Here is a 99765-nt window from a genome sequence, read left to right on the forward strand (position 1 = left end):
AAAAGAACTGGAATGACTGGAGAAGTCATGCAGGTTAAATGCAGAATACTAGATGGAAGAGACAAGGGAAGGATACTCACAAGAAACGTCATGGGAGCAATACGGGAAGGCGACATTTTGATGTTACTGGATACAATAAGGGAAGCAAAGGAAATCCGTACCCCATAATTAAAAGGTGTTTAATATGAGAACATGTTCATTCTGTAAAGAAGAGATTGAAGAAGGCACAGGAAAGATGTACGTCAAAAAGGATGGTACAGTATATTTCTTCTGCAGCAGCAAATGTGAGAAAAATCAAATTGGACTTGGAAGAGTTCCAAGAAAAGTTAAGTGGGTTAAAAAATGAAACAGAGAAGTTTTGTAATGCTGAAACCTGACGCAGTCAAAAGAAGGCTTGCTGGAGAGGTTCTTACAAGGTTTGAAAAACGCGGCCTCAAGATCATTGCAACCAAAATGATGATCATAGACAGCGACCTTGCAAAAAAGCATTATGGTGAACACTCTGAAAAACCATTCTTCAAAGACCTGGTTGATTATATAATATCAGGACCAGTTCTTGCAACTGTAATTGAAGGAGAGGAATGCATAAGTCTAATCCGAAAGATGGTTGGTGCTACAAACCCACAGGAAGCTGACCTGGGAACAATCAGAGGCGATTACGCTATTGATACAGGAAGAAATATTATCCATGCATCAGATTCACCTGCTTCAGCAGCAAGAGAAATATCACTATTTTTCGAAGACTCTGAAATCTGTGAGTACACCCTGCCTGATGAAGAACTAATATACGAAGAACCATAATATCAAGAGCCTTAATTTTTTTTAAGCTCTTAATTTCATTTGGAGGTTAAAATTGAAGATTCGATCACCCATAGTGTCTGTTTTGGGTCATGTTGACCATGGAAAAACCACCCTTCTTGATTATATAAGGGGCGGCGCAATGGCCCAAAATGAAGCAGGAGGAATAACCCAACACATAGGTGGAACAGAGATCCCTATGGAAGTAATTGAAACCATATGTGGAGATCTCCTGAAAAAACTGGACATCCGTGAAACAATGCCCGGATTATTTTTCATAGACACTCCAGGACACGAAGCTTTCACAACCCTCCGTAAAAGAGGTGGTGCACTTGCAGATCTTGCAATACTCATAGTTGATATCAAAGAGGGATTCAAACCTCAAACCTATGAGGCACTAAATATACTCAAGACATTTAAAACCCCCTTTGTTGTTGCAGCCACCAAGATCGATAAGATTTATGGATGGGAAACACATGAAGGATTATCATTCATTCAAACCTACAAAAAACAGGCCAACAATGTTCAAGAAAAGCTTGACAATGGTATCTATGAACTTGTAGGGATACTTCATGATGAGGGATTTGAATCTGAGAGGTTTGACAGGGTTGAAAACTTTGCAAAACAAATATGCATTATCCCAATTAGTGCAAAAACTGGTGAAGGAATATCTGAACTTCTAACCATGCTAATGGGTCTTGCTCAACAGTATTTAAAGGAACAGCTTCAACTAGAACCTGATGCACCTGCAAAGGGAACGATACTTGAAGTAAAAGAAGAGAAAGGATTGGGTGTAACTGTTGATGCAGTTATATACGATGGTATACTAAGGAAAAATGATACCATAGTTTTAACAAGCCGAGATAATGTCATTACAACAAAAATAAGATCATTATTAAAACCAAGACCACTTGAAGAAATGAGAGATTCTAAAAAACGTTTCTTGAAGGTTGACGAAGTTGTTGCCGCAGCAGGCATAAAGATCGTTGCCCCAAAAATAGAAAACGTTATTTCAGGATCCCCCCTCAGGGTTACAAGGGGAGACTTCGAAGGGGTCAAAGAAGAAATAATGAACGAAATAGAAAGTATTAAAATAGACACCGATGAAATGGGTGTTATAGTAAAGGCTGATACACTAGGATCGCTTGAAGCACTAGTAAGTATGTTAAAGGCGATGGACGTGCCAATAAGAGCTGCTGATATAGGAGATGTTTCACGAAGAGATGTAGTGGATGCATCAATTGTAAAAAATGCCAATCCTGAGTATGGTGTTATAATAGCATTCAACATTAAAATTCTTCCATCTGCATCTGAGGAAATAAAAACCACAGGTGTTAAATTATTCTCAGCAGACGTAATATACCAACTCACAGAAGATTATGCTGAATGGACCGCTGCAGCCGAAGAAAGAAAGAAAAAAGAGTGGATAGACGCAATCATACGTCCTGCAAAGATAAGAATTATTCCAAAACTCGTGTTCAGATTCAGTAAACCCGCTATCGCAGGTATTGAAGTTCTTGGAGGTACAGTGAAAAAGGATTATATCCTGATTAGAGACACTGGTGAGAGAGTTGGAAAGGTTGAAAGTATGCAGGATAAGGGTGACAATAAACCATCAACATCCAAGGGACAGCAAGTTGCAATGGCAATCAAAGATGCTGTTTATGGAAAGAATTTTGAAGAAGGCGATGTTTTATACGTGGATATACCCGAAAGTCACTACAAAATCCTTGAAACTGAACTCAAATCAAAACTTTCAGAAGATGAACTTCAAATACTAGAAGAACTAGTAAAAATAAAAAGGAAAGAAGACAATCTTTGGGGATTGAGGGTAGAATATTAATTCCATAATTGAATTACGAATAAATTTAGATATAATTTAATTGATTCTTTTGAATCAAACCATGATCATTGAATTACACAATGGAAAACGATAAATAATATAGATTATATAGAACCAGAATAAGATGGAGGAGATATATTGGCATTTAAATTAGTTATTTCAGAAGGCGAAAAAAGCCACCAAGTCGAAGTAGAATCTGCAGAGTCAAAAAAACTCATTGGATTAATAATCGGTGAGGAATTCGATGCTTCTCTTGTTGGTTTAGCTGGATACAAGCTCAAAATTACCGGTGGAAGCGATAAAAACGGTTTTCCAATGAAAAAAGATGTAGATGGACAGAGGAGAATAAAGAGTCTTCTGGCCGGCGGTATCGGTTTTAATCCAAAAAGAGATGGACAGAGAAGAAGAAAAACTGTTCGTGGAAACACTGTATCCAACGACATAGTGCAGATCAACACTATTGTTACCCAGAAGGGTGAGAAGGATATAAGTGCAATTTTAGAAAGTGAGGAGTAAAGTTTACGGGTGTAATATCGTGAAAGTACAGTCTGAAATAAACATAGGGCTAGTGGGACATGTTGACCACGGCAAAACAACTCTGACAAAAGCCCTATCCGGCATATGGACAGACACTCACAGTGAAGAGACAAAAAGGGGTATTTCAATTAGGTTAGGTTATGCTGATATAACCTTCCGTAGATGCACCAATTGTCCTGCTCCGCAATGCTTCACAACTGCACTTGTATGCAGTCACTGTGGAGAAGAGACCAGTATCCTTAGAAAGGTATCATTTGTTGATTCACCTGGACACGAAACACTGATGGCAACAATGCTTTCAGGTGCGGCCATAATGGATGGTGCTGTTCTTGTGATAGCTGCCAATGAACCATGTCCACAACCACAAACCAAAGAACATTTAATGGCACTGGATGTAATTGGTGTCAAAGATGTTATAGTGGTACAAAATAAGATAGACATTGTTTCAAAGGAAAGGGCAATAGAAAGCTACAATGAGATCAAAGAATTTGTTAAGGGAACATGCGCAGATGAAGCACCAATAATACCTGTTTCAGCACAGCAAGGTGCAAACATTGATATTCTAATAGAAGTTATCCAGGAGACTATAAGAACACCAAGGAGATCGCTCAGGAAATCACCAAGGATGTTTGTTGCAAGGTCCTTCGACATAAACAAACCAGGATCCAGTCCTGATAATATCCAAGGTGGAGTAATAGGTGGCACTCTTGTCCAGGGAAAACTCAAAGTAGGGGATGAACTGGAAATAAAACCCGGAATACAAATAAAAAACAAGGGTAAACTGGAATGGATGAGTTTACACTCTGAAATTACAGGCCTTGTAGCAGCAGGAGAGTCTGTTGATGAAATTGGTCCTGGAGGATTAATTGGTGTTGGTACAAAACTTGACCCTGCATTAACCAAAGCAGATTCATTATCAGGATCTGTTGCTGGAAAACCAGGAACATTACCACCAATCATGCACAGCTTCACAATGAAAACTCAACTCCTTGACAGGGTTGTTGGTACCAAGGAAGAACGTAAAGTTGATCCAATTAAATCATCTGAACTCCTCATGATAAACATAGGCACTTCAACATCTGTTGGTGTGGTAACCAGCGCAAGGAAAAATGAAGTTGAAGTCAATCTCAAACTACCAGTTTGTGCCGAGGAAGGGCAAAGAGTTGCACTCAGCAGACGTGTAGGAGCAAGGTGGAGGTTAATTGGATATGGTATCATCAAATAATTGTGAGGCAGTCATAGACGCAAATTTTTTATGATGGCAGCTCAATTTCACGTAGAGATTGTTGGTGAACTTGAGCATATCCTACCTTCATGCAAATTCCTTGTCCCATCAGCTATTTTAAGAGAACTTGGACGCATAAAAAATAGATCTAAGGGCAAAAATCGTGTTGCAGCATCTATAGCCCTTAAAATTGCAACTTCTTCACCATTTGAAGTTATGGAAATGCAAATAATGGATGGAGAAAGTGTTGATGATGCACTTCTAAGGTTATCAGAAAAATCACGGATATTATGTACAAATGACCGTGAATTAAAAAGAAAAGCCCGTGAAATGAACATAAATATTATTTACCTGCGTCAAAGGAAATATTTAGATGTTGATGGGCATTTAAACCTTTGAATATTAATAAAGTATGTTAATATAATTAGAAATATTATAATTATTATATAATTCAATTAGAAATTTATTCAACCTTTAGGTTGCAGGAGGAATATCTATATGAATCTCTGGAAAGACATACCAACAGGGCCATCGGCTCCAGAAGTGATTTACGCTGTTGTGGAAATTCCAAAAGGATCAAGAAACAAATATGAATATGATAAGGATATGGAAGCATTTGCACTTGACAGGGTTCTGTACTCACCATTCCACTATCCTGCAGAGTATGGTATAATACCAAAAACACTCTGGGACGATGGAGATCCAATGGATGTACTTGTAATAATGGACGAGGCAACATTCCCAGGATGCGTCATAGAAACCCGACCCATAGGAGTCATGAGGATGATAGACGGTGGAGATAGCGATGATAAAATACTTGGGGTTCCAGTGAATGATCCAAGATTTACAGATATCAAAGATATCAGCAATTTACCTAAACAATTCTTAGACGAAATTGAACACTTCTTCACAGACTACAAAAAACTCGAAGGTAAAAAAACCAAGGTTTTAGGCTGGGAAAATGCAGAAAAGGCATTTGAAGCCATTAAACATTCTCAGGAATTGTATAATGAAATGTAGAACAACTGAAATGTGTACCCAATAAAGTTCATACACAATGAAGTTCATAATAAATATTTATATTAAAAATAAACATTTGCTTAAATTTTATTAAAGCAAGTAGAGGGATTTGATTGTATTTAGTATCCAAAATAGAAGACACTGTGAGAATTCCACCAAACAAGTTTAGTGATCCTTTAGAAGATGTAGCAGTAGAAATTTTGAATGAAAGCTACGTTGGAAAAATCGATAAAAAACTTGGATTGATGGTAACAGTAAAAGAAATAGAAGAAATAGGCACTGGAAAGGTAATAATGGGCGACGGCGCAGCATATCATGACGTCTTGTTTACAGCCCTTTTCTTCAAGCCAGAACTACACGAGATAGTGGAAGGAGAAGTCATAGAAATAACCGAATTCGGAGCATTTATCCGTATAGGACCTATGGACGGACTTGTACACGTATCCCAAGTTACAGATGACTATATAAACTACGATGGAAAGAGGGGAGCATTGATAGGCAAAGAATCTAAAAAAAGCCTTGAAGAGGGTAACAAGGTCCGTGCAAGAATTGTTGCACTAAGCTTAAAAGGAAAATCCTCCAAGGAAACTAAGATAGGCCTTACAATGAGACAACCCGGCCTTGGAAGATTCGAATGGATCGATGAGGAAAAAAATAAAAAGAAACCTACAAAAAAACCTACAAAGGGGAAAAAATAGATGGTTCTAAAAGCATGCACAAGGTGCCACAGACTTATGGAAGAGGATAGATGTGCAATATGTAACATAGCCTCTTCACGGAACTGGAGCGGCTTTTTAATAGTTGTTGATCCTGATAAATCAGATATTGCTAAGGAACTCAACATAAACCTTCCTGGAGAATATGCCCTGAGGGTAAGATAGTGTTAGTACTAAAAAAAGAGATGAGATCAGAGTTTAAAAAACCTATAGGTACTCTATATCCATCAATATCACATGCAAAGGGTTCATTACTCTCAAAAGGAGATAAAAGCCTGGTAATATCCATAGGTGATGTAACAACACGAAAAATGCTTGATGAAGGTATAATACCCGATATAGGCATTGTGGATAATATGATAGAAAGAGAACCTTCTGATCATGAGATATGTTACGATAATGTTACATTAAAAACAAAAAACCCGTCTGGTACCATAACTGATCAACTATGGAAAACAATTAAGGAAGGTTTTAGCCTAGTTGAAAAGGCTGGATACAACGTACTCATAGTTGTTGAAGGAGAGGAAGATCTCTCTGCAATTCCATGTATTGTTATGGCCCCATCTGGCTCATTAATATTTTATGGCCAGCCAGGAGAAGGCGTTGTACTTTGTGAAGTTGATAAAATGAAAGAAAAGGCAGAAGACCTTATCAAAAAGCTAGAGGAGGCATAAATATGGAAATCAATGTAAATGAAAAAATAGAAAATCCACTTTTAAACAGAACTGAAATACACTTTGACTGCACATATCAAGGAGAAGCAACCCCAAAGGTCTTGGATGTAAAAAATAGATTAGTTGCAACTTTAAATGTTGATAAAAATCTTCTGGTGATCCACAACCTTAAACCATCCTATGGTGAAGGTAAAGCAAATGGATATGCAAAACTCTACGATTCAGAAGAAAACCTAAATAAAATCGAAATGGATCATGTAGTGATAAAAAACAAAGAAGCAGCTAAAGAAGAAAAAGAAGAAGCTGAATAAGGAGGAGTTACAATGAAAAAATTCGAACTCTACGAAATTAAAGATAACAAAATTATAAGAAAAAATCCAGAATGTGTTAGATGTTCACATGGAGTATTCATGGCAGACCATGGTGACCGTTTTGCATGTGGAAAATGCGGTTACACACAGTTCAAGGGTAAAGAATCTAAGAAATAATCCAATTTATTTTAGGAAAAATATTAAAAATAGGTGATTTTTTTTTGAATCTGAGATCTGGAAGGCTTAAAGGTAAGATGACTGCAGATGCATCATCATTCACATCCTCCATCGAATTTGATAGGAGGATCTTTAATGCCGATATAAAGTGCAATATTGCTCATACAACTATGCTCAAAGAGCAAAGAATAATAGAAGCTGCAGATGCTGATAAGATTATAAAAACCCTTAATGAACTTGAATCTGAGGGAATAGGTGTTTTAAAATTGGATCTTTCAGTTGAAGATATACATATGGCACTTGAAATATATGTTACAGAAAGGATTGGTGAAGTTGCAGGTTTCATGCACACAGGTAAATCAAGAAACGACCAAGTAGCAACAGATCTCAGACTTATTTTAAAGGAAGAAATAGAAGAAATAGAAGAAGATATCCTCAATTTTATAGAGAATATCATTGAAATGGCTTCCCAACATACTGAAACAATTATGGTGGGTTATACCCATCTTCAACATGCTCAACCAACCACATTTGCACATCATTTATTAGCCTATGCAAATGAGATAAGGCGTGACTTTGAAAGGATTGCTGACGCAAAAAAACGTGTGGATATGTGTCCACTTGGTGCTGCAGCCATGACAGGAACAGGTTTTCCCATAGATCGTGATAGAACAGCCCAACTTTTGGGTTTCAGCAGGGTTATGGAAAATTCCATGGATGCTGTTAGTTCAAGGGATTTTATGGCTGAAACAGTTTTTGCTCTCGCAATGCTCTCTTCTAACCTCAGTAAAATAAGTGAAGAAATGATTATTTGGAGTACATATGAATTCCGTTTAATTGAGATATCAGATAAATACTCTTCAACATCGTCAATAATGCCTCAAAAAAAGAATCCAGATGTTGCTGAAATATCACGTTCAAAAACAGCTGTGTTATATGGGGAACTTATGACCATATTATCTATACTCAAGGCATTGCCTCACAGCTACAACAGAGACCTTCAGGAAGTTACTCCTCATCTATGGAATGCTATTGATACAGCCCATTCAATGTTGAATATCATGAACGATATGTTATCCTCAGTAAGTTTTAATGCTGAAAGAGGAATTGAACTTGCAATGGCTAACTTCTCAACTGCAACAGAATTAGCAGATCTTATGGTTCGTGAAAATAACCTTCCATTTAGAATTGCCCATCAAATTGTAGGAAGAACAGTTAACGAAGCAATTAGTAATGGAATTCGTCCAGAAGATATTGATTCAAAATTTTTAGATAAAATTGCTATGGATATAAATGGAACTCCACTTAATATAAGTGAAGAACTGGTCGAAAATGCCTTAAATCCCTATGAAATCATTAAAGCTAGGGATGTCAAAGGAGGTCCCTCTCCAAAGGCAGTTACTGAATCAATTTTAAGTCTAAAAGAATTTGTTAAATCTTCCCGTAGATAATTAATGTATAAATTTTTTTTTAAACCTTCAAATATTTTTTTTAGTTTAATTCAAGTAGTTATTTTTATAGAATAATGATTTAAATAGCAAACATTATTTTTATACTTTATGCATAATCTCTTTTATGACATTACTATTTCCAAATCAAATGCTAAAATACTGTTATTTGCTGTTTTTCATTAAAATTATATAGTTGCGGGTACATAATATAGAGTATGAAATCAAACACTAGACGCGAAATAATGGGCATAATTGCAATAATAGTGGGTATAGTATTTATCGTTGTACCGGTAGTTCTACCTTGGCTACTTGGAATTTTGCTCGTTATATATGGAATACTGGAATTGATAAACAGAGGAATGGATTAATTCAAGAATTGAGTTATAAAGTCTTTATTATCAAATCCAATGCTTGACCTGGCTCTAAAACGCCAGCCCTAGTTTCCCTAAGAATCCTCTGAATGGAAAATCTACGCATGTGTGGATGTTTTTTATGAACCTCATTTATGAGAGGACATCCATATCCACCCCTGCTTTTTATATTGAAGTATGCTGACAAGGATTTTGTTTCACCCTTTGTCGCTGAAAGCATGGCAGGTAAGTTGATCCTCCATAAACTATCTATAGAAACTATGGATTGGGATCCTGTTGCAAGGAAATCACCAAATATGAGGAAGGGAATTTCTATTTTTTTTGAGTGTTCTAATAATGCAGTTTCTATTATTTTTGAACATCTTCCACAAGGATGTAACTTACCTTTTAGTGCTTGATCCACAACAGATTCCATGTTAACATCAATATATTCATGTGGAACATTAAGGCTATTGCAAAGACTCTCTACATTATTTCTAAAATAGGAGGGGAGTATAATATTTCCAGGATTGACAGTAACAGCCAATGGATTAAATCCCATTAATTTGGCAATTATAAGTGAAAAACTACTATCAACACCACCTGAAAGAGCTACTACAGCTTTATGTTTTTCATTGACAGGTATGTTATTTGCTTCTTCTGATTTAAAATTGGATAATTCCATACCGAATTCTTTTAAAAAATCAAAACTATCTAAGTTGTTCATTCTAAGCATGAGCATATCTTGCAGATTTTTCAGTGGTTGATTAGTTTGATTATCAATGGAGGTTACTATTTTCTCCAATTTTTTCATTGCCAGTTCCATTCTATAAACCCTTATAATCATGTCAGAATATGCATCGACATGAATATTGTTCACACCAAGCTCTTCTCTAAGTTTTCCAACAACCCATCCGCCCTTTCCTATTATACTAGACTTTTCTGGTCTGTCAGGTGCTGTTATAATTAGATTTCTTGATATATCATCATAGGTTATTTTTTCAATGAAAAATCCAAGATTTTCAGTGAAGTCAATGTCAGATAATTCAAATGATCCACTTGCAATCAATGGCTTTAAAACACTGCTCAGTGTTTCTACCATATATTCAACTTCTAGTTTCATAATATTCTCCTAAAAAATGAAAGGATATGTTTTTCCAAAGTTAATACTGAAAGTTTTGATTTTATGTTCATTTATCTAGTATAGCGACCCATTAAAGAGCCTTCATCTATTATATGGTTTTTCATTGTTTTTAATAGATCTTGCTTTGTGATCTTTGCGGGAAGTTCGATTTCAGTATCTAGTGCATAAACTGTAAAGTAGTATCTGTGGGTTCCATCAGGAGGACACGGACCTCTGTAACCTACAGTTCCAAAATCGTTAAGCCCCTGTTTTGCACCATTTTCGAGTTCTTCACGTTCCATTACCCATTCAGAAAGTCCAGTTGTGTCAGAGGGTATATTAAATATCACCCAATGTGTCCATGTACCTGATGGTGCATCTGGATCCTCACAGATAATTGCATATTTCACTGTTCCAGAAACACTATCCCACTCTAAAGAAGGTGAAACATTCACACCATTACATGCATATCTGTCGGGTATAGGTTCTCCATTTTTAAATATTTCACTGGTTATTTGGATAGTCATGTATTTACACTCCAAAATATTTGTTTAAATTATTTTATAAATGAGTTTTCGTAAGATTGTTAAATACAACTAAAACCCATTAAAATCCATTTTAAATTTATTTCTCATGTTTATTTATTTTTTTTTATATATCTAAAGTTATGTTTTTTGTTGTACTTTACATAATAATCCATAATTTTTATTCCATCAATGGTTTGGATTATCAATGATCTTATCATCACCTGAAGCAAAGTTTTAATTATGTGATGCATGATCAAAAACTCATTGGTGACATATAAGTTATAACAGTTTTTGATGAAGACAGAATAGCTATATGGGTTATCATTAAACATATAAACAACAAATTTAAATACTATGGAGTCTCAATAATTGAATGAGGTGGTATAAATGACTGAATTACCAGTTGCTCCAGTAGGAAGAATCATAAAAAATGCTGGTGCCCAGAGAATAAGCGACGATGCAAGAGACGAGTTAGCCAAAGTGCTTGAAGAAGCAGGTGAAAAAATAGCTGTAGAAGCTGTTAAACTTGCAAAACACGCAGGAAGGAAAACAGTTAAAGCATCAGACATAGAATTAGCTGTTAAAGCAGCTTAATTCTTTTCTTTTTTTTTATTTTGTAATTTTTTTCTAATTCTTTATTTGATTAAATTTTGAATTGGGTTAAATTAAATTTGACCAATTAAAAAGTACAAAAATTTTATACTAGAAGCACCCCATAACATTAATAATCTTATTAAATCATAGAAAACTCATTTTTTTGGTGATTAACTTGACAAGAATATCCATACTAGACCATGATAGATGCCAGCCCAAAAAATGCAACTATGTTTGCATTGAATACTGTCCTGGCGTTAGAATGGAAGAAGACACCATCACAATTGATTCAAAAACTAAAAAACCAATATTATCCGAAGAACTCTGTTCTGGATGTGGTATATGCACCAACAGATGCCCTTTCAATGCAGTGAGTATTATAAATCTTCCAGAAGCACTTGACGACCCAATACACAGATATGGTCAGAATTTATTCGAACTTTTTGGATTACCTAACATAAAGGAAGGATCTGTTGTTGGAATACTTGGACCAAATGGTATAGGGAAGTCAACTATCATTAGAATACTTTCAGGAGAATTAAAACCCAATCTGGGGAATTACGATGAAGATGTAGCCTGGGAAGATATTATTAATTATTTTAAGGGTTCTCAACTCCAGTCTTATTTCACTAAACTTTCAAAAGGAGATTTGAAAGTTGTTCATAAACCACAGATGGTTGATCTCCTTCCAAAATTTGTTAAAGGAAATGTTCAAAAACTAATGGAAGGTGTAGATGAAAGAGGTGCAATGGAGGAAGTAATTGATTTACTTGAACTTGGAAGTATTTTAAAAAGAGATGTTTCTAAGTTGAGTGGAGGAGAACTCCAAAGAGTTGCAATTGCTGCAGCTGCCCTCAGAGAAGCTGATTTTTATTACTTTGATGAACCTACATCATGGCTTGACGTTAGACAGCGTTTAAATGCTGTTAAGGTAGTTCGAAATCTTGCAGAATCAGGTAAATCTGTTATGGTTATTGAACATGATCTTGCTACTTTAGATGCAATATCTGATTATGTCCATATCTTATATGGTCAGCCTGGAGCTTATGGTGTGGTATCGCATATGAGAGGAGTTCGTGTGGGTATCAATACTTATATTAATGGTTTTCTTAGGGAAGAAAATGTTAGATTCCGTAAACAGCCAATTATTTTTGATGTGAAACCACCGGCATTGGAAATTGAAGCAGAAGTTCTTGCAGATTACTCATCAATTAAAAAATCTTACGATGGATTTTCATTAGATGTAGATGAAGGTGAAGTACAGCATGATGAAATTATCACTGCCTTTGGACCCAATGGTATTGGTAAAACAACCTATGCAAAAATGCTTGCAGGAGTTACAAAACCCAATGAGGGAAAGATCAATAAAAAAGTAACAATAGCCTACAAACCCCAGTACCTTGTATCAGATTTTGATGGAACTGTACAGGAACTTCTAATAACCACTGCTCCAACCTATGGAACAAATATGTTCAAAACAGAAATATTAAAACCATTTTCATTAGAGGCATTAATGGATAAGGAAGTAAACGAGTTGAGTGGAGGAGAACTTCAAAGGCTTTCTGTAGCTGTAACGCTATCAAGGGAATCTGAAATATATCTTTTTGACGAACCAACTGCGTTTCTAGATGTTGAGCAGAGATTAAAAGCGGCAAAAGCCATTAAAAGAGTTGTTGAAAGCCGTAATGCAGCTGCAATTATAATAGACCATGATATAGTATTCATAGATTATATTTCTGATCGTGCCATGGTTTTTGATGGTGAACCTGGTGTTAAAGGCCATGCTTCGAGCCCGATGAATCTCAGATCTGCAATGAACACTTTCTTGTCTTCTGTAGGAATCACGTTTAGAAGAGACAAAGAAACTAAAAGACCACGTGTAAATAAATTTGGAAGCTATCTGGACAGGGAACAAAAAGAAAAAGGAGAATATTACTATTTGGATAGTTAAACATTCTTCTACTTTTAAATAATATCTTATAAAACATCTTAAACATTCATAAATTTTTTTTATATAAAAATAAACTTTTTTTTGATATGCAAACAAATAAAACTAAATAATATCCCATTTATAGTCTTTTTTATCCTAATGTTGGAGAAGACCCCACCCGTGAGGGTGGGGATGAATCCAATCACAATATATTAATAATAATTTGATAATAAATAATATTATGTTGAGGGCATATAGATATCGAATGTATCCGACTAAAAATCAAGAAGAAATGGTTAACAAACATTTTGGAGCATGTAGATACGTGTATAATTGGGGATTAGAATATAAAATTCGAACATATAAGGAAACTGGTAAATCAATATCTCATTTCGCTCTTAACAAAGAAATAACATTACTCAAACAAAATGAAGTATGGCTCAAAGAAATTAACAATCAATCATTACAAGGAACTACACTCAACCTTAATAATGCATTCACAAAGTTTTATAGAGAGAAAAAAGGATTCCCACATTTTAAATCAAAGAAAAATAGGGTACAATCATTCAATGTACCACAGAATTATAAAGTTGATTTCAATAACAATAAAATATACCTTCCTAAAATAGGATGGGTAAAAACAAAATTACATAGACAATTCAAAGGTAAAAAGCAAACAGCAACAATCTCATTGACAAATACTGGTAAATATTATATCAGTATTCTAATTGATGATAAAAAATCATTCCTGAGAAAGTAAAATTCAATCAGAAAACCACCATAGGATTGGATATGGGATTAACACACTTCTTAATCACTAGTAACGGTGATAAGGTTAATAATCCACGACCACTTAAACAACAGTTGAAACGACTTAAACGTGAACAAGGAAAGTTATCACATAAACAGAAAGGTTCAAAGAATCGTAATAAACAACGAATCAAAATATCAAAGATTCATGAACGAATACAAAACATACGTGAGGATTTCCAGCATAAACTTAGTAAATCTATTATATGTGAGAACCAAGCAATAACAAAGGAGAACTTGAATATTAAAGGCATGCTACGAAACCATAACCTCGCACAAAGTATAAGTGATGTTGGCGGGGCAGGGTTCATAGATAAATTAAAATATAAAAGTGAATGGTATGGTAAAACATTAATCCAAATAGGACAATTTGAACCATCAAGCAAAATATGCAACCATTGCGGATACCATAACTGTAATTTAAAATTACATCATCGTGAATGGATTTGTCCAAAGTGTGAAAAGAGACATGATCGCGATGTCAATGCAGCAGTTAATATACGTGATTTTGCACTAGATAAGCAAAATTTAATCAGTACCGTAGGAACTACGGAAATTAAAGCTTCTCTGAGAAAACCACAAAAGTGGATTCAATGAAGGAAGAAACCCCTTCCAAAAGGAAGGGATAGTTCACAATACTTATCCCATTGATTTTTCTGGTGATTCCATGGCAAGCAAAGATGAAAATAACCTTAAAAGACTAAAAGAAATTATCAAAGTTCTTTCTAAATATGAATTTGGTTACTTGATTGAAAAAATTAAATTAAAACATAAAATTCCTTTCATAACTCCATCTTATGATTATGAGTCCTTGGAAGAGCTAGATGAATCTGCTCCAGAACGTTTGAGATTTGTTTTACAAGAATTAGGCCCAACCTTTATTAAGCTGGGACAGACTCTAAGCACTCGCCCTGATCTTGTTGGGAGGAAATTTGCAAATGAATTTACCAAATTACAGGATGATAACCCTCCAATTGAATTTGATGTTGTGAAAGCTTCAATTAAAAAAGAGCTGAAACACCCCATTGAGAGTATTTTTAGTAGTTTTGATGCGGAACCTCTAGGATCTGCTTCTATTGGGCAGGTTCATCGTGCTGTTCTTAAAACTGGTGAGGATGTTGCGGTTAAAATTCAAAAACCCAGTGTTGAACATATCATTAAAAGTGATATTTCTATAATGGAGTTTTTAGCAAAGAGGATTGATACTTACATTCCGCAGTTTAAAATATACAATATTCCGGGTATTGTTGAAGAATTTAAACGTTCTATTTTAAAGGAAATTGATTATGAAAATGAGGCAATGAACTTAAAAAGATTCAGCTACAACTTCAAGGATGATGAAACTGTACATGTACCCAAAATATACTCTGATTATTCTTCGTTAAAGATTATAACAATGGAGTTAATTGGGGGAAAAAGGTTTCTGATGTTACGGAAGCTGAAGGTTTTGATTTGAAATTGATAGCAGAACGTGGTGCAGTATCATATTTTAAACAGGTCATAATGTATGGATTTTTTCATGCAGACCCTCATCCATCTAATATATACATTTTAAATGATAATGTTATTTGTTATATTGATTTTGGGATGATGGGGATTTTAGATGATGAATTCAAACAAAATCTAGCGGAATTGATAATATACTTTATTGACAATAATGTTAGTGGTATGATAAATCAACTCACCTATATGGATATGATAAATGATAAGGTCGATACAAGATCATTGAAGTACGATCTTACAGATATGATGTATAAATACTATGGAACTGAATTAAATGAAGTTCATGGGGGAATGAACGATCTAATAAATCTAATGCGAAAATATCATGTTTCAATGCCCAGAGAATTTGTATTACTAGCAAGGGGTATTGGAATGGTAGAAGAAACAGGAGAAAAGTTAGACCCTAATTTCAATGCAGTGGAAGTATGCAAACCTATAATGATGAAGGTCATAAGAAAAAAACTCACACCTCTAAACTTCATTGATTATATAAAGAAAAATATTATTGAAACAGAACATGTATTAAAGAATATACCATTAACCATAACAAAAACGCTGTATAAACTTGAAGAAGGAGAAATAAGGATTAAAGTTGAACATGAAGGTCTTGAACGTATAGTAAATAAATTATCTATTGCCATAATACTTTCAGCTCTCCTTATCGGTTCTTCCATGATTATGACTACGGATAATGGGATATTTCTACTTAAATTTCCATATTTAGGCGTTTTGGGTTTTGTAATAAGCGCAATTTTAGCTATTTTCCTAGTTGTGTCAATACTTAAAGATAAAGTGATTTAAATTATTCTTTTAAAAAAATAAACAAAAAAACCATATAAAATATTATGAAACTATGGAAATCAAATCATTGCACTATTTACCAAGTTTTAAATGGTAGAAGTAATTCTTTTTTAATTAGTAATCAAAATACTTCTATCTTAGTAGATACAGGTCGTAAAAACTCATGGGAAACACTGACCCTGCAGATTGATAAGCTTTTAGGAAAAAATAATTTATCAAACCTAATTTTAACCCATACCCATTTTGATCATGCTGAAAATGCATCTAAAATAAAGGAAAAATATGATTCCAAGATAATTTTACATGGAAGAGAAACAGAGTATCTGAAAATGGGTAATGCACCATTACCTAAAGGCAACAATGGGGTCACAAGATTTTTAATTGATGTGATTGGAAAAAAAATGGAATCACATTATAGTTATGAACCTGTAGATCCTGATATTCTTATCGATGAGAATTACAGTTTAAACAATTTAGGGTTCAATGTAGATATTATACATACTCCTGGTCATTCAAACGGATCAATAAGCGTTATTATCGACGATTCAATAGCACTTGTAGGAGATACATTGTTTGGTGTGTTTGGAAATTCTGTTTATCCACCATTTGCCGATGATACTAAAATTTTGATTAAAAGCTGGAAAAAACTTCTTAATACCCATTGTTCTTTATTTATACCGGGGCATGGAAAAGAAATCAATAGGAAGTTATTAGAAAGTCAATATTATAAATATTCAAAGGATTAATTTTTAAATTTATTTTTTATACATAAAAAAAGTGAATTAAGTTTTTTATAATTCATTTGAAAAAATAAAAAAAAATTAAGAATTCTAAAGATTAAATTACTTAAAACTCTTGAGTATGTTCATACCTTCTACAAATATCTTAGCAAAATATTTAACATCTTCTGGCGGTATGGAAAAGCTTACACGCAAATATCTATGCCCAAAATCTTTACTTGTATAGGATCCTTCTCGAGTAAAAACCTTCCTAACTAACAGATATTCTGAAATAGCCAGAGGAGTTACATTTGTATTGTAAATATCAATTGCCAACATGTTACCGTTAGAAGGATATACTGGTATGAATGCTCCTTCAACTTGATCAACTGCCTTCTTGATAATTTCCTGGTTTGATCTTGTTGTATTTTTTATGTGACCAAGCCATTCTTTCTTGGATTTTACGGCAGCTATGGCACCTCTCTGGGAAACAACATTAGTTCCAAGATCGTTTATAACAATACTTTTTATGGATTTAATAACTTCCGGTACGCCTATTATACCACCAATACGCATACCAGCCATACCATAAATCTTTGAAAAACTATAAACTGTTACAGTATGTTCTGGAGCGATTTTGGCCATAAGATGATGATCCTCTGCAAAATCACGATAGGTGATGTCATTAAGTAGGTAAATATCATTGTCTAATGCAATATCTGCGAACTCCTTTAACTCTTCCTTAGTATAAGATGATCCAAGTGGGTTTAAAGGATCAACTAGGGATATCAACTTGGTATTATCATCCATATTCTCCCTTACAAGTTCAGGTGTAAGTTTATAACCACACTCTTCATTGTAGATTGGTACAGATTTCACATGGTCACCAAACCTGCTTGCGAAGTTATCTATTATTAGATAACCGGGATCACATGTTATGGTATTATCTTCAGGTGCCAGAATATCATTGGTACATAAATAGAGCGATTCTGTACCACCCGCAGTCACAAGAATATCAAACGCATTTTGAAGTCCTAAATCTTTTAGTATAAGCTCTTTAAGTTCTGGAAATCCCTCTGGTGGCGGATATTTATTGTAGTCACGTTTTTTGATGCTATGCATCATTGAGTCCATAATCTGGTTCTCATCATGGAGATGGTTAGTATTTTGGCCCATCCAGATCATGTCTTCATCGTTAAATACAAAATTAAAGAACTCATTGGCTGTTTTATAGCCTTTTGGTATTGTCTTTGCAGGTTTTGCGTATTTTTTTGGTGAAATCATATGTCTCACTTACACTTTTAATGGAAATTATTAAAAATAGATATTTAGAATTTTTAGGTTGTCCACCTTTAATAATTCTATTTCATATCCAAATTCCATTTTCTATAAATATTAAATCCTTTTTTACTTCACAATTTACTATTTATTTTATTTGAAATGATTTAAATTATCATTCATTGTAAATGAAATTAAGAGGAATTGTATGAACAATTTCATATTTATCCTTGTAAATTAACATATACAAATTACCCCCCTCAATCCTAGTTCTACTTTGGTATTTCTCCAATATAAAATATTCTAACTTATAAATTTAAGTTCATAGTTAAAACTGTAGATTAAATTTCTAAATTTGAAGATAATATTTTGAACTCTTTAACAGTTATATATTTTTAGAAATAGACATTTTTTTATAAAAATATAAAAAAACAGTTGATTATTTTAATAAATTATATTAAATAAATACAATTAAAATCCCATTTAACACAATGGAAACAATACAAATCTGATGGTTTTTAATTATCCCTGCTTCAAAAATTCATTATTAACCTCTAATTATCTTAATATTCATTAATTTGAGTTTTAATCTTTTTTCCACACCATGCACAATAATTTGAACCTTCAGGATTTTCTCTTCCACAAACCGGACAAACTCCTTCTATTAAAAATTCTTCCCAATCTTTTTTATTAACATTAAAGTTTTTAGTAAATTTTAATTTAGCACCACATTCACATTCAGAACTAAAATCTTCTGGTTTTTCTTTAGGTTTAAGCTCATAATAGCTTTTACATTTCTTACAAATCAAATAAGCCATTCCTAACACATCCAAAAATAATATTAAATAGTATTATATTTTTTTATGTAATCTATTTAGATACAAGTCAATATATTTTTTAACCATTTTAATTTATTTATAATTTTCTTGTATCTCAAAACATTTTATATTTTTTCTAAATTGACTTTAATATTCTTAAACATCACACTTGTGTTTTTCAATCTATTTAACTTCTGTTTTTTCCCGGATATTTTTCCAATTTTTATTCTATAAGTTTATTGACACTTTATGGTTACAAATACCATTTAAAATTATTTTCTTAAATTTATTCTCTTATTCAATTCCATGATCAACAATTCTGAAACGAGCCCTGAGACCTTCAGGCCTGCTTCGATGCCTTTTTAATATTGCAGACCTCTCACCGAGGCCATTGGCACGTACAAGTTCAACTACTATCTTGCTCCAATACTTAAGAATAGTTCCTCCAACTGGCTCAATAACTCCATCCCCATCAAACACAGAATATATATGATTAGTTATAACCACTGCAATATTATGTTTTCTAGCGATTCTTGATAGTAAAGCCATTTGTTGACCAAGTTCACGATTAGTTTGAGTTGAATCACCCTCTTTAAGACGGTAGAGTGCAACTGCAGAATCCAATATAATTAATTCCACTTTTTCTCGCTTAGAATCCAGAAGATCTTCTACCTTCTTCAATACTTCGATTTGTTCATTAAAGCTTGTTGGTTCGAATATTAGTATATTATTTGCAAATCTATCAAATTGGTTGTTTGATATTTGTTTAACTCGCTCTATAGATAATCCGCCCTCGGTATCAATAAATATGGCCTTATCACCATTTTTTGCACAGCAAACAAGTAGCTGTAAAACTATATTGGTCTTCCCAGAACCTGGAGGCCCGTAAAACTGGGTTAAACAACCTTTTTCTATTCCCCCGCCCATAATAACATCAATAGGGGATCCTGTGGGTATCTTCCCATTCTCATTCAAATCCGATAAAACCTTCATAAAATCTCCCATAATCTAGATATCTCTATGATTTCATTCAATAAATCGTGAATAATATAATTGTACTCATTTTCTTAAATAGTGATCAATATAAATTTCTTAATTTTGATTTGGAATTAATGATAGAAATAAGTTTGCAGCGTCATAAAACAAAGTACCCATTGAAAATATTAGTAGTACCCATTATAACTTCAATGATCTACATTAAATATATGAAATAAAGCAAGTTTGACAAAATACAGAAATATTCCCATTAATACACCACAATAAATTTTAAAATATTCCATTAAAAATATAAAAGGATTTCAGAATATCCCTTCAAATATTAACTAAATAATCAAGTATTTTAAATATATCTAATATTGAACAGTAAATTATATTACAATTTTTTAAATTCATTAAAATATTAGGGCAACTTTTAGATAATTAAATAGAGAAATATAAGAAATTTTCTAAATCATTGATTCGATAAATACTTCGTATCCTGCTCCTTTACGAATTATTTCAGGAGGATATACGGTCATATCAATTACAGTTGATGGTACTCCATGTTTACATATACCTGCATCTAAAATCATATCAACTGAAGATCCTAACTGTTTTAATACTTCTTCAATTGATTCTGGAATATCATGACCTGATATATTAGCACTAGTACTTGTAATTGGGAAATCCCTTGAGAGCTCTCTACAAACTTTGTTATCAGGAATTCGAATTCCTATTTTGTTACTACCTGCTGACAAAAAAGGTGATACATTCTTCTTTTTCTTTAAAATTAATGTGAATGGCCCGGGTAGGATTTTCGCTACAATCTCTTCGGTTTTTAAATCCATATATGCAATCTTTTTTATGTCCTTAATTCTTGAAACACATATTGATAATGGTTTATTTTTAGGCCTTTTTTTTACTGAAAAAACCTTTAAAATTGCTTTCTCATCTAATATGTTAGCCCCAATTCCATAAACTGTATCTGTAGGATAAACTATTATAGAACCTTGCTTCATTACATTTCTGGCAATTTCTATTTTATCGGATTCTGGAATATCTTCATTTATTTTTATGATCTTCATTAATAACTCACCGTAATTTTTCCATTTCCATCCAAAGTATATATCCATTGAAGGTCCATATTTAGTTTTATGCTGAACCGTCTCCGACCACAAGTTAAAATGTTTTTGGATCCCATAGCCAAAAGAATCCGTGTGAATCCTAACATCCTAACAATAATTGGCCTATTAGTAAGTTTTTTATCTGCATACATGTTCGCAACTGGCAATCTGCTTTGGGGAGGTCTTTTTATAGCTTTAAGTGGATTTGTAGACATGTTAGATGGTGCTGTAGCAAGAAACAATTATCAAACAACAAAGTTTGGTGGAGTGCTTGATTCAACTGCAGACCGGTTTGGAGATGCATTTATAATAATTGGAATAATATATGGTGGATATGTAAACTGGATCTTCGGTATACTTGCATTGCACGCATCTCTAACAGTAAGTTATGTCAGAGCCAGAGCCGAATCCGAGGGTATAGAATGTAATGTTGGAATTGCAGAACGTGCAGAACGTCTGGTAATAATAATGATAGGAGCATTTCTAAGTTATTTCACCAGTGTACAACTCTTCAACATGAATCCTTTAGGAATAGCCATAATTCTTATAATGATCTTAGGATATGTAACAGTGTTCCAAAGAGTGTATCACTCATGGAAAGAACTTAAAGGTCTTTAAATCTTTATAAAAAGATATATCCTTTTTACCTTTTTTTTGCTTGAATTATAATATATTATGATAAAAAAATATTTATAAAAAAGGTCTTATTATTAATCAATTTTCTAATAATTTTTTTACTAAAAATTAAAAAAATCTAATTCCATTCAATTTTTTTATTGAGATAATATCTAAATAATAGAGTGTGCAGAATTTAGATTTAACTGAAGAGGATGATATTATGGATGCCATTGAAAGAATTGAAAAAGATGTTGTATTATTTACAAAAAATATAAAAGAAATAGAATCAATAAAAATTGATGAAGATGAGAGAAAAGTTGTGGAAATGGCCATAAACTACAGGAAAGACACAGACTATTACCTTGAAAAAAAGGATTATCTAACATCATTTGGATGTATAACCTATGCACATGGACTTCTAGATGCAATACGCCTTCTAAACAAACTTATATAAATAGATAATAGTTATAATTAATGATCCTAAACCGGGGATAAAATGAGAAATCTATTCAAAAGGGAGTCTAAAGTTGAGCAATACTCAAAAGACCATGTAGAAATGGTATATGAATGTTTAAACCAGCTAAAAATGTTAATGACATATTTTTATGCTAATGACTTTGATTCTGTAAAAGAGAAAGTTGAAGAAATTTCAAAGTTGGAACATGATGCAGATGACGTACGTAGAAAAATGGAAATAGAATTTTTCAAAGGGGCATTTTTACCATTTGATCGAGAAGATAGAATAGTTCTCGCGGAACAAGTTGACAGTGTCGCAGATATGACCCAGGAAACAGCATATGGAATATGTTTGAGCCAAATCAATTTCCCGGATGATTATAAAAATGACTTTTCAGATCTTATAGATTCAGTATATGACACAGTATCCGCCCTTAAAAAATGTATCGAACTATTAGATGAAGATCTTGGCGAAGCACTCACAAAGGCACACGAAGTTGAAAAATTGGAAGAAGCCGTTGATAAAATAGAAAGAAAAATACTAAAAAAACTGTATATAGAGTATAAAAATGGTGAAATAGATATACTTACACATATTGAACTTAAAAGTACTGTTTTAAGGCTTGGAAACATAGCTGACCGTGCAGAAAATGCCTCTGACAGAGTACCTATCATAGTGGCCAAGAGAAAAGGTTGAAAAAATATCATAATTTACAGTTAAAAACTAAATTTAGAACTAAAATGCCATCTAAAGACATTGAAAAAAGTTTGAAAGATGCATCATACGATTTAAAGTTTCTTTTAAATAGGGGTTACAGGAAAAAAATTGCATTGAATTTCGTTGCAAATAAATATCTTCTAGACAAAAATGCACGAAATTATCTGGCTAGGAAGGTTTTTTCAACTTTAACATCCTTTAATCGAATAATTAAGATAGTTAATATTAGCAGCATAAATAATAAAGCTATTTTTATAGATGGTTATAATGTTCTAATAACTGTTGAAAGTATCTGCAATCATGAATATAGTTCGATTATAATGTGTGATGATGGAGTTTTAAGGGACACAAATGCTATTTTTGGCAGATATAAAATCAATTCACAAACTGAAATTGCTTTGATCAACATTATTAATTTATTAAAACATTATCATCCCAAATGTGTTTATTTTTTGTATGACAGCCCAGTGAGTAAGAGTGGCGAACTTGCTAAACTAACAAATTCACTGTTAAAAAATAATAAACTCAAAGGAAATGCTGTAACAAATAAAAATGTAGATTATGAACTTGTAAAACTAGTAAAAAACCATGATGGTATAGTTGCAACAAGTGATGGGGCTGTAATGGATAAGATAGAAAATATTCTAGATATACCCCGCGGGATATGCAAAAAACTGTTAAATAATGGTTTTTAAAAATAATAAATGTTATGATAAAAAAAATTAAATATAATGGATAGGTTTGAACCTAATCCATATCTTTCATTCTACCTTCTAACATTTTTAAAACGCCAGGAAGACTGGTATATTCCATTTCATCTGCCGGTAACCTGTGGGGTTCGAATGGCCCATGTCTTCTCATGTATTCTGCGACCTCTGATGCAAGTGCTCTTGATCTGTCAAATGCTGGGTCGTCAAACATATCTAATGGCCCTACTAATTCTGAGTTGTTAATCTGGAATCCAAGTGCAATTACCCGTGGAGGTCCGTCAAATCTTACAGGTGTAGCATTTCTCTGAGCTACAGGCATTAATGGACCATTATGTGAACCTCTCATCCATCCACTTACAAGGTGGGGGAATGCAAATGGTTCAACTACCTCACCGGCTGCTGGGAATCCTGATTGTGATCTTACTACAGCAACTGGGTCATCTTTTCCAATATATTGGCCAGCCATTAAATTTAATCTTTCTGTACTTATTGAAGCTGCAATTTCGTTATCGCTTCTTCTAGTGACATGTTTTATTACATATCTTCCAGTTGAACCTAGTAATGCAAGTGCATCGTACATTTCATCGGGACAAGACATTGTAACTTTTTTATGTTCAATAACATCAAATATCTCAAAATCATATCCTCCGTGGAGAGAAGGATCTATAACAAGTCCAGCTGTGTTAAATGGATCTGCAAACATTTTAAATATTGGCATGTTAAATGCACCGGGTTCTGTTTTGTCGCAACAGAAAACAATTACTGGGTCGGATGGTCTTTCTTTGAATTCCATCTCGGCACACCCTGGACCCATTCCTTTAATATTACCAGAAAAAGTGTCTGATAGCAGATCTTGGCCTGCACCGTAAAGTTTAAGACTTTTTGCAACTTTTGTGGCTTCTATAAATGCATTCCATGCTAATCCATGAACATCTTCATTTTCCGTTCCATTTCTGTGGGTCATTATCAGGTCAATGTCATCACCACAGTTGGTGATATGATAATCCACCAGTAGTTCTTCTTCTTTTGCCTTTGCAAGTATTTCATCACATTTATTAAGCAAAGCTACGTGAGTCTTTGCATGTCCAGCTATACTGCCGACATCCGCTTTAATTACACTAATAGTAGTTTTCATATAATATACCTCCAAAAATATCATAAAAATTTTCAAAACAGCATTATAAGCAATTTGAGGTTATAGAAGTTTGATTAGAATTAAATTAACCAAACTTTTGTTCAAAAATTAACCTAAAAACAGCCTGAGCTGTCAATATCAACCTATCCTATGGAGTAGTTTATGAAAGGAAATCCATATAAAAGTTACTATAGAAAGTCCTTGAACATCATATCTATTTAGAAAAAATGCTGATTCAATATCTAAAAATTATGCTAACACATTCAAATAAGTTTAGATCTTATTTCTTCTGCCATTTCCATGGTTTTTGACGATCCTCCCAGATCTGGTGTTAAAAATTTTCTTTCATTTAACACATCCAAAAGAGCATTCTCGAGTTTTCGAGCTTCTGAAGTTTCTCCAAGGTAATCCATCATCATCACAGCTGATAATATCATGGCGGATGGATTTGAAATTCCAAAACCTGCTATATCCGGTGCAGAACCATGAACAGGTTCAAATAATGCATTATTATCCCCAATATTTGCAGATGGAACCATTCCCAAGCCACCTACTAATCCCGCACCTTCATCAGAGAGAATGTCACCAAAAAGATTGGTTGTGACTATCACATCAAAATTATGCGGCTTAGTTATTAGGAACATAGCAGCAACATCAACGTATTTATCTTCTGAACGAATTTTAGGGAAATCATTTGAAATTCTATAAAATGCATCCTTAAAAATTCCATCAGTTTTCTTCAATACATTGGCCTTGTGAATTGCAGTTACTTTTTTTCGATCATTTTTCTCTGCATATTCAAATGCAAATTTGCATATTTTCTCAGATGCATCATTCGTAATGACTCTTAAAGCTGTTGCGCCATCAGTTGTGTATTCTTCTATGCCTGAGTAGAGTCCCTCTGTGTTCTCTCTTACTATTACCAGATCAAGGTCATTGTAAAAACAGTTCGTGCCAGGATATGATTTTACAGGCCTGATATTAGCATACATATCTAATTCCTTTCTCAAAGTAATTATTGCACTTTTCTGCCCTGGAACAGTTGTAACCGCTCCGAAAAGTGTTGCATCAGATCTTTTTGCTTTTAATATTGTTTCATCAGGAATAGTGCTTCCTGTATCTTGGAAACATGCATTTCCAGCACAAGCCATCGTATAATCTAGTTTAAGATCAACTGCTTCAAGTATGTGTAAAAGGGCTTGGATAACTTCTGGCCCCACTCCATCTCCTGGAATCAAAGTTATTTTGTACATTTGTAGTCACTTATTTTTAGAATTTAACTTAATTTCAGATATATGCTAATATATGCTAATATATTGTTATTGTATTTCTGTTATGATTTTCTATAGCCATATATTAATTCTAAATTAAGGAATTAATATTGTAACAAAAAAATTGAGCCATATAACTAATCTTTGAATTTTATCAATTTTTTTCTTAAATTTTATTGAATAAATTCGTTATAAACATATCATGAAGTTTTTATTCCGATTATATTTTCAACATCTACCAACTTCCAAACAAAGGATCTTCCTTCTTTAATTATGGATTCCACTTCATCAGTAGGCGAGTGTCCTAAAGCTACGAGAACATTTTTTGAAAGAGATTTATCATGTATAAATTTACGAAAAGTTTTCTTACTCTTAATTTCTCATTATATTCTTCTATTTGTTTTATACTACCTTGTAACGTTACAAATCTGTACTCTGAAAGGTTATCTTCTTATTTTTCTATCTCAACAGCAACTTTAGGGGTTTTTTGAAACCTTTTAATTTTCTTCCCATGCTTAGTTGATAAGAAATATATGAATTTACCATCAAATGCATATTATAAATGGGGCTATATAGGGATATTCTCCTTTAAAACCTATTCTACCCACATAACATTCTGCTATCAATTCATCATACTCTTTTTTGTTCATTAATGGAACTTTGTGGACGTGTATGTTTGATCTCCTTTATTTCCATAAACAAATTTGACAATTATATTACTATCTACTTCAGGACATATTGGAAGAAATTCAGCATATTTCTCAGTTTTTCAACTATACTACTATTTATCATGAGCCAATTATACCTGCAAGGCTCAACTCATATGCATTACTTGAAATCAAGTATGGTCTTTCAACAGTCTCATAATCATCACCAAATTTAACTCTCACTTAAATTATTAACCTCGAGGAGTATTTACTTAACTAAAAAGAATTATATTAATAATTGAATTATATTATTTAATACTTTGTTACTCAATCTATTACAATATAAGATCGTCAGTTAAAATTATCAAAAATAGTAATGGAACAAACTTTTACTATAATGTTTGATTAATTAGGAATTAATTGAAATTTTAATAAGTATATTTTACATGTTTGAATTGCATTTGAGGATTTAAACATTTTAAAATGTTTTATCAGTAATTAACAAAGATTTAATTAAAATATCCTAATTTCTTATAATAAATTCTATTACAAACATTCTTTAAAAAGAAATATGAATAATGAATAATATAAAGTAACAAAAAGTGTTTTTTTAAATTTTTCATAATATTAAAACTGTACAAGTAGATTCATTTGGTAGAAGTATTGAAAGTGAATGGTGGTATAAAAAATGGAACGTGAAACAAACATTGAAAGACTAATTCAGACACTTAAAGATGATGATGAACTTGTTCAAATGCAGGCAGTGGGACTTTTAGAGGAGATAGGCGAACCTGCTGTCGAACAGTTAATGGTTTCTGCAGAGGATAATGATAAGAACATTCGGAGAGGTTCAATACGTGTTCTTGGAATTATTGGTGATGATCGGGCCGTTAATGTTCTAATAAATTCTCTTAGAGATCCAAATAAATGGGTTAGAAGAGAAGCTTCAACTGCTCTTGGGAACATAGGCGATCCTGCGGTAGATTCACTAATTATTACACTAAAAGATGAAGATTGGAGGGTTAGAGGCGCTGCTGCTTGGGCATTAGGTAAAATAGCTAATAAAAAAGCTGTAGAACCTCTTATTGAAACCATGGATGATGATAGTGGCTTTGTTAGAGGAGGGGCTGCTTGGGCTCTTGGTAATATTGGGGATAAAAGAGCAATAGAACCTCTGAAAAAAGCTTTAAATGATGAAAGTAGTTATGTGAAAAGGGTAGCAGAGAAATTTCTTAAAAAACTTGAGTAAAATAAAAATAAAACTATAATTTCTCCCTAAATATTTATATAATCAAATTTTATTCATAAATTTTTAGTTACAAATTATCTAAATTTTTTATAGCATAAGTTAAGTAAATCCTACAAGAATTATTAATTACCTTGTTAAAACATATTAATTAGAAGTAAAAGGGGGTATTTGTTGAAAGTTAGTGTAATCGGAGCATCAGGCAGAGTAGGAAAAGCAACTGCATTCAGTCTAGCTGAAGAAAATTCTGTAAATGACTTGGTGCTTATATCACGAAAAGAGAGCATTGATAAAGTTGAAGGTGAAGCATTGGATATGTACGATGCCCTGGCTGCTAAAGATGTCAATGTTAAAATAACAGCATCTTATGATTTTGAAGATGTTAAAGGTTCAGATGTTGTTGTTCTAAGTGCAGGACAGCCAAGAAGTGCTGGGATGTCGAGGATGGATGTTGCTGTACCCAATGCAAAGATTGTTGCAGAATACTCCCGGGCTATTGCAAAATTTGCACCAGATTCCATAATACTGGTTGTAACAAATCCTGTTGACATAATGACCTATGTTGCATTAAAAGCATCTGGATTCGACAAAAACAAAGTTTTTGGACTTGGAAATCACTTGGATTCACTCAGACTTAAAAATCTAATTTCCCAACATTTCAATATCCATGTTAGCGAGATCCATACAAGGGTGATGGGGGAACATGGCGATAACATGGTGCCAATTATGAGTTCAACATCAATAGGTGGAATATTACTCAAATATTTTAAGGGCTATGATGATTTTGACATGGACCGAACAGTTGAAAAGGTTAAAAATGCTGGTAACTATGTTATTAAAAAGAAGGGAGCAACAGAATATGGACCTGCTTTTGCAATCTCAAACATTGTTACTATTGTCTTGAATGATGAAAAGAAGATATTAACAGTCAGTGCATTTCTAGAAAGTGAAATAGAAGGTGTTGAGAATGTATGTTTAGGAGTCCCTGTTAAACTGGGTTTAAAAGGTATAGAAAGGATAATTCCAATAATTATGACTGAAAGAGAAAGAAAAGCATTTTTAAAAGCGGCTGAATCTGTTAAAAAAGCAACTGATGAAGTTGTTGCTGAAATAAATATGTGAATATGCCAATTCAATATTAAGGCATTATTCATTTGAAATTTTCTAATAAAAAGAGTTAATTTTTGAATATATTTTTAATAATACCTAAAAAAAGAATACAAATGATTTTGAATATTATTATAAATCAAAATCATACATGTTTAAAAAAACGTGGTATTATTTTTAACCGGAGGAATTATTTTTAACCGGTGTGTTGTTTGATTTATTCGTAATATTTTTAACTGGTGTTGCGTTACTAGTTTTTGTAGTTAAAGTGTTGTTTGCAGTTCCAGTTGTATTATTAGTTATGTTGAGCGAGAAATTTCCAGAACCTTGATAAAGGCCAACTAAATAACCTCCAATACCTGCTACAGCCACTAAAACCACTATTAATAAAACTATCTTATTATCCATGGTTTGCCTCCTTTAAGATTAATTTTATATTTCTTATATGAAGTTAGGTTCAATATCAGATTAATTTTTCGTAATATTTTAATATTTATATTGAAAAATTAATTGAATTTGGCTTTGTTAATAAAGGTATATTTAATTTATGTTAATATTTGAAATTTATGAATTAATGAATTTAGAAAAAGTTTATATGAGTGTTCAGTTATAACCATTATCATAGTCTAAATTATGAACATTGTATAAAAAATATTCAATTAAAAATTTATGTTTCAACATCCATTATTTTAAGTTCGTTTCGGAAAATATTTTCCGGTAAATTTATATGATATATCCATCAAATAAGATCACCTTACAAAGTAGAGAGAGTAAAATAAAAGATATAAATAACGTTCTTAAGAGAGATGGAATTCAAATGATAAGCATAGGAATTTTAGACTTACAAGGTGATGTTTCAGAACATTTCGAAGCCACTATCAAATCTCTGAAAAAAATGGATATTGAATCACAGGTCTTAAAGGTGAAAACAGTTTCAGATCTTTCAAAATGCGATGGACTTATTATTTCTGGAGGAGAAAGTACAGTCATTGGCAAGCTTATGGATAAAACTGGTATGAACCAGGCAATAATTGACCAAAACATTCCCATATTGGGAACTTGCGCCGGAATGGTACTACTTGCATCAGAAACAGATTATGAACAATCATTACTTGGACTTATAAATATGAAAGTCAAAAGAAATGGTTTTGGTCGCCAAAAGGCATCATTTGAAGAAGAACTCGAAATTTTCGGCAGTAAATATGCCGGAGTTTTTATAAGAGCACCTTATGTTGAAGAATTAAAAGATGGAGTGGTACTCGCTAAACTCAAGAGTAAAATTGTTGCAGTGGCATCTGGAAAACATATTGCCACAGCATTTCATCCTGAGCTTACAGATGATACTAGGATTCATGAGTACTTCATTAAGGAGGTATTGAAGTGTGTGGAATAGCAGGAGTTGTATTTAAAGACAGAAAACTTCACCCAGTAGGTGATGCTCTCACCAAGATGTTGGATGCATTACAACATAGAGGGCCAGATTCTGCGGGTTTTGCAATATATGGCGGTTTAGGATTGGAAGAAAATGAGTACCTTCTAAACATTGAAGTCAAAGAAAAACCAGGTCTTCTTGAAGCCGTGAAAAACACTGTAAATATAGCAACACCTATTAAAAAAGAGGAAATAATCCCCTCTGTTGAAAATTATATAATATATCGCTGCAAAATTGGACTAAAATCTTTTTCAGAACTAAAACCACTTATAATGGATATAGATAAGATAGATGATGTTATTGTGCTCAATGGAGCTCACTCATTTGAAATGATAAAAGATATTGGTCTAGTAAAAGACATAGCAGCTAGATATGATACACGGTCTAAGATGGGAACACATGGAATAGGCCACACTAGGTTTTCAACCGAGAGCATTGTTGATAGATATCATGCACATCCATTTCAAAGTTATATAATACCAGATATAACTGTAGTGCACAATGGTCAAATAACCAATTATTGGAAAATAAGGGACCCATTAGAACGTAAAGGCCATATATTCGAAACCAACAACGACACAGAATGTATAGTACATTACATAGCAGATAAACTTTCAGATGGATATAAACTTGAAGAAGCCCTTGAACAGTCTGTTAAGGACATGGACGGACCTTTTTCATATATAGTTGGAACACCAGATGGTGTTGGAATAGCAAAGGATCAACTCGGGCTTAGGCCTGGAGTTATTGCTGAAAATAATGAGGTCTTTGCAATAGCGTCAGAAGAAGTTTCTCTACGTGAAGTAATGGATACACACGATATAGACCAGATATCCCCTGGAGAAACAAGGGCTTACACAATTTAAAGAGTATAGAATGTTAATATATAATATTAACGATATATTGGGAAATTTAGGTGATTACAATGAGTGAATTTATAATCAATGCTGAGCACCAACCTCCAAGGGAAGTTAATCGTACCATTAAGAAAGCAGCAACAGAATATGATAAAATAACCATTAAAAACCCAAATGCAATGCACTATCTTGCAGCAGGATTAGTAGACCCTGTTGAACTCATTATAGAAGGTTCAGCCGGTTATTTCGCAGGCACAATGATACATGGTGCAAAAATACACATTAAAGAAAATGCAGGATGGTTTCCAGCAGATAACATGACCGAAGGAGAAGTTATTATAGATGGATCTGCAGGTGACGGTGTGGGACAGGGAATATATGGCGGAACAGTTGTAGTGAAAAGGGACGTAGGCTCAAGAACTGGAGAAATCATGAAAAACGGCACCATAATAGTTGGTGGAAATTCAGGCTTTATGAGCGGACTATTCATGATGGGTGGCCGTATAATCATCCTAGGAGATATATCAGAGGATGCAGGAGAATCAATAATTAGGGGAGCAATCTATGTCAGGGGAAATATAAAAAGCCTTGGCAAAAATGCAAAGGTTGAAAAATTAACAAACGAAGATGAAAATGAACTTAAGGAGTTACTTCCAAAATATGGCTTTGATCTGGAAGAAAATGACTATAGTTCCTTTAAAAAAATAGTTCCACGTTCTAACAGGCCATTTTATGGTAAGGAATCTGAGGAGGGATGAAGATGGGAGAAACAATCACGAAACTGGGAAAAGTGGCAATGGTTGGAACACCATGCCATATGGTAGCAGCTACTAAACTAGGAAGATTCTCAGATATCCTTGGAGAAACACCCATCGACATTAAAATTGGACTCTTCTGCATGGAAAACTTTTCTTACAGTTACATGAAAAAACTACTTGAAGAAAATAATGTCGATATGAATGATGTTAAAGAATGTAGAATAGAAAAAAATTTCCTATGGTTCTATTTGAAAGAAGATCAGTTATTTAAGATACCCATTGAAAAAGCTAGATCATGTATTCGTAAAAACTGCAACATATGTATGGATTTCACATCTGAACTTTCAGATGTCTCTGTTGGTTCTGTTGGTTCTGAAAAAGGATGGTCAACCATTATAATCAGAACAGATAAGGGTCTTGAACTTGTTAAAAATGCAGAGGACAATAATTACATAGAAACCAAACCCATTGAAGAATCAGGAATTAAAATAATTGAAAAACTTGCCAACAAAAAGAAAAAAGAAAATTTAGAAGAAATAATCAAAAGGGAAAGAGTTGGAAGGCCTGTTATCTACAGAAGGCAAATGCCTATTGATGAATTCACTGAAGAAGTTTCAAAATGTCAGTTTCAAGATCTCAAAGGAGATGTGATTGACATTGGTGCATGTGTACTATGTGGTGCATGCAATTATGTGTGTCCAGAAGAAATAATTAAAATCGAAGATAGAAAACCCCAATTAAAGGGAAAATGCCCTGAGGGATGTAACCTTTGTTATGTTGCATGTCCAAGAACTTACATACCCGATGATATTCTAAGCAAAGAAGCTGATAAGAAACCTTTGGGAGATTATATCAAAATATTATCTGCAAAAGCACCAATGCTTAAGGGGCAAGATGGTGGTGTTGCAACAGCACTTTTAGATTATGCATTATCTAAAAAATTAGTCGATGACGTAATCGTTGTTGATAAAAGCGATTCAGAAGCTTGGAAACCTGAAGCAAAAATAACCAATAATGTTGCAGATGTGTTAAAAGCTGCCGGAACCAAATACGCAGCTTGTAGTGTTTTTACACCGCTTAAAGAATTAAATAAGGGAAATGGAGGAGTTTAATTGCCATTTAAAGTTGAAAGGAACCAGAGCCTCTGCAGAAGAAATTTTGACAGACCCGGGTGCTGCTGGTATATGTGCGATAACAGAGATGAAGAATTATGTAAAAACTGTTATTCTTGCGTTAACAACTGCCCCCACGATGTCTACGAAATTATTGACGATGAACCTTACCCACTTCATCATGAAAACTGTGTTGGATGTAGAATATGCGAAGAGATGTGTCCTAATAATGCAATTGAAGTGAATGCTGTCCCTGAAGATAGAAGGAATGTTTGGTCATTAGGAGACATTGTTGAGATAGGTAGAAAATCAACAGAAGGATCCTACAAAGTTAGGGGATGTGGAGCCACCAGAGTAATTCCAACATTTGACGACCTTGTTGTTATACCTGCACAGGTTTCAAGGCCACCAATAGATAAATACAGGGAGCCATGTAATACAAAAGTTACATTAGGTGCTAGATATGCTGAAAACCCACTGGTACTTGACACACCAATAATGATAGCTGCAATGTCCTTCGGAGCATTGAGTAAAGAAGCGAAGATAGCGCTTGCAATGGGTGCAACACTTGCTGGAACAGCAACAAATACTGGTGAAGGAGGAATGCTACCTGAAGAAAGGAGATATGCATCTAAACTCATAGCACAGTATGCATCTGGAAGATTTGGTGTGTCTGCCAAATATCTGAATAACTCTGAGGCTGTTGAAATTAAAATAGGTCAAGGTGCCAAGTCAGGAATGGGAGGACATTTGCTAGGAGAGAAAGTAACAGCAGATGTTTCCCGTATCAGAATGATACCCGAGGGGACAGATGCCCTAAGTCCTGCACGTCATATGGATATTGTTGGTCCAGAGGATCTCTCTATGAAAATATCTCAACTACGTGAAATAACCGATTGGAAAATTCCTATCATTGTTAAATTCACATCTGGACGTGTAAGTGATGATGTAAAGATCGCAGCAAAGGCAGGTGCAGATATAATAGTTGTAGATGGTATGCAAGGAGGAACAGGAGCAGGTCCTGATATTGTTACCGAACATTCGGGTGTCCCTACTATTGCAGCAATTGTTGAAGCAGATGAAGCTTTAAAACAGATCAATCTAAGGGAAAAAGTGAATCTTGTTGCTGGAGGAGGTATAAGAAATGGTGCTGATGTTGCAAAGGCTATAGCATTGGGGGCTGATGCAGTTTATATAGCTACAGCTGCCCTTGTATCTATAGGTTGTAGAGTCTGCCAGATGTGCTATGCAGGAACATGCAGAAAGGGTATAGCAACACAAAATCCCCAGCTTAGAAGGCGTTTAGATTATGTTGAAGCAGGCAAACGAGTTGCCCGTTATATAGATGCCATGACTGAAGAAGCTGTAATGCTCACACAACAAGCAGGAAACACAGATATACTAAAACTTGAAAAAGACGACTTAAGGGCACTAACTGTTGAGTCATCTGTGCTTACAGGTGTTAAAATGGCAGGTTTAGAAGCGCCAATTAAATATTAATGGAATCTTTGATTCCTTTTTTATTTATTTAATTTTTTGAGTTAAAATTTTGTTTTTTTTTTATTCTCTTTTTTAATTGAATAATGGTCTTAGTAATTATATCAGTTTACCAAAACGGTTATATAATAATACACAAAAAAATATATCGGAAGTAGGTTACCACTATCCTATTGGTGATCAACTCTTGGAAACACTTTTCAGGGAATTAAAAATTTATTCCTAAAAAATCCAGTTTAAATATTTAAACTATAAATAAGGCTCAAAAATTCGAGCAAATTAATAAAAAACCTAAAAGAACCTAAACTTTTAATGGAGGAAACATAAATGGATCCATTTCTTAACTCTGGCGATACTGCTTGGATGTTAATATCCACAGCATTAGTTATTCTGATGACAATTCCAGGTGTAGCACTCTTTTATGGAGGGCTTATCAGAAGAGAAAATGTTTTAAATACTATATTTTTATCATTTATAAGTTTTGCAATTGTGAGTATAATTTGGTTTGTATATGGATACGATCTAGCATTTGGTGCTGATATTTGGGGATTCATAGGAACATTGGCTAACCCATTATTTGGAGGAGTGATTGAATCAAATTCCCTTTCAACATATGCTCCAACAATCCCAACAGGATTATATGCAGTGTTCCAAATGACATTTGCTGCCATTACAGTAGCACTGATATCTGGTGCGGTTGTTGAAAGAATGAAATTTTCAGCATGGCTTGCTTTTATTCCTGTATGGATAACCCTGGTATACATACCAGTTTCCCACTGGATGTGGGGTGGGGGATGGTTAGCACAAATGGGTGCTCTTGACTTTGCAGGAGGTACTGTTGTCCATGTAAATTGTGGTATGGCTGCATTAGCATTAGTTCTACTTCTAGGTGCAAGAAAAAATTCACAGTTACTCCCTCATCATCTGGGATATTCTATAATAGGTACCGGACTTCTATGGTTTGGATGGTTTGGATTTAACGCAGGATCTGCATTGGGTGCAACAAATTTAGCTGTTTCAGCAATGATAGTAACTAATATGTCAGCTGCTGTGGGTATGATTACATGGATACTTATGGATAAACTAGAAACTGGTAAACCAACACTTTTAGGAGCACTTTCAGGCGCAATTGCAGGATTGGCAGCAATCACACCTGCAGCAGGTTATGTAAATATCACTGCAGCAATAATAATTGGATTCATAGCATCTATATGTGCATACTATGCAGTATCACACCTGAAACCACGGCTTGGATATGATGATTCTCTAGATGTGTTTGGGATACACGGAGTTTGTGGAATTGTTGGAACATTAGCTGTTGGAATCTTTGCTACCCCTCTAATAAATAGTGCAATAAAAGGAGGATTAATAGCAGGCAACCCTGGACAGATTGGTATCCAGCTTCTTGCTGTTTTGGTGATCGGAGTATATGCATTCGTAATGACTTTGATAATTGGTAAAATAATAGACATGACCATAGGATTAAGGGTCGAAACTAAAGATGAAGTTCAGGGTCTCGATATTAATCTACACGAGGAATCCGGTTACAGACTGTCATGAATAGGTATAAATGAGTATACCGGAATAATAGAATCATAATAAGGATTACTGAGGTGTAGTTATGAAAAAAATACTCGCGATCATAAGACCAGATAAATTGGAAGAAGTTAAAGAGGCCCTTGAAGGAATAGGCTGTCATGGTTTAACTGTTAAAGAAGTACGAGGAAGAGGAAGACAATTAGGTATTACAGAAAGTTACAGAGGACATGACTACAAAGTTGACCTTCTTCCCAAGACTGAAATTGAGATCGTTACAAAGGAAGATGATATAGAAAATATAATTCAAACCATAATTACGAAAGCCCAAACAGGTGATATTGGAGATGGAAAAATATTCATATCTTCTGTAGAGGAAGTAATTAGGATCCGTACTGGTGAAAGAGGAGAAAAAGCTGTATGATCCTCCTTTTTTTTTATTTTTATTTTTTTTAATCTACAAATGATTTACATTGTGTAATTGGTATTGTCTATTATCCTCAATAGAAATTATTATTTTTTGAAAAATATTTATTCTAATTCAATTAATCTAAACGAAGCCCGTTTAAGTAAGGAACAATACTGAATTTGGATTGAATCAAAACCTTTATATATTAAAAAATTCAACAACAATATGTCGGAAGTATGTTTCCTACATCCGATGAGTTTAGGTCAATAGTATGAAATTTAATTGAGGGGTGGAGAACATTGAAATGTTAATTTTATTCCATGGAAATTCACTTAAAAATCAAAATAATTGAAGAATATTTAAATAATAATTAAATTCAAAAATTCAACAAAAAAATTAAATTCATAGAATTATAAAAAGGGGGAAAAATATGGACGCAGTTCTTAACTCTGGTGATACAGCGTGGATGTTAATATCCACAGCCTTAGTAATGTTAATGACCATTCCAGGTGTAGCATTGTTCTACGGCGGACTTACAAAGAAAGAAAATGTATTAAACACAATATTTTTATCATTTATAGCCTTTGCGATTACAAGCATAATATGGGTAATATATGGATATCCACTTGCCTTTGGTACAGATGTAATGGGACTAATTGGTAATCCTATGAATATATTGATGAACGGTATTGATGTGAATGCACTTGCACCTTTAGCACCTACTATACCCTTGCTAGTATACGTAGCTTTCCAGATGACATTTGCAGCAATTACAGTTGCACTTATATCAGGTGCAGTAGTTGAAAGAATGAAATTCTCATCATGGATGGTGTTTGTGCCAGCATGGATTACACTTGTTTATATACCTATATCCCACTGGGTATGGGGTGGAGGATGGTTAGCACAACTTGGAGCTCTTGATTTCGCAGGAGGTACAGTTGTTCATCTGAATGCAGGTATAGCAGCACTTGCCCTTGTATTGTTGCTTGGAAAAAGGAAAGACATCAGACTTTTACCGCACAACTTAGGATATTCTGTAATAGGTGCTGCCCTTCTATGGTTCGGCTGGTTTGGATTTAATGCAGGATCTGCTCTTTCAGCAGGTGGCCTTGCAGGTTCAGCATTCCTAGCAACCAACACAGCAACCGCTGCAGCTTTAATATCATGGGTAATAATAGATATTGTGAAAACAGGTAAACCAACAGTTCTTGGAGCAATTACCGGTGCAGTAGCTGGTCTTGTTGCCATTACACCTGCAGCAGGATTTGTTACAATAACTGGAGCAATAATAATAGGTCTACTTGTATCAGTATTCTGTTACTTTGCAATATCAACGGTCAAAGCCCGCTTCGGATATGATGATGCACTAGATGTTTTCGGTGTACACGCAGTAGGTGGTGCTTGGGGAGCTTTAGCAACAGGTATATTTGCAGCCCCATTCATAAATTCTTTAGGAACCGGAGCATTATATGGTAACCCAGGACAGATTCTAACCCAAATTATAGCAATATTATCTGTGGCAGCATACACCTTTATCATGACCATAATAATAGCTAAAGTCATTGATATGACCATGGGACTTAGGGTTGAGGATAAAGAGGAGATAGAAGGACTGGATACACATCTCCATGAAGAATCAGGATACAGAATTTAAAAAATGGGTGTGGTAAAATGAAAGAAATAACCGCAATAATCAGACCAGATAAATTAGAAGTTGTTAAAGAGGCCTTACAGGAAATTCAATGCAACGGAATTACTGTAACAGAAGTTAAAGGGCGCGGAAGACAATTGGGAATAACTGAAAGCTACAGAGGACGTGACTACAAAGTTGATTTGCTACCAAAAACAAGACTCGAAATCATTGTGAACGACGAAGATTTAGAGAATGTAATTGATACAATAGTTAAAACTGCACAAACTGGAGATATTGGAGATGGTAAAATCTTTGTATCCGCTGTAGAAGAGGTTGTAAGAATAAGAACAGGTGAAAGGGGAGAAAAAGCAGTTTAATTCTAAAAATTTTTTTCCTTACTTTTTATTTGGTCGTTTGGAGGCGTCGATTTTAATAAATTAAGGATTAAATTATAGAAATTAAATTTTGTTTTCAACCCATAAACTGTTTAATATTTTTTTTATTTTTTTGAATCATTTTTATAAATCTTTGATCTTAACAAAAAAATTAAAATTTAGATGTTTAATGATGTTTTTACCATCCTCTTTTTTGCAGAATCTCATTTTCAGGTATTTGACTTATTTCAAGACCTGGCATTGCCTTTCCAAGTTCAGTTGAAACATCTGCTATTATTTCTGCATCTTGGTAGTGTGTTGTAGCTTCTACTATTGCCTTTGCAACTAATCGTGGGTTTTCTGATTTGAAAATTCCTGATCCAACAAAAACACCATCAGCTCCAAGCTGCATCATTAGTGCTGCGTCTGCTGGTGTTGCAACACCACCTGCTGCAAAATTCACAACTGGAAGCCTTCCTAGTTTAGCAGTTTCTTTAACAAGTTCTAAAGGGGCTTCTATTTCTCGAGCAACACTCCAGAGTTCTTCTTCTGTTTTGTCCCGAAGTTCTCGAATTCCACCCATAATCTTCCTCATGTGACGAACTGCTTCAACAACGTTTCCAGTCCCTGCTTCGCCTTTGGTACGAATCATTGCAGCTCCTTCATCAACTCTTCTTAAACCTTCTCCAAGATTACGTGCACCACAAACAAAAGGTATGGTGAATTTTTTCTTGTCAACATGGAATTGTTCATCTGCAGGTGTTAAAACCTCACTTTCATCTATCATATCAACCCCAAGATGTTCGAGTACCTGTGCTTCAACAAAATGACCAATTCTTACCTTGGCCATTACAGGAATACTCACAGCATCCATTATTTCCACAACCTTGGAAGGGTCAGCCATTCTTGCAACTCCCCCAGCTGCACGTATATCTGCCGGTACTCTCTCAAGAGCCATGACAGAAACTGCACCTGATTCTTCTGCAATAACAGCTTGTTCAGCGTTAACAACATCCATGATAACTCCACCTTTGGTCATCTTCGCAAATCCTTTCTTCAAAACTTCTGTTCCATGCAACATAATGATCCCTCCTGATTAGGTTATTTAAATATATTAATTAAAATTATTTCAAAAACAATAAAAAGTCTGAAAAACCATTATACAAACTTTTTATAACTCACGAAACAATTATAAAATCTTTTTCTATCATATCTAATTCAGTTTTTGAATATATTAAAAATTTTGTATTTTGAATAAATTCATATTATGATTAGAAAAAGAAATTTTCCATTTACAAATAGGCATATCAATAAATAGGTTTACAGATAACAAGGATTATGCAAAAATTATTGAAGGGCAGTTTTATAATTTTAATAGGAACTATAATCTTCAGGATAGGAGGATATATTTTTGCAGTTTTAATGCTATCCTTGCTTGGAGTAGAGGGTTATGGTATTTTAAACCTTGTTATGTCTTTTCAATGGATTTTAATATTGATTGCAGTTGCAGGACTTCCCCCTGCAATTGCAAAGTATGTTTCTGAATACCTTGCCAAGGATGATAAATTCATGGTAAAACAGGTCATTGTAACTTCCTTGAAGATCATGCTCTTAATGAGTTTCATATTCACTGCAATATTCTTCTTTATGGCCAAACCACTAGCAGATTTCTTTAATGGCGGGCCAGAAGTTGTTATCTTGTTCCAAGTGGTAAGTTTTATTGCTCCTTTCAGTGTTATTTTAGGGTTATTCCGGGGTGTTTTTCAAGGATATCAACGAATGACGGATATTCTTATAACCCGAGCAGTTGAGCAGATATTCATGATAAGCCTGGCAGTTTCATTCATTCTTATTGGATTTTACGTCTTAGGAGCAGTAATAGGGGCAGTAGTTGGATTCGGAATTGCTGCAGTTTCTGCAGTTCTCATATTTAGAAAATATCTGTGGGACGATATAAAAAATGTAAAAAAACCTGAAAATTCTGTGAATGAATATAAACTTGCTAAAAAACTATTGATATTTAGTTCGCCAATAATTATAACAGGTCTGGCTGAACTAACTTTATTTCAAACTGGAAACTTTATTATCCCATTATTTTTGAATTTTTCGTATCTGGGTTACTACAATATAGCAAGCCCCATTGCAAGACTTCCTCTTGTAATATCATCTTCGGTTGCTGTAGCACTTCTACCCGCAGCTTCAGAAGCATTAGCTCTTAATGGTAAAGATCTAGTGAAAAGGTATGTTGTACACTCTTACAGATACTTGTTCATTGTTCTTCTCCCATTATGTGCATTTGTTATAATATTTGGACAACCCATAATGGCTCTGTTATTTCCAAGGGCACCATTAGCCTACAGTTTTGCTGGAACTGCGTTGAGCATCCTTGTAATTGGTATGGCATTTTTTTCTGTCTATGGAATCTCTGCTAGTGTACTTCAGGGTGCAGGTAAACCCTATCCTGCAATGTTCTTTCTGGTGATTGGAACCGTTACCAATCTTATATTAACTATAATCCTTGTACCAATATTGGGATTGAATGGAGCAGCAATTGCAACAATGTCAGCTTCATTTATTATAATGGTCCTTACTACCTTAAAAAGTCTTCAAGTTACTGAAACAAAGCTGCCTTATGCCAATTTAATTAAAATCACAATAGCATCGATTTTATTGGGATTTTGCCTTTTATTAATGCCAAAAACAATCACAGGAATGTTAATATCCATTTTATTAATACCTGTTGTTTACATTCTGATTTTGGCATTTACCCAAGCGCTAGAAATGAGAGATTTGATACTCATAAACAAAGCGGGAAATCGCATAGGTCCACTTTCAAAACACATAACAAGATTTACCAAATTTTTGAAAAGATTTGTAACAGAATGATTCCACAAAAAAGTTTACATCCCCTTTTTAGTTTGGAGAATCATATTCAATCTATTACCTTATCAATCTCATCAACAACTTCAGGATTTGCGAGTGTGCTGATATCCCCAACTGGATATCCCTTAACCTTAGCCTTAATAACTCTACGCATGATCTTACCAGAACGTGTCTTTGGAAGATCTGATACCCAATTTACACATGCAGGAGTTGCAATTGGACCTATCTCCATTCTAACATGATTTATAAGTGCCTCTTTAAGGTTTTCTTCTGATTTGTAATTTTCTTTCAGTACAATAAATGCACAAATTTCTTCACCCTTTATTTCATCTGGTTTTCCCACTACAGCGGCCTCAGCAACACCAGGGTGACTTACAAGAGCAGATTCAACTTCTGCAGTGCTTATTCTGTGCCCTGCAACATTTAACACATCATCTTCTCTTCCTTGTATCCAAAAATAACCATCTTCATCCTTTCTTGCAACGTCACCACTTAGGTAGATATTCTTAAAAGTGCTCCAGTAAGCCTCAACATATCTATCAGGATCTTTGTAAAGGGTTCTAAACATTGACGGCCATGTTGATTTTATAACTAAATGTCCCCCACCACCAACAACAGATTTACCATCATCATCCACTACATCAGCTATTACAGTTGGGAATGGTTTAACAGCAGATCCGGGTTTTAGTTTTGAAATTGGTAAAGGAGTTATAAGATGCATTCCTGTTTCAGTCTGCCACCACGTGTCCATAATAGGACATTTTCCTTTCCCAATAATATTATAATACCATATCCATGCTTCAGGATTAATAGGTTCTCCCACACTTCCTAAAAGACGTAACGAACTCAGATCATATTTTTCAGGCCATTTTTCTCCAAATTTCATAAACATTCTAACAGTTGTAGGTGCTGTATAAAACACTGAAACGCCATACTTTTCAACCATGCCCCATATCCTTCCAGGATCCGGGAAATCAGGTGTTCCCTCATATATCAAAGATGTTGCCCCAATTAGAAGTGGTGCGTAAACGATATAACTATGTCCTGTAATCCAACCAATATCGGCAGCACACCACCATACATCCTCCTCCTGAATATCAAAGACAAATTTCATTGTTGTGTAAACCCCTACAGCATAACCTGCATGGACATGTACAACACCCTTGGGTTTACCTGTTGTACCCGAGGTGTATAGTATGAATAAAGGATCTTCAGAATCCATTTCTTCAGTTTTACATTCGGTATCACTGTTTTCCATAATCTCGTGCCACCAGACATCAGTTGGACTATGCATTTCAACTGGGAGGTCAGCATGATTAATAACTATCAATTTTTCAATGGATGGTATCTTATCCATTATTTTATCTACATTTTCCTTGAGATTTATGATCTTACCCCTTCTAGTAAAACCATCTGCAGTTATAGCAATTTTAGAACCTGAATCATTTATTCGGTCCTGGAAAGCTTTAGCCCAAAACCCTGAAAAAACAACAGAATGAATTGCACCAATTTTTGCACATGCAAGCATTGCAATAGGAAGTTCAAGTATCATCGGAAGATATATACTCACAGTATCTCCTTTTTCCACTCCAAAACCTCTAAGTACATTTGCAAATTTGTTTACTTCTTTGTAAAGTTCAATATAGGTCAAACTACGGACTTCTCCAGATTCTCCTTCCCATAAATAGGCTATTTTTTCTCTATTCGGCCCTTTAATATGCCTATCAAGCGCATTATGAATTATATTGAACTTACCTTCTAAAAACCATTTTGCATGGGGAGGATTCCATTCAAAAGTTTTTCTGTATGGTTTAAACCATTCAAGTTCCCTTGCAAGATCATTCCAGAACCATTCTGGATTTTCACTTGCTCTTTCAAGTAGTTCATCATAATCATGAACATCTTGTGTTTCCATCCACTTTTTTATGTTAGTTTCATCTGTCAGTATTTTTGAAGGTTTAAAAATCCTTTTTTCTTTTAGTAAAGTATCTAAATCTCTGGGCATTATATATCCTCTCTTAAATCTTTTAATACTTCGTTCTGCAACTTAAAAGTTATTTAATGATATATCTGGGATTTAAAAAATATGTTCCATAATGAGTTTAAATGGATTTTCAAGTATTATTATCTAATTTGAGACATTAATAAGTTATGAATTTTACAGCCCTAATATTTATAAAAAGTAAAAACAATATAGAAAAAGTAATGGAATCAGATAATTTACGATGTGCAGATGCACTTGTTAAAATTTTAGAACTTAATGGTGTTAAATTTCTTTTTGGACATCCCGGAGAACAGATACTACCTTTCTACGATGCAATGCGCGAATCCAAAATAAAACATATACTCATGAGACATGAACAGGGTGCTGCACATGCAGCAGATGGTTATGCTAGGGCATCGGGAAGTATTGGTGTTTGTGCTGCAACTGGAGGCCCTGGTGCTTTGAATCTTATAATGGGAGTTGCAACGGCCTATAAAGATTCTGTTCCCCTAATTGTGATAACTGGTGATGTTCCAAGGGATATGAAAGGTAAAAAAGGGTTTCAGGATATTGATATTGGGGCTGTCTTCAAACCCATCACACTCAAAAGCTTCGATATTAAAAATCCGCAAGAAGGTATTTTAACCTTAAAAAAAGCAATTGAAACTTTGACATATAACCAAAAAGGTCCAATTCATCTTAATTTTCCAAAAGATGTGCTTGAGAGTTATGTTGATAGATCGATACTGGAATCACTTGAATGTGAGAATGAAGAGTACAAAACAAAAATTGATTTTAAAAAACTGCATAAAGCTATTAAATTACTCAAAAACTCTGAAAAACCCCTTATACTTGCAGGAGCTGGAACTGTATGGTCAAAAGCATCAGATTCTCTAACAAAATTTGCTATGAAAAATGAAATCCCAGTTGTTACCACTTACCCTGCAAGAGGAGTAGTATCAGAAGAAAGTTCAATTGCACTAGGTATGATTGGTTTAAGAGGTACAGAAGCAGCCAATTATGCCGGGAAAAATTGTGATGTTTTAATAGCTCTTGGTTGTAAATTCTCAGAACGTACGTTATTGGGAATTGGAAACTGTAAAATAATTCATATTAACATCGACAAGTCCGTTTTGACAGGGGATGTTAAAATTCAGGGGGATGTTAAAGAATTTTTAGACAGGATAATGGATGTTAAATTTAAGAAAAGTGAAAACTGGCATTCAATTATTAATAAACTTTCAACTAAACACCACATAAATACAAACTATCCAAACGTCCCTATAAAACCACAAAGAGCCATTAAAGAAATATTGGATGCATCGGGAGATTCCATAGTTGTAAACGATGCCGGAACACATACTACATGGGTCACACTTTTAATATCTGTTAAAACTCCATCATCACTCCTTTTTTCTGGAGGATTCGGACCAATGGGATATGGTATTCCTGGAGCTATTGGTGCTGCACTAGCAAATCCCAATAAGAGAGTAGTTGCAGTGGTAGGTGACGGAGACTTTCAGATGACATCACAAGAACTTGCAACCATTAATGAATTAGCTCTACCAATTATTATTTGTATCATAAACAACAACTCACTAAGAATAATAAAACAATGGCAAGAAATGCAATACGGAGAAAGTTATCAAGTTGAACTTGAAAATCCTGATTTTATAAAACTTTCAGATGCATATCACGTCCTTGCATCGCGGGTTGATTCACCAGGAGAAGTTTTTAATGCAGTACAAAAAGCTTTAACTTTAAACATACCATACCTAATTGAAGTTTTAGTCGATGAAAAAGAAGAAATACCACTCCCAGAGGTTTTAGAATGAAGGTTTTAATGATAAATCCCCCATATAACTCATCAAAATATAAATTTATAGGCTTAGTGGCACCTCCTCTCGGAATAGCTTATATAGCAGCCATGCTACAAAGAAACGGCGTTACAGTAAGAATATTGGATGCACCAGCACTTGAATACGATCATGATGCAGTGAAGAATGAAATTCAAAAATATTCACCAGATATAATATCAATTACTGCTGTAACCCCAACAATTGACAGCGCCATTAAAACAGCTCAAATATCAAAGGAAGTTTGTCCAGATTCAATAACTGTTCTAGGTGGCTATCATCCCACATTCACTTATCAGGAAGTACTAAAAAACAACTATGTTGACGTTGTTGTGTGCGGTGAAGGGGAGCAAACAATGGTAGAACTCGTAGATGCTATTGAAAAGGGCAAAAATTTAAAAGAAGTAAATGGGATTGCAATCAAAAACTTCAAAACTCCACCCAGAAAAATAATAGATGATCTGGATAGTATCCCCTTTCCAGCCAGACACTTACTTCCAATGGATGAATACAAAATACTAAATATGAAATTAACTACAGGTACAATTGTATCTGGAAGAGGATGTCCCTACAACTGTTCTTTCTGCGCATCATCGGCAATGCACGGCCATAAATTGAGATTAAGATCTGCTGAAAATGTAGTGGATGAAATGGAACATCTTGTTAACGACCACGACATTGAGATGATCGCATTTATGGATGATACATTCACTATCAATAAGAACCGTGTATATGAGATATGTGAAACTATTAAAGATAGAGGACTCGATAACTATTGGGGATGCACAGCACGTGTAGATACAATATCTGAAGAACTTTTGAAAACCATGAAAGATGCAGGATGTATCACCATGTTTTTAGGTGTTGAATCGTCTGATCAACAAGTTTTAAACCAGTTAAATAAAAATACCAATATAAACAGGATAAAAAAAACATTTGAACTCACTAAAAAATATGGGATGAGAACAATTGCATCTGTGGTATTAGGAATGCCCGGAGATACAAAGAGAAGTATAAAAAGTACTATAAAATTTGTTAAAACACTTGAACCATCATATGCCGTGTTTTCACTTGCAACACCATATCCTGGAACTGAGTTTTATCTAAAAGCAGCCAGTGAGAATCTTATAAAAATTAATGACTGGTCCAAATATACTCTTCTGAGTCCTGTGCTTGAAACAGTTGATTGTTCCCTTGAAGAGCTTAGAAAGCTTCAAAGAAAAGCATTTACAGAATTTTATTTAAGACCCGGATACATTGCCAGGAGAACTTGGATAGACGGACCAATAATCCTTAAAACGATAGCATCCATTGTAAAGGGTGTTTAAAGGTATATAACTACTATTTTTAATATATTTTCATCTAGCTAATGATATGATAATAGTATAGTTAAATGAAAAAGAACTATCAATAATTTCAAAAATTGAAGATGAATCCCTTAACAACGAAGGAAAATGAAATTTAAAATACTAGGGAATAGATTTATACTCTTAAAAAAATTAAAAAAAAAGAAAAGTTCAAAAATAGATTAAAAGAATTCTAAAGTGTTATTTCCAGGCATGTATGTTTCCTGTACTGCAGAAACTCCAGTTCCCAATTCTATTTCGTAACCATATTCTTTTAGAGACATTTCAAGGGCTGCGATAGTTGAAATTATTTCTCTGTGTGTTATGTTTCCCATGTGGCCTATTCTGAAAACATTGCCCTTAAGATGATCTTGACCACCAGCAAGTTCAATTCTATACTTGTTACGCATAGTACCCCTTAGGTTTTTATCAGTCATTCCTTCAGGGATGTTTATTGCTGTAACAGTAGCTGATGAAGCTTCTTCATTGGCAAAAAGCTCTAAGCCCATTGCTTTAACACCATTAATAGTTGCTTTTGCAGCCTGCTCATGTCTTTTTATCCTTGCTTCAAGACCTTCTTCCATTATCATCTTTAAAGCTTCATTCATGGCATACATTAGTGATACTGATGGAGTGTATGGTGTTTCTGGAACTGCTTTTTCTCCACTTTTTCGGTATTTCTTCAAATCAAGATAATATGTCTTGGATTTAGTTTTATCGACTACATTCCAGGCATTATTATTTAAGGTAATTGCAGCCATTCCTGGCGGTGCAGCCAGACATTTTTGTGAACCTGTTACACACATATCAATACCAAAATTATCAACCTGTACATCGTCTCCCCCCAGGGATGAGACTGTATCAACAACATAAAGTGCATCAAAATCTTTGAGGACCTTGCCTATTTCTTCTATTGGGTTTGCAACACCAGTAGAAGTTTCATTGTGAACCATTGTCACGGCTTTAATATCTTCTTCCTCTTCAAGAATGTAACGAACATCATCAGGATTGGCAGCATTCCCCCATTCCACAGTTAATTCAACAGGAATTCCCTGATGAGTTTCAGTTATTTGCATGAACCTCTCACCGAACTTTCCACCAACTATGTTAAGGATTTTATCGCCCTTCTCAATCACATTTCCTAGTGCTGCTTCCATTGCAGCAGTACCTGAACCTGTAATTAAGTAAGACTGATTTTCTGTCTGAAATACTTCTGACATCATTTCGTTTGTGTCATTTAGAATTTCACCAAAAACTGCACTCCTATGATTCACTATGCTCTTTGACATGGCTTTTAAGACTCGCGAGGAAACCCTCGTAGGTCCTGGTATCATCAGCAACGTCTCATACATCTAAAAAAACCTCCGATTTTATAGTTAAGATTAACTTAATTCATTTCTTTGTTGTTTAACTTATCACCCTTTCTCAAACCCCAGTACCAAATTTTGTTGTTTAATTGGTGATGAATAATATATGAAAAATGATAATGATATACTTGACTATTGTTTGAAAAATTTGATTCTAGCCTTCAAAGATATTCATCTAAACACCAAAATATTCAGTAATTAGTTTAAAAATAATCATTGCTGAAAGAATCTGGTTCGTATTAAAGAATAATGTAATATAGAAGATTAATATTGTCGTTTTAGATCTATTGTTAGATTATGACAGGGAACTCATTACTACCCGTATTTTAATATAACAAATATGAATAATCATTGAATATAAATTTTGATAATTAGTTATAAAAGTCTGAGTTTATTTATGTTTGATATTACAACTCATTTATATGAATCTTGAAGAATGGTTTTCATGGTATAATGAGATATTGGAAGTATTTGGCTTTGACAAGGAAATGGATGAAAAATCTGCTGGAATACTCAGAAAACTTCTTAAAGATAAAAATAGCCTATCTCCCCCAGATTTAATTATCAAACCTAACACAATTATTTTTGGAGCCGGACCTTCACTTAAAAGGAATTTGAAAGAACTTAAAAAGTTAAAACTAGATGATTTCACCATTATATGTGCAGATGGTGCTGTTACAGCTCTTTTTGAGGAAGAAATGATTCCAGATGTAGTTGTTACTGATCTTGATGGCAAGATTGAGGATATAATAGAATCAAACAGAAGAGGAGCTATGATGATTGTACATGCACATGGTAACAACATAGACAAAATAAAAAAATATGTTCCCCTCCTTGAAAATGTTCTAGGAACTACACAGAGTATTCCCCTTGATAATGTGTATAATTTCGGAGGATTCACAGACGGAGACAGATGTCTTTTCCTTGCAGTGGAATTTGGTGCAAAAAATATAGTGATCGCTGGTATGGACTTTGGGAAAATAATAACACGTTACTCAAGACCAGATATTGTTGGAAGTCAAGGTCTAGCAGACAATATAAAGGAAAAAAAACTTGAATACGCAAAAAAACTTGTTGAATGGATTGCAAAAAATGAAAATGTGATGATCTTCAATTTATCACATGGAGAAAAGATCAAGGGTGTTACAGATATTGATATAGATTATTTTCACCATAATTTTCAAAAATAGTGTACAATGTAAATAATTTTTTTGTATATAACCAATATTTTTATAATCAAAGCCACCAAATAAGAAAACATGGGTATCGATGATATACTACTTTTTGATGAAACAATATTCAAGAATATAGACGCTTTCAATCCAGATTATGTTCCCGAAAATTATCTTCACAGAGAATCACAGATGGAAGCTCTTGCTATATGTTTAAGGCCAGCCCTTAGAGGAGGGCGTCCAATTAATACAGTTGTTCTAGGTTCTCCGGCTACTGGAAAAACAACTGCAATAAATAAGATCTTCAACATAGTTGAAGGAACTTCTGATAGAGTTGTGTGTGTTTATGTAAACTGCCAGCTCCATACAACCCGTTTCAATATCTTTTCTCAGATATATAATAAGATATTTGGGCATATGCCTCCTGAAACAGGTGTTCCATTTTCACGGATTTATGGAAGTATAATGAAGTACCTACAGACTGAGAAAAAATCAATGGTAGTTGCACTTGATGATGTGAGCTATCTATTCCATAGTAAAAATGCTAATAAAATATTTTATGATATATTAAGGGCTCACGAAGAATTTAAGGGAGTTAGAACAGGTATATTTGCAATTTTATCCGATATTGAATTCCGCTACATGCTTGACAAAAATGTCACTTCAGTGTTCATACCTCAAGAAATTATTTTTGAACCATACACAACACAAGAAATGTTTGACATATTAAAAGACAGGATAAAAGCAGGTTTCTATCCAGATGTAATATCTGACGATATTTTACAACAGATTGCAGAATATGCATCATCTGCAGGGGATCTGAGGATGGGAATAGACTTATTAAGGGTCAGTGGAAACTTTGCAGAAGCAGATGCATCAAAAACTATAGAAAAAAAGCATCTAATAGAAGCAGCTAAAAATACAGGATCACCAAACCTCAAAAGCACACTTAAAACCCTTTCTAAGGATGAAAAAATTCTTCTAAAAACTATAATTGATTTCAACAAAGACGATCTGATTGCAGGGGATCTTTATAAGAGTTTCAGTGAAAAAACTTCGACTAGCTATGCCTCATTTGATAGAACATTGAATAAATTGGAATTTTTAAGGCTCATTGACACAAAATTCACGGGTAAAGGTGTTAAGGGTAATTCTAGAATTATTATTCTGAGATTCGATACCGAAGAAATATTGAAGTGTCTTGAAAGAGTTCAATATTTGAAAAACAAAAATGGATAATTAGACGCTCATTGGCATGTTAGAATTCGGAGTACCTGCCACCAACATTATACTTGCAATTAAAACCACAACAATTGTAAATATAATGAAACATGATTTAGGGTCTATAAAGTATTCATCTAAATATTCAAAGATTCTTGCTTTTTTTCTTAGATCTGGTATCTGATTTCTTCCATAATTTCTTTGCATAAAAATCCCCTCCTAATATTAGAGATCATGATAACTTTATTTAAAAGAAGAGATAGAGAGCGTTTGATAAGTAATATCTCAGTAAATTTGTTTTATTACAATAACAAAAATTTGGTAAATAACCTAAACTAATAGTATATTCCACAAGTAAGTACACGAGGTTAAATATTGGAAGCCACTAAAAAGAAACATTTAAAATATGAATTTTTCGATGTTACAGCTGATGTAGGATACAGAGCATATGGCCAAAGTCTTCAAAAAGCCTTTGAAAACGCTGCCATTGCAATGTTCGAAGTAATAACAGATACATCTACTATATTACCAATTATCGAAAAAAATATTCATTTGGAAGCCGAAGATGACTGTGCAATACTATATGACTGGCTTTCAGAATTACTTTTCCTACATGATGCAGAATATCTAGTTTTCTCTAAATTTGAGGTAAAACTTTATTCTAAAATTGATGCTGGAGAAAAAAAATATATCATTGATGCTTCAGCTTTTGGAGAAGAATTTGATCCATCAAGACACGAGAGACGATCTGAAGTTAAAGCTGTCACTTATCACATGATGAATATAAAATTTGAAGATAGTTACATAGTACAAGTAATTCTTGACATTTAATTAAATCAAATCTTTTTTTAGGGATCTCAATCCTTAAACAATAAATTCCATTCAATACTTTTCCTTTTTTTAAAAACAATTAAATTTCTGATGATTTAAAATCAAACTAAGCTTTTTACCATAATATTAAATCTTTTGTAATAAATTGAATTTTTTTTTATCTTCAAAAATTAAATCAAAATATATATAAGCAATTGTGGATAAGATGTAATAAGATGAAATAGAATGTATTTTTTAGGATTTTTTTTGAATGGAGGTTCCATTATGGTTGAAGTTGTAAAAAAAGGTGGGGGTAACGAACCATTTGATGGTGAAAAAATAAGAAAATCTATTGAAAAGGCAGCCATTGATGACGATTATTCCTTAGATAGAATAAAAAATATAATAGACAAAACCATTAAAGATATAACTGAAGAAGCCGAAAAAAGTGGCGAAATAGATACAGATGCCATTAGGGATAGCATATTCAACAGATTTGAGAAGAATGAGTCTTCCATTGTGAAATCTGGGAAAAATTTCGATACAAAATATAAACCCTAAAATTTAAAGTATAAAACTAAGGCATATTAAGGAGTTGAATTAGAAATGATGGATGAACTGATGGAAGAGGCAGAATGGATTGAAGAGGAAGAATGGATTGAAGATAGTTGGATGGAACTTGAAAAAGCCAGGGGTGAAAAAGCACTCAAATGTAGTAAAAAAAAGCCCAAAGCTTCTAAAAAAGAAAGTAACTCTTTAGAAGAACTAACAATTATCTTTGAGGATACAGACAATTTAAACATAGAAGATACTTACGGAATAAAAATTAAAGGAAATAATATAATTGCAGGTAGACATAGTGGAAATAACACTTCTTTCAAAGAAGTTAATGTAAATAAAATAAAAGGGAAAAGATTCCTTGAATATGTAGCTGGTCAGATAGAAAACGCATCAGGACTTGAATTAAAGCTCACGTTGGCATTTGAAAAGGGTTATTCCATAGAAATAACTGACTACAGTTTAGTTGGGGAGTATAAATAATTTAGATTTACTCCAAACTACATTTATTTTGGAATCAATCTTTCTTTTTCAAGGTTTTTAACCAGTCAAATACCTCTTCTGAAATATTTTCTGAAATATCTTCTATCCAGTCTTGTTCACTCCATTTACACACATCTTCTTCGGCAATGTCTCCAACAACATCTTCAACTCTATCGTTGTCACTCCAACCTCCAACATCAGATTCACAGAAATTAAAGTTTTTATCCTTATTTTCAAATAGCAAATCCCATGTTTGGGAGTTTCTTAGCTCCCAGAACCAATAAAAGTTCATTACTGTTTCCTCTTCGGGATTTATATCTTCAAATCTCTCTTCTTTACTATACCCAACAATTAAAACATTATCATCATCCAGATATATTCTTTTTTCATATGTATCCTCTGAGTCGGGCATTCGCTCCAGTTTTGTATTTTCTATTTTGTCAACAAGTTCTTCTTTGCTAATCATCATTACTCTCCTCAACATCACGTCTAAATTATTTCTTATTATAATTATGGTAATAACTGCACTTATTTTTATCCATATAATTAAAATTTAAGAGATAATTTATTGTGTGTTAACAGGGGGTGTAAAGAAATTAAATTTAGTTTAACATTGTTTTAAACAAGTATCAGAACGTTTTTATGCTTTGGATTACATATATTAGACATAATATTTTGAACATATGAAAATTAATATCTAAAAATTCAAAGTTAGAACAATTATTAAAATGAACTTGGAAAACAGTGCTACAGAATATCAAAATTGCTAGGACAACAATAATTCAAAAATTAGGATTTAAACTGAATTTAAAGTTTTTATGAGAATTATTTAGATTTATTGATTTAGAGGTGTTGTAAATGACTTATAATCTGATAAAAGAGCAAGTGTATTCTGTTGGTGCTATAGATTGGGATAGAAGAATTTTTGATGAATTGATCAGTATTCCAAATGGAACAAGTTATAACTCCTTTATTGTAAAAGGTAAAGATAAAACAGCATTGATAGACACTGTTGATCCAACTAAAACCAACGAATTACTGGATAATCTTAAAAAATTAGATGTTGATATAGATTATATTGTTATTAACCATGCTGAACAGGATCATTCAGGAACAATTCCCAAAATACTTGAAAAATATAGTGATGCTATTATTGTAACCAATACTAAATGTAAAGAATTTCTTAGCGAATTTCTCCCACTTACTGATGCAAAATTCAGGGTTGTTGGAGATGGAGATAGTTTAGATCTTGGCGGTAAAACACTTGAATTTATAATTACGCCATGGGTGCACTGGCCAGATACAATGGTTACTTACCTAAATGAAAACAAAATACTTTTCTCATGCGATTTTTTTGGCTCACATTTGGCAACAAGTGAATTATTTTCAAATGAAGATATTTACAAATTAGCCAAAAGATATTATGCCGAGATAATGATGCCCTTCAGAACCATTATTACAAAGAACCTTGAGAAATTGGAAAATTTGAACATTGATATTATAGCTCCAAGCCATGGTCCTTTATACAAAAACCCAGAATTTATAATTAACGCATATAAAGATTGGACATCTAACAATACCAAAAATGAAGTTATCATACCTTACATATCAATGCATGGAAGCACCAAACGTATGGTAGAATATTTAGTTGATTCCTTAATTGATAGGGGAATAACAGTTAAACCATTGAATTTGACCCTTACTGAAAGTGGCGAATTAGCCTTAGACCTTGTAGACGCTACAACCATGGTTATTGCTTCACCAACTGTATTAACAGGCCCACATCCCAGCGTTGTTTATGCCACATACCTTGCAAATGCCCTCAGACCAAAATTAAAATTAGTTTCTGTAATGGGTTCCTATGGATGGGGTGGAAGAATGCTTGATTTGATCACAGGAATGATAGGTAATTTAAAGGTAGAAATGATCTCACCATTAATTATTAAGGGATTTCCAAAGGAAGAAGACTATAAAAAAATAGAAGCAATGGCCAATGAAATTGTTTCAAAGCATGAAGAACTTGGAATTATTGAAAAACGATAACATCATTTATCAAATAACACCATTACAATTGTCAGATAATAGTATTAAGGGAATAAAATTATATGAGTTGGAACATAAAATCATATGTATTATGCAATATTAAATCAATAAATTATATTAGTTATTTGTGGTTAAATTACTTTAATAGAATATAAAAAGCTTTAAAACATGATTTAGAAATAATTAGATATTAAATTAGATTTATGGGATGAATCATTGTTTTTAAAAGCAATATTTATAATTTAGTATTAGTTTCTGTTTTGGGGAGTTGTTCATGGTTATAGAAGAATTGAAAAAAATAAGAGAATGTGTTTGGGAGATTCCAACAGAGTACAAAAAAGGGATGAGAGTTCCTGGAAGAATATATTTGGACGATAACGCTATAAAAACTGTTGAAAAAGGTGCTATTGATCAAGTTGCAAATGTAGCTTGTCTTCCGGGTATTCAAAAGTTTTCAATAGGACTTCCGGATATTCACTTTGGGTATGGATTCAGTATTGGTGGTGTTGGAGCTTTCAGTGCTAAAAATGGAGTCATCAGCCCCGGTGGTGTTGGATTTGATATTAACTGCGGAGTACGATTATTAAGAACCAACCTAACCGAAGATGATGTCAAACCAAGAATAAACGAACTTGTTGATACACTTTTCAAAAACATTCCCTCAGGAGTAGGAAGTAAAGGTAAATTAAGGCTTAAGGAAGGAGAAATCGATGACGTACTTGACAACGGTGCAAAATGGGCTGTTGAAAATGGTTACGGATGGGAATCTGACCTTAAATATCTTGAAGAGAATGGAAAGATGGATGCAGCCGATTCTTCCAAGGTTAGTGATAAAGCCAAGAAAAGAGGAATACCACAATTAGGATCTCTTGGATCAGGTAATCATTTCCTAGAAATTCAGAAAATGGAGGATATATATGATGAAAATGCTGCTAAAATCTTTGGAATTGAGGAAGGTCAAATCACTATTATGATACATTCTGGTTCAAGAGGCTGTGGACATCAAGTATGTGCAGACTACCTAAGAACTATGGACAAGGCATATAAAAGATATAATATTAATCTACCAGACAGACAGCTTGCATGTGCGCCTGCAGATTCAAATGAAGCCCAGGATTACTTCAAGGCCATGGCATGTGCCGCCAACTATGCATGGACCAATAGGCAAATGATAGTACATTGGGTAAGGGAATCATTTGAACAAGTTTTCAATAGAGATGCAGATGATATGAACATGGGTATTGTCTATGATGTAGCTCACAATATTGCAAAATTAGAATCACATACCATTAAAGGCCAAAAAACTGATGTATATGTACACAGAAAAGGGGCAACAAGATCATTTGGACCCGGAAGGGAAGAAGTGCCAAAAGAATATCGGGTAATTGGACAACCTGTTATGATACCTGGTACAATGGGTACTGCATCTTATATTCTTCATGGAACAGAAAAAGCAATGGATGAAACATTTGGTTCCACTGCACATGGAGCAGGGCGTAAAATGAGCAGAGCAGGAGCAAAAAGAGAATACAATGGTGTTGAAGTTAAAAAGATGCTTGAATCAAAAGGAATCACTATAAAAGCTAATTCAATGCCCGTTGTAGCTGAAGAAGCACCAGGTGCTTATAAAGACGTGGATGAAGTTGTTAGAACATGTCATGAAGCAGGAATTTCTTTATTAGTAGGTAAAATGATACCCATTGGAGTTGCAAAGGGGTAAATACATTTTATTTATAATTAAACAATATTCTTAAAATTATAGGAAATAAAAAAATGATAGGAATTATTGGCGGTACTGGAGTTTACGAAATTGTAACCATGGGTGATGAAATTGATAAACGCGTTTTAAAAACGCCTTATGGGAATTCTCCTGAGATTTCTCTATTTCAACTTCATGGCAAACGTGTGGCTTTCATGCCAAGACATGCAAAAGGACATTCAAATCCCCCACACATGATTAATTACCGTGCAAATATTTATGCAATGAAAAAATTGGGTGTAGAAAGAATATTAGCTACCAATGCAGTAGGATCACTTGAAAGATCAGTGAATCCAGGAGATTTTGTTATCCCTCATGACTTTATTGATTTTACCAAAATGAGGAAAGGATCTTTTTATGATGACAGAACAGTTCACATTGATGTTACAGAACCCTACTGTAATGAACTGAGAAGTACCATAAAATCCTCGGGCGATGTTATTGATGGTGGTGTTTATGTATGTACAGATGGACCAAGATTTGAAACACCTGCAGAAATTCAGATGTTCCATATGCTTGGTGGTACAATTGTTGGTATGACTGGAATACCAGAAGCAGTATTGGCACGTGAACTAGAAATGTGTTATGCAAGTATATGTACTGTATCCAACTATGCGGCTTCAATATCTCCTACCAATCTAACCATAGACGAAGTTTTTGAAATAATGGATAGGAAAAAACATGATCTGGTAAAGCTCATGGATATCTCCATCTCCAAAATGTCTGAAGAAAGAAGTTGTCACTGCATGGGTGCACTTAAAGGTGCAGAGATATGATGTCCAGGAATAACATGGTGTTTAATCAACGGTAACTCCAATATTATTGTAAGTAATCTAAAGTTGAAAACCAGTACATAATATATATATAGAATGATACAAAATAAAAGTTGGATTATTAATAAAATATAAATTAATTTATAAGTCTTGTAACCCATAAGAATAAATATTCTAACCCATATCTGAATTTTTAGATGAATAAAATTATAAAAACTTATTTAAATTATTTAAAGGACGATAATATGTTAAATGAACTTCAGAAAGAGATCATAGCACTCAAAAAAGATAAAAATGCTATAATACTGGCACATAATTATCAAACTGGAGATATACAGGAAATTGCGGATTTTATTGGAGACTCACTTGAGCTCTGCATAAAAGCTTCTCAGATTGTTGACTCTGATCTAGTTGTATTTTGCGGAGTGGATTTCATGGCAGAAACAGCAGCTATTTTGAATCCAAATAAACGAATAGTATTACCTGATAAAGAAGCAGAATGTCCCATGGCACATATGCTAACTGCTGATGAACTTAGAATATATAAAGAAAGATATCCTGATGCAGCTGTGGTTCTCTATGTAAATACACTTGCCGAAGCAAAAGCTGAAGCAGATATACTTTGTACGTCTGCAAATGCTGTAAAAGTAGTAGAAAGTCTTGATGAAAACAGAATATTATTTGGTCCGGATATGAACCTTGCTTGGTTTGTTTCTCATCAAGTAAAAGATAAGGAGATAATTCCTGCACCTGAAAGTGGACATTGTTATGTACATAAAATGTTTAACTTAGGGGATCTGTATTTCTTAAGGGAAAAACATCCTGACGCAGACATACTTGTACATCCTGAGTGCGATCCAGAGGTTCAAGAATATGCAGATTATGTTCAGAGTACAGGAGGCATGATTAAACATGTTGCAGAGTCTCCGAAAATCACTTTCATAATAGGAACAGAAGTGGATCTAGTTACAAGGCTTAGAAGGGAAAATCCAGGTAAAACCATAATTCCTGCACTCAATGAAGCAATATGTGAAAATATGAAATTACACACACTTGAGAAAGTGAAAAATTCTATTATTAATCAAGAATTTGTTGTCAAAGTCCCAACAGATGTAGCTGAGAAAGCAAAAAATGCAATAGATAAAATGCTTGAGATATCTTAAATAAAAAATTAATTATTTTTTTTTATTAATTCTTCATTTTATTTCAGACATATTAAAGTTTAAATTAAAAAAATATTTTTTTAAGATTATTCCATTACCCTCAATTTTTTCAAAAGACTCGTCCTTTCATCTTTTAATTTTTTTAAAATTTTTTCATCAGGACTTTCCTGTTTTTCAAGATATGCTATTGTAACAGTTATTGCATGAAGATTTGTTTCTGTCTGGTTTATAGGCATTTTTACTCCTCTAAATTTATATTAAACTAATAAATAAATATTTGTTCCATATGAAATTAATAGTATTGTTTAGGTATGATATGGATATTAAATGATATAAATAAAGGAATATACAAAAACTTAAAAAAATAGGAATAAAATTCTATCCAAATAATAATCATCTTGGAAAGGTTAAAATTTATGCAATCAAAACGAGGAGTTGTTAATCTACCCCTTCATGGAGGTAAAGCACCTAAATGGCTGTTTAATAGGATGGTAAAATTAACAACAGGCGTTGTGGATGTGATGCTCTATGAATATGATTCAGATGAATTTTTAAGACGTATCTCCAATCCTCACTGGTTCCAAGCCTTTTCTTGTGTATTGGGTTTTGATTGGCATTCTTCAGGAACAACTACAACTACGTGTGGTGCATTGAAAATGGCCATCAATGCAGAAGAACATGGAATGATAGTTGCAGGAGGAAAAGGGAGGGCATCGAGAAAAACCCCTGCAGATATTGAAGCTGCAGGAGATATATTTTCTCTGTCCACAACAAAAATTGAAGATCTAATCCATTCAAGCAGAATATCTGCCAAGATCGACAATTCATGTATACAGGATGGTTATCAACTTTACCATCATTCATTCTTGTTAACAGAAGGGGGAAATTGGGCTGTAATTCAACAGGGAATGAACCAAGAAACTCGTTATGCTAGGAGATATCATTGGCTAGGCGAATCAGCTGATAATTATCTTGAAGAACCACATATGGGGATCTGCTGTGATATTCAAAACCCAAAAACACTGGATATGACTTCCATGGATAGTAATGAAGCAAGGAATGTTAGTGTAGATCTCATTTGTGACAACCCTGAACACTTAAAGAAATATTTTAAGGATAGAACACCCATATTATCAAAGTCACAGATGAAACTTGATAACTACTTCAATGAATTCAAAATGCCTCGCCACCATCCTGTATTGGATCAAGACCTTTCGGATCGTGAATTTGAAGTTTTGAAACGTGCATGGGAAATTCAACCTTCAAATTATGAAGAATTGATTTCACTTGAGGGAATGGGACCAAAGAAGATAAGGGCACTTGCATTGATATCAGACCTTGTATATGGTTCAACACCAAGCTGGGAGGATCCTGTAAAGTATAGCTTCACCCATGGCGGGAAGGATGGATATCCCTATCCAGTTGATCGTGAAGTCTATGATCATTCGATTCAAACATTAAAAGACGCTTTAGATCAAGCTAAACTTGAAAAAAAAGATAAATATCATGCCATAAAACGTCTTGAAGGACTAGTTAACCATTGAATATTCTCAATTTTAATTTTATGGATAGATTTTATTACAGAATTGTACTGATTCCATATGAGTTTTATACAAAGAAATTGTTTCTAATTTTTATTCATCTTCCTGGTAACTTCCATTGTATTCACCAGAACCAGTAACATCAAACACAACACCCTGTGCTATTCTTTCACCCTTTTTAACTGTATAATCAAATTCTCCATAATTGTATACCATAAATTGTAGTGTTCCATAAAATCCAGGGTCACCCACAGCCGTGTGAACAGATATGAATGATCTTAAAAGAGTGGAACGTGGTAGATAGAGCATTGAACAGCCTTTTGGTATCTTTATTTTCCGGTCTATAGTTACAAGATATGCTGTTTTAGGTTTTAATACATAAATAGGGGGTTCTAACTTTTCTAGTTCAGGTAGATTTTTTTCATTGTCAATTAAAGATCCTGGTCCAACTTGTATGAAAACTTCATTAATTCTTAAATCAATTCCTGAAGGTTGTACAAGTTCTTTGAAATCTGGAAATAATTTTTTTAGTTCATTTTCTCCAAGCATTTAGTTAACCTCATAAAAATTTTAAATTATTTAAGTTACTTTTTTAATTTATGCTTTGAATGCTTAAATTGTTTTTCCTGATTTAATTTTTTACCCCTAAATTTAAGATGAAGTTAGATTCTAAAATAGATATTACATGGAAATAACTAATTTTTTCAATAAATTTAACAGGAGATAGCAATTTGGAAAACGTTAAAAAACATTTTGAAGAAGAAGCAGAAGAATTTGACAAAACCATTCAACAATTGATACCATTGTACTCTGAAATGATAGATTCCATGATTACTGCATTACCATATAATGTTTCCGATAAATTTAAAGTGCTTGATCTAGGTTGCGGAACAGGAAATGTATCTAAAGCTGTTAAAGAAAGATTTCCCAGAGCAATGATTGACTGTATAGATATTGCCGAGAATATGATAGAAATGGCAAAGATCAAACTTGAAGATTACAAAGACATAAAATATTATACTGGAGACTTCGCTGAATTTGATTTTGAAGCAAAATACGATGTTGTTGTTTCCTCTCTTGCACTTCACCATATAAAAACAGATGAAGAAAAAAAGAGATTCTACATGAGAATTTATGGTGTTTTAAGTATGGGAGGAGTTTTTCTTAATTCAGACAGTGTTCTTGGATCAAATGAAAGTTTGAACGAAATTTATATGGAAAAATGGGTTGAATTCATGTTACAGAATGTAACAAAGGAAGAAGTGGAAGAAAAATGGCTACCAAAACATGAGGAGGAAGATTTTCCAGCTCCCCTAATCAAACATCTTCAATGGTTAAATGAAATAGGATTTGAAAACATTGATATTGTTTGGAAGTACTATGGATCGGCTGTTTATTGTGGAACAAAACCATAAACACGATTTTAATAAAAAAACAAGATATTTATAATAATAATAGCAAATATACACCATATTAGATCAAAATTATTCCTCAGGAGAAACGAAACATGAAAGCCAACGAGTTTATTGGAATGAAAGTACTTGATAAAGAAGCAAATGAAGTGGGTAAAGTAGCGGAAATTGCTGTTGTCTTTAAAAAATGTCTTGTAGACAAGATATTTGTATCAATGGGTTCTGCCTTGAGCAAAAAATATTTGGTAATAGTTGAAGAAGATATAGCCGAGATTGGAGATTATTTACAGTTAAAAATCGATAAAGCAGGGTTAGAAGAACAGGTTAAAGTTGATAAGATTGATGATTTCCTGGGTAATGCAACAAAATATAAAGATTTCATTGGAAAAACAGTTCTAACCAAAAGTGGAATGGACGTTGGTAAGATCACAGACATGGTGATAGATCCAAAGGGTTGCCTCATACACAATATCGTTGTAACAACAGGTGGCACTCTGAACAAAAAACATATTATGATATCTGACGAAGATATAGATGCTATGGGAGATTATTTGATACTTAATTTAGACCAAAAACAAGTAGAAGATAGAACAGATTAAAATATTTTTATTTTTTTTAAATTATAATATTAGAATAATTACAAAGATTTTTATTCATTAAAAAGAAAATCTGTTAATTTATCCTATAATCTGTTCAACCATCCATTCAGGTTTAAACTCAATTATATCCGAATAAGACTGCCCTACTCCTAAAAATAATATTGGTTTTTGTATTACATATCCAATAGACAGGGCTGCGCCACCCTTGGCATCAGCATCAGCCTTTGTTAGGATTATACCATCAATCCCAACAGCTTCATTGAATTTTTGAGCTTGTTCAACTGAATCATTCCCTGTTAATGCGTCACCAACATATATAATCAGATCAGGATGTATAACACGTTTAATTTTCTTCATTTCATCCATTAAATTGATATTTGTCTGCATTCGACCAGCAGTATCAACAAGAACCAGTTCTTTGCCCTTTGCCTTAGCATGTTCAACTGCATCAAATGCCACAGCAGCAGGATCTGCACCTTTCTTATGTTTAATTATTTTAACTCCTAATTTATCAGCATGATGGGTTAACTGTTCAATTGCACCCGCCCTGAAAGTATCTGAAGCAGCGATAACTGGCGTATATCCCTTTTCCAATAAGTAAGTTGAAATTTTAGCAATTGTAGTGGTTTTTCCAGTACCATTTATTCCCACAAACATTATCTTTAATGGCTCACCAGATTTTTTAGCATTTTCTGCAAGTGAAATCACATCTTTGCTTTCAATATCTAAAATATTTGATATTGCCTTTTTTAGGGCATCTCGTGTAAAATCTGTAACATCGCTTCTACGCCGTATTTTACGACCAATCAAATCGTCCTTAACAGAATTAATTATTTTCTCAGCAACATCCATTGCTACGTCGCCTTCTAATAGTGCTAATTCAAGTTCAAATAAAATATCATCAATATCTTTTTCAGATATGGTTTTATTTCTAACAAAAGAGAATATACCCGATTTATCATCTGATTCTTCAGAAGTTTCTGATTCGATGAGTTCAGTTTCATCAGAAATTGGAGTTTCCAATTCTGAAGATTCTTTTACAATTGATTTCTCATCTTTAATTTCTTCAGTTTCATTGGATTTTCCACGAAGAAATCCCAACATTCCTGATTTTTTTCCGTCTTCAACTTTTGATTCTGTTTCAGACGATCTATCATCCACAGGTTTTGTATCAGGTTTCTCAACAGATTTAGGAGATTCAGATTTTTCAGTAGATTTAACAACCTCTGTTTCCTCTGATGCAGCTTCTAATTCTTCTTCTGCTGTTACTTTATCTGATATCTTTCCAATTGTACCTGTAAACTTCTTTTTAAGTGATTCAAACAAAGAGCTTTCACTCCCTTAAATTTAAAATATAATTATTTAATAAAGGGTAAAAGGAATAATCTAATTTAGACTTCTCCTTCAACTTTCTGCATTAGTTCCTCTGCTTCAGGACTCCTCTGCATTATGTATTCAGTTATCTTCTGAAGATCCGATGCCATTTTTTCTTTAAGCTCTTCAAGTTCTTTCTTTTGTTCGGCTATAGTTTCTTTAGCATCATCTACTGTCTTTTTAACAGCTACCCCCGCTCCAAGACCAATTATTACTTCTTCAGTATTTTTTAATTCTGTTATAAGGAAGGATCCTGCACCTATAGGTACTAGTGTTTCTTTATTATCTTCTCCTTTAACAGTTTCCAAAGTGTCCATAGCAACTTGGAGTTCGGTAATAGTTGCGTTTAAAGTATCAATTTGTTGCTGAAGTACTTCTGCCTGTCCTTGATATGTATTCAGTTCTTTCACCAACGCTTCAAGTCTTTGTCTATCTTCCATCAGATCACCTGTTGGATAATGCTTTGATGATTGGATCTACAGATTCTTCAATAGAGATCTCTTTGATATCATCAATGAATATCTTGCTTCTACCTATCCTATGTTTGCTACCAAACTCAGAATATATTTTTTCACGTATGTCGTCTTCACTTATAGCTTTTAACTCTTTTGTGAAGTGTTTAAGGCCTTGGCCCATCATAAATTTTCCCTGAACTCTAAATATCTTTGTCTTCATAAATATCCCTCAAGAAAACCAAATGCTTCCTCTATTCTTGCAAGTTCAGGACCTGTTGTGTTCAGTCCTACCATAACTCCCTTTGAGTTGGCTACTGCACAAGCACCCACAAGTTGTGTTCCGTTGTTAACGGTTCCCACATCTACAGGAGTTTTGAATAATTTTTCAATAAATTCAATTTCATCCTCGCTAGCAGCTGGATGTACTAATACTCCTTTGTTGGTTGCTGTTGCAACTGATCCTGTAATTTTAAAATTTGCTATACTTCCTCTTTGAACTTCAACGTCTAAAACATGGGATATCGTTTCAATGGCTTTATCTGAGATAAGCGGATGCACGAGTGCCCCAAAGTCATTTGCAAGAATAATATTTCCTACTGCAGTGAGTTTGTCTGGTATTCTCTCAACTTCAATCCCTTCTTCTCGGATTATTTCTAACTCATTGTCAAAGGCATACTTTGAAACAACTATACCATTTGAATTTCCGCATGTTAATGCCCCAGTCAAGTTACTTCCACTGATAGGGGTTTTGATAACCGAAACATCTAAACATTCTGTTATCAAATCAACCATTCCATCCAATATATTTGTAGGAGTAATAGCAATTTTTTCTGTGGCTGATATTGAAACGCCAAGATTTGGGCTTCCGCCAATATTAATCCTTCTAATCATAAACTCACCTATTCTACTAAGGTGACTGATACAGAACCATCCTCTTCCTTTACTGCCTTCACTTTGATTTTTGGTGGTACCTTTTGAATTCCTCTCTCCCATATTTTCTCGTTAACAGAGGTATCTATTTTGATATCATCAGATTTCATGTGTTTTTTTAGGAATTCTCTTACCAATCTAATTGCCTTAGGAGACCTTATGGTCCTCGGTACTCTTTTAACATCCCTTAATGGGATAATGTAAACTCTTTCCATTTAAATCACCTATGCTTTGACTTTACTTCTTCTCCATTGCCTCATCTTCGGATGAGTCCGGACTTTTCTTGACGTTTTAAGCATAACCCATAGAGGTACGCGTCTGTTTTGTTTTGTGGCTTTTGAAAGTCTTAATTTCTTTGCACATGGTTTATTTCTACTCATTTTCTCTCCATCCTATTACTCTTGATTGTAAATGTTCTGGGAATATTTTAAAGGCTAGCTCTTCACCTTCAAGTTTTGAAATAAGAAATCTTATCTCTATCTCATAGTCAGAATTATTTTCCATGCTTGTTAACTCTTTTTTTACATGGAATAAAGCATTTGAAAGACTATTTATGGATTTATGACCTAATCCTCCAAGATTAATGTATTCAACATCATTTCTATCTTCAAAACTTCTAATTTGGTTTAAATCGAGTTTTGGAACCTTATCATCTCGCCTTGTTCCATCGGAAACAACTGAATAATCATTAGCTATAAGTTCAAGTGCGTATGTATGTACTTTGTTTATACCGTTGTTGGGAAATCCATCATTTATTATGGTTTTCACAGCATCTTTAAGTACATCAGGTTCTCCTTTCAGAATTCGGTGTTTGAACCCGAGTTTTGATGAGGATTCTGCTGCTGCTTTCCATGAGGGATAAAATCCAAAGTTAACAGTTACCAATTCAACTTGGTATCCTAAATTTTTTAGAATAACTGCAATTATTGAACTATCTTTTCCTCCACTGTAAAGTACACCAGCCTTCATTTATCCCATCATCTTTTTAATAACTTCTTTTAATATTAATCTCTCTTTTCTGACCAATGAGTTTTCTAAGAAGTTCTTTGAGCTGATCATCAGTAATCTTAGATTGCACACGTCCCGATTGAGCGAGTTGGATTAGTTGAATCTCTATCTGATCCACAAATTCTGGTTTTGTGAGTCGAATATTAGCGAGTCTTGCCCTGGCCTCTGGTGTAAGTAGTTGCATCATGGCCTGTTTTTTTTGGGCATCCATCTCCTTGCGCACCTGTTCTTGTTCGGCGGCTTGTGAAGATTGCGGATTAGCTTGCTGCTGCTGAAGTTGTTGCATTCTTTTACGCCTTATTTCATCGATGTCAGTCATCAAAGACCTCCGTTAATATTTGGAAAGTTCAGGGATATCTTTTTTTAGTCTATGGGATGTTTTATCAAGGAATGATTTTCCTTCAGGAGTTACAAGTCTTCCTTCACCTACTTTGCGGACGTATCCTGCGTCCTCGAGCTGGTGTAATGCTCCTCTAATTACTGCACCACTACCCTTCTTGAATTTCTCAGGTGCTGTACCTCTGTCTTTTTTACCACCATAGTAGGTTTTAAGACTGTTTATACCCACAGGACCATCCATGTAAACCTTTCTTAATATGGATGCACACCGCACATACCACCAATCAGGGTTGTCGGGTCTTCTCTCTTTATGAACACCTGTTTTCACAAATGTTGCCCATTCTGGGGGTGCTATTTTCTTGTTTTCGTTTAATTCCTTTGCAACTTCGCTGATGAGCGAATCTGCTGGCACATCGTAAATTGTAGTCATATTTATCCTCCTATTTACCTCTTCTTTGTTTGAATATTACAGCAACGTTACCTCTAAAATCAATAAGTTTAGAATTAGACTTTTCAATGATCTCGGTAATATAGTTTTGTTTCTCTCCAGATATACCTTTTGAAAATCTGAGCTTTATAACTTCATTTTCCTTGAGCTGTCTTTTTATCTCTTCTACAACATTGTTATTTATTCTTGATTTTCCTATGTTTATGGTGATTGTTGATAATGATCTGTTCATTAATTCCTTTTTTGGAGGTGTTATTATATTCAATTTTCCTCCTCCTTCTCTCTTTTTTTTCCTTCATATATGGAATTTTATTTATATTCCCACATTCAAGACATTTAATAACCACGCTTGAATCGGATAATCTTATCTGGCAGTTTAAACCGGGTTTCATAAAATGATAGCAACTGCGGCAGAATCTCTTGCTCCATTTAGAGGACATCTTCATATTGTACTTTTTTGCAATATTTCGAGCCATTTCAACGTAACGATTGGACCTTTCTGGATGCCTGGTTAATTCATCATCAGCCTTGTTAAAAAGAATGTCAATTCTCTCTTCAGCTATTTTTAACATCCATTTCGGTCTTCTTCCCCTTCTCAAAGTTTAACCTCTCATGGTAAACTGCAAATACCAGAATATAGAACTATTAATCTTAAAATGTTTAGCTCATATGGGTTTTGAATCCTAAAGGAGTAGATCCCTAAAATTCTAAGAACTGTACTTAAGAATAATATTATAGTTTATTCACGTTACCATTTAAAAAGCTTTGCTATCACAATTCTTATTGGAGTTCAACATCATAAAAGATCGATCTGGAATGTTTTATTTCATTAATTAAAATGATACTTCCAGATTTCAACAAAAATATTATTTATATACCATATAGTTCCTCTAGGAAGTTGAGATTACCTGGTGGAAAATGTTTTTTACAGTTTATTATTTCAATTACAATATCTGCAACTTCCTCAACATCAATATCACTGGTATCCAATTCATTTACCTTTTTTCCATGTATTTCTACGGCTTCAAATGTACATATATCAAGAGCCTCTGCTTCAAGATTCTCGTAAACCTTAGAATCTGACCAATTTCTTTTATTAAGGCGTTTTCTTAATATATCTGGTCTTGCCCTGAGAACTATAACCATATCCACAACATCGCTGGAAAATTCATGTGCAAGATGGCCCTCAACAATTATATAATTCTTATCAGAATTCTCAACGATAACCTTGATTTCATTTGAAAGAGTATCTAAATCAACAACTTTGTATCCCTTTTCTGCATCAATCCCATTATAGATATGTTTTTCATCAACAAGATCATTTACAGCTAACAGCGAAGTTTTTAATTTTTCAGCAACAATTCTTGATACAGTTGTCTTCCCTGTTCCGGGTGTTCCTGTTATAAGTACAGCTGTCATTCTGTAACCAAATCTAATGAAAAAGAATAATTGAATGAATTATTTCAATTTTTCTATTAACATCTGAGCAACTTTTTCACCTGAAAGGAGCATTCCACCAAATATAGGCCCCATACGTGGTGATCCATGAACTGCGTTTGCTGCCATTCCTGTAACGTAAAGACCATGGTATACTTCGGTTGTATTATCCATTACCTGACTTTCTGCCTTATCTGCCCACATGGATTTTTCGCCCATTATCTTTCCTGTTTCAGTTAGAAGTTCTACTTCCATCTTATTTTCCAGTATCTTCACAACTTCACAAGGGTGTCCTGTAGCATCAATAACTGCCTTTGAACGAACAGTTAATGGATCTACATGCAGACCTCCCATCTCAACTGCTGTCCAGTTAAGAACAACTCCTTCAACTCCCTTTTCCATCATCATAACATCTTCAATAGCCATTAGATTGAATATTTTTAATCCTGCTTTACAAGCTTCTGAACATATGGTTGAAACACATTCAATGGAGTCTGCAACATAGTAACCTTCTTCATATTCTTTAGTACCAATACCAAACTCGTCTAGGATATGTTTGCTTTCCTCTTGAACAACGATCTTGTTGAACATCATTCCGCCACCCCACATTCCGCCACCCATTGAGAGTTTTTTCTCAAACAGAGCAACTTTAAGTCCGGCTTTCGCAAGATAGTATCCTGCGGTGAGTCCTGCAGGCCCTCCTCCACCTATTGCAACATCCATATCTGTATAATCCAAGAAATCTTCCATAAATCCTTCAATTATCGCCTTTGAAACAATTATATCATCTAATTTCATTTTTTCACCACTTTAATATAGTTTTTCATCTTATAAAAATTCTTTCAACTTAATTGGTGTTCATTGTGAGAATTTTAAAAAATCTTTTCTAAAACCCATATTTAGGTTTTATTTTCTTATTATCAACCTTAAAACGTCTTTATCATTTAAAACATGATCTAGGCCCACCTTTTGGCCGGGGAATTTAACCGAAGTACCCCAAACCTTTGCATGTCTGAAATTTTTTATAAAATCCCTATGTAGTTTGGCTGCAACCTCTGCAATAGTCGATCCTTTTCGTATGATCATGGGTTCTTCTAAATCTGCTTTCCTTCCTTGTGGTTTTAAATAAAGACGTATAAGTTCAAGTCTTTCGAATATTTCATCCTTGAGTTCTTCTGTATTGATGCCTTTGTCCGCTGCTATTAAAATTGCCTCTGGCATTTCTAATTTTAATTTTTCCAAGTATTCTTTATCTGCAAGGTCTATTTTATTTAGAACAACCAGCATTTGCACATAGATACAGCTTGGATCCATTGAATCTATGAAACGATCAACAGTTACATCTTCCCTTATCAACACGTCTGCGCTGTGTATTCCATATTCATTTAATATGGATCTAATGGTTTTTTCATCGATCTTGGTTAAAGGAACAGTTGATAATATATGTAATCCTCCCATCTTAGTTCGTTTTACAGTAACATCTGGAGGTCTTTCATTTGCCCTTATTCCAATGTTTCTAAGTTCTTCCAAGATTACCTTCAAATGTTGTGGATTAAAAACATCAAGCACCATTAGTATAAAGTCAGCATTTCTAGCAACAGACAGAATTTCCCTTCCTCGTCCTTTACCACGAGATGCTCCAGTTATTATCCCGGGGATATCCAGTATCTGTATTTTAGCTCCCCTATATTCCATAACTCCCGGAACTATATCTAAGGTAGTGAATTCGTATGCTCCTATTTTAGAGTCAGCATTGGTGAGCTGGTTTAAAATAGTGGATTTTCCAACCGATGGAAATCCCAAAAGCACTACTGTAGAATCTCCACTTTTTTTAACATGAAACCCCCTACCTTTACCTCCAGAACTGCTTCTTGCAAGCGCATCTTCCTTAAGCTTGGAGAGTTTGGCTTTTAACTTCCCTATATGATGGGAAGTTGCCTTGTTGTAAGGAGTTTTTTTGATCTCCTCTTCGATTTCTCTGATTCTGTCTTCAATAGCCATAAAACTCACATAAAATTAGTTTAAGATGTGTATATCAAATAAAATATATTTAAAATTCTGCAACGTATCAATTAATTAATATCTAAATTTTTAAGATTAAATGATAATTGATGTATGTTGTATCTTTACTTAAGATGGTTTATTTAATCTGAATTGTTTCAGTTAATATTCAATTCATAAATCTGGATTCACTTTTCATTGATCAACAAATAGTTGTTTATTCCTTCCACTTAAAAAAAGTTTTTGATTGTGAGATTTTAAAAAAATTGAATTAATAAAAAATTATTAAGGGGTATTAGTAAGTTACACCCCAAACCATGACTCCAGGCTGCCCATACATTGACTTGAAATGGGTTAAACCAGCACCACCCATAAAGAAAAGCCTAGTGAACATGGAATCTTCAAGTTCTTTATTCATTGCAACAGAGATGTATGTGTTGTTTTGATTGATCAGTAATATTGAATACTGGCTTGAATTTGATACTACTGTCTGTGTTATGGTGTTGTTGCTAATTATAGTTAGTTTGTGAGGTTGGATTACTAAACTACCATTTCCTGTTGTGAGTTCTGTTGATATTTGGTTTAATATTTGATTTGTATCGTTGGTTTTTATATTGTTGGTGTTAAGTAGTCCTGCAGATATGCTAGTTCCATTGGCTTGAGCAACAACTGCATTATTTCCGATGAGTAATGTTTTATTATTTACTGTTGTGCTATTCATCTGTGCTGTTAGATACTGGTAGTTAGTACCATTATTGGATGTGAAATTCCAGCTACCAAAGTAAGACCACCAGCCTGCTTTTTGAATCATGTCTGAACTGGTAATTAAAACATCTGGCGTTGGGTTGTCCGGATGGGTGTACTGAACAACATTTTGTGCCTGTTCTGGTGTTAAACCATAAGTTGTGGTCATTATTGTTAATGCAGTTTGTTTATCAGCACCAAGGATACTGCTAAGAATATCTGCACTCTTACCGCTACTTTTGGTATAGTTATCCAGGAGAAGTGGAGCCATATCTCCACTTGATGCAAGCATTCTAAGTATTCCTGCAGAAAGTGTTTCGTTACTTGTTAAAAGTGCTTTTCCAACCCAATATGCTCTTGGACTATTCTGGGATGAACCATCAAATGTAACAGGCCTATCTGCTACAGCAGTAAATAAATGTCCATAATCCCACCATGAGGTAATAATTGTATTATTTGAAGTGTTATTTTTAACCCAATCAAGTGAATTAACCATTGAATCATCAGTACCCGGTACAACAGCGTTTGATATCCCATAGGCTGTTGCTACAGGCGAAAATGCAACTACAATCACAATTATTGCCATTACAATTGTTTGATATGAAGTGTTTGAAACATGGTCTTTTATATAATCATAGAGAAGTCCTACAAAAATACCTGCGCTGAGTGCTATTGGAAGAGAGAAGTTTTCTATGAATCTTACACCTTTTGTCATAGCATAAATAGTTATTAAAAGCCATATTGTGAAGAGTACTATATAGAAAATATAATTTCTTTTTTGATCTCCAATATCTGGTTTAATAATAACTTTTTCCGCTTTAGTTTCCGTATCTTCTTTTCTTCTACGATTAGGTTTTCCTCTTCTTCTTGGTTTTCTGGTTTTTTTCTCAGGTACTTCCTTTTTCTCTTTTTTGGTTCTTAAATTCCAACATAGAGCAATTACTCCGAAAAATCCGAAGAAAAATGGTAAATATCCACCAACTCCATTTATTATCTCAGATATTCCTGGTATCTGAAGTTCTGATACCGATATGTAAACGTTTGGATATGAGGTTGTTTGAACTGCTGCTTGAAGTTGGTTTACATTTATAGGTTCGGTTAATGCTCCCAAAAGGCCAGTAACTCCAAGAGATATTGCCATCAATATCATGCTTAAGATCAGAAATACGATCAATGAGAAAACTTCAGGTTTGTCATTGAACCATGCTAGTCTACCGTTTAATCCTTCGGTTGACTGTTTAGGTTTTAAATGGAATATATACTTGCTTACTATTAAATAAATCACTGCACTTGCAATAATTAAGTAGTAAATGTACCACCATCCCTGCCATGCCAATGTAAATATAAGCATCGAAATAGCTGCTAAGCTCGCGTAAATGGTTCTATTTCTAAAGTTATTTGTAAGAAAGCTCAAAACGAAGAACATTACAACAAGTAGCGGTATAAGCATGTTAAACATGTCTGTGTCAAAGAAACCTGCAAATGTGTGTGCAAAGTATGATGGTGCTAAACCCACAAGTAATCCTGCAGTTATTCCCCCATAATCATTAGTTATTTTTTTAACTAATAGATATGCAGGTATCACTGCTAGAGAAGCTATGAAAGCCCCTATCCAGAAGCTAACAGTCGCCAATGGCACTTTAGCAAATATATTGACAATTACATATCCTATTTCTGTTAGATATGCAATTAATGGAGGATATTCTGCACTTTTTCCTGCAGGGTATGACGAATGAAGATCCCATTGGGTTCCGTTTATCTTAGTATCTCCCAGATAACCATGATTAATAAGATCTTGGGTAAGTCTAAAGTTGTAGTATGAATCCATCTCACTGAAGTAGGGAAGTCCTGTTTGATCCTGATAGTATGATTTCATCTGATCAGGAACACCCCCTATATTTGCTGCTTCTGCTCTGATAGAAAACACCAATAAAAACAATAGAATAATAATAATCAATGATTTATATTTGAATAGCAGTTCTTTTGCACTCATATTTATCTCCTGTATATACATGATCATTTTTGTTATAATTCATTGATTTGTATACTTAACAATTATATTTTTTGATTTTATAAGAATTAATAATTCCAAAGGATAATTCATCACAATACAATAAGCTTTGATAATAAAAGAAAAGAATTTTTTAAGTTTTTTTAGGTGTTCCTTTTTTTTTGGCTGTTTTTTTAGCAGGTTTTCTCTTTGCTGCAGCCTTAGTTGGTTTTTTTGCACTAGTTTTTTTAGCAGATTTCTTAGTAGTTTTCTTTGTAGTTTTTTTAACAGCAGTTTGACCGGTGGCCTTTTTAGCAGTTGATGTTTTCTGTTCACCCTCTTTCTCATCTAATGATTTGGTAAATCTGCACTTAGGAAATCCACTGCAACCAATAAATTCTCCATATCGCCCGGATCTTTTTATTAGATCGCTTTCACATTCTGGGCATGTACCAACTACCTCGTTGGTAGGTTCTCGATCGTCTTTACCACATTTGGGATCGAGGCACGCCCTCTGTCTTGGTTTACCAAATGAAATTAGAGGGAGTCCACATTCTTCGCAAGTTGCTTTAAGAACCGTAGCACCCATCGGCATCGAATATGTAGATTTACATTCAGGATATCCTGAACACCCCACAAAAGTACTTCCTCGAGGAGAATCTATTAAAATGAGGTTTTGACCGCATTTACATTTTCCAACCACTCTGCTTTCCCTGTAGGACTTATACAGTTCTTCACCAATTACAAGTTTGTTCTTTTCAATATCATCAAGTATGGATGTAAGTTCAACCTTTGCTTTTTCTATAATCAGTTCTTTATCAACACTGCCACCCATGATCTCTTCAAGTCTAGTTTCAAACTCTCTTGTAAGTTCTTCGCTTGTTATTTTGTTTGAGTACTCTTTCAGAGTATCTATAAGATGTTCTCCTAATTCATTGACTTTTATTTTCTTTCCTTCAACATATTTTCTATTGTATAAAATAGAAATAATATTTGCTCTTGTTGATTTGGTTCCTAAACCCCTTTTCTCAAGCTCCCTTATGAGAGATGCTTGGTTGTACCTTGCAGGCGGTTTGGTTTCCTTTTCTTCGCTTCGAACATCTTTAACAACAAGTGTTTCACCTTCCTTTATTACTGGAAAAACATCATCATCTGGTTTTCTAAATGGAGTTAGATCCATCCATCCCATTTTTGCCATTCTCTTCCTTGAGAAGTTGAAATCTTGATTTCCAATTTTAAGGTTGGTTTTCATTGATTCTAAAATTCCATTTTCACCAAATACAGATATAAATCGATATGTTATGAGTTCGTAAAGTTTCCTATAATCGGTTGTTAACTCCTTCGGAATAACTCCTGTGGGGTGTATGGCAGGATGTGCTTCATCTGTTTTCTTTCCTTCATTTGGTTTGTAGGGTTTTTTCAGTTTAGCAACTTGATGTTTGAACGATGCATTATAGCTCAATTTTTTCAGTATTTTATCTACACCAATACTCTTTGGTAGTTTCTGTGAAGATGTACGAGGATATGAAGTATAACCTTCTGTATAAAGATTTTGTGCTATCTGCTGTGTCTTTTTAGGACTGAATCCAAAAACTGCGTATGCTTCTGATTGTAATGAACCCAAATCAAATGGAAATGGAGGTGCTTTGACAGTTTCTTTAAGATCTATTCTGTCTATCAATGCATCTTTACCTTCGCAGTCAGCAAATATCTCATCTGCAACAGATTTATCAAATATTTTACCTGCTTTATGATCTGCTGTGATTCCTTCTGCTATACCTGGCACTTCAAGATCAGCTTTGATCATCCAGTATGGTTCTGGTATGAATTTTTGAATCTCTTTTTCTCGTTCAACAAGAATAGCTAATGTAGGTGTTTGTACTCGGCCTGCAGAAAGCTGGATGTAACGTTTAGTGGCTTTCATGACCGAATCTGTGAGAGATTTGGATATATTCACTCCAAAGAGGAAATCAAGAACATGTCTTGCAATACCACTGTCAACCTGGTTGAAATCTATATCCATTGGATTTTTATATGCGGCTGTTATATCTTCGTCTGTGAGGGTTGAAAATTTCATCCTAACAGCATTATCAAAGCTCTTTTCACCACAAGCATATTTTAAAGCATTATAACCTATGAGAGTACCTTCTATATCGTAATCACAGGCATGAACAAATTTATCTGCATTCTTAGACACCTTTTTTATGGCATCGACATAATCCTTAACATACTTCTTCTGTTTATCCTTCTCATATAGTGGAACCCACTCAACATCAAATAATCTAGCCTGTTTTTTATTTCGTGGTGCAAGTGAATATAAATGTCCTACTGCAGCCAGAACAGTGGTTTTATTACCATTCTCTTCAAATTCGTAATATGAAACCTTCTTATAACGTTTTTTAACTGAATTTTTTGAAAGAGCAGAAGCTATCTTCTCAGATGCCTTTGGCTTCTCGCATATTATGACTTCGTGCATTATATCACTCGTACAAACTGTTTAAAATAATTTTAATATTTAATTAACGTATAACTGTGTAAATATCCTACATAAATCCTTATCAACAATTTAATATTCCATATACTATTAATAATTTAAATAATGTAGACTTTGTATATTTAAAAGCATGGACATATATATAATATATCTCATTTGTGTTGGCTGAAATATTTTTGTGTGATATTAACTTGTAGGCCAAACAATTAAATTCCAAATAATTACATTTACAAGGTACATAAGGACAGTTGATTGAAAACTAATTCTAATATTGAAAATAACGATATTTAATACTATTAAATATACTAAATATAAATTAGGATTTATTTAAATCATTTAATTATTGAATCTCTTGAATTAATCAAATATTTGAAATGTTGACAATAAATAATATAATTTTTATTCCTTAGAAAATTAGGGGAGATATACATGTTAATAGGCGTAATATCTGATACTCATATTCCTGAAAGATCAGCTAAAATTCCTGAAGCAGTATTTGAAATATTTAAGGATGTAGAGCTCATTTTACATGCAGGGGATTTGGTTTCAACAACTGTACTTCATGAGCTAGAGAATTTGGCACCTACAATGTGTGTTCAAGGCAACATGGACCGGATGTATGGTTTGAAATTTCCAAAAAATGAGATTATTAAAGTCGATGATGTTAAAATTGGAATTGACCATGGAGAAGTTTATCCTAGAGGAGATACTCAACAACTTAAATATATAGGGCTTGAAATGGGTGTAGATGTACTAATAACAGGACATACTCATGTGCCATTTATTAAAGAAATTGATAAAATGATTCTCCTAAATCCTGGGAGCCCAACTGTTCCAAGAATGACAGATCCATCTGTTATGTTAGTTGAAGTTGATGAAAATGGTTTGGAAGCAGAAATCATTAAAATAGGAAATTCTACATGTAAATCACTTAATTTCAAAGGGAGGTGAATAATATGGGCAAAAAATGGAATGCAGAAAGGAAAAATGAACATTACTACAAAATGGCTAAAAAAGAACAATACCGTTCTAGAGCATCTTACAAACTTTTACAACTTAATAAACGTTTTAGAGTGATTAAATCCGGAGATAAAGTAGTCGATTTAGGAGCTGCTCCTGGTGGCTGGTCTCAAATTGCTCTTGAAGCAGTTGGAGAAGAAGGTATGGTTATTGGTGTAGATCTTGAGTGGATAAGACCATTAGATGATGAAAACTTTTATACAATCCGTGGCGACTTCACAAATGAAGAAATATTAGGACAAGTTAAGGATCTCATTTCTGGAATGGCCCAGGTTGTTATTTCCGATGCATCCCCGAAATTATCTGGAATTAAAGATATGGATAATCTAAGATCTGCTGATCTGGCAGACAATGCATTAAAAGTATGCGATCATCTTCTAATGCATAGCGGAAACTTTGTTTTGAAGGCTTTTCAAGGTGCAGAATTTGAAAATATTGTGAAAAACATTAAAGAACGTTTTAAAACCGTTAAAACCACAAAACCCCCTTCATCTAAAAAGGGAAGTGTTGAAATGTACATTGTTGCCAAGGGTTTTAAAAGAATGTTCTGAGGAATATAAAAAATATTTTAAATCGTATAAAACATTAAAAAAGGGGATAACAAGTTAAACAGTATTTACATCATACCCCTAACATTACTTAAACTAGTTTTAGCCACATTAAGCTGAGTTTGTGCCGCATTTATTCTTTTTTGCACTTCCTCTTTAGATTTACCCGAAGCTAATGCACTGTCAACATCATCAATTGCTGCTTTAGCCTTAACAAGTTCAAGTTGAGCATTTATGTATGCAGTTTTTATATTAGAATTACTTGTTGAATCAACATTAGTTTTCAGGCTAGAATACTGCCCATTTAAAGTGTTGTAATCTGATTTTAGCACTGCAAGTTGATCATAAGCTGTTCCACTACCTACATCAGAGTTGATAGTGTTCCCAATCGAATAAACACCTATGTAAACAAAGACAGCTATTGTTCCAAGAATCATTATGATTCCCAGTACAGATATGCTCATGGAAGTTGCTTTAAATAAGTTTAATCTTGATCTTTTCATTTTATCACCATTTAAATAAGAATTCAATCCATCATTTCGATGTGAATCCCAATATGTTATTAGGATTTGAATATGAATGATCAGAATGTATATTATAGATCATATGAATGATCATTTATTATCAGTGTATCCCATATATTAATTTGTTAAATTTAATAGTATGATTAACCAATTTTTTAAACTATATATTATATGTGGATTATTAATTCTATTAACCTAAATTTTATGAAATACAAAAGGAGTTTATTATCTATATGCCATCAATAACATCTACAGAAAAAGCTAAAGCTTCAGTTGCAAAATTTGAAGAGTTTTTCAGCACCAAATACAAAGATACCGTTTTTGAAGCTCTCGAAAAATACCCTGACGAAAGATCTGTGGTTATAGATTATTCTGAGCTAGAGATGTTTGATCCTGACCTTGCAGATCTTTTAATTGAAAAACCAGAAGAAGTTATTGACGCTTCACAGAAAGCCATTAAGAATATAGATCCACTGGGTAAAAATGCAGATTTACATATTAGATTTGAGAATGTAAGAAATAATATACAGCTCAGATTTCTACGAAGTAAATACATTGGTAAATTCGTTGCAGTAGATGGAATTGTTCGTAAAACCGATGAAATCCGCCCCAGGATAGTTAATGCACTATTTGAATGCAGAAGCTGTATGAGACTCCAGGAAGTGCCTCAGACAAGTAATATGATAAACGAACCAGCTCTGTGTCAAGAATGTGGTGGTAGATCATTCAAATTACTTCAGGAAGAATCAGAATTCATGGATACACAAACAACTAAACTTCAGGAACCCCTAGAAAATCTTTCAGGTGGTGAAGAGCCCAAACAGATACTTGTTGTTATGGAAGACGATCTTGTAGACTCTTTAACTCCCGGAGATATTGTTAAGATAACAGGTGTTATGAAAACTGTTAGGGATGAAAAAACAAAACGTTTCAAAAATTATATTTATGGAAACTATATTGAACCCCTTGAACAGGAATTTGAAGAACTTAAAATAAGTAAAGAAGATGAAGAGGAAATTAAAAGACTTGCTGCAGATCCTGATGTTTATAATAAAATAATAAACTCAACAGCACCTTCAATACAGGGTTATCATGAAGTTAAAGAAGCTATTGCACTTCAACTCTTTGGTGGTTCTCCAAAGGAACTTGAAGACAAGACCAGAATAAGGGGAGACATTCATATTCTAATTGTTGGAGACCCCGGTATAGGTAAATCCCAGATGCTGAAGTATGTTTCTAAACTGGCCCCACGTGGAATTTATACAAGTGGAAAAGGTACAAGTGGTGTTGGACTCACAGCCGCAGCTGTTCGTGATGAATTCGGTGGATGGTCACTTGAAGCAGGAGCCCTTGTTTTAGGAGACCGTGGTAATGTATGTGTTGACGAACTCGACAAAATGAGGTCAGAAGATAGATCAGCTATACACGAAGCACTGGAACAGCAAACAATTTCTATTGCAAAAGCAGGTATAATGGCAACATTGAATGCCCGATGTTCTGTACTAGCAGCAGCCAACCCTAAATTTGGACGTTTTGACCAGTATAAATCAATTGGAGAGCAGATAGATCTCCCATCACCAATTTTATCGAGATTCGATCTTATTTTTGTTGTTGAGGATAAACCAGACGTTGAAAGAGACACAAAACTTGCAGCCCATATACTTAGAATACATAAAGACACATCCATACCATTCGAAATTGAACCAGAACTCCTTAGGAAATATATTGCATATGCAAGAAGAGAAGTAAGCCCTAAACTTACAGATGATGCAACAGCTGTGCTTCAAGATTTTTATGTGGGTATAAGGGGTGGAGCTGCAGAAGAAGATTCACCTGTACCGATAACTGCTCGTCAGCTTGAGGCTCTAATCAGACTTTCTGAGGCCAGTTCAAGAATAAGGTTGGGTACTGAAGTAACTGGTGCAGATGCCCAAAGGGCAATTACAATACAACAAAAGTGTATGAAACAAGTAGGATACGATCCAGAAACTGGTAAACTTGATATTGATAAGGTTGAAGGACGTCCAGCTAAATCAGACCGTGATAAAATCCGTTTAGTAACAGAAATAATTGGTGAGCTTGGAGAAGAATATGGTGGAAGAACACCAAAAAACATACTTATAACTGAAATGTCAGACAGATACAATATGAGTGAAGATAAGGCTGAAGAAATTATAAAAATACTCAAAAGGAAAGGAATAATATTCGAACCTCAACAGGGGTACTATAAAATAGCTTAGGAACCTCAGTAGAAGTTCCTGAATTTTATATTTAATATTCAATCTACACAATCACTATTTATAAAATATTAAGAATTTAAAACTCATAGAAGTTGTTATATAATAAAATAAATATTCTAAAAATCTTGAATGGATTTTTAAAAGGAGGTAATAAAATGGCTGATTATAATGAATTACTTGACAGAGCAATTGAACAGCTCCCTAAAAAGGTGGAAGAAACTAAGAGGTTTAATGTACCAAATGCTTATTCCATGATTCAGGGAAACAGGACAATGATACAGAACTTCACAGAGGTAACAGAAGCCCTCAACAGAGACCCTCAACATGTATTAAAGTTTCTTTTAAGGGAACTTGGAACTGCAGGGAATCTTGAAGGTACAAGAGCTATTCTTCAAGGTAAGTTCACACATTACCTTATTAATGATAAGATAGAAGACTATGTTAAACGTTTCATAATGTGTCATGAGTGTAACAGGCCAGATACAAAGATAATAAGAGAAGATAGGATTTTCATACTTAAATGTGAGGCCTGTGGTGCCAAAGCACCTTTAAAAACCCTTTAAAGAAGTTAAAAGCTTCTTCTTTTTTTATTTTATTTATAAATTTTAATAATAAAATTCTAATTAAATTTAAAAGTGTAACAATGTTCTGTCCAAGATGTGGTAGCGAAGATGAAGATTTATACAAGGGGATCTGCAAGTCTTGTTTTGTAAAAGAAGCTCAGCTCATAAGCATCCCCTCTGATGTTGAAATAACTATCTGTGCACACTGCAATTCTCTCTTAAAAGGCATAAAATGGGAAGATTCTGAACTTACAGAAGAAGATCTTGTTAAAATAGCAGTAATAGAAAACTTGGAAACACCCAATTATGTTGATAATTTAGAGTTATCAGTAGACATATTAACTGTCAAAGGTTCCAACTATGAATGCATAGTTCATGCAAATGGAACTGTTATGGGTATAAATGTATCTGAGGATCATCGAGTAAATGTTAAAATAAAGAGGAGTATGTGCCCTGATTGTAGTAGGTATGCTTCTGGCTATTTTGAATCTGTTATTCAGATCCGTGCAGATAAAAGATTTCCTTCTTCAGATGAACTTCAAACCATTGACGACATAATAAGGACAAAAACTGGCGCATTATCTGTTAAAAATAGAATGGCATATATTTCAGACGTATCGGTTATTAAAGAAGGTGTAGATTATTATGTTGGTTCTTATAAAGCTGCAAGAAAACTTTCAAGTGCTATTAAGGATGTTATGGGTGGAGTTGTGCAGGAATCACCACGTTTAGTTGGAAGGGACAAATCCCGTGGAAAAGATCTGTACAGGATATGGATATCTATAAGATTACCTAATTTCAAACAAGGCGATTTCATAAAATATGAAGACCATATAGGACAGGTTAAAGGTTTTGACGGGAGAAAAATTCTTCTTAAGGATCTTGAATCCTCCAATATTTGGTCGGTTATGTGGAAGGAATACAACAAGATTAAAGTTATTGCTAGAAGTTCAGATATTAAAATAACCAGTATCACATCTAAAACACCTAAATTTATACAAATACTTCACCCTGAAACTTACCAACCAGTAGATATAGAGATTAATGATAAGATATCAGACTTAGAAATTGGAAATGAAGTTAAAGTTCTTGAAATTGAAGGAATTCTGTATATCCTTGGGAAATATAAAAATAATGCCAACTAAAAATGCTTTTATAGTCTAAACTAGATAATCAGTTTAATTCTAAATACTATATTTTAACATTTATTTAAAGATCAATCATGGTGATAATATGGACCTTGACTCTAAGATGGAAAACATTAAGAATGGCACACTCGAAGTGGTGACAGAAGAAGAACTCAAAGAAAAACTCAATAAAGATAGACCAATAGCCTACATCGGATACGAACCATCAGGAAACGTTCATTTAGGCCATGCAATCACTGTGAAAAAAATGATAGACCTTCAAAATGTAGGTTTCAAGGTTAAAATCCTTCTAGCTGATCTTCATGCATACCTGAATGGTAAAGGAAGTCTTGAGGAAATTGAAGAAATATCAAAGTACAATATAAAATGTTTCAGAGCTTTGGGATTGTCTGAAGATACAGAGTTCATATTTGGTTCAAGTTACCAGACAAAAGAGGATTATACATACAAAGTATACGAACTTGCACTTTCAACAACTTTAACACGTGCAAAACGGAGTATGGCCCAGATAACAAGGGACAGTAAAGATCATAAGGTAGCAGAAGTAATATATCCACTTATGCAAGTTCTTGATATGATATTTCTTGAAGTTGATCTTGCACTTGGAGGCATGGAACAAAGGAAAATTCATATGCTTGCAAGGGAAAGTTTACCCAGAATGGGCTATGAAGCACCAGTATGTATACATACACCACTACTGCATGGAACAGATGGCTCGGATAAAATGTCTTCTAGTAAAGAAAATTATATTGCAATTGATGATAAACCAGATGTTATTAGAATGAAGCTCCAGAAGAGTTACTGTCCGCTTGGAATTGTTGAGGGAAATCCTGTAATTGAAATAGCTAACCATTTCATATTTTCAGAAGATAAAACACTTCTGATAGAAAGACCCGACAAATTTGGGGGAAACCTTGAAATTAGTTACAATGAGCTTTTGGATATGTACAGTAAGGAAGAACTTCATCCACTTGATCTGAAAAATTCTGTTTCAAAACGTTTAATAGAAATTTTGGAACCTGTAAGAGAATACCTTAAATAGAGTTAGTAATTTGATAGAATAATATAATAATGATTATAATCTTGGAGGGAAAATAAATGGCAGAAGAGAAAGTTGAAAAATTTGAGATGAGGATTCCACCAGGTGTTACAGGGCAGATTATTGCTAATGTAATGGAAAATTATAATTTAGAGGTCAAACAGACAGATGCAGGACCTGTTTTTCAGGGAGAAATTAAAAATCTTGAAGATGCACGTGATTATATTGTAAAAGCATTAAATGAGAGAATTCAAGAACTTGAAAAAGATAATATAAAAGAAAAATAGTTCTTTTTACTTTTATTTATTAATTTTATTCTCAGATGCACATGCCCAACTTATGGGCTATAACTCTTTTTATATCGTCGTGAACTTTGTTTAAACCGTTATTCGCATTGACAACCATAAAATCTTCTTTATCTGCAAGTTCAAGATATCTATTCCTAATTTTTTTTAAGAAATAAACATCTTCAAATCTATCCTTGCCTTCACATCGTGAAATGGCCGTTTCAGGTTCTATATCCATTAACAAAACTATATCTGGCTTTTTTGCAAATTTATTTATCTCCTTAATCCATTCTGCTCCATTTTGATAAACAATGCTTGAGTAAAAACATCTATCGCTTAAAACTATTTTGCCTTCGTCTTCAGCTTCTTGTATTTTTTCCATTAAAATAATTCTATCCGCTGCAAAAAGGAGTGCAAGTGTTTTCTGGAAGTTTTCATTAGTTGCATTTGGATTTTGAAGCATCTTACGTATTAACCTACCTGCTTGAGAATCTGTTGGTTCAAAAACCCTTAATATTTCATGCCCACATTCATTAAGCCAATTCATAAGTAATTCTATTTGTGTTGACTTGCCTGATCCATCAATTCCTTCTAAACATATGTACATAACACAATATCTCCTAATTATTAATTCTAAATTTAGTATTATAACCATTTATAAGCTGTTACTCTGAGTCAAATCTGAAAAAAAATACAATATTGAAACTTCATTCTCTAAAATCTAAATTTGATGTAATTGTAAGATTTTTTGACATTTTTGAAACTAACATACCCCGAATCAAATCCAAATTCTCTTATACATAATAGAACTTCATAAATGACATGATATCGAATGACATTATTGGGCTGATATTAGTCTACGGTTACATAGCCATATTACTGATTATATCTGAAAGATTTTTGAAAAAGTATCCAACATTTAGCAGAAAATTCCTTCATATAATGGTTGGAAATGTAATTTTCATATTACCCCTTTTCACGAGTCAATTTATAATAACTTTTCTTGCTGCCGCCCCATTCATATTTTTAACATTTTTAATGAGCCCTTATTCTCCAATTAAACTGAATGACCAGATATCTTCTTCGGGACATGGACTTGGACTTGTTTATTATTCAATATCTTGGACTATTCTAGCATTCTTCTTCTTTAATCAACCATGGATAATTGCAGTTGGAATAGTTGCAATGTCTTATGGGGAGGGTATGGCTGCATTAGTTGGTGAAAATTTTGGCAAACATAAATACAAAATATTTGGTGATAGAAAAAGCTTTGAAGGTTCAATTGCAATGTTTTTAGTACTAATAGCAATGTTGGAAATAGTACTGGTATATTACAATGTTTCCATATCAACTATGGCCATTATACCGGTAGTGGCATTGGTAGCAACAATATTTGAAGGGATAACACCTAAAGGATTTGACAATATTACTGCATGTTTCTCTGCAGTTGGTACATATTTACTATTAACATTGATTGGATTTTAATAGGTATACTCTGTTTCTGTAAAATTATCATAATAAATGAGGTAGATAAATGCGTTTTATAATAGTAGATGGATTGGATGGTTCAGGAAAAGATACCCATGCGAATTTAATTCAAGAATATTATCTTGCAAAGGGGGAAAAAGTTATTGTACGTACACATCCATCAAAAGATAACGCCTATGGGATTAATGCTAAAAAAGCACTTTTAGGTCATGGAAAAATTAATCATATAAAAGCATCTATGTACTATGCACTTGATGTTTTAAGATCTGTTCGAAAATATCATGGAAAAGCTGAAACTGTTATAATGGTACGATATTTGATGGGAGTTGCATATCTCCCCTTCCCTATTGCTAAATTGTTATACATGTTCTTTTCAACGATACTTCCAACTTCAAACTACATGTTCTTTCTAGATGTTGAACCTGATGAACTCCTTAATAGGCTGTTAAAACGAAATGAACACGAAATGTTTGAAAACTTAAATGACCTTATTAAAGTAAGGGGCAAAGCTATTGAGCTAGCAAAAAACTGGCATATCATTAATACTGGAAGAAAAATTGAACAAGCACAATTGGAGATAAATAAAATTCTTGATTGTTTAGATAATAAAACATTATCTCATAAATAAAAAAGCAGTATCCAATATTGAATTATTTACAACTATGGGTGAGTATTCCTAAGATGAAATGTATTCTTTAATTTGTTTATCTTCAACGAGTTGATCAACCCCCTAAATAGCTTTGGTTAATATCCCCAATATCAGAATATCCTCTACTTTCCCAGTAGCCTTTGTATGTAGAGTTGTTGGATACTTCGATTTTTGTAACCCATTTTATCCATTTATAACCCCATTTACTCTCTGCAACAAGCATAAATGGGAATCCTCTCTCAGGTGGAATAGTTACATTATTCATTTTATAAGCCAGTAGTATCTGGTTATTGTTAAGATAACTAATTGGAAATGAAGTGGTGTAATTATCGTATGCATAAAATATGACCGTATTTCCGTTTGGTAAGGGTTTTGCTTCATTCAAAAGGTCAGATACAAGAAGTCCTTGCCATAATATTGTTACGTCCCACCCTTCAACACAGTCTAATTTTACAACCTTTTCATAGGAGGTATGGTTCAAAACTTCATCATAGGTATAATTTCTTGGATTTTGTACTAAACCAGTTACTTCTAAATGATAATTTGTTATATTAATAAACTGTGGGCCTTTTATGGAATTTTCACGAAAATCATTTACAGATGACAGTTTCTGACCTTGATAATTCTTAATCTCTACACCACTCAGTTTAACAGTTCTATCTTTTTGTAACTCGAAAGCAGCGAAAATAGCAGCAGCAGCAATTAGTATTACAAGTAATATTATAATTTTCTTGTCCATTCAATTAAACTCCTTAAAATCTAAATACCTTGGATTTATGATTACTAGAACCTAAAATTATTATCATTCTATTATAATTTAGTTTAACAATTATCCCCGAGTTTCTAAAAACTCTCCGAAGAACATTTTTTGGTTTCCCTAGTTAAGGTATATTGCACAACTATCTTGTATTAAGATAGTAAATGATAATTCAATTGTAATTAATCCTCGTTAAATTTCAATTGTTATATTTGTTGTATTTTACTTTAATTTTTTTTAAATTTTGTATTGTGATCAAATTTTATTATATTTTCATTTATAATTAACACAAATGATAATGGTTTTTATAATGAAAAATTTTATGCATTAAGTGTTCTTTTTTACACTTGAAGTGTATGTCTTATCATAAATTATAATGAAAAGTTATGAGGCATATTTAGATAAAATTTAGTATAAATCCAATTTTTTTTTATAATTATTACACCTATTTCTGAAATTCAATCCAAAATAAAGATATATGAAAATTAATAGATTCTAAAAAAAATATTTTATTATCTTTGAAAGGTTTCTTTAATCTTAGCATCCATATCGTCAGAGTAATGGAGAGTTTTGGCTTCTGGTGTTTTAGGATCAATTGAAGACCCCCATCCAAGACTAACTGGTCCATGGTGGCTCAATATCATGTGAATAATTTGATTTGAAAGTTCTTTGGGTGTATCTAGTTTTTCCATTTTTTCTTTAACCATTTCACAAGAAATATATGTATGATCAAGTAGTTCTCCTTCTTCCGAAATACTAATAGGCCCATTTCCATAGGTATAAGTTGTTATCTTTCCAATATCATGTAATAACACACCACAGAATAGTAAATCTTGATTGAGATCAGGAAATATCTCACATGCTGTTCTGCTTATCTTGAGAACTTCAACTGTATGATCTAAAAGGCCACCCACATAATTATGATGGTGTACAATAGCTGCAGGTGCTTTATAGAAGAGTTCTGTGAAATTTTTGTCGCAGAAAAAGGATTTTAAAAGATTTTTTAGGTGAGGATCTTTCATATCTTTTATAATTCTCCTGATCTCACCAACTAAATCATCTGTATTGTTTTCGGATGCCATTACAAAATCTTCAAGTTGATATTCATCATCATCTAATTCCGTTAACACATTTATAACCATGTTGAACTTTCCAGAATCACTTGGAAATTCACTAATTCTCCCTATTATTTTACAAACACTGCCCAGTTTTATTGAGGCATGAACCGAGTCAACTTCTATAGGATGGGGAAACATTCGGCCATCCATCTGACCAGTTCTATCAACCAGAGTTATATCAATGTATTTTCGTCCCTTCGCTGATGTTCTTATGATCTTTTCTGCTATAGCAAATTCAGATGATATATCCCTTGATAAATTTAAATTTTCTACAAAATCTTCCTCTTTTTTAGACATTATTAAACTTCCCTTGGTTTTGATTATTTATAATTATTTTTAATCTTTAGATTTATTTGTTTGCTATTTTAACTTGAAATTCTCATTATTTAGAAAATATTATGTGAAATAATTGTAAATATAATAATTAACTCTAATTTGAAAATTTGTTATAATTGTCTACTGATCTTACAGTCATTTTACAATTTCAACTTTCAAAATGTTTTGGATGTGAATTTTTGGATCAAGAATTGAATACTCAAAGAGGGTGGTTAACTCTTATAATTGTAACTCTTTCAATTTTCACGATTGTTATTGATAAAACATTCATGAATGTGGCCATATCGTCCCTTATAAGAGATTTGAATACGAATATTGGGATGATCCAGATAATTATTGCTACATATTCCTTAACCATGGCAAGTTTAATGTTGATTGGTGGACGTTTACAGAATATACTTGGGAGAAAAAGAACATTTCTTACTGGAGCTACAATCTATGGTATTGGAACCATAATAGCTGCGCTCAGTATTAATAGTTATATGTTACTGTTTGGCTGGTCAATACTCGAGGGAATTGGAGCAGCACTCATGATGCCTGCAACAACTTCCATCATCTCTGGAAGTTATGATGGCGAAAGAAGGGCATTCGCGCTTGGAATTACTAGTTCAATGGCCTCTGGTGCAGGAACAGTAGGTCCAATTATTGGTGGTTTTTTAACAACATATTACACGTGGAGATATGCATTTGGATTGGAGTTAATTGTAATAATTATTATTGTCCTATTTTCAAGGGAGATAACAAGATTTCCTCTTACAATGAAGTGGGGAGATTTAAATTTAGTTGGTGCTGTTAATTCATCTGTAGGAATATTTCTCTTTGTTATAGGTATTTTATTGCTTAACGATCCACAAACTTGGAATATTGCCCCATACCCAATTGTTATTGGAATAATTCTAATGATAATTTTTTACTTTAATCAGAAAAGTAGGATGAAACAGAATAAAGAACCTTTAGTTGATGTTTCCCTGTTTAAAGATCGTGGTTTTACTCTTGCAAATATTGCAAGGTTAATAATGAACTTCACAATAGGTGGTGTTTTATTTGTTATTCCTGTTTATGTCCAGGGCGTTCTGGGCGCAGATCCTCTGACAACCGGTTTATCATTGATCCCCATGAGTGTTGCAATTTTCATAATGTCCTCTGCAGCAGGAAAACTTTCAACAAGAATACAACCCCGTTATATCCTTGCAATTGGCGCAGCAGCAGCTCTTAGTGGTAGTCTTTATCTTAGTTTAATATTCAATTATTATACCACAATATTGGACATGTTTCCAGGCATATTCCTTCTTGGAGTAGGTATGGGAATAGTCTTTCCCCACTCAGCTAACGTTATATTCTCTGTTGCCAAACGTGACCAACAACCAGATGCGTCAGGAATTATGAACACAGGTATAAATCTTGGTTCATCTCTTGGAACTGCAGTATTGGGGGTAGTATTGATATTAGGAAGTTTTAGTGGTCTAGGTCTGGTTTTCAACAATCAGGCGGCAGTTTCAAGCACTGAGAAAATTACAGGCGTTCATCAATTATTTGAAAAATTAGAAATTGAAAATCCTGGTGATATTGATGAAAAACAGGAAATGCTTACGATTCAAAAGGTCAACACCATGAAATTTGCATTTAATATTGTGAGTTTCGTATTATTTATTGGTTTGATAATATCACTTTTTATTCCTCTACAAAAAAGGAAACGAAAACATACAATAGATGCAGTTAGTTCTCATATATAGAATATCTATTGGAATAAATTAAGATTAAAATCTACTCTTTCATCAAATCGAATCTAATTCGTTCCAAAAGGGTTTGATATCAATAAGAGGAGATTCATCCAATGCATCTAACCATTTAACAGTTAATTTATTTTTGTTTATATTTAAAAGTTCAACCAAACAAAATCCAATGGGATTTGGCCGTACAGGAGCTCTTGTTGAAAAAACTCCCCTTTTTTCTGTCTTTCCATGAGGAAAAACTTTTAATTTATCCCTTTCTGCCCTATCTTGCCAATATAAAATTATTAAATATTTATAATTCTTTAAACCTTCAAGTCCGTCTACGAACTCGTTGAAAACCGTGATAATACTGGTTTCATCCGAATATCGACCTTGCCTAGGTGAATCGTTCTTTAGTTTGTAAGGAGAGTTTATTATTCCTATTGATTTTAGTTTGATATCCATAAATATCACTATTTATAGTTTTATTGGAAATTAACTGAGTTTAAAATTTATTCAAATTTTAATATATCATGTGTATTATGTTTGGTATAATTGGTGATCCCAATGCAAATGCAATGAAAACAATTGCCATACCGATTTTAATTCTTTTTGAAACTGTTCTAGTATTTTCTATTGACTGATTCTGCAATATGGAAACTGCACATGCAATGAAAAGCCCAATTGCAAATATTAGAACGATTAAATAGATTACTTTAAAAATACCTATGAAATAAAGTGCCGGACTTGCTATGCTCGCCAAAATCATAAAAAATGCTGCTAAAATAGATGAAGCACGCATCCCAAATTGAATTGGGAAAGTTTTAGCCCCTTCTGCACTATCTCCTTCAACGTCTTCCATGTCTTTAACAATTTCTCTAGCCATTGTCATGAGGAAGGCAAAAAATCCCAGAAGTATTGAAATGATAACTGCATCTAAGACAACACCTGCAAAAACAAAACATAGACCTGTTAAAAATGCAATGCTTAAATTTCCTATTAAAAGTGATTTTTTGAGACGGTATGCATATAAAAACATTAAAATGGCACTTAAAACTACGATAATTCCAGGAATAGGACCAATTATAACTGCCATAATTGTGGATATTATGAATAATGTAATAGAGTAAATTGCAGCTGTTTTTAAAGAAATTCTTCCAGAGGGTATGGGTCTTTCAGGTTTATTTATGGCATCTATGTTGTGGTCAACATAATCATTAATAACATTTCCTGCCCCAGTAAATATGAAAACAATAAAACAAGCTATGGGTACGTAAATTGTGAAATTTCCAACTATAATTGCCACTAGTAGTACTGCAATAACTCCCATAAGAGCATTAAATGGCCTGAGTATTTCTAAATATGCATTCATTTTATTACACCTGAATCTTTTAACATTTATTTTGATTTGTTGACCTTGCTTTTATCATTATCCATTAATTTTCATTAAAAAATTTTAACAGTTCGGAGGTCTAATAATAATTCTGAGGAAAAATTATGGCTAAAAATTATATACCTGAACTTCTGGCACCAGCAGGGTCAATAGATGCATTAAAAGCTGCAGTTAATGCAGGGGCAGATGCTGTTTATATTTCTGGTAAAAAGTTTGGTGCTAGAAAATTCGCAACTAACTTCACAGATCCTGAAATTGAAGAGGGTTTAGAATATGCAAAACTTAGGGGTGTTAAGATTTATGTGACAGTAAACACCCTTTTAAACGATTCAAAGTTACTATCTGTTGCAGAATATTTGCTTTGGCTTTATAAAATAGGTGTCGACGCAGTGATAATACAGGATCTTGGCGTTGCAAGTTTAGCAAAAAAACTAGTACCTGATCTAGATCTGCATGCTTCTACCCAAATGACAATCCATAATGTTCCTGGAGTTAAATGGGCTTCAAAATTCGGTTTCAAAAGGGTTGTTTTATCTCGTGAGCTTGGAATTTTAGAGGTTGAGGAAATAATAAAAAAAACTAAATATCTGGGAATAGAAATTGAGATATTTGGCCATGGAGCACTATGTTACTCTTACTCCGGACAGTGCTTATTATCTTCATTTATAGGGGGCAGAAGTGGGAACAAAGGAATGTGTGCCCAACCGTGCCGTAAAAAATATACATTGCTTTCAGGAAAAATTGACCAATACGGCAAACCATTAGCTCTTCACCCTGTAGATATTAAAGATAAATACCTTCTTTCAACACGAGACTTGGCATTGTATCAAAATTTGGATATTATATCAAAAATTAATTTAAACTCTCTGAAAATTGAAGGTAGAATGAGATCTCCGGAGTATGTTGCATTGGTTGTAAATATTTACAGGAAAGCTCTTGACTCAATATCATCTGGTAACTGGAAGCAAAATTCTGATGATATTTCCAAATTGAAATTAGCCTTTAATCGGAAATTTACTGGAGGATATTTAACAGAAAACAGTGCAGAATTAGTTATGGCTCGTGATTCACCGGGAAATAGGGGTCTTTATATCGGACAAGTCCAAAGATATGATGAAAAAACTCAAACAGCAATTGTAAGTATTAAAAACAAATACAAACTCGAAATAGGCGATGGTATTGTTTTCAAATATTCTAATGACGATAATGAAAAAACTTTTAAAAAAACAAATAAATTTTTTAAAACATATGGAATGGCCATAGAAAAAGCACCAGTGTATAAAGGAGATAAATTAATATTAAACGTAGGAATGCCTGTTAAAACTGGTTCAAAGCTGTATCTTACTCGTTCAATAGCCTTAAATCATGAGGCAAATAAAATTATAAAAAATAGGCCTAGTCCTTCAATTCCTATAGATATTGTAATGTGGTGGGACACTGATCTAAAAGCACATTTAGAGGGAGAGTTTATAGGATTCAATGATAATAAATGTAAAATTCGTTTAAAATCATCGTTTAAAATGGAAAAAGCGATTAATAAACCATTAAATCCCGAAGAAATTGAAAAACAGCTTCAAAAAACTGGGAAAACACCGTTCATCCTTCGAAAAGTTTCCATCAAATATCCAGGTGATCTTTTCATATCCCTCAGTAAATTAAATAATTTCAGAAGAGAATTTCTAGAAAAATCTCAAATTGAACTTCTATTAAGTTTCAAACCCTCTCAATCTCATGTTCAAGAAGCATATGAAAGGTTTAATAATATTAAAAAGTTGTTATCCTCCTCAATGGAACAATTTGTAGGAATTGATTATGATAATACACCGATAGATCTTGCAGTTTATGCAGATAGTCTGGATACTGTTAAAGGAGCATTGGAAAGTGGGGCCAATAGAATTTACTTCGAAGTTCCCCCTAAAAATTTAAATATTTTATGTTCTGATTCCAAAAATCTTAAATCAATGTATGATGGTCCTATAGATGAAGCAGAGATAGAAAGAGTTGTTTCGGTTTTAAAACTTATTTGTGAATTGTGTAAAAAAGATAGGACAGAATTTATTTGGAAATGGCCACAAATAACCCACCAATATCAAATTAATCAATATTATACGATTTTAAAACAGTTATCAAAAAATTTCCATGGGATCATGATTGATGATATAGGCGTTGCAGAAGAATTAAAAAAAGTTGCACCTAAGTTGGTAATATATGGATCTGCAGGTCTTAATATCTGGAATAAACAAACAGTTTTACAGCTTATAAGAATATTTAATACCATTACACCCTCTGCAGAACTATCTAAAGAAAATTTAAGAAACATTATTAGTAGTTCAAGGTTAGATGATTTGAAAACCAATTTTGAATTGGTTGTTCAAGGAAATGTTGATACACTTGTTACGAAGGATTGCTTACTCTCTTTGGTTCCAAAAAAAGATATTAAAGATATTGAAAATGAATTTTGGGGAATTCAAGACGAAAAAAAGCAAATTTTTCCCATAAAGATTGATTTAGAAGGGCGAACACATATCCTAAACTCTGTAGAACTATGTTTAATTGATCATCTCCATGAAATTTCTCAAATAGGTATTAATTCTATTGTTGTAGATCTCAGGACTAAAACGTATTATTATTCAAGAGATATAATATCAATTTACAAAAATGGATTGGAGTATATCAATAGAAAAGAGAATTCCGGAAAAAATATGAATAGATTTAAATCTAAGATTAAAATCATTTCTACGGGTGGAATCACAACAGGAAACTTTTTAAAAGGTATTAAAGAGTAAGAATAGTTTAAAAATTCCTTAACCTACAGAATTCATTCTTTAAAAATAAAAAAATCTATTAATTAGATCAATTTTTGATTTTAGTTAACAGTTTATTAATAAAGCTAGATTTAGATAGTAAGAAATTTGAACTTATATCAATACCAATATCCCCAAAAAACAAAGAAATAAAAATTCACCGAATTATTTCCTTGGAGATAAATGATATTAGCTAACAGAACTTATTCTTTTTTTAATAATACTTTTGAAACGAGTGTCTTTGGCTATTTTACTATTTTTTAGATTTACTTGTCCAATATATTTTCTGTTGGGAATTCTTGGCAAACTATTTCCTTTGATTAAATGCCCGTTGAATATGATATTATCTGGTGTACCTCTGCAATTTGAGGCCCATATTTTAACCAGTGTTGAATATCTAACTTTTTCTTTATGTTTCATTACTGCATAGGTTATTATGTTACGCCTGTTAATTCCCCATCTATCTGTAGTTTCTAAGCTTATAGCTGATGATACAGGATTAGATGTAGAGATGTGACCATTTCTATAATATGCTGGATGATTAGGTACACTAACATATTGTCCGTCGTGCATTTTAAAAACAGTCTTTTTTGTACTCCCACCATTATATATAACAAGACCTACTGTATCATCTGGTGATTTAATTACAAAGTGTCCTATTCCCATTCTCTTCAAAATATTATACGCTTTATTTACTGTATTAGATGTTATATGGCCCGAAGTTGAAGTTCTCCCTGCTAAATTTTCAAGTTCTTTATTCAAGCTTGGAATATCTGATCCTCCAGATGAGACTATCCAACCATCACTTGTTATTATTGTGTGAAAGAAATAGCCATTAGTAGTTTTATACTCTTTGATCGCATATTTCCCATACCATTTTAATTGGATAAAATGAAGATCTGCAGAGTATGTGGAATCTCTTCGAAAAGAAAATACATCATACCCCTTTTTAACATGTAATAGTACTGAACAACATCCATTTCTGCTGGTTTTAACATACACTTTGGGTATTATTTTTTTAGTTTTTGATGAATGAATTTTTTTTGTTATTTCTATGTTTGATACATACTTTGAAGAAAGGATTTGAGGATTTTTTGAATTGTTATTGCTTGCAGCTGCTGCTGAACTGCCAATAAAAAATAGCATCAGAAAAATTGTTAAATTATTATTTTCTTTTCATGAAAGATTGTATCACCCCTATAAAAAGTATAATGTAAAAGTTTTAATATATACATTTAGCTATTGAATAAAATAGTTTTTTATGAGATTTCTGGATAAAATTATTAAATTTTGATTAATGATTGAAAAAATTGTGTTACTTATTTTGATTTTTTTTAATGAGAAATTTTTAATTAATAGTGGAATAAATAATATATGAAAGTATAGGAATTATTATAAGGTTTATCTTGAAATTTAAGTGATTAATTACTAATTCAAAAAAAAATGTTTAAAATATAAGAATTATGATACGAAATTTTTTATTAAATATTCCTGTTTGGTCAAAGCTTTGGTGATAAAAATGCGTGTGTTCAATCTCTTAAAAAATAGGATAGATGAGATGAAAGATAAAGAAGATATTGATGGTTTAATCGATGCATTGAATGATAATGATGAGAATATACGCAAAGAAGCTCTGATGGCTCTTGAAAGAATAGGAGACCACCGTGCTACAGAACACATAATGCAATCGCTCCAAGACCCAGATAAAACCATACAAGAAGAAGCAATAACAGCACTTGGAAGGATCGGAGACAAAAAAGCAGTACCATCACTCATACAAACTCTCAACAGCCCACAACTAGGAATCAGATGGAGATCAGCAGAAGCACTAGGCAAAATAGGAGACACACAAGCAACAGAACCCCTCATACAAACACTCCAAGACCCAGATAAAACCATACAAGAAGAAGCAATAACAGCACTTGGAAGGATTGTTGTGGATCCATTTATCCATGATTTGAAGGGTGAAGATCGCGACTTAAATGATAAAGCCATTATTGCACTTAACCATATAAGAGAATTGAATGTTATTGAAAAAAATATATTACAAAATGAAATTAAATCATCAACCCAGGATAATAATCAGTTAGATCAAGATTTGAAAGAAGAAATTCTAAATTTAAACGATGATGAACAAATTATCGAGAAATTAGTTCCAACTGAAATATCTGATATGGACGCTAAAAGGGCAGAACTTACAAAAAAGGGTTATCATGTATACATTGAAAATTTTATAAAAAATTCACGATACAATTACATTGATGGGTTTATTAGAAAATCACGTTATGATTATGAATTTACAGATATCCGAAATCTCCGTGAGTTACTTCAATACAAAGGCTTGGAATTTTCTGATGAAGAAATGCTCTCACTCATTAAAGAAGAAATAAAAAATCAGGATTACTTAGAATTTAAAAAAACAATTATGGGTCAAAAACCAAATGAATTGACAGATTATCTAGAAATTCTAATAAAAGATTATCCCGAACCAATGGATCATATAGACCAATTAAAAAAGCTTTTGAATAAACACAACATCCCACACAACAACAATCTAGCAGAACAAATAGAAAAAACACAAAAACAACAGGAAATCAAAGAATTCGAAAACAAAATATTAGCCAATGATACACAAAACTTTGTTGAAAATGCTTCTCCCTCAATTCTTAAAGGGTTTCGAATGAAGGAATTGAAAGAAAATAGGGATTTGATGATTGCAAATGGAAAATATATTTATATAGAAGCATTTGTAAAAAAATCACTGCCCAACTACGAATTAGGTAATGTGCAGAAATTCAGAGAACTATTAACCTATAAAAAAATGGAATTTTCTTTGGATGATTTAATCTGGCTTATACAAGAGGAAATAAAAAACCAGGAATACTTGGAGTTCAGAGAAAAATTAATGATCCAAAAACCAGAAACCATTGGAGATTACTTAGAAATTCTTATTAAAATTTATCCAGAACCAAAGGATCATATAACCCATTTAAAAAAGCTTCTAAACGAACATAACATCCAATACCCCACTAATATAGCAAAACAAATAGAAAAAACACAAAAACAAATGGAAATCAAAGAATTCGAAAACAAAATACTGGTTAAAACTGTTAATGAAGAAATTTTACCTGTTGAAATGGAAGATCTAGACGATGCATATATATATTTCAATATCGGAAATTTATACTATGACCTTGGGAAAATTGAAAATGCACTAACATATTATGATAAAGCTCTTTATATCTATCCCGATTTCATTGATGCCTGGAAACACTTGGGACTTATATACTACACCATGGGAAGATTACAGAAGGCAGCAGCTTGTTACAATCAGATTTTAAATTTTGATCCCAATCACCCAGAATTATGGTTAGATATTGGAATAATATTCTTTGAAATTGGAAAAGTTCCAGAAGCAAAGACTTGTTATGAAAAGGCAATGGAACTGAATCCATGTTATAAAAATGAACATTTTGCTGTTGATACCAGAAGCTTCCTTAAAAATAACATCAATTCACTGAAAAAATTTGATAATTATCTGGAACTTGCTTCATCTGCATCGTGGGAATCTTCCGATCCAACACCACCACTTTCTAGAATCATGCGTCTTTTAGATTAATAAATCATAGATAATCCATGATTTATTATTTTTAGTTATAATGGAATACCTACCCAGCTGAATATACCTATCATCTTTAAACCTATGAAGAACATAACTGCAATGTATAAATATCTTAATTCTCTTTCAGGAATCTTATGAGATGCATTTACACCAAGTTGAGCCATAGGAACTGTTATAATGCTCAGTGTTATCAACTGTATTAAATTGACATATCCGATGGAATAAGGAGGCAGTCCACTTATATTTACACCATTTAACGTATATGCAATAATTCCCCCCAAAGATGTGAAGATTAAAACTGCTGTTGATGTCCCAACAGCACGATGCATACTGAACCCCATTAGTATAGATAAAATTGGAACCAATACAACCCCTCCACCTATACCTAGAAGTCCTGAAAGAATACCTGCTATAAAACCAATTATTAAATATTTTAAAATTCCTTTTTTTGGTTCAGAACCATGTTCCGGATACTTAGCTACTAACATCCATGTAGCTGCAACTAAAACTAAAACTCCAAAAATTATTTTTAAATACTCCCCCGGAATGTTAGATGCAAGGGTTCCCCCAATAAATGCGGCAATTATTCCCGAAATTCCTATAAATACAGTTGGTTCTGTTAACACTGCACCTCTACGCTTGTGACCAATTGTCCCGCTAATTGCAGTGGGTAGAATCACAGCCAAGCTAGTTCCAAAAGCAACTCTGATTGCAGTAGTTGGATCTATTCCCAACGATGTAAGTAGAAAGAACTGAACAGGGACCATTATGAAACCTCCACCCACACCTAGTAGCCCTGAGGTAAAACCAACTAATGCTCCTGTAAAAAGCAATGCAACTATATATAATAAAAAATCCATGTTCTCTCCTATCAATTCCTAATTATTCCAAAATTATGTTTCCTTTATAAGTAGAAATAATTGATCTTATTTAAAATTAAAAGTTTCCAATTAGAATTTAAAAATATAGTTAAATAGTTTGATATAAATTCAATATATTCACCGATATTAGATAAAAAATCATTTAAAATATTAAAAAGATTCCATTAAATATACAAAAATTAATCTAACTAATACAATGAAATAATAAAGTTCATAAAGAAGAATCAAACTTATCATATGGACTCTAAAATCATTTATACATGGGATAAGAATAGTATAAATTATCAAGAGATAAAGAATTTTATAAAAACGGTGGTAGCTTGGATTTAAAGAAAATAAAAGGGATAGGCAGTCGTCAGGCAGATAAAATACTTTCAAACTTTGGCAGTGAGAAAGAATTTATTGAAGCAGTTCAAAACTACGAAGTAGACCGTATCACAAGTATAGAAGGAGTAAGTCAGAAAAAAGCAATTCAAATAATAAACACTATCCTAGGCAATCCCAGTAAAGAATTTCTGAAAACTGATCAGGCTGTTCAAATATATGATGATATAATAGAGAGGATCCTTAAGTTCGCCAATACCAAGTACTGTGAAAATAGGATACTTCTAATGAGTCCGCTTAAAAATCAAAAGAGCATCATGGAAAACATTGATTTTGTTATGAAAGCCAAGCATTTTGTGGGCAAACTACCATTAGATGACTTAAGATCTTTACTTAAAAAAATAGATTCCCTGGAAGAACCAAAACCATTGTATGATCCTTCAAATGCAATATTGGTTGAGACACGGGATGATTATCACCAACTTATAGACATGGGTCTTAACAGTTACTGCCCAATTATAACTGGAGATGAACTTGAAAACCCTGAAGACTTTGAATTCATTGTTTATGTATATAGCGAGGGCTTAATGGAGTTTGAATCCCAGAACATTGCAATGGTAAATAACTCATCAGAAATGTATGAGATTGTTCCAGAAGTTATTTTGTCATATTACAAAAAAAATTATCCTATAATAAAAAACGCCCTTAAAATAAAAGAAATATTAGGGCAGGATTCTATTCTAGGAGATGTTATTGAAATTATAGATTCATTGGAATCCGATGATATAGATGAAACAATTTTTGAAGATGCAGTGGAAACATCCAAACGTAAAGCGGATTTAAAACTTAAAGAAGCAATTAAAAAAGTAGATCTCAAAGGCGATGAAATATTAGACCTTTTAAACGAGGATATGCCTAAAAAGATACAAGAAATATTCGATGAAGTTATAACCGAAGCAAGAAAAGAAGTTCGTGAAAATACTGGATGCTCCTTTGATCCTTTCATACAGAAATATCCAATTGAAATTGATAATGAAGAACTTGAAAGGATCAAAAAGCAGGAAATATCCAAAAAATATGTAAATGCACATGAAGAAAATGTGAAAGCAGCTCAAACACTCTCAACTATGAAACCAATAGTGGAAGAAGAAATACATGAGATTTTACTCTTTGACTATGAATTTGCACTCGGCTGTTTTGCACATTACTATAATCTAAATCCGCCCGAACTTGGAAATGGATTCAGTTTCCACAATGGAATACATCTAAATCTTGCACTAGAAAATAGTATAGAAGTTCAAAAAATTGATTACACACTCGAATCCCCGAATAATGTTGTGCTCTTAACAGGAGCAAATAGTGGAGGTAAAACAACTCTTCTAGAAACAATAGCCCAAATTTGTATAATGTCACAGATGGGACTTCCTGTATGTGCAAGTAAAGCTCGTGTTAAAATAGTAGATGAAGTTTATTTTTTCTCAAAAAAACGTTCCTTAGATGCCGGCGCATTCGAATCATTTTTAAGAACTTTTATGCCCATAGTTACTCTAGATACTGACAAATTAATATTATTAGATGAATTAGAAGCCATAACCGAACTTGAAGCAGCTGTAAAAATCATATCCAGTTTCATGGATTTCATAAGTGATTCCAATTCCCTTGCAGTGATTGTAACCCATATGGCCCGCGAAATATTGAAATATACAGATGTCCGAGTGGATGGAATAGAAGCTAAAGGTTTGGATGAAAATTACAATCTCATAGTTGATAGAACACCTCGTATGGATTATTTTGCAAGGAGTACTCCGGAATTAATATTAAGAAGAATGTATGAAAAATCAGATGATAATAAGTTGAAGAATATTTACAGACAAGTTTTAGAAAAATTTTAATTTCACTTTTTTTAATTTAAATATGTTACTCCTAAGAAATGATCAAAATAAATAAATTATCCGAAGGTTTATGAAAATGAGAATATTAGGTATAGACCTAGCTGGTAAAGAAGAAAATGAAACGGGTATCTGCATTTTAGATGGGGATAAATTTAGTTTATCCACCATTCATACTGACAAAGAGATTTTAAAACTGGCAGATAAACTGGAACCGTCACTAATTATAATAGATGCACCACTTTCCCTTCCAAAAGGTCGTTGCTGTCTTGAGAAAGAATGTAATTGTTCTGTTGGAGGGCATTTTCGACAGGCAGAACGAGATATACGTAGTTATGGTCGCGTACTTCCCCTGACATTCAAGGGTATGAAGATGTTAACAATGAGGGGAATTAGAATTTCATCACAAC

Annotated in this window: 104 protein-coding genes and 1 pseudogene (2 of these 105 only partly in view); 65 read left to right on the plus strand and 40 right to left on the minus strand. The window is 33.4% G+C overall.

Going from position 1 to position 99765, the window contains the following annotated elements:
* The 15 genes from DL91_RS09220 to DL91_RS13920 form a co-directional block, all read left to right on the plus strand.
* On the plus strand, positions 1 to 168 hold the 3' portion of the coding sequence (locus DL91_RS09220) for a 30S ribosomal protein S28e (RefSeq protein WP_013644212.1). The gene continues 39 nt to the left of window position 1, outside the view; 168 of the gene's 207 nt are visible here — the last part of the coding sequence; its start codon lies off the left edge, out of view; it ends in the stop codon at positions 166 to 168.
* A 16-nt stretch (positions 169 to 184) separates the two neighbouring features.
* Positions 185 to 346, plus strand: a complete 162-nt coding sequence (locus DL91_RS09225) for a 50S ribosomal protein L24e (RefSeq protein WP_013644211.1) — start codon at positions 185 to 187, stop codon at positions 344 to 346.
* Positions 343 to 801: a nucleoside-diphosphate kinase gene (gene ndk / locus DL91_RS09230; RefSeq protein ID WP_048191216.1), complete on the plus strand. Its 459-nt coding sequence runs from the start codon at positions 343 to 345 to the stop codon at positions 799 to 801. The genes DL91_RS09225 and ndk overlap by 4 nt, the downstream gene beginning before the upstream one ends.
* A 52-nt stretch (positions 802 to 853) precedes the next feature.
* Positions 854 to 2641 (plus strand): translation initiation factor IF-2, encoded by a 1788-nt coding sequence (gene infB, locus DL91_RS09235; RefSeq protein ID WP_048191217.1) that lies wholly within the window; start codon positions 854 to 856, stop codon positions 2639 to 2641.
* A 138-nt stretch (positions 2642 to 2779) separates the two neighbouring features.
* Positions 2780 to 3157, plus strand: coding sequence for a 30S ribosomal protein S6e (locus tag DL91_RS09240; protein ID WP_048191218.1), 378 nt, complete (start codon positions 2780 to 2782; stop codon positions 3155 to 3157).
* Positions 3158 to 3176: 19 nt separating this feature from the next.
* Positions 3177 to 4403, plus strand: coding sequence for a translation initiation factor IF-2 subunit gamma (locus DL91_RS09245; RefSeq protein WP_048191220.1), 1227 nt, complete (start codon positions 3177 to 3179; stop codon positions 4401 to 4403).
* Positions 4404 to 4436: 33 nt separating this feature from the next.
* Positions 4437 to 4802, plus strand: a complete 366-nt coding sequence (locus tag DL91_RS09250; protein ID WP_369792054.1) for a PIN domain-containing protein — start codon at positions 4437 to 4439, stop codon at positions 4800 to 4802.
* A gap of 99 nt (positions 4803 to 4901) precedes the next feature.
* A complete protein-coding gene (locus tag DL91_RS09255) occupies positions 4902 to 5423 on the plus strand; it encodes an inorganic diphosphatase (protein ID WP_048191224.1) in 522 nt (173 codons plus the stop codon).
* A 113-nt stretch (positions 5424 to 5536) separates the two neighbouring features.
* Positions 5537 to 6121, plus strand: coding sequence for a DNA-directed RNA polymerase (gene rpoE / locus DL91_RS09260; RefSeq protein ID WP_048191226.1), 585 nt, complete (start codon positions 5537 to 5539; stop codon positions 6119 to 6121).
* A complete protein-coding gene (spt4, locus tag DL91_RS09265) occupies positions 6122 to 6304 on the plus strand; it encodes a transcription elongation factor subunit Spt4 (RefSeq protein WP_048191230.1) in 183 nt (60 codons plus the stop codon).
* The gene (locus DL91_RS09270) at positions 6304 to 6813 is read left to right on the plus strand and encodes a GTP-dependent dephospho-CoA kinase family protein (protein WP_048191232.1); all 510 of its coding nucleotides are present in this window, start codon (positions 6304 to 6306) and stop codon (positions 6811 to 6813) included. Before spt4 ends, DL91_RS09270 begins: the two co-directional genes overlap by 1 nt.
* A 2-nt stretch (positions 6814 to 6815) precedes the next feature.
* Positions 6816 to 7124 (plus strand): 30S ribosomal protein S24e, encoded by a 309-nt coding sequence (locus DL91_RS09275; RefSeq protein ID WP_048191233.1) that lies wholly within the window; start codon positions 6816 to 6818, stop codon positions 7122 to 7124.
* 12 nt (positions 7125 to 7136) lie between these two features.
* Positions 7137 to 7301 carry a 30S ribosomal protein S27ae gene (locus DL91_RS09280; RefSeq protein ID WP_048191234.1) on the plus strand — a complete coding sequence of 55 codons (165 nt, stop codon included), beginning with the start codon at positions 7137 to 7139 and terminating at the stop codon, positions 7299 to 7301.
* A gap of 44 nt (positions 7302 to 7345) precedes the next feature.
* Positions 7346 to 8752, plus strand: a complete 1407-nt coding sequence (argH, locus tag DL91_RS09285; protein WP_048191236.1) for an argininosuccinate lyase — start codon at positions 7346 to 7348, stop codon at positions 8750 to 8752.
* A gap of 215 nt (positions 8753 to 8967) precedes the next feature.
* Entirely contained in the window at positions 8968 to 9120 is a 153-nt protein-coding gene (locus DL91_RS13920; RefSeq protein WP_197050636.1) for a hypothetical protein, read from the plus strand.
* Positions 9121 to 9133: 13 nt separating this feature from the next.
* Here the strand turns inward: DL91_RS13920 and DL91_RS09290 are convergent, their stop codons facing one another.
* A complete protein-coding gene (locus tag DL91_RS09290) occupies positions 9134 to 10225 on the minus strand; it encodes a 7-cyano-7-deazaguanine synthase (protein ID WP_052374356.1) in 1092 nt (363 codons plus the stop codon).
* 71 nt (positions 10226 to 10296) lie between these two features.
* Positions 10297 to 10752: a YbhB/YbcL family Raf kinase inhibitor-like protein gene (locus DL91_RS09295; RefSeq protein ID WP_048191237.1), complete on the minus strand. Its 456-nt coding sequence runs from the start codon at positions 10750 to 10752 to the stop codon at positions 10297 to 10299.
* Between the two features lie 387 nt (positions 10753 to 11139).
* On the opposite strand from DL91_RS09295, the gene DL91_RS09300 reads away from it, so the two are divergent.
* From DL91_RS09300 to DL91_RS09320, 6 genes and pseudogenes are all read left to right on the plus strand, one after another.
* A complete protein-coding gene (locus tag DL91_RS09300; protein WP_048191238.1) occupies positions 11140 to 11346 on the plus strand; it encodes a histone family protein in 207 nt (68 codons plus the stop codon).
* Positions 11347 to 11521: 175 nt separating this feature from the next.
* The gene (locus tag DL91_RS09305; RefSeq protein WP_048191239.1) at positions 11522 to 13297 is read left to right on the plus strand and encodes a ribosome biogenesis/translation initiation ATPase RLI; all 1776 of its coding nucleotides are present in this window, start codon (positions 11522 to 11524) and stop codon (positions 13295 to 13297) included.
* A 220-nt stretch (positions 13298 to 13517) separates the two neighbouring features.
* The gene (locus DL91_RS14395; protein WP_255343938.1) at positions 13518 to 14036 is read left to right on the plus strand and encodes an RNA-guided endonuclease TnpB family protein; all 519 of its coding nucleotides are present in this window, start codon (positions 13518 to 13520) and stop codon (positions 14034 to 14036) included.
* Entirely contained in the window at positions 14021 to 14683 is a 663-nt protein-coding gene (locus DL91_RS14400) for a transposase (protein ID WP_255343965.1), read from the plus strand. Before DL91_RS14395 ends, DL91_RS14400 begins: the two co-directional genes overlap by 16 nt.
* A gap of 70 nt (positions 14684 to 14753) precedes the next feature.
* Positions 14754 to 16390 (plus strand): annotated as a pseudogene (locus DL91_RS09315) (ABC1 kinase family protein).
* Positions 16391 to 16434: 44 nt separating this feature from the next.
* Positions 16435 to 17136: an MBL fold metallo-hydrolase gene (locus DL91_RS09320; protein ID WP_048191240.1), complete on the plus strand. Its 702-nt coding sequence runs from the start codon at positions 16435 to 16437 to the stop codon at positions 17134 to 17136.
* A 96-nt stretch (positions 17137 to 17232) separates the two neighbouring features.
* On the opposite strand, the gene DL91_RS09325 is transcribed toward DL91_RS09320, so the two are convergent.
* The 4 genes from DL91_RS09325 to DL91_RS09340 all read right to left on the minus strand — a co-directional run bounded on the left by DL91_RS09325 (position 17233) and on the right by DL91_RS09340 (position 21268).
* Entirely contained in the window at positions 17233 to 18393 is a 1161-nt protein-coding gene (locus DL91_RS09325; protein WP_048191242.1) for a pyridoxal phosphate-dependent aminotransferase, read from the minus strand.
* 557 nt (positions 18394 to 18950) lie between these two features.
* Complete coding sequence (locus DL91_RS09330; RefSeq protein WP_048191243.1) at positions 18951 to 19205, minus strand: zinc-ribbon domain-containing protein; 255 nt, start codon at positions 19203 to 19205, stop codon at positions 18951 to 18953.
* Between the two features lie 294 nt (positions 19206 to 19499).
* Entirely contained in the window at positions 19500 to 20198 is a 699-nt protein-coding gene (gene radB, locus DL91_RS09335) for a DNA repair and recombination protein RadB (RefSeq protein WP_048191244.1), read from the minus strand.
* 452 nt (positions 20199 to 20650) lie between these two features.
* A complete protein-coding gene (locus tag DL91_RS09340) occupies positions 20651 to 21268 on the minus strand; it encodes an L-threonylcarbamoyladenylate synthase (protein ID WP_048191246.1) in 618 nt (205 codons plus the stop codon).
* A 69-nt stretch (positions 21269 to 21337) separates the two neighbouring features.
* Here DL91_RS09340 and pgsA point away from each other — a divergent pair, with 69 nt between their 5' ends.
* The 4 genes from pgsA (at position 21338) to DL91_RS09360 (ending at position 23794) form a co-directional block, all read left to right on the plus strand.
* Positions 21338 to 21925 (plus strand): archaetidylinositol phosphate synthase, encoded by a 588-nt coding sequence (gene pgsA / locus DL91_RS09345; RefSeq protein WP_048191248.1) that lies wholly within the window; start codon positions 21338 to 21340, stop codon positions 21923 to 21925.
* Between the two features lie 220 nt (positions 21926 to 22145).
* On the plus strand, positions 22146 to 22379 hold the full coding sequence (locus DL91_RS09350; protein WP_048191250.1) for a DUF357 domain-containing protein: 234 nt from the start codon (positions 22146 to 22148) through the stop codon (positions 22377 to 22379).
* Between the two features lie 42 nt (positions 22380 to 22421).
* Positions 22422 to 23078: a TIGR00153 family protein gene (locus tag DL91_RS09355; protein WP_048191252.1), complete on the plus strand. Its 657-nt coding sequence runs from the start codon at positions 22422 to 22424 to the stop codon at positions 23076 to 23078.
* A gap of 44 nt (positions 23079 to 23122) precedes the next feature.
* Positions 23123 to 23794 (plus strand): DUF434 domain-containing protein, encoded by a 672-nt coding sequence (locus DL91_RS09360; RefSeq protein ID WP_048192681.1) that lies wholly within the window; start codon positions 23123 to 23125, stop codon positions 23792 to 23794.
* Between the two features lie 52 nt (positions 23795 to 23846).
* Here the strand turns inward: DL91_RS09360 and fbp are convergent, their stop codons facing one another.
* Complete coding sequence (gene fbp / locus DL91_RS09365; protein WP_048191254.1) at positions 23847 to 24944, minus strand: fructose-1,6-bisphosphate aldolase/phosphatase; 1098 nt, start codon at positions 24942 to 24944, stop codon at positions 23847 to 23849.
* A 263-nt stretch (positions 24945 to 25207) separates the two neighbouring features.
* The gene (gene aksF / locus DL91_RS09370) at positions 25208 to 26197 is read right to left on the minus strand and encodes a homoisocitrate dehydrogenase (RefSeq protein ID WP_048191256.1); all 990 of its coding nucleotides are present in this window, start codon (positions 26195 to 26197) and stop codon (positions 25208 to 25210) included.
* Between the two features lie 1353 nt (positions 26198 to 27550).
* Here aksF and DL91_RS09380 point away from each other — a divergent pair.
* On the plus strand, positions 27551 to 28111 hold the full coding sequence (locus DL91_RS09380) for a HEAT repeat domain-containing protein (RefSeq protein WP_048191259.1): 561 nt from the start codon (positions 27551 to 27553) through the stop codon (positions 28109 to 28111).
* 171 nt (positions 28112 to 28282) lie between these two features.
* Positions 28283 to 29230, plus strand: coding sequence for a malate dehydrogenase (locus tag DL91_RS09385; RefSeq protein ID WP_048191261.1), 948 nt, complete (start codon positions 28283 to 28285; stop codon positions 29228 to 29230).
* A 162-nt stretch (positions 29231 to 29392) separates the two neighbouring features.
* Here the strand turns inward: DL91_RS09385 and DL91_RS09390 are convergent, their stop codons facing one another.
* Positions 29393 to 29623, minus strand: a complete 231-nt coding sequence (locus tag DL91_RS09390) for a hypothetical protein (RefSeq protein WP_048191264.1) — start codon at positions 29621 to 29623, stop codon at positions 29393 to 29395.
* A gap of 409 nt (positions 29624 to 30032) precedes the next feature.
* Between DL91_RS09390 and pdxT the strand changes: the two genes are divergently transcribed.
* The 9 genes from pdxT (at position 30033) to DL91_RS09435 (ending at position 38826) form a co-directional block, all read left to right on the plus strand.
* Positions 30033 to 30608 carry a pyridoxal 5'-phosphate synthase glutaminase subunit PdxT gene (gene pdxT, locus DL91_RS09395; protein ID WP_048192682.1) on the plus strand — a complete coding sequence of 192 codons (576 nt, stop codon included), beginning with the start codon at positions 30033 to 30035 and terminating at the stop codon, positions 30606 to 30608.
* Positions 30596 to 31513, plus strand: a complete 918-nt coding sequence (locus DL91_RS09400) for a glutamine amidotransferase (protein ID WP_048191265.1) — start codon at positions 30596 to 30598, stop codon at positions 31511 to 31513. The genes pdxT and DL91_RS09400 overlap by 13 nt, the downstream gene beginning before the upstream one ends.
* 59 nt (positions 31514 to 31572) lie before the next feature.
* Complete coding sequence (locus DL91_RS09405; RefSeq protein ID WP_048191266.1) at positions 31573 to 32262, plus strand: GXGXG domain-containing protein; 690 nt, start codon at positions 31573 to 31575, stop codon at positions 32260 to 32262.
* Positions 32263 to 32264: 2 nt separating this feature from the next.
* Positions 32265 to 33374: a Coenzyme F420 hydrogenase/dehydrogenase, beta subunit C-terminal domain gene (locus tag DL91_RS09410; RefSeq protein WP_081882654.1), complete on the plus strand. Its 1110-nt coding sequence runs from the start codon at positions 32265 to 32267 to the stop codon at positions 33372 to 33374.
* Entirely contained in the window at positions 33375 to 34874 is a 1500-nt protein-coding gene (locus DL91_RS09415; RefSeq protein WP_048191267.1) for a glutamate synthase-related protein, read from the plus strand.
* Positions 34875 to 35198: 324 nt separating this feature from the next.
* Complete coding sequence (locus tag DL91_RS09420) at positions 35199 to 36431, plus strand: ammonium transporter (RefSeq protein ID WP_048191268.1); 1233 nt, start codon at positions 35199 to 35201, stop codon at positions 36429 to 36431.
* 61 nt (positions 36432 to 36492) lie between these two features.
* A complete protein-coding gene (locus DL91_RS09425) occupies positions 36493 to 36831 on the plus strand; it encodes a P-II family nitrogen regulator (protein ID WP_048191270.1) in 339 nt (112 codons plus the stop codon).
* Positions 36832 to 37246: 415 nt separating this feature from the next.
* The gene (locus DL91_RS09430; RefSeq protein ID WP_048191271.1) at positions 37247 to 38470 is read left to right on the plus strand and encodes an ammonium transporter; all 1224 of its coding nucleotides are present in this window, start codon (positions 37247 to 37249) and stop codon (positions 38468 to 38470) included.
* Between the two features lie 17 nt (positions 38471 to 38487).
* The gene (locus DL91_RS09435) at positions 38488 to 38826 is read left to right on the plus strand and encodes a P-II family nitrogen regulator (RefSeq protein WP_048191273.1); all 339 of its coding nucleotides are present in this window, start codon (positions 38488 to 38490) and stop codon (positions 38824 to 38826) included.
* A gap of 196 nt (positions 38827 to 39022) precedes the next feature.
* On the opposite strand, the gene pdxS is transcribed toward DL91_RS09435, so the two are convergent.
* Positions 39023 to 39904: a pyridoxal 5'-phosphate synthase lyase subunit PdxS gene (gene pdxS / locus DL91_RS09440; protein ID WP_048191274.1), complete on the minus strand. Its 882-nt coding sequence runs from the start codon at positions 39902 to 39904 to the stop codon at positions 39023 to 39025.
* Between the two features lie 257 nt (positions 39905 to 40161).
* Here pdxS and DL91_RS09445 point away from each other — a divergent pair, with 257 nt between their 5' ends.
* On the plus strand, positions 40162 to 41709 hold the full coding sequence (locus DL91_RS09445; protein WP_048191276.1) for a flippase: 1548 nt from the start codon (positions 40162 to 40164) through the stop codon (positions 41707 to 41709).
* Positions 41710 to 41755: 46 nt separating this feature from the next.
* Here DL91_RS09445 and acs read toward each other — a convergent pair whose 3' ends face one another.
* Positions 41756 to 43711, minus strand: coding sequence for an acetate--CoA ligase (gene acs, locus DL91_RS09450; protein ID WP_048191278.1), 1956 nt, complete (start codon positions 43709 to 43711; stop codon positions 41756 to 41758).
* Positions 43712 to 43911: 200 nt separating this feature from the next.
* On the opposite strand from acs, the gene DL91_RS09455 reads away from it, so the two are divergent.
* Together DL91_RS09455 and DL91_RS09460 are read left to right on the plus strand one after the other, a co-directional pair.
* On the plus strand, positions 43912 to 45525 hold the full coding sequence (locus DL91_RS09455) for a thiamine pyrophosphate-binding protein (RefSeq protein ID WP_048192686.1): 1614 nt from the start codon (positions 43912 to 43914) through the stop codon (positions 45523 to 45525).
* Positions 45522 to 46874, plus strand: a complete 1353-nt coding sequence (locus DL91_RS09460; RefSeq protein WP_048191279.1) for a B12-binding domain-containing radical SAM protein — start codon at positions 45522 to 45524, stop codon at positions 46872 to 46874. The genes DL91_RS09455 and DL91_RS09460 overlap by 4 nt, the downstream gene beginning before the upstream one ends.
* 200 nt (positions 46875 to 47074) lie before the next feature.
* On the opposite strand, the gene DL91_RS09465 is transcribed toward DL91_RS09460, so the two are convergent.
* Positions 47075 to 48244 carry an alanine--glyoxylate aminotransferase family protein gene (locus DL91_RS09465; protein ID WP_048191281.1) on the minus strand — a complete coding sequence of 390 codons (1170 nt, stop codon included), beginning with the start codon at positions 48242 to 48244 and terminating at the stop codon, positions 47075 to 47077.
* Between the two features lie 437 nt (positions 48245 to 48681).
* On the opposite strand from DL91_RS09465, the gene DL91_RS09470 reads away from it, so the two are divergent.
* Both DL91_RS09470 and DL91_RS09475 read left to right on the plus strand, forming a co-directional pair.
* Entirely contained in the window at positions 48682 to 49449 is a 768-nt protein-coding gene (locus tag DL91_RS09470) for a 6-hydroxymethylpterin diphosphokinase MptE-like protein (RefSeq protein WP_048191283.1), read from the plus strand.
* Between the two features lie 69 nt (positions 49450 to 49518).
* On the plus strand, positions 49519 to 50670 hold the full coding sequence (locus DL91_RS09475; RefSeq protein WP_048191285.1) for an ORC1-type DNA replication protein: 1152 nt from the start codon (positions 49519 to 49521) through the stop codon (positions 50668 to 50670).
* Here the strand turns inward: DL91_RS09475 and DL91_RS09480 are convergent, their stop codons facing one another.
* Positions 50671 to 50859: a hypothetical protein gene (locus DL91_RS09480; RefSeq protein ID WP_048191286.1), complete on the minus strand. Its 189-nt coding sequence runs from the start codon at positions 50857 to 50859 to the stop codon at positions 50671 to 50673.
* Positions 50860 to 51027: 168 nt separating this feature from the next.
* Between DL91_RS09480 and DL91_RS09485 the strand changes: the two genes are divergently transcribed.
* From DL91_RS09485 to DL91_RS09495, 3 genes are all read left to right on the plus strand, one after another.
* Positions 51028 to 51483, plus strand: a complete 456-nt coding sequence (locus DL91_RS09485; protein WP_048191287.1) for an archease — start codon at positions 51028 to 51030, stop codon at positions 51481 to 51483.
* 264 nt (positions 51484 to 51747) lie between these two features.
* Positions 51748 to 52023: an ATP cone domain-containing protein gene (locus DL91_RS09490; RefSeq protein WP_048191288.1), complete on the plus strand. Its 276-nt coding sequence runs from the start codon at positions 51748 to 51750 to the stop codon at positions 52021 to 52023.
* 45 nt (positions 52024 to 52068) lie between these two features.
* Entirely contained in the window at positions 52069 to 52503 is a 435-nt protein-coding gene (locus tag DL91_RS09495; RefSeq protein WP_048191289.1) for a hypothetical protein, read from the plus strand.
* A gap of 34 nt (positions 52504 to 52537) precedes the next feature.
* On the opposite strand, the gene DL91_RS09500 is transcribed toward DL91_RS09495, so the two are convergent.
* Positions 52538 to 52969, minus strand: coding sequence for a hypothetical protein (locus DL91_RS09500; RefSeq protein WP_048191290.1), 432 nt, complete (start codon positions 52967 to 52969; stop codon positions 52538 to 52540).
* A gap of 392 nt (positions 52970 to 53361) precedes the next feature.
* Here DL91_RS09500 and DL91_RS09505 point away from each other — a divergent pair, with 392 nt between their 5' ends.
* The 4 genes from DL91_RS09505 (at position 53362) to nadA (ending at position 58241) form a co-directional block, all read left to right on the plus strand.
* Positions 53362 to 54546 (plus strand): FprA family A-type flavoprotein, encoded by a 1185-nt coding sequence (locus DL91_RS09505; RefSeq protein WP_048191291.1) that lies wholly within the window; start codon positions 53362 to 53364, stop codon positions 54544 to 54546.
* A gap of 274 nt (positions 54547 to 54820) precedes the next feature.
* Positions 54821 to 56266 (plus strand): RtcB family protein, encoded by a 1446-nt coding sequence (locus DL91_RS09510; protein WP_048191292.1) that lies wholly within the window; start codon positions 54821 to 54823, stop codon positions 56264 to 56266.
* Between the two features lie 53 nt (positions 56267 to 56319).
* Positions 56320 to 57081 (plus strand): S-methyl-5'-thioadenosine phosphorylase, encoded by a 762-nt coding sequence (gene mtnP, locus DL91_RS09515; RefSeq protein WP_048191295.1) that lies wholly within the window; start codon positions 56320 to 56322, stop codon positions 57079 to 57081.
* Between the two features lie 242 nt (positions 57082 to 57323).
* A complete protein-coding gene (gene nadA, locus DL91_RS09520) occupies positions 57324 to 58241 on the plus strand; it encodes a quinolinate synthase NadA (RefSeq protein WP_048191296.1) in 918 nt (305 codons plus the stop codon).
* A gap of 86 nt (positions 58242 to 58327) precedes the next feature.
* Here nadA and DL91_RS13935 read toward each other — a convergent pair whose 3' ends face one another.
* Positions 58328 to 58477, minus strand: coding sequence for a hypothetical protein (locus DL91_RS13935; RefSeq protein ID WP_197050639.1), 150 nt, complete (start codon positions 58475 to 58477; stop codon positions 58328 to 58330).
* A gap of 180 nt (positions 58478 to 58657) precedes the next feature.
* Between DL91_RS13935 and DL91_RS09525 the strand changes: the two genes are divergently transcribed.
* Entirely contained in the window at positions 58658 to 59785 is a 1128-nt protein-coding gene (locus DL91_RS09525) for a DUF763 domain-containing protein (protein ID WP_048191297.1), read from the plus strand.
* Between the two features lie 90 nt (positions 59786 to 59875).
* On the opposite strand, the gene DL91_RS09530 is transcribed toward DL91_RS09525, so the two are convergent.
* Entirely contained in the window at positions 59876 to 60331 is a 456-nt protein-coding gene (locus DL91_RS09530) for a deoxyuridine 5'-triphosphate nucleotidohydrolase (RefSeq protein ID WP_048191301.1), read from the minus strand.
* Positions 60332 to 60513: 182 nt separating this feature from the next.
* Here DL91_RS09530 and DL91_RS09535 point away from each other — a divergent pair, with 182 nt between their 5' ends.
* Together DL91_RS09535 and DL91_RS09540 are read left to right on the plus strand one after the other, a co-directional pair.
* Positions 60514 to 61197 carry a trans-aconitate 2-methyltransferase gene (locus DL91_RS09535; protein WP_048191303.1) on the plus strand — a complete coding sequence of 228 codons (684 nt, stop codon included), beginning with the start codon at positions 60514 to 60516 and terminating at the stop codon, positions 61195 to 61197.
* Between the two features lie 92 nt (positions 61198 to 61289).
* Positions 61290 to 61793, plus strand: coding sequence for a PRC-barrel domain-containing protein (locus DL91_RS09540; protein WP_048191305.1), 504 nt, complete (start codon positions 61290 to 61292; stop codon positions 61791 to 61793).
* Between the two features lie 78 nt (positions 61794 to 61871).
* Here DL91_RS09540 and ftsY read toward each other — a convergent pair whose 3' ends face one another.
* From ftsY to topA, 16 genes are all read right to left on the minus strand, one after another.
* Positions 61872 to 63119 carry a signal recognition particle-docking protein FtsY gene (ftsY, locus tag DL91_RS09545; protein ID WP_048191306.1) on the minus strand — a complete coding sequence of 416 codons (1248 nt, stop codon included), beginning with the start codon at positions 63117 to 63119 and terminating at the stop codon, positions 61872 to 61874.
* A gap of 65 nt (positions 63120 to 63184) precedes the next feature.
* Positions 63185 to 63607 carry a prefoldin subunit alpha gene (gene pfdA, locus DL91_RS09550; RefSeq protein ID WP_048191307.1) on the minus strand — a complete coding sequence of 141 codons (423 nt, stop codon included), beginning with the start codon at positions 63605 to 63607 and terminating at the stop codon, positions 63185 to 63187.
* 4 nt (positions 63608 to 63611) lie between these two features.
* Positions 63612 to 63842: a 50S ribosomal protein L18Ae gene (gene rpl18a / locus DL91_RS09555; RefSeq protein WP_048191308.1), complete on the minus strand. Its 231-nt coding sequence runs from the start codon at positions 63840 to 63842 to the stop codon at positions 63612 to 63614.
* Positions 63839 to 64513, minus strand: a complete 675-nt coding sequence (locus DL91_RS09560; protein WP_048191310.1) for a translation initiation factor IF-6 — start codon at positions 64511 to 64513, stop codon at positions 63839 to 63841. Before DL91_RS09560 ends, rpl18a begins: the two co-directional genes overlap by 4 nt.
* A gap of 8 nt (positions 64514 to 64521) precedes the next feature.
* Complete coding sequence (locus DL91_RS09565) at positions 64522 to 64767, minus strand: 50S ribosomal protein L31e (RefSeq protein WP_048191311.1); 246 nt, start codon at positions 64765 to 64767, stop codon at positions 64522 to 64524.
* Between the two features lie 9 nt (positions 64768 to 64776).
* Entirely contained in the window at positions 64777 to 64932 is a 156-nt protein-coding gene (locus DL91_RS09570; RefSeq protein WP_013644146.1) for a 50S ribosomal protein L39e, read from the minus strand.
* Entirely contained in the window at positions 64925 to 65521 is a 597-nt protein-coding gene (locus DL91_RS09575; RefSeq protein WP_048191316.1) for an asparagine synthase-related protein, read from the minus strand. Before DL91_RS09575 ends, DL91_RS09570 begins: the two co-directional genes overlap by 8 nt.
* Positions 65522 to 65537: 16 nt before the next feature.
* Entirely contained in the window at positions 65538 to 65879 is a 342-nt protein-coding gene (locus DL91_RS09580) for a DNA-binding protein (RefSeq protein WP_048191318.1), read from the minus strand.
* A gap of 12 nt (positions 65880 to 65891) precedes the next feature.
* Positions 65892 to 66329: a 30S ribosomal protein S19e gene (locus tag DL91_RS09585; RefSeq protein ID WP_048191320.1), complete on the minus strand. Its 438-nt coding sequence runs from the start codon at positions 66327 to 66329 to the stop codon at positions 65892 to 65894.
* 10 nt (positions 66330 to 66339) lie between these two features.
* Positions 66340 to 66603 (minus strand): YhbY family RNA-binding protein, encoded by a 264-nt coding sequence (locus tag DL91_RS09590; RefSeq protein WP_048192688.1) that lies wholly within the window; start codon positions 66601 to 66603, stop codon positions 66340 to 66342.
* Positions 66524 to 66919, minus strand: coding sequence for a ribonuclease P protein component 4 (locus DL91_RS13180; RefSeq protein WP_369792075.1), 396 nt, complete (start codon positions 66917 to 66919; stop codon positions 66524 to 66526). Before DL91_RS13180 ends, DL91_RS09590 begins: the two co-directional genes overlap by 80 nt.
* Before the next feature lie 298 nt (positions 66920 to 67217).
* A complete protein-coding gene (locus DL91_RS09595) occupies positions 67218 to 67766 on the minus strand; it encodes an adenylate kinase family protein (RefSeq protein ID WP_048191322.1) in 549 nt (182 codons plus the stop codon).
* A gap of 39 nt (positions 67767 to 67805) precedes the next feature.
* A complete protein-coding gene (locus tag DL91_RS09600; protein ID WP_048191325.1) occupies positions 67806 to 68582 on the minus strand; it encodes a sulfide-dependent adenosine diphosphate thiazole synthase in 777 nt (258 codons plus the stop codon).
* 108 nt (positions 68583 to 68690) lie between these two features.
* Positions 68691 to 69785: a GTP-binding protein gene (locus DL91_RS09605; protein ID WP_048191327.1), complete on the minus strand. Its 1095-nt coding sequence runs from the start codon at positions 69783 to 69785 to the stop codon at positions 68691 to 68693.
* Positions 69786 to 70080: 295 nt separating this feature from the next.
* Entirely contained in the window at positions 70081 to 72522 is a 2442-nt protein-coding gene (locus tag DL91_RS09610) for an STT3 domain-containing protein (RefSeq protein ID WP_048191329.1), read from the minus strand.
* A 151-nt stretch (positions 72523 to 72673) separates the two neighbouring features.
* A complete protein-coding gene (topA, locus tag DL91_RS09615) occupies positions 72674 to 74995 on the minus strand; it encodes a DNA topoisomerase I (protein ID WP_048191331.1) in 2322 nt (773 codons plus the stop codon).
* Positions 74996 to 75442: 447 nt separating this feature from the next.
* On the opposite strand from topA, the gene DL91_RS09620 reads away from it, so the two are divergent.
* Both DL91_RS09620 and DL91_RS09625 read left to right on the plus strand, forming a co-directional pair.
* Positions 75443 to 75964, plus strand: coding sequence for a metallophosphoesterase (locus DL91_RS09620; RefSeq protein WP_048191333.1), 522 nt, complete (start codon positions 75443 to 75445; stop codon positions 75962 to 75964).
* Between the two features lie 5 nt (positions 75965 to 75969).
* Positions 75970 to 76584 carry an RlmE family RNA methyltransferase gene (locus DL91_RS09625; protein WP_048191335.1) on the plus strand — a complete coding sequence of 205 codons (615 nt, stop codon included), beginning with the start codon at positions 75970 to 75972 and terminating at the stop codon, positions 76582 to 76584.
* A gap of 65 nt (positions 76585 to 76649) precedes the next feature.
* Here DL91_RS09625 and DL91_RS09630 read toward each other — a convergent pair whose 3' ends face one another.
* Positions 76650 to 77084 carry a hypothetical protein gene (locus DL91_RS09630; protein WP_048191339.1) on the minus strand — a complete coding sequence of 145 codons (435 nt, stop codon included), beginning with the start codon at positions 77082 to 77084 and terminating at the stop codon, positions 76650 to 76652.
* A gap of 263 nt (positions 77085 to 77347) precedes the next feature.
* Here DL91_RS09630 and mcm point away from each other — a divergent pair, with 263 nt between their 5' ends.
* The 5 genes from mcm to DL91_RS09655 all read left to right on the plus strand — a co-directional run bounded on the left by mcm (position 77348) and on the right by DL91_RS09655 (position 82382).
* Positions 77348 to 79345, plus strand: a complete 1998-nt coding sequence (mcm, locus tag DL91_RS09635; protein ID WP_048192690.1) for a minichromosome maintenance protein MCM — start codon at positions 77348 to 77350, stop codon at positions 79343 to 79345.
* A 155-nt stretch (positions 79346 to 79500) separates the two neighbouring features.
* The gene (locus DL91_RS09640) at positions 79501 to 79908 is read left to right on the plus strand and encodes a translation initiation factor IF-2 subunit beta (protein ID WP_048191342.1); all 408 of its coding nucleotides are present in this window, start codon (positions 79501 to 79503) and stop codon (positions 79906 to 79908) included.
* Between the two features lie 80 nt (positions 79909 to 79988).
* Complete coding sequence (locus tag DL91_RS09645; protein WP_048191343.1) at positions 79989 to 81053, plus strand: 60S ribosomal export protein NMD3; 1065 nt, start codon at positions 79989 to 79991, stop codon at positions 81051 to 81053.
* 88 nt (positions 81054 to 81141) lie between these two features.
* Positions 81142 to 82098, plus strand: a complete 957-nt coding sequence (locus DL91_RS09650; protein ID WP_048191344.1) for a tyrosine--tRNA ligase — start codon at positions 81142 to 81144, stop codon at positions 82096 to 82098.
* A 56-nt stretch (positions 82099 to 82154) separates the two neighbouring features.
* Positions 82155 to 82382, plus strand: a complete 228-nt coding sequence (locus DL91_RS09655; RefSeq protein ID WP_048191345.1) for a hypothetical protein — start codon at positions 82155 to 82157, stop codon at positions 82380 to 82382.
* 31 nt (positions 82383 to 82413) lie between these two features.
* Here the strand turns inward: DL91_RS09655 and tmk are convergent, their stop codons facing one another.
* A complete protein-coding gene (gene tmk / locus DL91_RS09660; protein WP_048191347.1) occupies positions 82414 to 82989 on the minus strand; it encodes a dTMP kinase in 576 nt (191 codons plus the stop codon).
* A 215-nt stretch (positions 82990 to 83204) separates the two neighbouring features.
* On the opposite strand from tmk, the gene DL91_RS09665 reads away from it, so the two are divergent.
* Both DL91_RS09665 and DL91_RS09670 read left to right on the plus strand, forming a co-directional pair.
* Entirely contained in the window at positions 83205 to 83867 is a 663-nt protein-coding gene (locus DL91_RS09665; RefSeq protein ID WP_048191348.1) for a diacylglycerol/polyprenol kinase family protein, read from the plus strand.
* 49 nt (positions 83868 to 83916) lie between these two features.
* Complete coding sequence (locus DL91_RS09670) at positions 83917 to 84498, plus strand: thymidylate kinase (protein ID WP_048191350.1); 582 nt, start codon at positions 83917 to 83919, stop codon at positions 84496 to 84498.
* A gap of 94 nt (positions 84499 to 84592) precedes the next feature.
* Here DL91_RS09670 and DL91_RS09675 read toward each other — a convergent pair whose 3' ends face one another.
* Entirely contained in the window at positions 84593 to 85258 is a 666-nt protein-coding gene (locus tag DL91_RS09675) for a molybdopterin-dependent oxidoreductase (protein WP_048191352.1), read from the minus strand.
* A gap of 530 nt (positions 85259 to 85788) precedes the next feature.
* Entirely contained in the window at positions 85789 to 86691 is a 903-nt protein-coding gene (locus tag DL91_RS09680; protein WP_048191354.1) for a 3'-5' exoribonuclease YhaM family protein, read from the minus strand.
* Between the two features lie 218 nt (positions 86692 to 86909).
* Between DL91_RS09680 and DL91_RS09685 the strand changes: the two genes are divergently transcribed.
* A complete protein-coding gene (locus tag DL91_RS09685) occupies positions 86910 to 88463 on the plus strand; it encodes an MFS transporter (RefSeq protein ID WP_048191356.1) in 1554 nt (517 codons plus the stop codon).
* A gap of 42 nt (positions 88464 to 88505) precedes the next feature.
* On the opposite strand, the gene tsaA is transcribed toward DL91_RS09685, so the two are convergent.
* Together tsaA and DL91_RS09695 are read right to left on the minus strand one after the other, a co-directional pair.
* A complete protein-coding gene (gene tsaA / locus DL91_RS09690; RefSeq protein ID WP_048191357.1) occupies positions 88506 to 88907 on the minus strand; it encodes a tRNA (N6-threonylcarbamoyladenosine(37)-N6)-methyltransferase TrmO in 402 nt (133 codons plus the stop codon).
* A 58-nt stretch (positions 88908 to 88965) separates the two neighbouring features.
* Entirely contained in the window at positions 88966 to 89814 is an 849-nt protein-coding gene (locus DL91_RS09695; RefSeq protein WP_048191359.1) for a UbiA family prenyltransferase, read from the minus strand.
* Positions 89815 to 89939: 125 nt separating this feature from the next.
* On the opposite strand from DL91_RS09695, the gene DL91_RS09700 reads away from it, so the two are divergent.
* Positions 89940 to 92621, plus strand: coding sequence for a DUF3656 domain-containing protein (locus DL91_RS09700; protein ID WP_048191360.1), 2682 nt, complete (start codon positions 89940 to 89942; stop codon positions 92619 to 92621).
* Between the two features lie 207 nt (positions 92622 to 92828).
* Here the strand turns inward: DL91_RS09700 and DL91_RS09705 are convergent, their stop codons facing one another.
* The gene (locus tag DL91_RS09705) at positions 92829 to 93785 is read right to left on the minus strand and encodes a hypothetical protein (protein ID WP_052374358.1); all 957 of its coding nucleotides are present in this window, start codon (positions 93783 to 93785) and stop codon (positions 92829 to 92831) included.
* Positions 93786 to 94158: 373 nt separating this feature from the next.
* Here DL91_RS09705 and DL91_RS12960 point away from each other — a divergent pair, with 373 nt between their 5' ends.
* Complete coding sequence (locus DL91_RS12960) at positions 94159 to 96258, plus strand: HEAT repeat domain-containing protein (protein WP_052374360.1); 2100 nt, start codon at positions 94159 to 94161, stop codon at positions 96256 to 96258.
* Positions 96259 to 96293: 35 nt separating this feature from the next.
* Here DL91_RS12960 and DL91_RS09715 read toward each other — a convergent pair whose 3' ends face one another.
* Positions 96294 to 97121, minus strand: a complete 828-nt coding sequence (locus DL91_RS09715) for a sulfite exporter TauE/SafE family protein (protein ID WP_048191362.1) — start codon at positions 97119 to 97121, stop codon at positions 96294 to 96296.
* Between the two features lie 341 nt (positions 97122 to 97462).
* Here DL91_RS09715 and DL91_RS09720 point away from each other — a divergent pair, with 341 nt between their 5' ends.
* Together DL91_RS09720 and DL91_RS09725 are read left to right on the plus strand one after the other, a co-directional pair.
* Entirely contained in the window at positions 97463 to 99358 is a 1896-nt protein-coding gene (locus DL91_RS09720; protein WP_048191364.1) for a helix-hairpin-helix domain-containing protein, read from the plus strand.
* Positions 99359 to 99434: 76 nt separating this feature from the next.
* A protein-coding gene (locus DL91_RS09725) for a DUF429 domain-containing protein (protein ID WP_048192696.1) crosses the window boundary here: on the plus strand, positions 99435 to 99765 show its 5' portion. The gene runs 257 nt beyond the window's last position; 331 of the gene's 588 nt are visible here — the first part of the coding sequence; its start codon is at positions 99435 to 99437; its stop codon lies off the right edge, out of view.

The sequence above is a fragment of the Methanobacterium sp. SMA-27 genome, from assembly GCF_000744455.1.
In the GTDB taxonomy this organism is placed as follows: domain Archaea; phylum Methanobacteriota; class Methanobacteria; order Methanobacteriales; family Methanobacteriaceae; genus Methanobacterium_B.

Excerpts from the sequence above, each read along its gene's own strand:
- DL91_RS09225 (WP_013644211.1), top strand. The coding sequence starts at position 185 with ATGAGAACATGTTCATTCTGTAAAGAAGAGATTGAAGAAGGCACAGGA.
- ndk (WP_048191216.1), top strand. The coding sequence starts at position 343 with ATGAAACAGAGAAGTTTTGTAATGCTGAAACCTGACGCAGTCAAAAGA.
- DL91_RS09250 (WP_369792054.1), top strand. The coding sequence starts at position 4,437 with ATGGCAGCTCAATTTCACGTAGAGATTGTTGGTGAACTTGAGCATATC.
- DL91_RS09255 (WP_048191224.1), top strand. The coding sequence starts at position 4,902 with ATGAATCTCTGGAAAGACATACCAACAGGGCCATCGGCTCCAGAAGTG.
- spt4 (WP_048191230.1), top strand. The coding sequence starts at position 6,122 with ATGGTTCTAAAAGCATGCACAAGGTGCCACAGACTTATGGAAGAGGAT.
- DL91_RS09275 (WP_048191233.1), top strand. The coding sequence starts at position 6,816 with ATGGAAATCAATGTAAATGAAAAAATAGAAAATCCACTTTTAAACAGA.
- DL91_RS09280 (WP_048191234.1), top strand. The coding sequence starts at position 7,137 with ATGAAAAAATTCGAACTCTACGAAATTAAAGATAACAAAATTATAAGA.
- DL91_RS13920 (WP_197050636.1), top strand. The coding sequence starts at position 8,968 with ATGAAATCAAACACTAGACGCGAAATAATGGGCATAATTGCAATAATA.
- DL91_RS09290 (WP_052374356.1), bottom strand. The coding sequence starts at position 10,225 with ATGAAACTAGAAGTTGAATATATGGTAGAAACACTGAGCAGTGTTTTA.
- DL91_RS09295 (WP_048191237.1), bottom strand. The coding sequence starts at position 10,752 with ATGACTATCCAAATAACCAGTGAAATATTTAAAAATGGAGAACCTATA.
- DL91_RS09300 (WP_048191238.1), top strand. The coding sequence starts at position 11,140 with ATGACTGAATTACCAGTTGCTCCAGTAGGAAGAATCATAAAAAATGCT.
- DL91_RS14395 (WP_255343938.1), top strand. The coding sequence starts at position 13,518 with ATGTTGAGGGCATATAGATATCGAATGTATCCGACTAAAAATCAAGAA.
- DL91_RS09320 (WP_048191240.1), top strand. The coding sequence starts at position 16,435 with ATGAAACTATGGAAATCAAATCATTGCACTATTTACCAAGTTTTAAAT.
- DL91_RS09325 (WP_048191242.1), bottom strand. The coding sequence starts at position 18,393 with ATGATTTCACCAAAAAAATACGCAAAACCTGCAAAGACAATACCAAAA.
- DL91_RS09330 (WP_048191243.1), bottom strand. The coding sequence starts at position 19,205 with ATGGCTTATTTGATTTGTAAGAAATGTAAAAGCTATTATGAGCTTAAA.
- radB (WP_048191244.1), bottom strand. The coding sequence starts at position 20,198 with ATGAAGGTTTTATCGGATTTGAATGAGAATGGGAAGATACCCACAGGA.
- DL91_RS09340 (WP_048191246.1), bottom strand. The coding sequence starts at position 21,268 with ATGAAGATCATAAAAATAAATGAAGATATTCCAGAATCCGATAAAATA.
- pgsA (WP_048191248.1), top strand. The coding sequence starts at position 21,338 with ATGCTGAACCGTCTCCGACCACAAGTTAAAATGTTTTTGGATCCCATA.
- DL91_RS09350 (WP_048191250.1), top strand. The coding sequence starts at position 22,146 with ATGGATGCCATTGAAAGAATTGAAAAAGATGTTGTATTATTTACAAAA.
- DL91_RS09355 (WP_048191252.1), top strand. The coding sequence starts at position 22,422 with ATGAGAAATCTATTCAAAAGGGAGTCTAAAGTTGAGCAATACTCAAAA.
- DL91_RS09360 (WP_048192681.1), top strand. The coding sequence starts at position 23,123 with ATGCCATCTAAAGACATTGAAAAAAGTTTGAAAGATGCATCATACGAT.
- fbp (WP_048191254.1), bottom strand. The coding sequence starts at position 24,944 with ATGAAAACTACTATTAGTGTAATTAAAGCGGATGTCGGCAGTATAGCT.
- aksF (WP_048191256.1), bottom strand. The coding sequence starts at position 26,197 with ATGTACAAAATAACTTTGATTCCAGGAGATGGAGTGGGGCCAGAAGTT.
- DL91_RS09380 (WP_048191259.1), top strand. The coding sequence starts at position 27,551 with ATGGAACGTGAAACAAACATTGAAAGACTAATTCAGACACTTAAAGAT.
- DL91_RS09390 (WP_048191264.1), bottom strand. The coding sequence starts at position 29,623 with ATGGATAATAAGATAGTTTTATTAATAGTGGTTTTAGTGGCTGTAGCA.
- pdxT (WP_048192682.1), top strand. The coding sequence starts at position 30,033 with ATGATAAGCATAGGAATTTTAGACTTACAAGGTGATGTTTCAGAACAT.
- DL91_RS09405 (WP_048191266.1), top strand. The coding sequence starts at position 31,573 with ATGAGTGAATTTATAATCAATGCTGAGCACCAACCTCCAAGGGAAGTT.
- DL91_RS09410 (WP_081882654.1), top strand. The coding sequence starts at position 32,265 with ATGGGAGAAACAATCACGAAACTGGGAAAAGTGGCAATGGTTGGAACA.
- DL91_RS09420 (WP_048191268.1), top strand. The coding sequence starts at position 35,199 with ATGGATCCATTTCTTAACTCTGGCGATACTGCTTGGATGTTAATATCC.
- DL91_RS09425 (WP_048191270.1), top strand. The coding sequence starts at position 36,493 with ATGAAAAAAATACTCGCGATCATAAGACCAGATAAATTGGAAGAAGTT.
- DL91_RS09430 (WP_048191271.1), top strand. The coding sequence starts at position 37,247 with ATGGACGCAGTTCTTAACTCTGGTGATACAGCGTGGATGTTAATATCC.
- DL91_RS09435 (WP_048191273.1), top strand. The coding sequence starts at position 38,488 with ATGAAAGAAATAACCGCAATAATCAGACCAGATAAATTAGAAGTTGTT.
- pdxS (WP_048191274.1), bottom strand. The coding sequence starts at position 39,904 with ATGTTGCATGGAACAGAAGTTTTGAAGAAAGGATTTGCGAAGATGACC.
- DL91_RS09445 (WP_048191276.1), top strand. The coding sequence starts at position 40,162 with ATGCAAAAATTATTGAAGGGCAGTTTTATAATTTTAATAGGAACTATA.
- acs (WP_048191278.1), bottom strand. The coding sequence starts at position 43,711 with ATGCCCAGAGATTTAGATACTTTACTAAAAGAAAAAAGGATTTTTAAA.
- DL91_RS09455 (WP_048192686.1), top strand. The coding sequence starts at position 43,912 with ATGGAATCAGATAATTTACGATGTGCAGATGCACTTGTTAAAATTTTA.
- DL91_RS09460 (WP_048191279.1), top strand. The coding sequence starts at position 45,522 with ATGAAGGTTTTAATGATAAATCCCCCATATAACTCATCAAAATATAAA.
- DL91_RS09465 (WP_048191281.1), bottom strand. The coding sequence starts at position 48,244 with ATGTATGAGACGTTGCTGATGATACCAGGACCTACGAGGGTTTCCTCG.
- DL91_RS09470 (WP_048191283.1), top strand. The coding sequence starts at position 48,682 with ATGAATCTTGAAGAATGGTTTTCATGGTATAATGAGATATTGGAAGTA.
- DL91_RS09475 (WP_048191285.1), top strand. The coding sequence starts at position 49,519 with ATGGGTATCGATGATATACTACTTTTTGATGAAACAATATTCAAGAAT.
- DL91_RS09480 (WP_048191286.1), bottom strand. The coding sequence starts at position 50,859 with ATGCAAAGAAATTATGGAAGAAATCAGATACCAGATCTAAGAAAAAAA.
- DL91_RS09490 (WP_048191288.1), top strand. The coding sequence starts at position 51,748 with ATGGTTGAAGTTGTAAAAAAAGGTGGGGGTAACGAACCATTTGATGGT.
- DL91_RS09495 (WP_048191289.1), top strand. The coding sequence starts at position 52,069 with ATGATGGATGAACTGATGGAAGAGGCAGAATGGATTGAAGAGGAAGAA.
- DL91_RS09500 (WP_048191290.1), bottom strand. The coding sequence starts at position 52,969 with ATGATTAGCAAAGAAGAACTTGTTGACAAAATAGAAAATACAAAACTG.
- DL91_RS09505 (WP_048191291.1), top strand. The coding sequence starts at position 53,362 with ATGACTTATAATCTGATAAAAGAGCAAGTGTATTCTGTTGGTGCTATA.
- DL91_RS09510 (WP_048191292.1), top strand. The coding sequence starts at position 54,821 with ATGGTTATAGAAGAATTGAAAAAAATAAGAGAATGTGTTTGGGAGATT.
- mtnP (WP_048191295.1), top strand. The coding sequence starts at position 56,320 with ATGATAGGAATTATTGGCGGTACTGGAGTTTACGAAATTGTAACCATG.
- nadA (WP_048191296.1), top strand. The coding sequence starts at position 57,324 with ATGTTAAATGAACTTCAGAAAGAGATCATAGCACTCAAAAAAGATAAA.
- DL91_RS13935 (WP_197050639.1), bottom strand. The coding sequence starts at position 58,477 with ATGCCTATAAACCAGACAGAAACAAATCTTCATGCAATAACTGTTACA.
- DL91_RS09525 (WP_048191297.1), top strand. The coding sequence starts at position 58,658 with ATGCAATCAAAACGAGGAGTTGTTAATCTACCCCTTCATGGAGGTAAA.
- DL91_RS09530 (WP_048191301.1), bottom strand. The coding sequence starts at position 60,331 with ATGCTTGGAGAAAATGAACTAAAAAAATTATTTCCAGATTTCAAAGAA.
- DL91_RS09540 (WP_048191305.1), top strand. The coding sequence starts at position 61,290 with ATGAAAGCCAACGAGTTTATTGGAATGAAAGTACTTGATAAAGAAGCA.
- pfdA (WP_048191307.1), bottom strand. The coding sequence starts at position 63,607 with ATGGAAGATAGACAAAGACTTGAAGCGTTGGTGAAAGAACTGAATACA.
- rpl18a (WP_048191308.1), bottom strand. The coding sequence starts at position 63,842 with ATGAAGACAAAGATATTTAGAGTTCAGGGAAAATTTATGATGGGCCAA.
- DL91_RS09560 (WP_048191310.1), bottom strand. The coding sequence starts at position 64,513 with ATGATTAGAAGGATTAATATTGGCGGAAGCCCAAATCTTGGCGTTTCA.
- DL91_RS09565 (WP_048191311.1), bottom strand. The coding sequence starts at position 64,767 with ATGGAAAGAGTTTACATTATCCCATTAAGGGATGTTAAAAGAGTACCG.
- DL91_RS09570 (WP_013644146.1), bottom strand. The coding sequence starts at position 64,932 with ATGAGTAGAAATAAACCATGTGCAAAGAAATTAAGACTTTCAAAAGCC.
- DL91_RS09575 (WP_048191316.1), bottom strand. The coding sequence starts at position 65,521 with ATGAAGGCTGGTGTACTTTACAGTGGAGGAAAAGATAGTTCAATAATT.
- DL91_RS09580 (WP_048191318.1), bottom strand. The coding sequence starts at position 65,879 with ATGACTGACATCGATGAAATAAGGCGTAAAAGAATGCAACAACTTCAG.
- DL91_RS09585 (WP_048191320.1), bottom strand. The coding sequence starts at position 66,329 with ATGACTACAATTTACGATGTGCCAGCAGATTCGCTCATCAGCGAAGTT.
- DL91_RS13180 (WP_369792075.1), bottom strand. The coding sequence starts at position 66,919 with ATGTTAAAAATAGCTGAAGAGAGAATTGACATTCTTTTTAACAAGGCT.
- DL91_RS09595 (WP_048191322.1), bottom strand. The coding sequence starts at position 67,766 with ATGACAGCTGTACTTATAACAGGAACACCCGGAACAGGGAAGACAACT.
- DL91_RS09600 (WP_048191325.1), bottom strand. The coding sequence starts at position 68,582 with ATGAAATTAGATGATATAATTGTTTCAAAGGCGATAATTGAAGGATTT.
- DL91_RS09605 (WP_048191327.1), bottom strand. The coding sequence starts at position 69,785 with ATGGCTATTGAAGACAGAATCAGAGAAATCGAAGAGGAGATCAAAAAA.
- DL91_RS09610 (WP_048191329.1), bottom strand. The coding sequence starts at position 72,522 with ATGAGTGCAAAAGAACTGCTATTCAAATATAAATCATTGATTATTATT.
- topA (WP_048191331.1), bottom strand. The coding sequence starts at position 74,995 with ATGCACGAAGTCATAATATGCGAGAAGCCAAAGGCATCTGAGAAGATA.
- DL91_RS09620 (WP_048191333.1), top strand. The coding sequence starts at position 75,443 with ATGTTAATAGGCGTAATATCTGATACTCATATTCCTGAAAGATCAGCT.
- DL91_RS09625 (WP_048191335.1), top strand. The coding sequence starts at position 75,970 with ATGGGCAAAAAATGGAATGCAGAAAGGAAAAATGAACATTACTACAAA.
- DL91_RS09630 (WP_048191339.1), bottom strand. The coding sequence starts at position 77,084 with ATGAAAAGATCAAGATTAAACTTATTTAAAGCAACTTCCATGAGCATA.
- DL91_RS09640 (WP_048191342.1), top strand. The coding sequence starts at position 79,501 with ATGGCTGATTATAATGAATTACTTGACAGAGCAATTGAACAGCTCCCT.
- DL91_RS09645 (WP_048191343.1), top strand. The coding sequence starts at position 79,989 with ATGTTCTGTCCAAGATGTGGTAGCGAAGATGAAGATTTATACAAGGGG.
- DL91_RS09650 (WP_048191344.1), top strand. The coding sequence starts at position 81,142 with ATGGACCTTGACTCTAAGATGGAAAACATTAAGAATGGCACACTCGAA.
- DL91_RS09655 (WP_048191345.1), top strand. The coding sequence starts at position 82,155 with ATGGCAGAAGAGAAAGTTGAAAAATTTGAGATGAGGATTCCACCAGGT.
- tmk (WP_048191347.1), bottom strand. The coding sequence starts at position 82,989 with ATGTACATATGTTTAGAAGGAATTGATGGATCAGGCAAGTCAACACAA.
- DL91_RS09665 (WP_048191348.1), top strand. The coding sequence starts at position 83,205 with ATGATATCGAATGACATTATTGGGCTGATATTAGTCTACGGTTACATA.
- DL91_RS09670 (WP_048191350.1), top strand. The coding sequence starts at position 83,917 with ATGCGTTTTATAATAGTAGATGGATTGGATGGTTCAGGAAAAGATACC.
- DL91_RS09675 (WP_048191352.1), bottom strand. The coding sequence starts at position 85,258 with ATGGACAAGAAAATTATAATATTACTTGTAATACTAATTGCTGCTGCT.
- DL91_RS09680 (WP_048191354.1), bottom strand. The coding sequence starts at position 86,691 with ATGTCTAAAAAAGAGGAAGATTTTGTAGAAAATTTAAATTTATCAAGG.
- tsaA (WP_048191357.1), bottom strand. The coding sequence starts at position 88,907 with ATGGATATCAAACTAAAATCAATAGGAATAATAAACTCTCCTTACAAA.
- DL91_RS09695 (WP_048191359.1), bottom strand. The coding sequence starts at position 89,814 with ATGAATGCATATTTAGAAATACTCAGGCCATTTAATGCTCTTATGGGA.
- DL91_RS09700 (WP_048191360.1), top strand. The coding sequence starts at position 89,940 with ATGGCTAAAAATTATATACCTGAACTTCTGGCACCAGCAGGGTCAATA.
- DL91_RS09705 (WP_052374358.1), bottom strand. The coding sequence starts at position 93,785 with ATGCTATTTTTTATTGGCAGTTCAGCAGCAGCTGCAAGCAATAACAAT.
- DL91_RS12960 (WP_052374360.1), top strand. The coding sequence starts at position 94,159 with ATGCGTGTGTTCAATCTCTTAAAAAATAGGATAGATGAGATGAAAGAT.
- DL91_RS09715 (WP_048191362.1), bottom strand. The coding sequence starts at position 97,121 with ATGGATTTTTTATTATATATAGTTGCATTGCTTTTTACAGGAGCATTA.